The organism is Flavobacterium sp. ZE23DGlu08, from assembly GCF_030505335.1.
GTDB lineage: Bacteria > Bacteroidota > Bacteroidia > Flavobacteriales > Flavobacteriaceae > Flavobacterium > Flavobacterium algoritolerans.
In genome coordinates, this window is the sequence record NZ_CP130045.1 from 230,686 (window position 1) to 346,028 (window position 115,343).

A 115,343-nucleotide genomic window follows, 5' to 3' on the forward strand; every position below is an offset into this window, starting at 1 on the left:
CAAGAACCCTTATTCTAAAACCCGAAATCATATTATATGATGAACCTACCACTGGATTAGACACAATAACATCAAGAGAAATCAGCGAATTATTATTAGAAATTCAAAAAAAGCATAAAACATCTTCGATTATTATTACTCATGATATGGCTTGTGCAAAACACACTGCTGATCGGCTTGTGATTCTAAAAGATGGTGTAATACATACCGAAGGAACATACGAAGAATTAGAAAAAAGTGATGACGAATGGGTTCGTTCTTTTTTCATATAACCAATAAAAAAATATAAAATGAATAAAGAATCTGGATACCAATGGAAATTAGGAATGTTTGTAATTATAGGGTTAGTACTTTTTGTTACAACAATATATTTTGTTGGAAAACAGAAAAATTTATTTGGCTCTACATTTGAATTGAATTCGAAATTTAATTCGGTGAACGGACTTGAAGTAGGCAATAATGTTCGTTTTTCCGGTATCAATATCGGTACAGTGGAAGAAATTGAATTTCTTACGGATACATCTGTAGTAATTAAATTAATCATAAAAGAAGAAGTTCGTAAATACATAAAGAAAGATGCTATTGCGAGCATTAGTTCTGATGGTTTAATGGGCGATAAAGTGCTCACCATATCCTCTGGGAAAAACTCTAATGTAATTGTAGAAAACAACGATAATATAGCTTCAAAGCAAGCTATAGAAATGGATGATTTAATGGTCAGCGTAAAAAAGAGTGTTGATAATGCTGGCGTTATTACGGCTCAACTTGCCCAGTTCAGTTACAGCATGAATAACGGAAATGGCGCTTTATCTAAATTAGTATCCGATGAGGAATTTGGAAACAGTATAAAAAACATGGTTTCTAATCTTGAAAACAGTTCAAATGAATTTAAAAAATTCACTATAAAAATGAATGATGGAAAAGGAGCGCTTTCTAAATTAGTGAGTGATGAAAAAATGGGTCGAATGATTGATTCTACCCTAACAAATGTAAAAACAGGAACCGAAGGACTCAATGAAGTTATAGAAGCTGCAAAACATAATTTTCTGTTGAGAGGCTATTTCAATAAAAAGAAAAAAGCAGAAGATAAAAAGCTGGAAGAGCTTGAAGATCAGGAAGAAATAGAAATGAAAAAGGAATTAAATATTGGGGCAAAATTTGATACTATAAAATAGTCTTTAAATAGCAATAGCTTAAAATACTTCTCGAAAATACATCAAATTAAGAAAATACTTATTATTTTATCCTTATAAGTGAGAATTCTACAACTTTATAGTAAAGTTGTATAACATTTGATTTATAGGCGCAAAGTATCTTTACAATACTATAAATATTTTGAACCCCTAAATTAAATGAAAATGAAAAAAATGAAATTTATTCTGTCTTTCATCATGCTTGGATTACTAATCTATTCCTGTAACAATGATGATACCAATGCCAGTTATCCTTATGCCGTGAGACTGACTGACGCTCCTGGTCCTTATGAAGAAGTAAATGTAGACATACAAGGCGTGGAAGTTATAGGTGAAGATGGCAAAATTGTAGCACTAAATGTAGAAAAAGGTATTTATAACTTACTAGAATTTTCTAATGGTGTCGATACATTAATCGCAACAGATTCACTTGAAATTTCTTCAGTGAAACAAATAAGACTTATTCTGGGTGCTGCTAATACAGTAGTTCTTGATGGTGTAAGTTATCCTTTGAGTACTCCAAGTGCAGAACAAAGCGGATTGAAGCTTCAAGTTAACCAAACACTTCAAGAAGGAATATTGTACACTGTTCTTTTGGATTTTGATGCCAATAAATCGGTGGTTAAATTAGGAAATGGCGGATATCAATTGAAACCGGTTATTAGAACAATAGAAAAAGCAATTAGCGGTTCTATAAAAGGTAAAATTACTCCAATAGGAACAATGGCTGTAGTTGAAGCAACTTCATCAACAGCTGTAAGTTATACAAGCAATGTAAATGAAAACGGTGATTTCTTAGTGATGGGACTTCCTCCTGGAACGTATACCATTACTATCACTCCTGCTCTACCATTATTACCCGTAACAAAAACTGATGTAGTTGTTACAGCTGGTCTTACAACTGACATAGGATCTTTTATTATCTTATAAAAATAGTTATACAAAATGCCTTTTTTAATTAAAAATGGTATTTACAAACAACTTAATGCCTCTAAAATCATTAAAAACATCATACCAGTAAAGGATGTTTTTAATGATTTTTATTTTTTAAATTCAAATAAAAAGTGACTCTTAAAATAACCTTAAAATTGAAATCATTATGAAAACAGAAAAAGAACTTAATGACGCTATTCTTGAAATTACAATGAAAATACGGAATAACTATCCTGAATTATCTAAATATTTATCAGAGATGCCTGTAACTATTCCGGACATTACAAATCCTGAAATAAATATTAAAACACTAACGGATTATTACAAATCATTGGAAGACCTATTAAAAAAATACGTTCCAAATCATATTCACGATTCAAATTAACAAAATGGTTATTTGATATAAATACCAAAAAAAGCTATTTAATTATTCCATAAGAAATAATTTATTGATTCCTTTTTTTACAAAATCAGTGAATATAACAAACTATTCATAAAGTTATGTAACTGATTTAATCCATAAACGCGCCAACTTTGTAAAGTGAAAACTATTTCGCGTACAATACACACAAAAAAATGAATTCAATAGAACTTACAGGAAATTGGGAAGAGCAAAAAGGAAAATTAAAACAAAAATTTGCTGCTTTGACCGAGAATGATTTACTCTTTACAGAAGGTAAAAAAGAAGAAATGCTGAGAAAACTCCAAATTAAATTGGGGAAAACCAAAGAAGAAATTCTTAAAATTATACAGTCTATCTAATAACTTTTTTTCAAAAAAACCTTATTTACCCCTATTACTACATTGCCCACTTTTAAAACCGTTGCATAATTCAAACTAGCAACATTAAATGCTACTAGTTTGAATTATAAAATGGTTAAACGGAAGTTTTCTAATCCCATCAAAAAATTTAATAGTAAACTACATAAAATGAAAAAGACACTTTTTACCCTTGCAATAACAACTTTCATGGCTGGAACCTTTTTAACAGGTTGTCAAAATACTTCTAAAAAAGAAGAAGCTGCTCAAGATAATGTAGAAGACGCAAGAGAGAATCTTGAAGATGCAAAAGAAGAATTGTCAGATGCTAGAAAAGTAGCAACAGAAGATGAATGGAATGCATTCAAAGCAAGTACTAATGCTACAATTGCTGAAAATGAAATGAGAATAGCGGAGATGAAAGCCAGTATGAAAAAAACCGGAAAATCAATCGATGAGGAATATGCTGAAAAAATTGATATTTTAGAACAAAAAAATAATGATATAAAAGTTAAGATTGAAACCTATAAAAATGATACCAGCAGTGATTGGGAATCTTTTAAACAGGAATACAATCGCGATATGGATGAACTAGGTCAGGCATTGAAAAACCTCACAGTAGACAACAAATAGTAAATTAAAAAGACGAGTTATACAACTCGTCTTTTTTTTGTCTAATTATTTTTTGATTAAAAAAAAACAACCTGAAAATATTTGACAATAAATCGTTTAAGGTGTGAATAATGTAAACTTAACCAAAAGTATTGTAACAAAGTAAGAGCGTAAGATGCTGATATTTGTAGTATAATAATTCTATAACAAAAACAATTAAAATGAAAAATTCAAAAAAACTGATTTTTGCTTCATTAGTCATAACATTCATGACTTTAACTAATGCAAATGCACAAGACAGCGCTTCAAAATTTGGTGTAAAAGGAGGCGTAAATTTCTCTAATTTATATACTGAAGACGTTGATGACAACAATGTGTTAACAGGTTTTAATGTTGGTTTTTTTGCCAAATTGCCTATTTCGAATAATATCGCTTTGCAACCTGAAATCTCTTACACTGGAAAGGGAGCTGAACTAGTTTACAATAACTCTTTGGTGAGTGGAACTGCTCAATTTAAATTAGATTATATTGAAGTACCTCTTTTATTGGTAGTTAATGTGACCAAGAATTTTAATATTCATGCAGGTCCTTATGCAGCTTATATGGTGAGTGCTAAAACGACTAATAAATCAGATAGTGGTAGTTATAATTTTGAAGATAATATTGACACGGATGATTTCAACAAGTTTGATGCAGGTCTTGCCGGTGGTGTCGGGATTGATTTAGAACCAGTTAGTTTTGGAGTACGTTACAATTATGGATTGACTAAAATTGGAAAAGAAGACTCATCAACTAGCTTTAGCTCTCCAGATGCTAAAAATAGCGTCCTGAGTTTCTACGCTGCTTTTGCTTTTTAATTAGTTTTAAAAAAGCAAAACTAATTTTACCATAAAACACTGTAAAACAAAACAATACATATATTTTTTATATGTAACTTTACTAAATTTAATCAAAAAATAATCGTTAAAAATTAAAAATCATGAGCAATTTACTTTACACTATCGCAGTAATTTTAGTCCTTTTTTGGGCAATTGGTTTCTTTGCATACAGCGTAGGATCAATTATCCATATCCTTCTTGTTATCGCAGTTATTGCAGTTATATTGAGAATTATACAAGGCCGAAAAATCTAATACATCTACTTATTAATTGACCTACAAAAATAAATTGAATACAAATATAAATCATTAAAAACTAGAAATCATGAGCAATCTTCTTTACACAATCGCAGTTATTTTAGTCATTTTTTGGGCTATTGGATTCTTTGCATTCAGCGTAGGATCAATTATACACGTACTTCTTGTTATTGCAGTTATTGCAATACTATTTAGACTTATACAAGGTAGGGGTATCTAAATCAAATAATAAAACAATAAAATAAATAATTATGAAAGCAGATAAAATAATATTAGGAGTTTTAGGAGGCGTAGCCGTTGGAGCATTATTAGGAGTATTGTTTGCACCTGAAAAAGGGGACAAAACAAGAAAAAAAATCATGGACAAGAGCAACGATTATGCTGATGAATTAAAAGATAAATTAGATACTTTATTGGGAACAATCAATAAAAAGTATGAGAAAATTTGGAGTGAAGGCGAAAATTTAATCGCTGAAGGAAAATCAAAATTTGGTGATGCAAAGCATGAAGGTGAAACTTTACTTGCTGAAGGGAAATCAAAATTTTATGATGTAAAAAACGAAATTAAAAACACAAGTATCTAAAAAAGACACTTCGATTTTAAAATTTCACAAGTAACTACGCTTACAAATTATCCCATGGAAAACACAGCAACAACAATAGAAATGCTTTTTGAGAAAGCAGAGGATTATACTAGAACAACAGTAGAATTGGTGAAGTTAAATGCAGTAGATAAAACTGCTGATGTCATGTCCTCGCTTCTTTCTCGATTAACCGTTTCTATTGTTTTTGTAATGTTTGCATTTCTTGTAAACATTGGTCTTTCCTTATGGATAGGCGAATTATTAGGTAAAGTATATTATGGTTTTTTTGTAGTATCCAGTGCTTATTTTCTGATTTCAATAGTATTATACATTTATAAAGATCAATGGCTTAAAATGCCAATCAGCAATTTTATCATTGTCAAAATGCTTAAAAAAAGTTAATATGAAAACCATTAACGAGACAGATACTCTTAAGGAAACGATACAATTGCTTAAAATAAAACAAGCTAACGAATTAGTACATCTTAAAGACCAGTATTATCATACGTATGAAAGTTTGAAACCTTTGAATATAATCAAAAATGCTTTTGGCCAATTGGCTACTTCATCTGATTTTAAAGGAAATATACTTAGTAATATTATTGGTATATCAACCGGTTATTTGACTAAAAAAGTTTTACTGGGATCAACCCATAATCCAATCAAAAGAATATTAGGAACATTATTGCAATTTGTAATTACTAATGTTGTTACCAAACATTCAGATACTTCAAAATCATAACTCTTACATTTTAGTTTTGAATTGATTTCTTCGAATGCAATAATCATCGATAATTCGATAAATCTGTTATAAACCATTTATTTGTTCTTTTTTAAATAAGCTCAAAACAAAAGTTCTAACCTGGAGATTTATTTTATTTAGATTATATCTTTTGACAATTAATTTGAACAGAGCATGGAAAAAAGATTCAAAAAAGAAGCGCTAATAATAGTAAATAAAGAACTTGCTTTTCAAAACTTAGAAAAAGAAAAACGAGCTACAGCACTAATTATGGCCAATAATGAACTTGCTTTTCAAAACTTAGAAAAGGAAAAACGTGCCGCTGAATTAATAATTGCCAATAAGGAGCTTAAGTTTCAAAATCAAGAAAAAGAAAAACGTGCCGCAGAATTAATAATTGCCAATAAAGAACTTGCTTTTCAAAATCAAGAAAAAGAAAATCGAGCTGCTGAATTGATTATTGCGAATAAAGAACTTCTTTTTCAGAATAAAGAAAAAGAAAACCGAGCTGCTGAATTGATTATTGCCAATGAAGAACTTGTTTTTCAAAATCAAGAAAAAGAAAACCGAGCTGCTGAATTGATTATCGCCAATGAAGAACTTGCGTTTCAAAATCAAGAGAAAGAAAACCGAGCTGCTGAATTAATTGCTGCTAATCTAGAGCTTAAAAAAGCCGAAGAATACCAAATAGAATACATCAAAGGACTGGAGGAAATGATGTTTATGACTTCCCACAAAGTGAGACAGCCCATTGCTAATATTTTAGGTTTGTCCTATTTGCTGCATCATCAATCTGTAAATTCACCAGATGATCTAAAAGAATCTTTAGATTTCATCAAGCAATCTGCTTTGAGTCTTGACACGTTTACTAAAGAACTTACCCAATTCATTTTTAATTTGGGAGAAAAAGGAAAATTGTGTTTAAATAAAACCGCTTCCGATATTACAATTTAATAAGACATACTACCCTAAAAAGGGTACTAATTTAAAATAACAGGGTTTAACTTTTTCATTAAAGTTGAACCCTTTTTTTATGTTTCTGTACTATTTAATGGGAGTCTTTGACTTAAAAACTGTTTAAGTTACTAAATGTTTTAGATTAAACTTTTTAAGTATTCCTAAGTTTTTGAAGAACAGAATTAAATAGAGCAATACCTTTTTAACATATTTAAAATTCCAAGTAATTGATTATCAATTTAAAATTAAAAATTTAACTTTTCGAATAAGTGAATTTCACAACTTCCATTTTTAATTGTGTAACACCAACAGTCAATAACAAAACAATCTTTGCTGTACAAAATACTTAATCCCCTAAATCAATAAAATGAAAACTAAAAACTTACTATTAACATTTGCAATATTGTTTATTGCATTAATTTCAGGCTGTGCGGAAGACGATTTTATAGCTCCCGAAGGTATATGCCCAGTTGTTCAATCTACAACTCCGGTTAATGGAGCTTTAGCCGTTCCTTTTAGACAACTGATTTCTGCAACATTCAATGAAGAGATGGATGCAGCAACAATCAATCAATCCACATTTATTATTACTAAAGCCGATGGTTCTACCATTACAGGTACAGTAACCTATAGTGGAACTACTGCTACATTTACTCCTAGCAGTCCTCTTACTCCAAATACTACTTACAGTGCTAGAATTAAAACTGGAGTTAAGGATGTAATGGGTAATGCACTTCAAGCTGATTATGTTTGGACATTTAGTACAGGAATGCTTATTGTTCCTATGGTGAGTACTACTGACCCATTAAACAATGCCGTAAACATTACTCTAAATAAAACGATAACTGCCACTTTTAGTGTACCAATGAATCCTTTGACGTTAAACAGTTCAACTTTTACGGTAAAACAAGGAACAAATACGGTTGCTGGAGTAATTACTTATTCTGGGTCTACAGTATCTTTTACACCTACAAATTTGTTAACAGCTAATACCGTTTATACTGTTACAATAACAACTGGAGCTGAAAGCACACTAGACACTCCATTAGCTGCTAATTATGTATGGAATTTCACTACAGCAGTAGCACCTACAGTAACGAGTACAGACCCACTTAATAATGCTACAGGAGTTAATCTAAATAAAACTGTTACAGCAACATTCAGTGTTCCTATGGATCCTTTAACAATAAATACAACAACTTTTACTTTGAAACAAGGTACAACTGTAATTCCCGGCGTTGTTACTTACACTGGTGGAAATACGGCTTCATTTAACCCTGTAAATTCATTAGACCCAGGACTTACTTATACTGCTACTATCACAACTGGTGCTAAAAACACTGTTGGTATTCCATTAGCGAATAACTATGTGTGGAATTTCACCACAGTGAACTCAGCGACACCGGCCCCTATAGTTACAAGCGGGTTGTTTTTTGGAGTTTTTGGAGGTAATGCAGGAATCACAAACCAAGGATTATTATCTGTAGTAGATGGAACAATAGGTACAACTGCTGCGTCATCTTTAGTGACAGGTTTTACAGATGGTACAAGTGGTGATGTTTATACCGTAACCCCATTAAATAACGGAGTTGTAACGGATGGTATTTTTACTGATGCTCCTGCTCCAGGAAATACTACCAAAGCAGCAACTGCATTAGCGGGATTAAATGCCGCAAGAGATCTTTACAATAGCATCTCCCCTGCCTCAATGCCAGGTGGCGTTGCTAATCCGGGTGCTGGTGAATTAGGTGGATTAACATTAGCTCCTGGTATCTATACAGCTTCAAGCTCTTTTACTATAACTAACGGAAATCTTACCTTAAATGCAAATGGTGATCCCAATGCAAAATGGTACTTTCAAGCACCTTCTACTTTAACAGTAGGTGATTCAATGCCAAGCAGTGTTACTTTTTTAAACGGTGTTGGAAATCCTAATAATGTGTATTGGTATGTTGGTACTGCAGCAGTTATTAACTACGCAGGTGGTGGAGTTATGGTTGGAAACATTATCGCCAATTCTGGTGTGACTTTATCTTCCCCTGCTAACAGCACTAATCCCTTTTTAACAGTACTAAATGGTAGAGCGATTTCTCTAGTAGCTTCAGTTACTATGGTAAATACAGTTATCAATGTGCCAAATTAGGTATTTGACAAAACAACTATTGGAATCAAACATTTCATCCCGTCTTAGGACAGGATATATTTAAAATGAATCAAACAAAACAAATAACATGGACAATATAAATAATTTCAAAAAAGGATTACGCCAAGTTTGGTCACCTAATAACTTACCACTAAAAAGCCTTTTAGTAGTCTCATTGACGTGGTTAAGCGTGCAAACACCAATACAGGCACAGGAAGTTCAAGCGGTTAAATATGCTAAACCTTCTTGGTACTTTGGACTTGCTGGTGGTGCTAATTTTAATTTTTACGAAGGTTCTACTAATCAGTTGAATGCTGGTTTTACGCCTCCGGCTACTTTTCATGAAGGAAATGGTACTGGACTTTTTATTGCGCCACTTTTAGAATACCGTCCTGCGGATTCAAGATGGGGTGTTATGTTACAAGCAGGATATGATAGCCGCAAAGGTACTTTTGACCAAGTAAAAACAGCATGCGACTGTCCTGCTGATTTATCTACTGACTTAAGTTACATTACAGTGGAACCAAGCGTTCGTTTTGCTCCTTTTAAATCTAATTTTTATCTTTATGGAGGTCCACGATTGGCTTTCAATATGGACAAATCATTTACCTATCAATTAGGCATTAATCCGGCTTTCCCTGATCAAGCTCCTTCTCCTGCAGTAACGGGTGAATTTAGCGAGATAGAGAAAACTATTTTGTCAATGCAAATTGGTGCAGGATATGATATTACGCTTTCTTCAGATAGCAACAAAACACAATTTGTATTGTCTCCTTTTATTTCTTTCCAACCTTATTTTGGTCAAAATCCACGTGCTACAGAGACTTGGAACATAACTACAATTAGAGCGGGAGTTGCCCTTAAATTGGGACAAGGAAAAAACATTCAAGAAGCAACGGATTTGGCTAAAGACCGTGAAGTGCAGTTTTCTGTAAACTCTCCTAGCAATGTTCCCGGAGAAAGAAGAATGACTGAAATTTTCCCGCTTAGAAACTATGTTTTCTTTAATGAAGGATCAACAGAGATTCCAAATCGTTATGTTTTATTGACGAAAAATCAAGTGAAAGACTTCAAAGAAGATCAATTGGAAACATTTGCTCCAAAAAATTTATCAGATCGTTCTAAACGTCAAATGACTGTTTATTATAATGTACTGAACATCCTTGGAGATCGCATGCAAAAAAATCCTTCATCGACAATTACTTTGGTGGGTTCCTCTAACAATGGCAATACAGATGGTCTTACTATGGCAGAATCTGTTAAAACCTATTTGGTAAATATATTTGCAATAAATCCAACCAGAATTACCCCTAAAGGTCAAAATAAACCAAATATCCCATCAGAGCAACCAGGAGCAACATTAGAATTGGTTTTGCTACGTGAAGGAGATCGCAGAGTTTCTATCGAAAGTAACTCTACTGATCTATTGATGGAATTTCAAAGTGGTCCTGATGCGCCATTAAAACCAGTACAGATTGTTGCCTCACAAGAAGCACCAGTTGAAAGTTATGTAACCTTCAACAATAAAGGAGCTGGAGAAGCATTATCATCTTGGTCATTACAAATAACTGACGAACAAGGAAAAGTACAATCTTTTGGACCTTATACTCAAGATGAGGTAAGCATTCCTGGAAAAACAATTTTAGGTAGCCGTCCAGAAGGAGATTATAAAGTAAAAATGATTGGCCAGACTAAAAGTGGTAAAATTGTAGAAAAAGAAACTCCGGTTCACATGGTACTTTGGACTCCTGCAAAAATGGAAGAAGGGATGCGATATAGTATAATCTATGAATTCAATACTTCTAAAGCGATTTCATTGTATGAAAAATACCTAACTGAGGTAGTTACGCCTAAAATTCCTGTTGGAGCAACCGTAATTATCAAAGGTCATACGGATATTATTGGTGATGAAGTTTACAATCAAGACTTGTCATTAGCTCGTGCAAATGATGTAAAAAATATCCTTCAGAGCAGTTTAGCTAAAGCGGGTAGAAACGATGTTAAATTCGATGTATCAGGCTATGGTGAAAATGAAAATAATTCTCCATTTGACAACAAAACTCCCGAAGAACGTTTTTACAATCGTACCGTAATAATTGATATTATTCCTGCCGTTAAATAAATCGAGATAATAGAATACCATCTAATAAATTATAAAAGAGGATAGAAACTTAAAAGTCTATCCTCTTTTTTTATCTAAAATTGAGAAACCATTTCCGAATGCAATCTAATGAGAATCAATCCTGAATTATTCCTGGTGTTTCTATATCAGAAATAAATCACATCAAATTATTCTATATTCCTTTTTTAAAACCTAAATTTTAACAAAAAAATTATTATTTTTACTACTCACTTTATGTAGATATGACCCCAAACGAAAAAACCCTCATTAAGTTTTATACTGCTTTTGCCAATGCCGATGCTTCAACTATGTGTGAATGCTATCACTCTAAAATTGAATTTCGTGATCCTGCTTTTGGTTTATTAAAAGAAAAGGATGTGTGCCAAATGTGGAAAATGCTTATTGAAAAAAGTAAAGGAAATATAAAAATTGAGTTTTCAGATATAAAAGCAGATGAATACGTTGGTTCCGCGCAATGGATAGCTACCTACAATTTTAGTAAAACCAATAGAAAAGTAGTAAATGTTATTCGCGCACAGTTTCAGTTTAAAGACGGATTGATCAAAAAACACACTGATGATTTCGACATCTGGAAATGGTCCAAACAAGCTTTTGGAATTAACGGATATTTATTAGGTTGGACTGGTTTTTTTCAACATAAAATACAGCAACAAGCACTGCTATCATTGAAAAAATACAAAGAAACTAAAAATGCTAATTGAAACTTTAAAAACACTATTCAACCGAGATTTAAATCAGCTAAAAACCGAAATTGAGTCGTACCAAAACGAAAACGATATTTGGAAAACTCAAAAAGGCATCGCTAATTCAGCCGGAAATCTATGCTTGCATTTAGTGGGAAATCTAAATACTTACATTGGCGCCGAATTTGGAAAGACAGGTTATATAAGAAACAGACCATTAGAGTTTTCACTGAAAGACATTCCAAGAGCAGAATTGCTGTCAAAAATCGAAGAAACCATTGTCGTTGTTGACAATGCATTAAATACAATATCAGAAGAAGAATTAAAAAAGGAATATCCTCTTTTAGTTTTCGAAAACAAGACTTCTACTGAGTTTATGCTTGTCCATTTGACCACGCACCTAGCCTATCATTTGGGACAAATTAATTACCACAGACGATTATTGGAAACTTAAAACATTCGCAATAATTGGCAATTTAGTAGCTTGTTACACGTTTTAGGTTCATACTTAAATCGTTTATAAAGTAAGGAAGAGTAAGGAATAACGCTTATAATACAACAATTATATGTCAGAATCTTCTAAAACACCCATTCCATTTCAATCCAACAGGAGATTTTCTCTGTTAGAAATTCTTCAGTTTATCGTATTGGCGGCTTTGATTCTGTACTTTGGCAAAACATTATTTATTCCGTTAAGCTTTTCATTACTCATTGGTTTTATTCTATATCCTGTTTGTAAATGGATGGAAACAAAAGGAATCAACAAAGGAATTGCAATTGTTATTTGTATTTTAGGAGTAACACTTTTGGTAGGAGCTATAATTTATCTATTATTCGCACAGTTTTCAGAGTTTCTTCACGAATGGCAATCTTTAAGAACCAAACTAACCGAAACAATAAATCAATTGAGTCTTTTTATTTCGGAACGATTTGACATTAGTTTGCAAAAACAAACAGAATTTATCAATAATACAATCAACAACTCCGGTTCACAAGCTTTTTCAATAGTCCGAAACACCGCTTATTCCCTCTCTGAATCTGTATTTTTTTTATTAATGATTCCTGTTTTCTCGGCATTAATACTTTTCCACCGCCAGATGTTATCAAATGCCTTATATGAACTTTTCCCTCCCGAAAGAAAAAAAACCATTCACGAAATCCTCGTTGAAACCATTCATGCGTATTACAATTTCATCAAAGGAATGCTGCTGGTCTATTTAATAGTTGGATTATTAAACAGTATCGGACTATTGATTATCGGAGTACCACACCCATTTTTGTTTGGTTTTATAGCCTCAATCCTAACTTTTATTCCGTATGTAGGAATCATGATATCGTCGCTCTTGCCCATTGCCGTTTCTTGGATAACGTACAATTCAATTTGGTATCCGTTGGCCGTCATTGCTGTTTTTTCTGTTGTTCAAGCACTCGAAGCCTATATTATATTTCCTTTTGCAGTGGGAAGCCGTTTGAAAATAAACACACTTGTCATCATTATTATAGTAATCTTGGGAGGCATTTTATGGGGCGCTGCAGGAATGATTCTCTTCATTCCGTTCATAAGTATCATAAAATTGATTGCCGACCGTACACCTAGTTTAAAGACGCTATCCGTTTTATTGGGTGACGGCGAACAAAAGAAAACTACGAAATAATCTATTTCAAAAGAACAAAATCAAACTTCCAATCCAACTCTTTTTTATACCACAATTGCCCCTGTGAAACTTCCAGCGGGCAGTCAAAATTATTGGTATAAAGTGCTCCGGTTCCTAATCCTTGAGGCATCAAATTGTGCTGTAAAAAGGTCCATTGCGCAATAGCATTCAGTCCAATATTACTTTCCAAAGCTGAGGTAATCCACCATCCGATTTTATGCTTTTCAGCCAATGAAATCCATTCTTGAGTGCCTCGAAAACCGCCTATAAAACTAGGCTTCAAAATGATGTATTGCGGCTTAATTTTCTCTAATAATTGTTCCTTTTCTATCAAAGTAAACACACCAATCAACTCCTCATCCAAAGCAATAGGAAAAGGTGTGATTTTACACAGCTCTGCCATACTGTCAGTATGATTTTTTTGTATCGGTTGCTCTATGCTATGCAATTTAAATTCAGATAGTTGCATTAATTTATCTAAAGCTAAATTTTCACTAAAAGCACCGTTAGCATCAACCCGAATTTCGACTTGTTCCGGAGTAAAATGCTCCCGAATAAATCGCAATAATTGCAGTTCTTTATCAAAATCTATTGCACCTATTTTGAGTTTAATGCATTGGAAACCTTGTGCTAGTTTCTCTTCGATTTGCTGCTTCATAAACGACTCCTCACCCATCCAAACCAAACCGTTTATCAAGATGGATTTTGTGCCATTTGTAAAGTCCGAAGGGAACAATAAAAAAGGGTTTTCACTCTCCAAAGATTGGAACGCCATCTCCACTCCAAACTGTATCGAAGGAAACTCCATTAAAGCTTCCCAAAGTTGGTCTTTTCCTAAGTGAATAGCATCGCAAGTCCATTGTAATTTTTCTTCATAATCCGAACAATCATCAATACTCAATCCGCGAAGGATTCCACATTCTCCTATTCCTTTTTTACCGTCTTGCTCCAAGACGATAAACCAAGTTTCTTTTTCGGTCATAACGCCACGGGAAGTTCCTGATGGTCGTTTGAAATTAAGAATGTATTTGTGATAGGTTGCTTTCAAGAAATTATAAATTATGAGTTATGAGTTATTTTAATCTTGTATCTAACTAATTGTATCAAAACTTAATCCACCAACTTCAAAATTCTTTCAAAATCACTGGAAGTTATTCCTGCTTTTTTGAAAGTAGCAAAATCTTGTTTTATTTTTTGAATCCAACTCAAACTATCCGTAACGTTTTGAGATTGATACTCTTTATAAATGGCTTTTGCCGAGGCATAATTATCGTTCAATAAATAGGCGTGCGCCAAATTCATCTTTATCAACAACTCCGTATCATCGAGTTTTTCGCCTTCTTTCAGGAATTTAATCGCTTTCCCGTATTGCTTCGTCAGTACATAACTACTTCCTATCGCATTGTAATCCAAAGCGGTTGCTTTTCCATCATTGATAATAGTTGTCAGTTTAAGGATGGCTTCGCCTTGTTTTCCTTGTTTTGCTAATACAGCAGCTTGCTTGCGCAAATCATCATAAACACTTTTTGAAAGACTGGTTTCCCCAAAACAACTGTTACCAAAATCCTTAAACGCTTTAGCACGCTCTACAGCCAATAATTTTTGAAATTCCTTAAACTTGTACTTGGATTGGATTTTATCGAGAATACAAACGCAAAAATCATCTGAATTGGTCATTTTTTGAGCCAAATTAGATGTTTTACATTGATCGATGATTGCTTTTCTGTTTTCAAGTGTCCAGCCACGACTGAGTTTATTATCGACCCACGGCACAACTTCCAGAATAATTTTTTGGTTCATGATCCAGTTTTTACTTTCGAAACCAAACCATAAATTCCCAGAATTGGATTGCATACAAGCCGATTTATCAGTAGAAAGTCGTTTGGCATCTTTACTGACTGGCGTATCCTGAACCAAACACGCATCATCCGTTTTTCCGTTTTCTTTGTATTTTGCTGCCAAGTCGGCACTAGAAAAAACAGCATACTTGCATTTGTCGTCACCAGAAATTTTAGACAAAATAAAAACTGCTCCTGCTGAACCTTGACTAATTCCCGTAGGATCCGGGATGGCTTTTAAAACCGAAACCAAACTGCCCGCCATTTGCTGATTTTTATCCAAAAGCGTTATTCTATAAACAACCTCAGTAGTTCCTTCAGGGAAATCTTGGGTTTTTATAATGATTCTGTCTCTGGCTGAAACCGTTATTTCTTCGGTTGTAGCGCGGGTTTTATCCCAATAACCGTCTTTTTGAGAGAAAACAGATTGAAATGAAATAATTGTTACTATTGTTAAAGCTATTTTTTGAATATTCATTTTCTTGATTAACGTTTTTTAGCCGAGATTACTTCACTAAACTTTCATTTACACAGGAGTTCAGTGAACTTCGTTTGCAGTGAAAATACTTTTTATCAGCCTTTTTTGGCTGATAAAAAGATTACTTCACCATACTTTTATTTTAGTGGAGTTCAGTGAATTTCATTTGCAACGAATAGCTGGAGATTGCTTCGAAAAACTTACAATAACTAATTACAATTCGATGGAACTTCCTATTTCCAGTAACATCAAATCTTTTCCTTTGTTGAAGAATTTACGAATGGATTCCTCATGGTCGATTTCGATATACCCAAAAGTGTCATAATGATACCCTAGAATTTTATCGCAATCCAAGAAATCAGAAGCAATAATTGCATCTTCGACATCCATGGTGAAATTATCGCCTATCGGTAGAATTGCCAAGTCGAGTTTGGTGCGCATAGGAATGAGCTTCATATCCATAGAAAGCGCTGTATCGCCTGCAATATATACGTTTTTATGTTCGCCTTCGATGACAAAACCACCCGGATTTCCTCCGTAACTGCCATCAGGAAAGGAACTGGAATGAATGGCATTTACATATTTCAGTTTCCCAAAATCGAAATTCCAACTTCCACCGTGATTCATCGGATGCGACTGAAAGCCTTTTTGAGAATAATAACCTGCAATTTCAGCATTGGAAACAATTACTGCATTGGTTCTTTTGGCAATTGCCTCCACATCGAGAATGTGATCTCCGTGAGCGTGCGTTACCAAAATATAATCCGCTTTTAAGGTGTCAATGTCAATGTGTGCTGCGTTTGGATTAGCCGAAATATAAGGATCAACAATGATGTGTTTGCCTCCAACTTCTATCCCTAATGATGCGTGACCGTAAAATGTTATTTTCATTTTTTTTAATTTAAAAATTGAATGATTGAAAGATTCCGTATTCGATTATTATTTTATCTCCCACCTAAAAATGTATTCACAATGATATCCGAAAAAAAGTAAATCATACCTAACGACAATAAAACCGAAAGTGCAAAAGTACTCAATGCCAGTTTTTTTAATTCAGGATCTAATTCCTTAGGGTTTTGATTTTTATAGACGGTAATTAAATGTTTAGTTAAAGGAATATACGCCAATAAAAATAAGTATTGATCAAAATGAAAGTCGTCTACAATTGCAAAAATCAACACCATAACCATCGCAGTTACAATCAAAAAATAATGATATATTTTTGCTTTGGCTCCGCCAATTTTTACGACAATCGTATTTTTATTAGACTTCCTATCTGAGGCTTCGTCACGCATATTATTCAGATTCAAAACACCCACGCTCAATAATCCAATAGCAATTGCAGGTAAAACCAACTCGAAATCCAATTGTTTGGAGTATAAAAAATTCACCCCTAAAGTACTTACCAATCCGAAAAATACAAAGACAAATACATCACCAAATCCACGGTAACCATACGCTGTATTCCCAACCGTGTATCGAATTGCAGAAATAATTGAAAGAATTCCCAATACTAAATAGAACAAGGAAAACCATAAATTTGTATCTCTAAACGCATAATAAATCAACAACATCGCTGAAAGCAATGTCAATGCCGAAGTAATTATAATCGCGCGTTTCATGGCCTGTGGAGTAATCACACCACTTTGTATTGCACGTTTTGGACCTACCCGATCCTCGTTATCCGTTCCTTTCATGCCGTCACCGTAATCATTGGCAAAATTAGACAGTATTTGCAATCCTAAAGTTGTTAAAATAGCAAAGCCAAACAATCGCCAGTTAAAGACTTCTGTTGGCGTTAATATATCATCTGTTGGGTGTGCCAAAGCATACATACTACCAACTATTATTCCAGAAACCGATAAGGGTAATGTACGTAATCGTGCGGCTTCAATCCAATGTTTCATGTTTTTTTATTTAAAAGTTGAAGTTTAAAACTTAGGATTCAAAGTATATAAAACTTTAAACCTCAAACTTTAAACCATTTTTTTTACATCCAATTACTATCGGAAGTTTCTATTTGATACAACCAAAGGTTGACTTGTTGTTTTATGACTGAATAATCCCCTAACTGAAAAGCGATATCTCCTCCTGCTGTATGCAATGTTACAGAACCTATATTCAACTTTTTATGCCAAAAAAGCTGGGAAGTTGTAATCGCCTGTATTTTACTGGGCTCAATAATATCGTTGCTTACATCCCAAGCACCACTTTGCTTTATTATAAAATTCTCGTTGATGAACAATCGGTTATTTTTAAATTTAAAATATTGGATTAATCCAATAAAAATCACATAAACCGGCACTACATAACTGTATTCAAAAAACAGGGGTTCAATCCAATACCCAATCGCCAAAAATCCGAACAAAGGTAGTCCTATTGAAAGGAAAACAGAAAAAACAAGTTTACGAAAATTAGGCTGAAGCATTAATCCTTTTTCAGGAATTTTATGAAACAACAATTTCAATATCGAATCTCTCTCGGTTTCACTACATCCCGGAATTTCTATTACCGACTTGCGTTCTTCTTTTTCTCCGCTTGTCGCTTGTTTGATTTTCAGTTCTAAAATTCCCATTTTCTTTTGGAAATAATTCCTTTTAACGGTCGTAATCTGAACTTTTTCAGGTTTGATAATAGTGCTTTTTGTGTTTAACAACCCAAAAGACAACAACAAAGAGCCTTTTTGTCGGGTTATTTTATAATCATAATATTTAAAAACGATTCGGATTACATTTACAACCAAAACAATTCCAAACAAAAACACTATCGATATTAAAATCGTCTGAAAGACTAAATTTTTATCTATATATGATCCTACTTTCTCTTTGTAAACGTTATTCTCGTCTCCAAAGTTTTGCAAATTTTCATAAATCGTACTAAAGAAAATAAGCAACAAGGCGATACTTCTCTCATAGTTAGACGTTATTCCAACTTTCAACAAACTCAAAAAACTTATTTTAATAAAAGGATGTGTCGCTTCAAATAGTTTTTGCTCGGTTTCCTCCAATGAAATTTCTTCAGTTCCAATTGCATGCTGCATTTCTTCATTTTCCAACAAACGGAATTTCAACTCCAAAGCCAATTCATGCGAAATCGCTTTGATAGCGCCTTCTTTTTTATTGCTTCCGGCAGTATCTACATCCAATTCATAAACACCAATTAACTTTTGAATAAAAGACTGATTGATATTTACCTGCTGAATTTTGCGCAGCTGAATCGCTGTTTTGGTTTTATTGAAAACGCCATCTGTAATGATAAATTCTTCATTTTCGGCATCCAAAAAGAAAGTAAAATTCAGATATTTCAAATAAGAAACAACTCCAATACTCACAAAGACAGTTGCCATCCCAAGGAAAAAATACAATTTATTAACCTCGTCAAACTTGAAAATCCAAATCACAATCATAGGCCACAACGCTCTGACGTATTGCTGAAGCGTGTAAAAAAACATCACCAAAATCCCTATTGAAGATTGCCTTTGCGGCTGACTAAAATCGGCTCCCATTACAATTGCTTTTGTATTTTACCCATCAACAATTGTTTGATATTTTCGGCTTGTTCTTTTTCGATTCCCGGAATTTCAATGTCACTTGAACTTCCTCCGGCGGTAAAAATTTCAATTTTGGCAAGACCAAAATAACGTGAAATTAATCCTTCATGCAAAGCCACATGTTGCACTCTATTATAAGGAATTACAATAGTTTTTGTAGCGATAATCCCGTGTCTGAAAAGAACATCGTGTTCCCGGAATGCAAATCCTTTTTTCTTGAATCCAATAATCGAAAACACGACTAACAAAATCGAAAATACAGGAATTACTATTCCTAAAATCAACCAGACTCTTCCTGAAAATAATTCCGGTTTAAGCATGGAAAATAATATTGGAACTAGAATTAGTAGTGCTATAATTCTCACCAGACTAATCAAAACCACTCTAATGTATTTAGGATGTAAATTCGTAAAAGTGACTTCCTCAAATTTTGGAAGTTGGCGCGTATCAATCGTTTCGTTTGTGAAATTTTCCATTTTTTTATTTTGTTTCAGGTTTAAAGTTTAACGTTTCAAGTTCTACACTTGAAACCTAAAACATTAAACTTTTTACGGCAACCATTTTTTCTCAAAATTCGGTTTTCTTTTTTCCAAGAATGCGTTTCTTCCTTCTTTAGCTTCTTCGGTCATATACGCAAGTCTTGTAGCTTCACCTGCAAAAACCTGTTGTCCCACCATTCCATCATCGGTAAGATTCATGGCAAACTTTAGCATTTTAATCGCCATTGGTGATTTTTGCAAAATTTCCTGCGCCCATTCGTATGCCGTATCTTCTAATTCAGCATGCGGAATCACAGCATTCACCATTCCCATATCCATAGCATCCTGAGCCGAATAATTACGTCCCAAGAAGAAAATCTCGCGTGCTTTTTTCTGTCCCACCATTTTAGCTAAATAAGCAGAACCATAACCACCATCAAAACTCGTTACATCAGCATCCGTTTGCTTGAAAATAGCGTGTTCTTTACTCGCCAAAGTTAAATCGCAAACCACATGCAAACTGTGTCCTCCACCTACAGCCCAACCTGGAACTACAGCGATAACTACTTTTGGCATGAATCGGATTAAACGTTGTACTTCTAAGATATTCAAACGATGCTGTCCGTCATCACCCACATATCCTTGATGCCCGCGTGCGTTTTGATCGCCACCGCTGCAAAAAGAATACACGCCATCTTTAGAAGAAGGCCCTTCAGCAGAAAGTAAAACGACACCAATGGACGTATCTTCCTGTGCATCATAGAATGCATTAAACAATTCGGCAGTCGTTTTCGGACGGAACGCATTGCGTACATCCGGTCTGTTGAATGCAATTCTGGCAACGCCATTGCATTTCTTATAAGTGATATCTTCGTATTCTTTGGCAGTGATCCAATCCATTACAATTGATTTAAATTATTTTAGTGTAAAAATAAATCATTTTTTACATTTTATCTATTCTATTTAGATAAGCTTATGGTAATCCTTCTCTGATTAAAGGCTTTAAAACGTTAAAAAAGAATTAAAAAAAAGCATTTTAACAGTAGGCAATTCAAATTATTTTTAATTTTAAATCAAGCTAATCAGATGAATACAAATTGTTTATCTTGATTAATTATTGATTCTTCACTGATTTATTAACCTAAAAAAAGAATGTATTGAATGCAATTAAAAATGTTGTCGCTCCTTTTTCTACGGTAATAACTTATAAAAATATATTCAAAGCCCCGATAAACGAGCTAATGTTACAACCATTTGCCCCAGCAGTAAAAAATAAAAAGTAACACCTACGGTTAAATAAAGATTTATTTTTCTTGTCCTTGCAAAAAGTGAGACATTAATAAAAAATTGTTTTAGAAAATTATCTTCCAATATATAGAAAACCAGCGGCCTTATCGTGAAATTATTTCTTAACTCGTAAGCAAGTGATTGTACATTTAAAGACAAACTATTCTTTAAAGTAATTTACGCTTAAGTTAATATTTTTAAAATAGTATAGAGCATACTATTGTTCATTATAGGTGGATAAATATACTTTAAAAGTAAAATTAAATTTATTTTAATGCTGCTAGAATTTAATATTCTAAAACAGGATTAAAAAGAGAAAGACTAACCGTTATGATTAGTCTTTCTTTTTTTTAAATAAATAAAGATTGTTCAACTATATTTTTTTTCTAAACCATTTAGAAATTAAGCTACATTAAGAATCTCCTCTTAACTAAATTTCCTTAATCTCTTAATGGTTACAAAAGAATAAACATCAATATTGTTAGTATTTTTTATTCCTTAACCAAGTAAATCCCGTCTTCCTTGATTTCGATTAATTTCTCTCGGTATAAAGCTCCTATCGCTTTCTTGAAGGTTTTCTTACTCATTTTCAAAACCGTTTTAATGTCCTCCGGATGTGAATTATCAGTCAAACGCAAGAAACCTCTGCTCGCTCTTAATTCATCTAGAATTTTCTCTGCATTCGGTTCGATACTTTGATATCCTTGAACTTGCAATGCCACATCAATCTTATTATCCGGACGAATTGTCTTGATATATCCTCGCATGCGGTCTCCCGTGCGAATCGCATCATCATAGACTTCATCTTTGTACATCAAACCTTTGTACTTTTCGTTGATGATAACGTTAATTCCTAATTCAGTAATATGAGAAACAATTAAATCTACTTCTTCCCCTTTTTCAACCGTTAGGTGATCATTTTTTAAAAACTGATTCAGTTTACTGGAAGCCACCAAACGATTGGTTTTCTCGTCCATATAAAGGTACACCAAGTAGCGTTTCCCTTTTTCCATAGGACGCGCCTGCTCTTTAAATGGAACCAAAATATCTTTTTCCATTCCCCAATCCATAAAAGCACCAACCTGATTGGTATAATTTACACGTAAAAGTGCAAATTCATTCAATAAAATATAAGGTTCTAATGTCGTGGCAACGGGTCTTTCTTCGTGGTCTAGATACACAAAAACAATCAACTCCTCACCTATTTCAAATTCGTTTGGCACGTATTTGTTAGGTAACAGAATATCATGTATTCCTTCAGGATCTAGTTCTGGATTTCCCAGAAACAAACCCACTTTGGTATCGCGTAAAATGGTAAGCGTATTGTATTTTCCTATTTCAATCATTTTCTTTCAATTTCTAAAGCGCAAAGGTACGAAGTTTGAAAATAGTAAATTAAGAAACTGTCTACAAAAAAATAACCCCAAAATCCGATGGTTATTTTCTTTATTAGGAGCATAACTTTCCGTTCTTTCATCACGAGTTGTCCCGCTGTCCACAGTATCCACGCCCAAAAGCGTGGGATACTTGCTTCCATCGGGGCTAGATTAGGACTTTTTGTTTTTCAGAAGAATTAATTCTTCAAAATTTTAAATGCAGTAAGCATGAACAAATCCTAAAATCGGGTTTCGCTTATACTTTCTTTTTCTTTTTTACTAACTTTGAGGAAACTAAAAAAAACCAATTAATGAAACCAACCTCAATTCTCTGTTTGTTCCTACTTGTATTTATTTCTCATACCAATTACGCACAAACCACAGTCGATGATCCCGAAATAAAAAAAATGGTTGCCGAAGTAAAATCGGAAAACATGGAAGCTACAGTTCGTAAACTCGTATCTTTTGGAACCCGACATACATTAAGCGATACCAAAAGCAACACGCGCGGTATTGGAGCGGCGCAACGCTGGGTAAAATCAGAGTTTGATAAATATGCTTTAGCATCTGGCGGAAGACTAACTTCAGTTATTGATTTTTTCACCATCAAAGCCGATGGAAGACGTATTGCAACCGACAGCCAATTAGGTAATGTTATGGCAACTTTAAAAGGAACTGATCCTACAGATGATCGTGTATTGATTATAAGCGGCCATTTAGATTCCCGTGCTTCAGATGTAATGGATGCCAAATCAGATGCGCCTGGTGCAAATGATGATGCTTCCGGAGTTGCTGCTATGATGGAACTTGCTCGAATCATGAGCCAAAGAGAATTTCCTTTTACACTGATTTTTGTCGCTGTAGTTGGTGAAGAACAAGGATTGTACGGAGCCAAACATTTAGCCGATGTTGCCAAAGATGGAAAATGGAATGTTATTGCGATGATTAATAATGACATGATTGGAAACAGTTTGTCTAGCGGTACTTTATTGCGTGATAATACTAAAGTTCGTGTTTTCAGTGAAACAATTCCATTCTTAGAAACGGAAGCCGAATCAAAAATGCGTAAATCGACCAATCGTGATAACGACAGTCCATCCAGACAATTAGCCCGTTACATCAAAACGGTTACCAATCAATATGTAGAGCAACTGGACATTAATTTAGTGTATCGCAACGACCGTTTCTTACGTGGTGGTGATCACACTCCTTTCAGTCAAAATGGATTTACAGCCATTCGTTTTTGTGAAATGAACGAAAACTACGATCACCAACATCAAAATGTTCGAAAAGAAAATAACATTCAGTACGGTGATTTGGCTGAATTTATGGACTTTGAATATATGAAGAAAGTAACTTGTTCTAACTTGGCTACATTCAGTAATTTAGCTTGGTCCCCAAAAGCACCAATAAACGTAGGAATTGAGGTAAAGGATTTGACTAATTTTTCTACTTTAGCATGGACTGCTCCTGAGGGAAAATCAGTTTATGGATATAACATTCTTATCAGAGAAACATCATCACAACATTGGGAAAAAGCAATTTTTGTAAAAGACACAAAAGCCGAAATCCCATATTCTAAAGATAATTTCTTCTTTGCTGTGCAAACAGTTGATGCATTAGGACATTCCAGTTTACCGGTTTTCCCAATACCAATTCGTTAAAAAGCGTTCAATACTAAACAAAAAAGCGTTTGCCGAGGCAAACGCTTTTTTTATGGATACTATTTACAAATTAAATATTAATTGTAAACACTCTCTTTTTTGAAGTGAACTGTCAGTAAATAATAAACGACCACTCTGTATTTATTTTTGTTTGAACGCCCGTATTTTTCCATAACTGCATCCAGTGCTGCATCTAAATCCGGTCCATCTGCAAGTCCTAATTTCTTGATTAGAAAATTGTTTTTCACCGTATCTAATTCCGCTTGCTGGCTTCCGGCAACCGTTGCAGAATCATCATTATAAATTGACGGACCACAACCAATAGTTACTTTTGTCAACAAATCCATATCTGGATTTACACCACATTTGTCTTTCAAATCGGCAGCATACTTTACAATTAATTCGTCTCTTGCACTCATAAATAAAAGTTTAATATTTGATTAATAGATTTTTATATTCTCAAATTTAAACATTTAATCGTGCCTTTTAACGGACACCTGAAAATAATTAGACCAATTCTTTAAAATATTGCAGTAAAATGCTGTCATTTTCCAAAGTGGGGGTGAAAATTTCCAAAATACTTGGCTTTTCATTTTCAGCATATAAAGCAGTCAAACTTGTTGCTAAACTTACTTCATCGCTGGCAATATTATATTCAAAACCATACATTTTTGCCAAATGTTCCGCAGTTAAACAATGGGAAGTTTCAAAGAATGTATTAAAAACAGGACTTTCTTCATGTCCTGGTAAAATCCTGAATATTCCTCCGCCTCCATTATTGATTAGAATAATCTTGAAGTTTTTCGGGATATAATTGTTCCATAACGCATTGCTATCGTACAAAAACCCAACATCTCCCGTTATGAAAACGGTTTGTTTTTCATCCTGTCCATATGACGAGACAGCCGCACCAATAGCCGTAGAAGTACTTCCGTCAATTCCGCTGGTACCGCGATTGCAATACACTTCAATTGAAGGATGAACGTCTATTAATTGCGCATAACGAATTGCTGAACTATTGCTGATTTGTAACTGACTGTTCATTGGCAAACACTGAATCACTTTTTCGAAAACTTTAAAATCCGAAAAAGGAATTTTTTCTAAATAAATATCACTTTTTAGCTTTCGCAACGCTTTCACAGCGTCTAATTGCTTAAAATAATTACTTTCTTTTGCGTTTGTAAGTGGTAGAAATACATCAAAAAACACATTTGGATTTACTTCAAAATGGTTGGTCAAAGCACCAAAAGTGTCATATGATCTCCAAGAATCAATATGCCAATGGTGTTTTGGTTTGTATTTTCTCAAAAAAGCTTTGATTCGTTTCGAAACAATCATTCCGCCAAAAGTCACTAAAATTTCCGGACGAAAATTTTCAAAATCATCATGCGTAAAAGGCGTAATTATAGTGTCAATGTTGCTTATAAAAGTATCGTGATGCAAATTAGAAGTCGTTTCAGTCAAAACTACAACCGACTCATCTTTCGCAAAAGCATCTATTATTTTTTCGTCTATAGTATTCGGTTCATTTACACCAACTAAAATCATTTTTTTGGTGGAATTGTTCCAAATTGTTGCAAATTCCGAAACGTCTTCGATAGAAATTGTCTGAGTTACATTTGCGGAAGCGATAGTATTCACTTCAACTGAAAGTTCTGAAACGGTTTCATACAAAGGCTCTTCAAAAGGCGCATTGATGTGAACGGGACCTTTTTGCGTGATTGCCGTATTGATGGCTTCGTTGATTTTTAAATCATTTGTAGCTGAAACGTCTTCTTGCAAATTAGCATTGTACAAAGAATGGTTTTCGAATACATTTTCCTGCCGAATCGTTTGTCCGTCGCCAATATCAATTTTGCTTTGCGGTCTGTCTGCCGAAATCACTATTAAAGGAATCTGGCTGTAAAATGCTTCCGCAAAAGCCGGATAATAATTCAATAACGCAGAACCGGAAGTACACACCAAAACCACTGGTTGTTTCGTTTGTTGTGCTATTCCCAATGCAAAAAAAGCAGCCGCACGCTCATCAGCAATACTGTAACATTGAAAGGCTGGATTACTCACAAAACCTATTGTTAACGGTGCATTTCTAGAACCCGGAGAAATAATTATGGTAGTGATTCCTTTGGACAAACAAATTTCAATAATGCTTTGTGCTAAAGGTATTTTGGGGTAAATCATTGTTTTAGTTTCAAAGTAACAAAGATACAAAGATGTAAAGGTTTTTCTCTAATCTTAAATAGTTTTCTTAAATTTGAAGGAAAATAAATTCTATATGGAAATCAAAATAAGACCGGCTGTTTTTACCGATTTAGATACAATATTGGAAATCATCAATCACCAAATACTTCACAGTACTTCGATTTATGATTATGAGCCACGAGATTTTGAAACCCATAAATTGTGGTTTGAGGATAAATTGGCTCAAGATTTACCTGTAATTGTAGCCGAAACTGAAAATGGAACCATTGGATATGCTACTTATGGCTCTTTTCGTCATAAAATAGGCTACCGTTTTACAGTGGAACATTCGGTTTATGTAGCGGAAGAATTTTTAGGAAAAGGTGTTGGGAAATTATTATTGGCTGAACTGATTCAATTGGCAAAAAAACAAAAATACCACACTATGATTGGCGTTATTGACTCCGAAAATAAAGGAAGCATCGCTTTTCATAAAAAATATGGTTTTGAAACCGTGGGCGTTATTAAAGAATCCGGTTATAAATTTGATCGTTGGTTGAGTTCCGTTTTTATGCAATTGATATTAGAATAATTGAAGTTGAACTAGAATTTGGTTCGTTTTTTTCAATATGTTTGGCTTTATAACTTTATGACTTCAAGACTTGAGACTTTATAGTATATTTGCACAACTAAAAATTTCATGGACTATACCTTACTTTCATCGCCTTTACAGGGATTTACCGACTTTCGTTTTAGAAATGCCCAAAACAAAATTTTTGGAGGAATTGATACGTTTTACTCGCCTTACATTCGCTTAAACGGGAAAATGGTTATTAAACCATCCTACGAACGCGACTTGCTTCCAGAGAATAATCTTGATTTAGAGGTAATTCCGCAAGTGATAACAAACGATGCCGATGAATTTTTATTTGTGGCCAAGTATGTTCGAGAATTGGGTTATAAAGAATTAAACTGGAATTTAGGCTGTCCTTATCCTATGGTTACGAAGTCTGGAATGGGCTCCGGTCTAATCAGTAATCCAGAAAAAATAAATAACATTCTTCACAGAGCACACTCTGAATCTGACATTCTAGTGTCTATGAAAATGCGTTTGGGTTATGAAAACAGTGAAGAAATTCTTGACGTTTTACCTATTTTAGATACGTATCCTATTAAAAATATTGCGATTCATGCGCGCATTGGAAAACAACTGTATAAAGGTGGCGTAAATCTGGATGCGTTTCAGCTATGTGTTGATAACACCAAGCATAAACTGTATTACAATGGTGATATTACTTCGGTGGCTAAATTTCATGAAATGCAACAACGCTTTCCTACTATTGACCATTGGATGATTGGCCGAGGATTAATTTCGGATCCATTTTTACCAAGTATGATAAAAAACAATACTTCAGAATATCCTGCCAATAAAATGGAACTATTCAGTGCGTTTCACGATACTTTGTATGCTATTTATAGTGAATCTCTTTCTGGTTCAACACATATTTTACTGAAAATGTATCATTTATGGGAATATTTTTCGGCTACGTTTTCAAATCCGCATAAGATTTTGAAAAAAATAAAAAAAGCGCAAAGCATCCGAAATTACGAAGCTGCTGTAGCTGAAATTTTTAAAAATGAAAAGTTTTAATTAAAAATAAACCATTAAGAAATTAAGAAAAATTAAGCTCTGATTCTTAATGTAACTTAATTTCTTAATGGTTCAAATTTTAGAAAATATTCGACACTTACTCAAACCATAAAAAAAAGAGATTTTCATTTGACTGAAAATCTCTTTTAAAATATTTTACTTTTTTAAATCAGTAAATTACGCTTTGATCCAATTCAATACTTCAGGATCTGTTACCAAAGTTTTTGGGGAAATCACTTTTTCTAATTCTCCTTTTTCGTTGATTAGGTATTTTTGAAAATTCCATTCCACAGTTGAATCTTTCAATCCGTTTTTTGATTTTTGAGTCAAAAACTGATAGATAGCAGCCATATCATCACCTTTTACAGAAACTTTGTCCATCATAGGAAAAGTCACTCCGTAATTCAGTTGGCAGAAAGTAGCAATTTCTTCATTTGTTCCCGGTTCTTGAGAAGCAAAATTATTCGCAGGAAAACCTACAATTACTAATCCTTTGTCTTTGTATTCTTTATAAACAGCTTCAAGATCTTTGTACTGTGGCGTCAATCCACATTTTGAAGCGGTATTCACAATCATTATTTTTTTACCTTTCAAAGAAGCAAAATCAAAACTCTTTCCTGATAAATCTTCTACTTTGAACTGATAAATCGTTTCTTTAGCTATTGATGGCGTACTCATATTGGTTTCAGATTTTTTAGGTTGTGCCTGATTTTGACAGCTAAATAAGATTAAAGCAAATGTGGCAATAAATACTAGATTTTTCATATTTAAAATTTTTTATAAAAATAGACAATTATTTGTCTCATTAAAATTTATTTTCGTTAAACACACGTTAAAAACAAAAGAAGCCTGACATTATGAAAATGCCAGACTTCCAAACAAATAAACAACAAATCTTCAATGCGTATTAAAAGGTATAGGTAATTTTGCCTTTCATAAAAAAAGGTGTTCCGGGAGTAAAATGAATCTCTTCTACACTCTCTGGTTCATTTTGCAACCTGGATTCTGTTGCAAACTGGGTTTCATTCCATTCTGTATCAAAAATATTCTCTACTGCAATTCCGAAATTGATATTCTTACATTGATAATTAACATTTAAATCTGAAATAAAATAACCTTTGGCTACAATAGAATTATCTTCATTTGCCGGACAATTTTTTAAGTAACGATACCTAATTCCTCCTGAAAAACCATTCACTTTTTGAAAACTTAATCCTCCAGTAGTGGTGAAATCTGGCGCAAGCGGAATGTAATCCTGACCTTTTGGTTCATCAATACTTCTGGCGTAGGTATAATTTGCATCAGCATCAAAATATAACCAGTCATTCAGTTGGTACCGTAAACCAAGCTCTGCTCCCATACGTTTTGATTTTCCGCTTGGCTCAATGATTCCGGCATCACCCACGTAAACAAACTCCTGTTCCAAAAATAAATACCACAAAGCTGAATTGACGATTAATTTTGGAAATGGTTTCCAAATGGTACCAACATCTGTTCCTATTGCAGTTGGCAAAATTTGTTTTCCACTGTTTTCAACTACAACACGGGCATCATTCGAATGGAAACCCATTCCTGATTTTACAAAAAACTGCAAATTGTTATTTTGTGAATAAATGAAATTCAGTTTTGGTGAAAACTTAACTTTAGATTCTGATTGTGTTTTGTAATTCTGCATCAATTTATCTTGATAATTGAACTTGAAATAATCCAATCGAATTGCAGGATTAATCATCAGTTTCCCAAAATTGAATTCTGAATTCAAATAGGTAAACAAATTAGACTCATCAATATCTCCCAATTTTATATTTTCAAGAACTGTTCTTCTGTTCAAAGTATGTGAAAGCTCCGTATCTGTTGTCGCATCAGCACGAAATCCTCCACCAAACTGTAACAAAACATCCACCTCATTTAATTTGATTTTCTTATTCAACTCCGCATTCATCCCGTATATATCACGGTTTTCTTTTTGTTTAATTTGGTCTCCGTTTATTGGATCTTCCAAAAAGAACGTAAAATTAGAATACAATTCAAATTGATAATTCGAATAAAAAGCATTCGCTTTCAAGAACGTATTTTCATCAATTGGTTTACTCAAACTCGCACTGAAATTAGTTCTGGAAGTATTCCCTCCTTCGGTATCATCTACGGAACCAAATCTTGAAATCGTTCCATTATCAATCAAACGTTGCGGAATTTGTCCCGAAGCATCCCATTTGCTTGAAAAGCGTGAAGCCAAGATTGAAAACTTGCTATTATCACTTAAAATAGCTGAATATTTACCCAACAGATTGACCCTATTAAAATTTTGGGGGGAATCAAAAGGACCATCTGTTAGAATATATTCTGTAGCAATGTAGGCACTTTGTGTTTTTTGGTTTCCCAAAAGATTGAACAATCCTACTGTTCTCATGGTGTTGAATTGTCCTATTTCAAGACCTATACTGCTTTTTTCTATTTTATCTTTAGTTTGGAAAGCAACGTATCCTGCTGTAGCAAAATCCCCTTTGTTAGCATAATACGTTCCTTTTCCAAAATCTATTTTTTCTACCGTTTCCGGAATTACAAAATGCAAATCAGCATAGCCCTGACCATGTGCGTGAGAAATCATATTTACTGGCATTCCATCAACTGAAATGGCAATATCCGTTCCGTGATCAATATCAAAACCTCTCAAAAATATTTGTTCTGCTTTTCCTCCACCGGCATGTTGCCCGATGAATAATCCCGGTACTTTTCGCAAAATTTCCTGCGAAGAGTTTACCGGAGTCGTTTGCAAATCTATTTTAGAAATGACATTCATTGCCGATAGTTTCGGTTGGATAACTATTTCATTTAATCTAAATATATCATCTTCCAGAATGATTATATCATCCGAAGAAACAATAGTGAAATTTGACTTTTTATATCCTAAAGCGGTTATTTTGATAACATCTCCTAAAACCGTTTTATCTAAACTGAACAATCCAAATTCATTAGTATGAGCATGGCTTTCAGAATTTGTATTCACTAAATAGGCATTTTCAACAGGATTCCCATCACTATCCAACACTTTTCCTTTTTGGATTTGGCCATAGGAAGACAACCCAAAAAGGGTAATCATCACTAAAATAATATTTTTCATACGCTATAATTGATTTACCTTTTTGTCAAAATTAGGTCCCAATTCATACAAACTGGACAGTAATTCTTCCTTAATAGGTTTCGCTTTGAGCGCTAAATTATTTGATTTGTATATCATTGCCAAGTGGTATTGTACCTTTGGTTCAAAGGATTTTCCAACCACATGATTCTGAGCAATTTCTAATGCTTTTTTATTTTCACCTACATTTAGATAGGCCCAAGCCAATAAATCATAGGAATCAGCAGTGGGTCTGTGTTCTACTTCTATTTTGGCAATTTCTAATGCTTTTGAAGCTGTTTTTTTGTCATCGGCATAAATCAAAGCATTGTATTTATTGTACATCGCGCCATAATTATTTTTCTCCATCATAGAAAAATAAGCGTTTCTATTTCTTACTTCATTGGTTTTATCTCCTTTAAATTGGGCAATTTGAGATTTCAACAAATAAAAATCTGGAGTATTATGAGTAACAGCTATAGCATCAATAATTCTATTTGCCTCATTTATATTTCTTTCTTTAGAGAAAACTATCCAAGCAATTCCTTTTAAAGCATAGGAATAATTAGGATCTAAAGCTAATGTTTTTAGGAAACTGTCATACGATTCCTGAATTCTTCCCGCATGACCGTAAAAATCTCCAAGGTTTGAGTAAGACCAAATTTTAAGTCCTTTGTTATCGTCTTTTTCAGCAATATCTCTCGCTTTTTCCATGAAAGTTATGGCTGTATCCAAATCTCCTTTGTGATCGTTCCATTTTGCCAAGCGAATCAAATAATCAAAACTATTCATGTCTCTAATGGCATTCAGATTTTTAACCGCTTCCGGATAATTTCCTAATTCCATTTGAACGTCGAACAATAATTTTTGGGTTTCTTTTTTTCCTTCGCCTATTGCTAATGCTTTATTAGCTAACTCCAACGCTTCTTTGAAACGGTGTTGTGAAATGTAATTTCTTGCTAATGATCGAATCGTTGATACTCTGGAATAATCATACGCTTCGTTTGATTTTGTCAATAACTCTTCCGTTTTATATAGGTTTTTAATGTTTCCTGTATATTCGAAAAGCATGTTGTAATTTGATGCTAATTGACTTAAATAACTGATTTGGTTTGGAGCTGCATCAAATTTTTTCTGCCAAAAATCAATTTCTTTGTATGCAAAAGTCAGTGATTTATTTTCCTTTAAAGTCAAATATTTATTATAGTCTTCAGCCTTTGTAATTTGTTCTGATTTAGTCTCGCAACCGAATATAAATAGGATTGTGAAAACTAAAAATGATATTGTTTTTAAAGTTTTCATACTCTAATTGTTTTGTTTGTTTGTTTGTTTGTTTGTTTGTTTGTTTGTTTGTTTGTTTGTTTGTTTGTTTGTTTGTTTGTTTGTTTGTTTGTTTGTTTGTTTGTTTGTTTGTTTGTTTGTTTGTTTGTTTGTTGTAATAAAAAAAACAGAGCGAAAATTGTTGCAAGCGCTCTGTTTTTTTTTTAGAAAATATTACCAAGCAGAAGCTAAGTAAGGGAAAGTTGTACCAAATGCTTTATCATTTGCATTTACATTATCTTTAGTAAGACCTGGGTTAGAAGTACCAGCTGAACCACCAAAAATTAATAATAATTCAACATCAATTACATCATCTGCCAAAGCTCTACCAGTTAAGATATTAGTTCCGTCAAAGAAAGTCGTTTTTGCTGTTTTAGAAACTCCTAATACATCTGTAGCCAAAAGACCTGTAAGCTGAGCAGCTGTTTGTCCTAAAGCATTAGTAGTATATGCAGAATTCAAAGCTAATAATCTAGATTGAAAAATAGGTTGATATTTAGCTCCCATTGCCGAAGGAATTGCAGCATTAAAATCATCTTTAGGTTGCCCTGAAGCAACGAATACAGTATTGATTGCCGGTCTTGCCATTTGATCTTGCTGAACATAAGTTCCTGAAAAATCTAGGCTTACAGAACCACCGTTTGAATCGTCATTATCACAATTTACTGAAACAACTGCAGCTACTAGCGCGATTGTTATAATTTTGAATTTATTTGTTTTACTCATGATCTTTATATTTTAAGTGTTTTGGAAATCGTAAATATTCGATTTCATGTTTTTACTTTTTTAATAAAATAATTATTGTTTTTTCTTAGTTTCAGCCCAAACATTTATTGTGCTTGAAGAACCTAACATTGTTTTTGGAACTTCTACTACAATTGACATTACATTAGTTCCTGCAAATGTATCAACACCCGGATTATTAAATCCTGAAGCAGTTCCTCCAAGGATTGCTTTAAATTGACCTAAATCAAAGAAGAAAGGATCGTCTCTTGGTCCTGCGAAAAATTTCATTCCGTTTTGCTCAGCAGTTAAAGCTGTTGCACCATAAGTAGAAATTGTAACATTTCCTGTAGCAGCAGTCGTTTTAACTGTACTTGATGTTCCTGTTGTTCCCGGAGCAACTGGTCCGAAGAAATACATTTTGTCATCTCTCTTGATTGCTTGAATCACTAAGTCTTCAACATTGTCACCTGTGTTATCAATATTGATCTCAACCATTACATTTTCTTTAAATGTAGCAGCACCTGTAGCATTAGGACTTAACAATCCTTGAGTGTTTACTGCAAATACTAAATTACTTGTGTTTTGACCTTGGAAGGCGTACACATCAGTAATATCACCCGCATCGCCAGACATTGTAGCCGGAGCATCTATGTGATCCGCTGCTACTAATATTAAGCCCGAAATCGCCACTAGCGATAGACCTAAAATCATTTTTGTTTTTTTCATTTTGTTATAAATTAAAAGGTTATAAAGGCATTTACGGGAAAGTGTTTCTTTTGGTTTTAAAAATCTTAATAAAAAATCAATTAAATATTTAAATAATTGATAATCAATTACTTAAATACTTAAATAAAATATAATTATTTTAGTTTTAATTTTTTTATTATCTTGACAATCATTAAATCAATCATTTCTAAATAAGATTGTATAAGTTTGTATAAGTAAAATAGTAAGATATGAGTCAAGAAGAGTTATTAGTATTAATTTATAAGAAAGACGAAAGGGCATTTACGCATCTATATGATATGTATTCCAAAAGTTTATTTTCGGTTATAAATGTTCTCGTAAAAAACAGAGAAGAAGCAGAAGACGTGCTTCAGGAAGTATTTGTAAAAATTTGGAAGAATATTGATTCTTACCATGAGAGCAAAGGAAGATTCTACACTTGGATCCTGAATATTGCCAGAAATACTTCTATAGATAAACTGCGTTCAAAAAATTTTAATAACAGTCAAAAAAACCTTTCTACAGATAATTTCGTAAATCACTTTGAAGACAGTTCTAAACTAGTCGACAAAATGGATACTATTGGATTGCAAGAGTTTGTAAAAAGACTAAAACCAAAATGTATTCAAATAATAGATTTACTGTTTTTTAAAGGCTATACCCAACAAGAAGCTTCTGATGAATTGGCAATTCCTTTGGGAACAGTAAAAACACAAAATAGAAATTGTATTAATGACTTAAGAAATTATTTGAAAGTATAATGGAAACAAAAGAATATATAGAATCAGGAATCCTGGAGCTTTATGTTTACGGTTTACTAAGTGAACCCGAAAACGAACAAGTAAGCACCATGGCGAAAAACAGCCCGGAAATTAACGACGAAATTATAGCGATAGAAAAAGCCATTGTTGCTTTATCATCTAGCTTTTCACCGTTTCATTCTGTGGCTAATTATGAAAAAATTAAAGCTAAACTGGAACTCAAACATGCTAAAGTAATCGAGTTACAGCCTACCAGCAATTGGTCACAATATGTTGGTTGGGCAGCAGCAATTCTATTATTGGTTGGTATTGGATATCAATACAATCAATTAGATGAAACTACTACGCAAGTAGCCAATACTGAAGTTGAGAAAGCTAAATTAGAGAAAGAATTTAATGTCTTAAAATTAAAAAACACGGCTAACGAAACGAGTTTAGCGGTTGTAAGAGACACTAAAAATACTGTTGTAGCACTTGGTGGACAAGTAGTTGCTCCAGAATCTTTTGCAAAAGTATATTGGAATCAAGATACTAAAGTAGTCTATATTGATGCAGCAGGTTTACCTGAGCCACCAGAAGGAATGGTTTATCAGGTTTGGGCATTAAAATTAAGCCCGTTGACTCCTACAAGCATTGGATTATTGGAAAACTTTGATGCAAATGAGCAAAAATTATTTGCTGTGAATAATGCTAATGAAGCAGAAGCTTTTGGAATCACACTTGAGCCAAAAGGTGGAAGCTTAACTCCTACAATGGAACAATTATATACATTAGGAAAAGTGTAAATCATCTCTTTTTCTGTAATACTAAAAAAGGTTCAACTTTACAGTTGAACCTTTTTTTATGGAAATAACTCAAGAACTATTTCAAGCAATTATATTATATTATCGTACCCAATACCAAATAATTCCCGGATCTGAATTGCCACAACAACCTAACCATGGTGCAGGACTAAAACCATTAGTTGAAACTAAAGTTCCCCACCAATCACCGTTAGCATCATTACTTGTCGTAATAGCTCCTTGTGAACCCTGAGAATACCATGGCATTATTTGTTCTATTCCACTTCCTTGATAAGACCAAGAATCAAATTTTGTATTTAAAGTAATATCTGTTTGAGTATTATTAGTATTTACAAAACTATATGCTTGATTTGCTGTCCAAATTCCTCCCCATCGCCCTCGTGTTGTTGCATCTATCATATATTGAAAACCACTGCTGCTCTTTTTAAGATAATCTGCATAAGCAATGATGGAATATTGTCCGTTAATCGTTGGAGCCGTTTCATTTCTTAAAATAGCATTATTCCCATCCCAACCTGAACCATTATTATTACACATTATCAACGTCCAGCCACCGCCGTCAGTAGTCATATCAGCATAAATCTGAAAAGGAGTTCCTCCATTTATATTTGGATTTGTAATCCAATACAATCCATCTGCAGCGCTTGGATAATCGGCTTTTATTTGTAAAGCATTCACTCCCGCTGATGCTGCTGATAATCCATCGTTGGATTTAGTAGAAACTGCTTGACCGTATTTAGTTAATGAATTGCTTGTGGCCAATGCCCCATTTTTATTAATATAATTAAAATCAGTATCCGAAATTTGACCATTATTTGTTAAAACAGAAACTGCATTTACTGTTAAAGTAGCACTTATGGAATCCCCAAAATGAGTCGCATCCCCTGCTTGACTAGCCGTGATTGTAGTGCTTCCTGCTCCTACAATTGTTACAGTTGTTCCACTGATGGTTGCTACAGCAGTATTACTACTTGCATAAGTAATAGCACCAGTGCTAATACTAGTTGGTGGTGTAATTGTATAAGAACCATCGAAATACGTTTTTATTTGTAAATTAAAATTGCTTAAATTGGGATTGTTCAGTACGGTTACAGTCACACTATTGGAAACAGAACAGCCTTCATTAGCAGAGTAACCAGTAACTTGATACGTGGTCGTTTCTGTTGGGCTCACTGTTAATGTTTCGCCGGCTACCATTGGTTGTCCATAAATATTGTAGTAAGAAGCAGTACTTTTTTCAATGGCTTCTCTGTTTGAATCAGATAATACAGAATTGAAAACAAATATATCAGCCACATCAGCATCTGAAGGTTCACTTTCATTAATCCTTAAACCATTTGGTCCAGTAGATCCTCCATTTGTATTAACCGTTTTAGAAATCCCGTTTTCAAAAATTGTTGAAGCACTACCAGTTCCTGTTGCTGTATATACAAATGGATTGTTGTCTGCTGATATCCCACCAGGTTGAGAAACCCAACCATCAAAATAAGCTTGACTTTTACTTCCATTCCACCAACCTAACAACCAGTTATTGTTATTAGCATTTAGAACTCGACCCCTACTCGGACCTGTTTGTTTTGCGGCATATACTACTGTATATGGAGGTGTAAAATTTACATTATTTTTTATGTTTTGTCCGGTGTTAAATCTTAAAATAGGTTTATTATTCAATCCATTATAAACATACAGTGGTTGTGCACCAACAGAAGATGGCATCATATCATTTCCATTCCCGGATTGATCGTAAAGTTTTACACAGTAACCTGCCGAAACACCCAGCCAAGTACTAATTGTAGCTGTATCTAAATCAGTATTTATAAATCCAAAATCAGCTTCCGTATTGTCACTATCGCGTCTCAAGCGAACCGCAAATCCAGTATAATCAGATCGTAGTAAACGAAGACCAACCGCTAGCTTACAGGTTGGAACTTGATCCAAAGGTGTAGTCAAACCTGTACCCCACAAATAAGTACTGGCTCCAGAAGCAGTCAGTGTAATTGAATCTCCTGAATTAAGACTAGCTGATGCTGGAGTAATAATAACTGTAGACAAAGTCTCAATTGTCACAGCACCCGAAATAGCACTGGTAACTGGCAATCCTAACAATCCTGAAACAACAACATAATAATACGTAGTGCCATTAACTGTAGTTGGCGGAATAAAAGTAGCTCCAGTAGCACCCGCTATTAAAGTTCCTCCGCTTGTACTGGAACTAGAATTACTGTACCATTGATAAATTAGATTTTGCCCCGAAGCCTGAACGCTCAAAGGGGTTGCCGTTGTTCCTACACATTCTAAATGAGTTGAAGAGGAAGGATTAATCACTATTGCTGTAGTGCACAAAGTCATGGCGATTCCATAATAAGTGCCTTGATTGCATTCTAATGACAGTCGAATAGTAGAAGCATTTAAAGATGAGAATCCTATTGCTTCGCTTTGTAATATCGATCCTCCACTATTACCACCATCGTAATTGCCTATAAATACTTGAGTTAAGTTATCGGTTCGAGTGCTAATGGACAAAACCATGGCTTGATTAACCGGAGCCAGAGATTCAGCAGTTGTTTTTGGGATTCCATCTTTCCATATTGCAAGCGGATAAACATTAGAATGAAATGTAGTACCTCCAGATTCCAATATACCTCCTATTCTTGGACTTCCCTCTAGAATGGTATGATAACTCGGCCAATTCATACTTTCTGATTTTATCACCGATGTGATACTGGCTAAACTTAATGATCCCGAATAAACTAACCCTTTATTTCCTGAAAAATCGATAGCTACTCTAGTTCCAATGTATTTAAAAGTGCCATTAAATACAATTTTGGGTTGAACGTTATTATCTGTTTTAATCAAATTCCTTCCATTTCCACTTTGGTCATACCAAATAGTTACAAAAGCATCATTTGAACCTACAAAAGCCAATAACGTTGTTGTATCTAAATCTCCATTACTATCAAAACCAATATCCTGTGTGGCATTATCAGTACTGCGGCGAACTTGTATAGCACTGCCAACATAAGAAGTACTTAATTTCCTCAAACTATAGGCAACTGCTGCAGGTGTGCCGCCAGTCAGTCCTAAATTGTCTAAAGTATTTTGTGCATAACCCTCTAAAGTGGCAACGATCAAAAAAAAGAAAAATATTTTTTTATAAAACTTCATGATATAACTGTATTAGAAGCTATTTATTAATAAAAATAATCAAATTGAATTCTATCGTTTACCGATAATGTGTATGAGCCATTATTAGCAGGAATATAAGTTAATGTAGTTCCTGTCCAGCTATACGCTGAGTTACTAATTCGAATACCATTCACATACATTTTTACTTTACTATTTGTAGATGGCGCTTGAGACAAAGTGAAATTTATTACAGCTGCAGTTGCGGTAAATTCATCTGCAATCTCTCTCACAGGGACAGCTCCAGTTGAAACTGTTCCGTCCGCCATTAAATATTGAGACGCGGTACCACTTGGTATTTTATATCCTGCTGCAGTTAAATTACCACTTGTTTTAACATCTGTAATAGCACTAAAAGAACCACTTCCATCAGAGCCTAATTGAATCGTATTAGATGCAGTTACGATTGCATTTGCACCAATGGCAACTGAATTTGTAATTCCATCAGAACCAACATCTGCATTATTACCAATAGCTGTATTTTGTGAACCTGAAATATTATTTAACAAAGTTGAACCTCCAATGGAAACATTATTCCCACCAGAAACATTATTAGACAGTGCTATATATCCAAGTGCAGTATTTCCATTTCCGTTATCATTCAATGCTAAAGCTCCTCTACCTATTCCGGTATTTGCGTAACCAGCATTACTTTCTAAAGCTCCAAGTCCAATTGCTGTATTTGAGTTTTCATTAAACTTACCTCTTCCGATAGTAACTCCATTAATAGTCGCATCTGAACTAAAAATTTTAGTCCCAGCAATAGTTTGATTCGTAGTTAAATCAACAAAATTAGTACTTGTATTTGCACTCACAGTTGCAATAGCATCAGTAACAAATTCAGTTGTAGCAATTTGTGTAGTAGAAATTCCTGCTGTAGCAGTTGGTGCCGATGGTGCTCCTGTAAAGGTTGGTGATTCCAAAGGCGCTTTTAAATCTAAATCTGCATTCGAAGCTTTTGTATCCAATGCAGTTTGAGTCGCTGCAGAAACTGGTTTGTTTGCATCACTTGTATTGTCTACATCTCCTAATCCAACCATTACTGCTGTCACTCCAGAAACAGTTCCGGTAAATGTTGGTGATTCCAAAGGTGCTTTTAAATCTAAATCTGCATTCGAAGCTTTTGTATCCAATGCCGTTTGCGTCGCTGTAGAAACTGGTTTGTTTACATCACTTGTATTGTCCACATCTCCTAATCCAACCATTACTGCTGTCACTCCAGAAACTGTCCCAGTAAATGTTGGTGATTCCAAAGGTGCTTTTAGATCTAAATCTGCATTCGAAGCTTTTGTATCCAATGCCGTTTGCGTCGCTGCAGAAACTGGTTTGTTTACATCACTTGTATTGTCTACATCTCCTAATCCAACCATTACTGCTGTCACTCCAGAAACTGTCCCGGTAAATGTTGGTGATTCCAAAGGTGCTTTTAGGTCTAATAAAGTTTGGCTTAAAGTAATTGATGCTGCTAGATTTGTGGCTAAAGTCGTTTCAGCAGTAGTTGCTCTATTTGTTTCTGTAGTAATTGCAGTTGCATTTATTCCTTCCGCTAAAGTTGCTCTGTTAGTTTCAGTCACCAAATTTGCAGCGATAGTATTTTCAGCAGTTGTTGCTCTGGTAACTTCAATTGTTAAAGCTGTTGAATTCGATGAAGCGCTAGCATCAACATAGGTTTTTGTTGCTTTTTCTGTTGGGAATTTCACATCTGAATTCGTTGCAAATGTTCCATCAGTGCTTTTATTTACAGAGGCTTCTTTTGTCGCTTCTACAGTTGTAGCACGAGTTATTTCAGTGGATAGATTCGTGGCTAAAGTTGTTTCCGCAGTAGTTGCTCTGGTTGTTTCAGTCACCAAATTCGCAGCTAAAGTTGTTTCCGATGTGGTTGCTCTTGTCGTCTCTGTAGTAATTGCAGTTGCATTAACTCCTTCGGCTAAAGTTGCTCTGTTGGTTTCAGTAACCAAATTTGAAGCGATATTATTTTCAGCAATAGTTGCTCTGGTAATTTCAGTAGCCAAAGCTATAGAACTTGATGAAGCAATCGCATCAACATAGGTTTTTGTCGCTTTTTCTGTTGGGAATTTCACATCTGAATTAGCTACAAATGTTCCATCCGTACTTTTATTTGCTGCAGCTTCTTTTGTCGCTTCAGCTGTTGTGGCACGAGTTATTTCAGTAGCTAGATTCGTTGTTAAAGTTATTTCTGCATTAGTAGCTCTATTGGTTTCTGTCGTAATTGCAGTTGCATTTATTCCTTCTGCTAAAGTTGCTCTATTCGTTTCAGTAACCAAATTTGCAGCAATAGTATTTTCAGCAGTTGTTGCTCTGGTCACTTCAGTAGCCAAAGCTGTTGAATTCGATGAAGCACTCGCATCAACATAAGTTTTTGTCGCTTTTTCTGTTGGGAATTTCACATCTGAATTTGTTGTAAATGTTCCATCAGTGCTTTTATTTGCTGTAGCTTCTTTTGTTGATTCTACTGCTGTTGCGCGAGTTATTTCAGTAGCTAGATTCGTTGTTAAAGTTATTTCAGCTGAAGTTGCTCTGTTGGTTTCAGTCACCAAATTCGCAGCGATACCATTTTCAGCAGTTGTAGCTCTTGTTGTTTCTGTTGCAATTGCTGTAGCATTTATTCCTTCCGCTAAAGTTGCTCTGTTAATCTCAGTAACCAAATTCGCAGCGATACCATTTTCCGCAGCTGTTGCTCTGGTTACTTCAGTTGCTAAAGCTGTTGAGTTTGATAATGCACTCGCATCAACATAAGTTTTTGTCGCTTTCTCTGTTGGGAATTTCACATCTGAATTCGTTGTAAATGTTCCATCAGTACTTTTATTTGCTGAAGCTTCTTTTGTCGCTTCTGCTGTTGTAGCACGAGTTATTTCAGTGGCTAGATTAGTAGCTAAAGTAGTTTCAGCAGTAGTTGCTCTTGTCGTCTCTGTAGTAATTGCAGTTGCATTAACTCCTTCGGCTAAAGTTGCTCTGTTGGTTTCAGTAACCAAATTTGCAGCGATAGTATTTTCAGCAGTTGTTGCTCTTGCAACTTCAATTGTTAAAGCTGTTGAATTCGATGAAGCGCTAGCATCAACATAGGTTTTTGTTGCTTTTTCTGTTGGGAATTTCACATCTGAATTCGTTGCAAATGTTCCATCAGTACTTTTATTTGCTGCAGCTTCTTTTGTTAATTCTGCTGTTGTGGCACGAGTTATTTCAGTAGCTAGATTCGTAGCTAAAGTTGTTTCTGCAGTAGTTGCTCTGTTGGTTTCAGTAACCAAATTTGAAGCGATAGCATTTTCAGCAATAGTTGCTCTGGTTACTTCAGTTGCTAAAGCTGTTGAATTGGATGAAGCACTCGCATCAACATAGGTTTTTGTTGCTTTTTCTGTTGGGAATTTCACATCTGAATTCGTTGCAAATGTTCCATCAGTGCTTTTATTTGCTGCAGCTTCTTTAGTAGCTTCAACTGTTGTGGCACGAGTTATTTCAGTGGCTAGATTCGTGGCTAAAGTCGTTTCCGCAATAGTTGCTCTATTTGTTTCTGTAGCAATTGCTGTTGCATTTACTCCTTCCGCTAAAGTTGCTCTGTTGGTTTCAGTAACCAAATTTGAAGCGATACCATTTTCAGCAGTAGTTGCTCTGGTCACTTCAGTTGCCAAAGCTGTTGAATTCGATGAAGCACTCGCATCAACGTAGGTTTTTGTCGCTTTCTCTGTTGGGAATTTCACATCTGAATTCGTTGCAAATGTTCCATCAGTACTTTTATTTGCTGCAGCTTCTTTTGTCGCTTCAGCTGTTGTCGCACGAGTTATTTCAGTGGCTAGATTCGTAGCTAAAGTTGTTTCAGTAGTAGTTGCTCTGTTGGTTTCAGTCACCAAATTCGCAGCGATACCATTTTCAGCAGTAGTTGCTCTGGTGGTTTCTGTCGTAATTGCAGTTGCATTTATTCCTTCTGCTAAAGTTGCTCTGTTGGTTTCAGTAACTAAATTTGCAGCAATGGTATTTTCAGCAGTTGTGGCTCTCGCAACTTCTGTTGCCAAAGCAGTTAAATTAGATGAAGCACTAGCATCAACATAGGTTTTTGTCGCTTTTTCTGTTGGGAATTTTACATCTGAATTCGTTGCAAATGTTCCATCAGTACTTTTATTTGCTGCAGCTTCTTTTGTCGCTTCAGCTGTTGTCGCACGAGTTATTTCAGTAGCTAGATTCGTTGTTAAAGTTGTTTCAGCCGTGGTTGCTCTATTCGTTTCAGTCACCAAATTCGCAGCGATACCATTTTCAGCAGTAGTTGCTCTGGTTACTTCAGTTGCTAAAGCTGTTGAATTCGATAAAACACTTGCATCAATATAGGTCTTAACTTGGAAAAACCAGTCAAATTGACCATCCTATTCCAGTGCAAATTGACCACCAGTTTCGGAGCAAACTGACCACCACTTTCCAGTTCAAATTGACCACCTAATTTTGGGGTACAATTGATCATCAAAAACTACTTACTTTTTCATGTTGTTAGCACCATACATTCGTTAAAAAAAGACGGATTATGGCAAACAAAATAACAGACATGAGTAAAATTAGAAAAGCAATTAAGTTCTACTGTAACGGAAAAAGTAAGTTATTCATAAGTAAGTACTTATCTCTTTCTAGAAATACGGTAAAGAAGTATATTTCTTTATTTGAAGTGCTAGGATTAAGTTTTGAAGTAATTAGTGAAAAAACTGATGCTGAGTTAGAACTTTTGTTCTCACACACTACCGTGGAATCAATCAGTCCCAAACTGCAGCTTCTTTATGATTTTTTTCCTAAAATGGAACGCGAACTAAAAAAAGTTGGCGTTACCATACAGCACATGTGGGAGCAATATATTGTCCTAAATCCTAATGGTTACCGAAGCTCGCAATTTGGACATCATTATAAAATATGGAGCAAACGAGTCAATCCAGTGATGCACATGAATCACAAAGCGGGTGATAAAATGTATGTGGATTATGCTGGAAAAACACTCTCCATCATTGATAAAGACACGGGAGAAATTAAAGAAGTACAATTTTTTGTAGCCATATTAGGAGCCAGTCAATACACCTATGCCGAAGCTTCCATGAGCCAACAAAAGGAAGATTTTGTTACATCGGTAGAAAATGCTATGCGTTTTTTTGAAGGTACTCCTGCGGCAATTGTTCCGGATAATTTAAAATCTGCAGTGATAAAAAGCAGTCGTTTTGAACCCACCATTAATGAAACCTTGGCTGATTTAGCCGAACATTACCAAACTACAATCTTGCCTGCCAGGGCTTATAAACCCCGAGACAAATCATTGGTTGAAGGAGCTGTTAAGATCTTGTATCGAAGGATTTATGTAAATCTAAAAGAAACTAAATTCTTTTCTCTGGAAGAATTAAACCAGCAAATATGGGATTTATTGGATGCTCATAACAGTCGAAAACTCACAGGACGTCCGTACTCTCGGATAGAATTATTTTTAGAAGATGAACAACAAAAACTAAGTCCATTACCACAAGAACGTTTTGAAATCAAATACCAATCCTTTGCAACAGTAATGCAAAATGGGCATGTTCAATTAAGTCAGGACAAAAATTACTATAGCGTTCCGTATCAATATGTCAAGAAAAAAGCGAAACTATTGTATACCAAATCAACGGTAGAGATCTATCACAAATACAATCGAATAGCCATCCATCCAAGGAATTACAAACCTTATATCTATACCACAATCCCGGAACATATGGCTAGCACGCATCAATTTGTAGCTCAGTGGAGTGCTGCCCGCTTCATTGATTGGGCCAGTAGTATTGACGAGTCAGTAGCAGAATATATTATGCAAATAATTGAAAGTAGAAACCATCCTGAACAGGCTTATAAAAGTTGTTTGGGAATATTAAACTTCGAGAAAAAGGTAGGGAAAGAGCGATTAATAAATGCCTGTAAGCGGGCACTTGATTTTAAAATTTACAATTTTAAGACCATTCAAAATATTTTAGAAAACAACTTAGATCATATCGAATTTGAACAAGAACCTGAGCAGGAACTTCCAATTCACGCTAACATAAGAGGAAAACAGTATTATAATTAAATTAAAACACAGTAATCATGAATGAATCCACAGTAACAAAAATGAAACAAATGAAGCTTTACGGCATGCACAATGCTTTTAAAACAGCCATTGAAAGCGGAAAAACAGACCATTACACGCTCGATCAGTTTGTATCGATGCTTATTGATGCCGAATGGGATGAAAGGCACAATCGGCGTATTGCCCGCAGTATCACCAACGCCCGATTCCATTACAAATCAAATATTGAAAGTATCAATTTTGACCAAACCCGTAATCTGGATCGAAATACCATACTGCGTCTGGCAGAATGTGAATTTGTCGAAAAAAATGAAAACATTTTAATAACGGGAAGCACTGGTGTAGGCAAAAGTTATTTAGGCACAGCATTAGGTTATCAAGCCTGTATCCAAGGTTTTAAAGTAAGTTATTTTAATACTTCGAAGCTGTTTGCTAAATTAAAAATGGCCAAAGCAGATGGTTCTTACCTGAGAGAATTGGCCAAAATAGAACGGCAAGATGTTATTATATTAGACGATTTTGGACTCCAAGCTTTGGATAGCAGTAACCGAATTACCCTTTTAGAGATCATTGAAGACAGGCATAATAACGGTTCTATCATTGTAACCTCACAAATCCCAGTGCAAGGCTGGTATGACATCATTGGAGAAAAAACCATAGCTGATGCAATTTTGGATAGGCTGATACATCAATCTCATCGACTCGAATTACATGGAGAATCTATGAGAAAAAAAAGAGGGATAAACAAAGGATAATATTTAAGTATATTTGAACACTAATTAACAGATGAAAAAGAGTAGTTTTTAATGAAAAATGGGGTGGTCATTTTGCCCCGGAATTGGGTGGTCATTTTGAATTGGAATCAGGTGCTCACTTTAAATTGGAATTGGGTGGTCAATATCACTGGAATTTGCAGTCTCGATCACCTTTTCCACGGTAGTATTGTTCAATTCCAAACTTACCTTAGTTTTTTGCGCATAAGAAGTATTGGCTCGAATAGTAAACATGGCGACCAAAAGAAGTAGAGTAGTTAGTTTCAATTTTAGGTCATTTTGGAACAACGGAAATTGTCTTCCGCTATTCTTTGGTTTTTTTTTCATAATTTTGTTAATTGATTGTATTTAATCTGTTAGGTTCAATCACTTATTCAATCGGAAATTGTTCGCAGCTCTTTCCGATTTTTTTATTTTTCTTCTTTCAATTTTTCATACTAGTTCATTGGTTTTAGTGGTTATTTAATTATTATTTTATTATTTTCTGTATTGTAATTAATGCCATGAATATCATTAAAGTAACTCATTACTTTTTCGATTGGTTCTTCAGCAAAACTGGCATTAAATTTTTCATTAGCTAATTTGCTATTGTGATTTTCAATTGTGACATTGTAGCGTCTTTCCAATTTTTTAGTTATGTTTCTAAAAGTCATATTTCTAAAAGTCAAGCCTCCTTGTATCCATGACGTGTATACTTCAGTAAGCACAGGCTTGGTGTCAATACGGTTGTCTTTTTTACTAAAACTACCTTTGAATCCTGGTTTTAAAATTGTGTTTTTCTGGGAGTCAAATTTTTCGGTTGCAGCCTGTAATCCTACGGAACCTTCTACCAAAACTACATCAGTAACATCATCTTCTGGATAATTAGAAACATTAAAATGAGTTCCTAAAACACGAATATTCAAGTTGTCAGCCCGAACTACAAAAGGATGTTGTTTATCTTTTGATACTTCAAAAAAAGCTTCTCCATCCAGAAAAACCTGTCTATTTTCACCGGATATAAATTGTACTGGATATTTCAATGTGGTTCCTGAATTTAAGTGCACGGTTGTTCCATCTGATAATTTCAGTTCAAATCGTTTCCCGTATGGAATTTTAATAGTATTATAAACCAAATTTTCCAATGCTGTTTTAGTATCGTAAATAATCTTATTCCCATTTTGATTTGCTACAACATTCCCTTTAGAATCGGTTACTTGAGATTTTTTGTTTTCAGAAATAACTTGAACATCTCCATTTGCTAATTGCAGAGTGATTGCATTAGGATCTATAATCACATCGTTTTTCTCTTGAAAGAAACCCTGCTGATAAGACCATCCAATTGATACTAAAACTAGAATTGATGCTGCAATAGAAAGGTATCGTAATACTGGAATCTTTTTCGTTTCGATTGTTGTTGCCTCTACTTCTTTTGCATCGATCAAAATTTTAGAAAAAATGGCATCAGCAGTAGTTTTATCTATTTCAGGAACTTCATCAGCCAATAATTGTATGTCTTCAACTGTGGGAAAATCATCAGTGAGTTTGTTTTGCCTGTAATAGCGAACAACTTCATTGCTTTCCTCCACATTGCATTGATTTAAAATAAATTTATGAAGTAATTTTTGTATTTCTGAATTTTCATTCATTCTGAATTGTTTTTTATGATGGCTTTATATAATACAGTTGAATTAGTCTTGACTACTACTCTAACTTTGTAAATTTTTTAAATTTAACATGAAATAATTTTTAAAAATCAATTTTTAAAACATAAAACTATGTTAATGAGCATTTTAATTGAAATCAAAGATGTGGTGATTTTTTTGAAATAAATGCAAAAAAATCACTCATAGAGAGTGATTACTTTTTTTAAGGATTTTATGATTTATAGTACTCGGTCATGAAGCTGAAAAAATAACCGTAATGATTCGAGTGCTTTACTCATTTGGCTTTTAACAGTATTTACAGAAATTCCTAATTCTTGACTTATTTCTTCGTAGGTTTTCCCTTGTTTACGCGACATTTTAAAAATTTGTTTGCGTTTGGGCGGAAGTTGTTTTATAGCTTCTTTTTTTAATTTTTTGCAATCAGATTCCCTCACTGAGTAATCGCCTTGATCGTATGATTTCTGACTGCTATAAAAAATTTCTTCTTTGAGAATTTCATCGTTAGATGCTTTATTCAAAGAATTAAATGCTTGGTTTCTGGCAATGGTAAATAAGTAGGATTTAAAAGATTGCTCGATATTAAGATTTTCTCTATGCAACCAAACTTTCAAAAAGACTTCTTGTACATTCTCTTCGGCAAGATCCATAGATTTAAGAAGACTTATACTATATCCATAAATGTCTTGATAATAGAGATCAAAAAGTTTACGAAATGCATTTTCGTTGTGATTTTTAAGTTCACTAACTAGTAACTGCTCGCTATAATTTTTTGTTTCTAACATTAATTTGATCACCCTTTAATTTACAGTTGATAATATTATTATTACCATAATTACAGTATATTAATTTATTGAAGAGTTGACAAATATATAAAAATATTATTTTTATAATTAATAAAATAAATGGATCAATTTATATTTAACAAAATAAAAATTAAAAACGAAATTATAATTAGCAATTTGACATAAATTGATAAAAAAGTATCAGTTAGCATGTCCAATCTAGATATGCTTAATAAAGTAAATCTTGGGTTAAGAATAAACTTAATGTATTCTATAGCTTTATTAAACAAATTATAAAGAACTCTAAAGCTTCTGATCTTTTAAAGAAAATGGTTCAAAATTGTCCCAAGAAGGAAGGGACCACTACTTCTATATATGTTTTTTAAAACACTGTAAATTTAATTTTTTACAGTGCTTTTTTTAGCTATATATACCGAAACGCACAATTTTATATTCCAAGTAAGCAACCAAATCAAAAGCATTTTTTGCTTTTAATGGAATCTAAAAATTATTGCTTTTATTTTGTGAAGCCATTATATGAAAGTGAAAATATTCATACTTTCGTAATAACTTCTCGCATGATGACAATTCATCGATAACACTCATTTGTGTTGAAATACCAAAAATTATAAAATCAATTTTCTGAAGTAACTTTATTTACAAAGATAAATTTCTAGAAAAGTCATTTTAAATATAAACTTATTTCACTAATACATAATCTCCTTGAGGAACACTCTTACAAGGTATTGACTCTGCTTTACATCCTGAGAATAAAATCAATACTATCAAAATTCCGATAATAGTAAAGCTATTTTTAAACGTTTTCATAGTTATTTTTCTTTTAAAATTATATTGATTAGTTTCCACTCATTCTCTATTGTCACGATATAAGTTCCTATTTCTAAATCTGGAAAAATGGCTTCTCCGTTTAAAATTTGTTTGGTCGAAACGGTTTCGCCATCAGCGGTTAGTACCACTGATACTCCTTCTTGAGTTGATGCCACTTTTATCGCACCATTTGCATCGCAAACAGCATCTTTTTTATAAAATAAAGTAGGAGCAGTTGTCGTGCTAACAGTAACCACGTAATCACTAAGGCTTGATTCGTCTTCGGAAAGCACTTCATAAGTTATTGTTGAAGAATAATCATCTGTAATTTCGCCCGATTTTTGAACTGCTTTATTTTTCAATAGTATTCCACCTTTACTCAGGGTAAATATTGGTTTTAATGTAGTTAAATCATAGCTGTCATGTAAGCTGATGTTGACTTTGCCACCGCTAATGGTTGATGAGACACTTTTTATATCCTGAAAATCAAACGTGAGGATTTCTGCCTTATCATTGAGCGAAGGTGCTGCAATACTGTAGGATTGAAATAAATTACCTTTGTGTTCATTTACTTCAAATGTTGTTTGCTTACTTACTGCCACAGTTTTATCAGTGGTACTATCATAGAGCATAAAGGATATTTTTTCTCCTTGTGTATTAGAAAACACGGTAAGGTAGGCATAGTAATTTCCCTTACTTTCAACATAAGTTACTCCACTTACACCTCTACAACTATTGCCAATAAATGCAGCCACTTTATCATTTTGAGCAATTAACTGTTTCCCATCCACATTGAGTTTTGCTACAAAAGTCATGGTGTACTGATAGTCATTCTCGTTGACTGACCAATTAGGAGGCTGAGCGAAAGCTACTTGCACGGAAAGGCAAAATAGGATTAATAACAATACTGTTTTTTTCATAAAAAAGATATTTATTCCGGAAAAGGATTCTTAAATAGAGCTTTTCCGGAATTATTATTTTAGTTTTTTATTATTTTTTCTGTTATTACTTTACCCTTAATTTGTACTTGAAGGAGATAAACACCACTAGGTATCGCAGGATTTATTTTTAATACTGCAGCATCCGAATTGATTTTAAAAGTATCCTCGAATACAACTTGACTAAGCATATTGTAAATTAATACTTTTGCATCTCCTCTTTCTTTGGTTTCAATTACAATTTCTAGATCATGATAAAAAGGATTTGGGTATATACTTATTTTCTCTTCCAATAAATCAATTAGCACTGGATCAGCAATACTACCCAAGATAGTATCTGTAGAAAAAAGAATCAATTTAGTAGTCGCTTGCTTACTTTTTCCTTTACCAATATAAGCAGTAAGTGTTTCTGGTTGATTGCCATAAATAGTTATAAAAGCCAGATCTGTACCGTCAATATTTTGAGTCATAGTGTTTCCTCTTAATTGACCAGCATCATTGTAAAAAGCAAGACTTTCAAAGCCGCTAGGTAATTTTACAATTGCACTCATCGTATTCGGGAATTGTGCATATTCGTTTGATAATAACTCATTTTCAGTACTGCTTACAAACGCTGTCTTTTGAGTACTCATTTTGCCACTTGATGAGTTCAAATATTCAGGATACGTAAACTTTTGGGCTGTATTTGTTTTTAACATATACCCTTCGCCCGCTTTTAAATAGGATAATGATCCTTTCCAACCAGTTGACTCGCTGTAAATTGCAAATAGAGATTGAGACTTTATAAAATCACCCTCACTGGCATTGAGATTAGCTAAAGCATCTGAAACAGTTACATTTTTTGAAACTACAAATGGGAGCCAATTCCAATTTTGATTTAAATCAAAAAACCAAGTACTTAAATTTACAGGAACACCTTTGATATTTAATTTTTGTGCCGATGACAGTTTTATTTTATACATTTTAATGTTTGAAATACCACCATTACTTGATACCGTTCCTGACCATCCACTTTCAGCCGGATTCGCTGCGTTAATCTGATAAGCATCAAATAATGCCGGAGCATTTGATTTTATCAAATCCGAAGTATTTAGAACGAGACTTTTTGTAAGTGCGTTTAAATTTCCGAATCGAGCATCAGTAACGTTAAAAGAGGTCCATGTCCAGCCCTGGTTAAAGGAAATTTGCTGACCAGTTACTTCTGTATTATTAAAAATAGCGGGACTGGCATATGTTCCAATAACTTCATCTGCCATATATGGGATGGTGAACTCGTTGTTCAAAGTGGCTTCTTTTAATTTTCCATCGGAAGCATCCCAAATATAAAATGAGATATTTTCTCCGCTGACTTCGTTACTATAAACTGTCAGATATACAAGGTATTCCTTAAAAGTTGCATCATATATAACACTTGCTTTTCCGCGAACTTCACCGTTTACTGTCGCAACCACCCTGTCATAAAGATCATCTGTAAACAAAGTACCTAATTTGACTTTTCCAATAATACTCATTGATTGGCTAAACTTGCTTGGATCAAGTTCTAATATAGGTTCTGTTTCCAATACCCTTAAATCCAATTGTATTTTTTCATTATAACCATAATTGGTATCTAAGGATAAAATAGTATTGTAATTTCCAATTGCCAGATCACTATCTACTGTTACCGTAAATGTCATCTTAGAGTTAGGCGCGATGGTTCCTGAATTTGTAGATGATGTTAACCAATTTGGCAACTCAACAATGTATGGCTGGGTTGTTCCACCTCGATTAATTATCGTAATGTCAAATGAGAGATTTTCATTGGTCCTTTTTATTAAATTCACCACATCTGTATGTCCTTCCACAAACCATTTCATAGGGCTTTTATTGATCAAGGCGCTCCATGTGATTGGAGATTCTTGTCTATTATCAGCCATGTCATTAAGGTTAGAAACCGTGATGTAAGCTACTTTTCCTTCTATGCTTGACCAGTCTGTAATTTGTGGATTCAATACTATTTTATCTCCATTGATTACTCCATCGACAACAATGGATTCTGTAGGGCGAAATGGCTTAATAGCTGGAGTTTCCTCAGCAAAGGCAAGTGGTTTATCGTTTAATAAAGCATAACTACTCGTTTTTTCAGAAGTGGTTAACGGATAATAATATCTTGGGCCAAAACTATTAGTCACTTCTGGTTTATTTAAGTTAGCATACAGCAGTAAACCTGTAGTGTTAAAATCTACTTCATGGTATTGGTCTGCTTTTATTTGTTCAGCATCTCTGGCTGCTCCCCAAATACACAATTCATCCATTAAGCCCACATAATTTTGGTCTATACTTGAAGGACTTATTGTACCTCTGGCACCTACGAAAATAGTACTTGATGTAAATCCACCTAATTCATTACTTGCATGTGAATCTACTTGATTACCATCAATGTACATTCTGACTGAGCCATTTCGGGTTAAACTTAATGCCACATGATGCCAACTGTTATTATTCACTTTGATGTTTCCAAAAGGGAATTTCTTCGCTTCTGCTTGTAATTCGATAGTACCTGTATCTGTTAAACTAATTGCCCATTTATTTCTATACCCATTGCTTTCAATAGCATCGCTAGCATCACCTTTTCCATTTGATACTAATGTTCCGGCTCCTGTTTGATTGGTTTTCATCCAAAAAGAAAGTGTAGCATCCATTTCTTTAGACAGAATCACTTTGGCTGTTTCTGATAGGGAAAGGTAATTTGTCCCATTAAAATTGTAAGCTGTGCCTTTTGGGCTAATATCCCAATTGGTATTGGTAACAGCTAGATGTTTGTATCGTGCCAAATCATTAGCAATCAAACCGTTTCCTTCGTTTATGGGCCAATAGCCTATTAAATCTGTTTCATTGCCGTTTAAAATGCTATTCATATTGGCTACCGAAGCTTCTCTTGTTATACTACGCTTCCAGAATCGGAGATCGTGCAGGTTTCCTTTGAAAGTGTTTCCTCCTACTATGATTGCATTCTCATTCGTAAAGTTTAATTTGGCGTTAAGCTGTTGTACCTTTTTTTCAACGTCATTTTCAATGATTCTCAAGGTATTTGCCGTAGCATCATACGAAAGCGCATAATGGTTGAAGGTATTGTCTTTAGTGACTGATGTACTAATGCTTTGACCGCCAATAGTGTATTTTATATCACTATCTATCAATTCTATTTTAATACCATTATTTTGGTTTAACAGGACAGATGTTCCAGAAGGGCTGGTATTTTTCAACCAAAACTCTATACTAAAATCGCCCGAATTTATAGCTGGTTTGTTAATAATAGTAGTATTGTTTGATCCATTAAAAGCTAAAGACACTTCATGCTTTACTGGACTTTGGTTTTTTTGGACCAAAAATTCAAATTTAGTAACTGTACCATTAGTTTTAACGGGCTCATTAAATTGTAATGTAATATCATCACCCAAACCTAAAATACCGTTTTTTGGTGTTGGTGTACCAAAAAGAACCGGAGCATTAAGATCTACTTTTCCTTCTATAATTCCAGATTCAAATGATGTTTGGTTATTGCAACTTGTACGAGCTCTTAGCTCATAACTTCCATTAGCTAATCCTAGTGCGGCGATGTCCCAAGCATAATTTAATTCCGTTCCTACAATCAATTCGATATTGGTATCTCCACCAGTAAAGGCAACATTATAATCTTGTTGCGTTTTATAATAAGTTCTTAAACCAATCCAATTAGGTGTTCCTTTCAATCTATACTCCAAATTAATTTTTTGGAAACTGGCAAAACTGGTGTTATAATCACCTAGTTTTATGTTGACGGGTTTCGTTACATTTCCAATGTCAGCCGTATTTCTGTTCAATAGCCAGTTGTTTGATGGTGCTATAATAGCAACCGGCGAACAAGCAGGAACAAAATTTGCAGATACCAGCACACTACTTGTTGCATCTCCATCACAACTAGATTCTAATATTACTTTGATATTTTTATAATCAAACTGATCTTGTTTCACCTTTTTAAGTGTCATGGTGTATGGCACCGTTTTACCAGCGGGAATAGTAATAAAAGTTCCGTTAGGTTCTATATTGATAGCAGCATTATCCGGGTTTGTAGTTTGGTCTATGTAAAGCTTAAAAGTAGCGTCTTTATTTACGGTACTTGTATTGCGCAACTGAAGTACAAATTCTGCATTTCTACCGTCAAAAACCCCCACTACATTCGCAACGTTCACCGTTATTTCTGGTTTTTCTATCGCTACAGTTGGTAAAGACAACTGTACCTGACTAGCTGTAGGAAGATCTACAATAGTGGCTGATGGGTTAGTAACATTTGGATGTGTTGGGTTGTAGAAATGGGATAATTCTGGACCCTCATACGGACATGATGTTTGCCCACCTTTGGTAATAAAAATTGGTCCATTGCCATCAAAAGCATTTATAACATCTACACTTAATAGGTTATTTGCATCATTATCCTTTAAGGTATATGTAATGGTAGTAGTCTCTTCATCATCATCCGTATCTGTACTGCCAGAACCAGACCCCGAAGTAGTTGTACTTTCCATAGCAAAACCAGAATCATTAACCGTAAGTCCTGAGGCAACAATAAAAGCTTCATCTACTTGCACTTCATAAGCATAGGAAGTAGAACTTAAACGCCCAATACCCAGCCCTTTTGTTATTTCGCCTATACCGGCATCAAAAGAAATGTTTTCAAAAAAAGTTTTGTTTAGTAAGTCTTGAAGTGCCTTATCTGAAGGAGATAATTTTTTAGTTACGGGGTCTTTTAAGCTCTCAATAATAGCATTTAAAGACGCTTTCAACTGGTCTTTATCTTTGAAAGCTTGGTATTTTTGTAACTCGTTATTTAAAATTATTTTTCTCCAAAGGTTAATGGATGAATTGTAAGCACTTTTTGTAAGTACACCATTTTGATTTTCTTTAAGTGTTCCTGCATTTATTTGGGCAATAATATCTAAATAACTAGGTATAAGCTCAGTTAAAATATTACGCTGTGTATAGACAAATGTTGTTTTCTCTGGCGAGTCGCTAAAGTACATGGCTTTATTTACCTTAGGATATATGTTTGCAGCTGTTTTAACCGCACCATTCATATAGGTTACAGCAATTGGCACAGTATTCTTTTCAGTTGTCACTACCAGATCGTTATAAGTCCCGTAAAATTGATTGGCCGAAGTTCCAATATAAATATCGGCATCGCTTCCAATCCAGTCTGGGTCATCACTAGTAGAAATAGTTTGACTAAATGAATACGTAGTGCTCACACTTTTCCCATCAGTAGTTGAACTGGTAGAAGTCATTCCTGCTGTAGCATCAGCTGTTGCTTCAGTTGTAATTTCTGGCAATGGCACAATACCTCCCGACAATGTTAATGTGGTTCCAGCAGATATCGTTGAACTAAAGTCGGTTCCAGAGGTGCCTGTTGTTGTAGTTTCTTTAGTAAAACTAAAAGAAGAACCTTTTTCTATCGTTGCAGAACTACCAGAACCTGGTGGGTCTCTTAATATAATATCTGGTATTTCTGGTCCTGCGGTTACAAATGTTTGCGAACCATCGCTCACACCACCTAATACAATACCATCTTTTTTATAATTAAGTACAGGATAATCAATACCGTTTGTTCTAAATTTTAAATCAATTGTTCTTTTAAAACCTGTTCCTATATCGGTATTTGGTGTTCCTCCTTGAAAACTATAAATCAAAATACTAGGATCTTTGGTCGAAACTTCAATTTTTTCACTCTCTTCTAACGCTAAATTATTGGTCGGCACCAATTCTCCGCCTTCAACCGGAACCGTACTTACTAACGGATTGGTTAAACTTTTATCGTAATTTTTATAAATTTCTTGCCCTTGTACCTCAATACTATAAGTTAAAAACTGGGTGTAAATAGGCGTGGTTTGTGAAGGTGCTATGGTATAGGTGATGCCATTACTAACCATAGTTTGATCAGAAGTTTGGCTTAATACCTGATGAATAGGTGCTGCAACATGAGTAAATTTTAATACTTCTTGATAGGATTTTCCTGTTATGGTATCCGTACCTTGAACAAACGTTGGATATTTTAATCCATTAATTGCAGTAAAATTAATGGTTCTATCAGCGTCTAAAATTGGGATATTATCGGGGTTTTTACCACTGGTAAATGTTAAATCATTTTTAGATAATATATAATTTAAGGGTAATAATGCTACACGATATTCTCCTGTTTCAGCATTGGTTGTAAAACTGGTTTTATATTCTGGCGTTACGCTAGTTGCACCTGTAGGTAGGTAACCAAGCGTTAAATTTGCTGTACCAATATTGTTTTCAGAAGTGTAAACGGTGGTTCTGCTTACGCCGTTTGCATCTTTATAAGCATAGGTTTTTTTACCATCTGCACCAAATCCAATTTCTTTGTCTGCTTGTACTGTTCCGCCTACAACCCTGCCCACAACCGTAACTTTAGTGTTATCAATAAAAGTTATGGGTTCGTCGCGGTCTTCAAAGAAATCTTGATAGGTATTTGTTGTAGTAGTTATTCCATTTATTACAGAAATATTTCTGGCAGGATACCTGCCTTCAAAATCAAAAGTATGTCCGCTTTTACTTATGCTAATTGCATGTTGCCCTATAGGTACTTCAATGGTAAACCGTCCATTAATATCGGTTTGAATAGGTATATTGAAGGCATCAATGGCTTGTACATTATCAATAAAGACGTTTGCCCCTGGAACTGGAATTTGCGCATATCTATTCAATTGTGTTATTTTCCCAGTGGCGTCTTTTACCGCCCAATATTCTCCTTTTTGATATTTAACATTACCTTTTACGTAAGCATTGTAAGCTTCATTCTCTTTAATATCACCAGTTATGGGAGCATCTGAAGTTTTAGGAAAAACATCTCTACTATCATAAACCGCAATTCCCTTAAAAACAAAAGACGATTTATCTATAAAGTCCACTTTGTTAATTACGGTAGAGCCTACACCAATGTAAGCCAATTGTTGTTTGGGATTGAATTCGTGTTTACCTAATGAAGGGATTATGGTAAAAGAATCTCCGTTTCCTTTGTATGGTACGGCTGATATCACATAATTCCCAAACTCATCCGTTACTCCTAAAATACCTAATTGGGCATTGGTTGGGATGTTATTTCCGCTGTTATCAAAAGTTGGCGTATTTGCCACTGATAATAAAGGGTTGCTAAGTTTGGCATTATTACCATGAAAATTAAAACCTGTATGTGCTAAATCATATGCATAATCGCCAATTTTTTCGTTGGCAATGATGTAGGTGTTCAAAAATGCTTCATTACCTTGTAAGTAGCGACGATAATCACGTTTTATTTGAGCCGGAGTCAAAGCTGTTTCCCAAACCCTAAATTCATCCAGGTAAGCAGTATGACCACCTCCCATTGTAAAATGTGTAAATGACTGTGGTTGCCCATTTGATGAAGCATTGATTTTGACAGGATGATTCGTAATATCGATTTTCATTGCCGGTAAACCACTTTTTGCTAAAATACTAGACATATTATTAGTATAAGCTGCATCAATCAACCTCCCGTTAATATAAAATTCAACAGGCTTATTATCCCTAATTACTGCACTGCAATGAATAAAAGAAGCAGGCATATTATCAATAGGCTCTAAAATATCATCCCCCTTATTATCAATTTCGCCAGTTGGATAATATCCCCAAAGTGTCACTGACTCATCTCCTATCTTTAATTGAATCCATTTACCAACCGAATAATTAAGATTAAAAGCTAATGATTGGTTGGCATCACTTAGTAGCGTAAATAAAGCTATCGATGATGCTTTGTTATCATCAGGTTTTGCCCAAGCCTGTAAAGTCAAAGCATCTTTAAGACTTTTATGCAATCTGGGAACATTAACATAGCCTCCGGCAGGTATTTTTAATGAGCTACCAAAACGCAAGGAAGTTCCTGTTGGATTTGCTACTACCAATACATCTTTTACCGGATTACCACCTGTAAAACTTACATTACCAGTAATCACACCTGTTGGATTTCTGTAACCTATGCCTGTGATAAAAGTACTGTAAGGAATTTCTAAACCTTCAATTTCAACCCCTCTTGCTGCAACTTTGTAACGGTACAATTTGCCACCTTCCACATTATTATCCACAAAAGTTCCGGCATCGGCTGGTAAGGTTTTTAAAGCAGTTCCCCAGCTTGGATTTTGGCTATCAATATCTTCTGTTCTATAAACCGATATACTTACAATTTTCTCCCGGTTCTGTTTGATATCCCAATTGAGTTCTATCCTATCGCTAAAATAACCTTTAGACACCGTAAAAGCATCCTCTGAAAAGGTATTATAGCGGTAGCGAATTCCCCAAGGGAAACCTAAATCATATTTATAGTTTTGTGTAGGATTATTGAGGTATGGTTTATCAGTTACCCCCATATATGGCATTCCTATCTGAATACCAACATGCTGGATGGTAAATGTTTTGTTAACGCCGTTTACCTTTTGAGTTAGTGTGTGGTTCAAATTATCTTTTTGTGAAGCAGCTGCACCAATTACAGTGGACACTCCTTTTTGTTCCTGCGCTAATAAGGTGCTGCAACTTAATACCATTAGGCATAGTAAAATACTATAATTCTTCATGATGATTATTTTATTTAAATAATAAAAAACTAGGCAAAAACCCAGTAGAATTATATTTTAATGATATAGTTTACACCATAGTTGACAGGACGGGTTTCAGCCCCTCCAGTTAGAGCGGTATTACCAGAAACATTATGTGTGTGTGCACCTGCATTACCTGTATTAATACCTTGTGAATAAGCAGTAGTCCCATTTTCATCCTTATTGTAATCAGTTCGCTGTCCAGTTCCTCCCGTCCAGGAATTTGCTGATACATTTTGAGCATGGAAATGTTTGCCCATAAGGGTGGTGTTTAAATTGACAGCATGCAAATGCTGTTTTAAGTCCTCTTGTTGCACCGTTTTTAAGGTTGGACCAGTTTGACCAGTTGATGTAGTACCAGTTCCACGCAAAAACATTCCATTTAAGTTAGGAGTGTTGGTGCTCCCTAATAATGCTTTTAGCTTTGCAGTAGTCACATCGTCGGTAAAAGATTTTCCGTCACACAGTAGCCATCCAATAGGAGATACCGTTCCTATAAATGGCATGATAGAACCTGTAGGCACTCCGTTTTGTGCGAAAATTGCATAGGGAACGGCTTGTAATTTTTCATTAGAAAAAACCACACTTCCTTGTACTACTTTTAAATAGGCAGATTGAGAACTAATCAGTCCATATTGACTTTGGTCTATATCTAACACATAAGAGAAAACTCCAAAATTGTCTGTTTTTACACTTGCTGTTTTGGTAAGGATAAGTTGCTCGCTGCCACCAGTGTTTAAATAATAAACGGTAAATACCAAGGCCAATTGGTCTATATTGGCAATTGCGGCATTATTTTCATCTCGGGCAATTCCTTGTATAGACATTCCTGAAGAAGTTACATTGGTTTGTGCGTTTGCATTTGCAATGATCAGAAGTCCAATAAAGATGTACAGGATAGAGTAGATTTTTTTCATAAAAAAAAGGGATTTGATTTAATTAGAAGCAAATTAAAAAAAACATTAACAAACAAGCAGTATTCATTTGTTGTAATTCCTATATTTGCTACAAATTTTGAATATTTGACACATGTTTTTTAACCTGTTATCGCTGTTCGTCGGTTTTTTATGTCTTTCCATCGGAGTTTTTATGATTTTTAATCCAAACGGGAATCATAAAACAAACGTCTATTTTATAGTTATTTTGATTCTCGTTGGGGTGCAGCGTTTTATTTATGCACTTGAAATTTTAGGTTTTGTTCAGGATACTTATAGCCCATTACAAAAAAACTTACGTCTTGGTTTCTATATTGTGCCTGTTTATTATTTATTTTTTAAAAGACTTATTCGAGGGTTTGACAAACTAAAAAAAGAGCTTTTACACTTTATTTTTCCTACAGTAATCATAGCCATAAATTTAGTGTTTTTTAATTCTGAAATTAATCGCTTAATCTTTCTAATCTATTCTAGTGCTTATTTTATAGTAACACTTATCATGTTGAAAGAGTTTATATATAGGAAAAACACTTCCATGTTTCAAAAAAAAAGTTATCGAGAAATAAAGACCTGGCTAATATTAATGATTATTTTAACATTTGTATTAATCATATATTCAAATTACTTTTTATTTAGTGAATCGAGTTCTCAAATTACTTTAGGTACTTTCTATAAGTACTCATCTTTACTTTGGTTAATAGTCCTTATTTATATGTTTAAAAATCCTATTGTTATATTTGGAGAAAACTATTTGTTAAAAAACATCGAATTGAATGATCAACAAGAATTTTTAATATGGAGCAGAAAACGATTAAAAACAATCGAAGAAAAAGATAAAATAGTGTACAGTACTATTTTGAATAGAATTGATTTGATTATTTCAGATATCCAAATCTTACAAAAATCGGATGAGATGTTGTCAACAACCACTTTTACAGCTGATACTTTGTCAAAACAATTAAAAATACCAAGACGCCATTTAGAGTTTGTATTCAAATATTATTGTCATTATTCAATCAATGATTTCAGTAATCTAGTAAAGGTTAACTACGCCGTTTCGCTCATTAATGATGGATATTTGGATAGTTATACGGTAGAGTCCTTAGGTGAAAAATGTTTGTTTAATTCAAGATTTACATTTTCAAAAAACTTTAAAAAATTTATAGGAGTATCTGTTAGTGATTTTGTAAACAGTACTGTTAAGTCTTAGCTGTTCTTTGTAGAGAATTTGTCTCTTTAAAAAATAAGGAGAAGTATACTGAAATATCCTTTTTATGGCGCGATATATTTAAAAATTCTCTTTTTTAGTGTTACATAAATTATTTTATTGGAGTTCATTCCTAAAACTGGACCCAGAACACAAGACCTTTGGAGTTTAACACAGGAAAATATAAAAAACAAAGGCTATCACGGACGTTAGAATTAAAGCGCAAGGCTGTAGTGCTAGGCATTACACATTGCAGTATTACAAAGGCCGCGCGTCAACTGGGTACAACCGCAGAAAAAATCTGAAGATGGAAGAACCAACTCGATGATGAAAGACTGGCCAATAGAAAAAAACAGTATACAGAAAGTAGACTTCTGCAATTAAAAAGGCTGAGAAGAAAGCTTGCAAAAGTCAAGATGGAGAGGGACATCCTGAGGAAAGCCGCCAGCATTCTCTCTAGTGAGACAAAGGTTAAATTTGAATTCATAAAACAGCACCGGTACTGCTATCCTGTCGAGAACATCTGCAAAATACTCGGCCTCAGCAAGAGCGGTTATTACTATTGGAATGACAGGAAGTCATCCAAAAGAGCACTGCATAATCTTCCCTTGACCGAACAGATAAAAATCATTAACTACCATAACAAGAAAAGATAAGGCAGTCAAATGATAGCAAGAGAGCTGAAGGTCTCGGGCTTTCATGCCTCGGAAAAACTGGTCAGATAACTGATGAAGTAGGCATCCCTGCAGCTTATCTTTAAAAGAAAATTTAAATTCGCCACCGATTCTTCCTAGAGCAATCCGGTAGCAGAAAACAGGCTTGACATGCAATTCACGGTTGTCACTTTAAATTAAAATTGGGTGGTCAATAGCACTGGAATTTGCAGCTGCCCATACACGCAACCAAAATCACAAGATTTGGTTTTTCTTTATAAATAACATTTAAAATTTTATAAAGCGTCTTATTTTTGGCTTTAACATTATTATTTATTCTACAATTAGCAATCTATTTACAACTACAAATTAAGAGCAAAAACTATGTTAAGGCAGGTGTTATTTCCGTAAAAAAGGTAGGTGTATTGATAAAAAGCAGCTGTAATAAAATTAGTACTGGAATCCATAAATTCTCGTACGTGTTTGAATTAAACTATTAAATAGAATTAAATCATCTTTTTAAATCGGAATTGGGTGATCAATATCACTGGAATTTACAGCATAAATACTAACGATATTTAATCCTAAATATTTACAGGGTAAACGTTTCAAATCCTCAACAAAAAAATTGACATTTGTTCATAAAGCACTACTAAAGTGGATAGGTCAAACCCACATTTTCCGAAATGAATAATTATTGTATATTGTTGTACAATCAGTAATAGTCAGAAATTAAAAGCCAAACTTCCCCTTTAAAAGACATCTATTATCTCCAATTTTAGTATTAAATACTTTTATAGAAGATTTAAATAACAAGTTAACATGAAGCTATTTACTTACGACCAGATACCAATAATGATGAAAAAGCTTTATGAATAATTAGGGCATTTAGAAAAACTTATTGATAGAACATCGCCTACTGGAGAAAATCAAGATGAACTACTAAACATGCAATAAACATCAAAACTTTTAAATCTATCGGTATCAACGATATGTAGTAAAGTATGTAAAAGGGAAATCCCAGGTAATAAACAAGGTAAACGCATTTATTTTTACAGACATGATTTAATAAAATGGATTAATTCCGGTCGAGTAAAAACTTATATAGAAATCCAAAATGATATTGAAAAGATGTCAAAAATCTAAAGTTAATACTAGATTTTTGACCTCTTTACTTTTTACCGCTAATCTCTAAGTATTCCCATCATAAAAGATTTAGCTTTTTTATGTTAGTGATATAATCAACATTCAAATTTTATAACTATTTTTGTACCAAACAACGCCCATAAGTCTTGTTATCTCAATAAGGATACTTTGTTTTGTTTTGCGATAATGCGTTTTAAATTGTACCATAATTGTACCATTAAAGTTTAAAACCCTATTAAAGTAAGGGCTGCTAATTTCTGCATCGGGAAGTAATTACCAAAATTTAAATAAATTCAGGAATAGTAATTTAGAAACCTTATTCGAAGCAAATGAGAAATCTTTAGAAAAAATCTTTTGACTGTAAAAAAAGATATTACAAATACTAAATATTTCTATAAAAAGGTATTAGATTGACCGAAAGAAATGAAAAATTAATATCATTCATTATTTAAATGCCATCAAATCTTTACTACTACAAGCTATTTATGCGTAAATTAGCAATCCTTATTACTTTTTTATAAACTAAACATTTACTATTATGAAAACTCCAGTTCTTTTTTGTTTGCTGTTTGCTTGTATAGGATTCCAAAGCTGTAAAAAAAATCAAAACGAAGAAGTCGTTAAGGCTAAACAAATCCTGGCTGAAAAACCGATAAGTGTCCAATGTTATAAAGCTTTGTATGAAAAGGATACTATAGATTTAAAAATGAATACTTTAAAAAACGGAAAAATAACCGGCGATATGGTGATGAAATTTTTTAACACACCCCAAAAAGTTGGCAAAATTGCAGGAGAATTCAGTGGAGATACATTATTTGCCAGCTATACCTTCATTCAGGGCGATAATAAAAAAGTAACATTTAAAAACCCAATGGCATTTCTAAAACGAGGTAACCAACTTATTTTAGGTAATGGAGAAATGCAAACCACTATGGGTGCAACTTATTTTGTCAAAGGCTCTCCTATAGATTTTGAACGTGTAAAATTTAAATTCACAACTATTGATTGTATCTCTGAATGATAAAACGGATAAGGGAATTCTATGTTTTTTCTGAAACAAATAATTAAACTAAACACATAAAAGTACTCTAGAAATAGAAAAAAGTTATAATTATACTTCTATTTAGTTTAGTATACAACTTATTATGTTTATTTTACTGTACTACCAGGCTATTCAATAAAAGGCCATACTCCTTTACGGGCTTTTCTTTACTATCCTTGACAGAGAAACTGCACACCCAAACAATCTGATTACCATAAAAATCAAATGATCAACCACGAAAAAACAGTATCTTTAGTATATGAAAAAACATCACACTATTATTATAGCCGGAGCCGGTGGAATTGCCGAAGCTGTAGGTCTATTATTGATGGAATGGAGCGAAGTAACTCCTAGTCTTTTTATTGGTGACAGAACCCATTCAAAAGCAAAAAAAGTTGCGCATTGGATTCAAGAAGGAACTACAAAATCGGGATTTATTCAAGATTTTCACCTTGCCGAAAAAGACCTTACGGATGAAATGATAGCAATCTTACGTCAAGGAGATATCATTCTAGACTGCTTACCGGGTAGCCAGGCACCACGAATAGCACAGTTTGCCAAAGATTATAAGCTTCATTACGCCAATCTGACGGAATATGTAGCAGAAACAGCAGAAATAATAGCTTTGGCAAAAGATGCCAACACCGGGTTTATACTTCAAACGGGTTTAGCTCCAGGTTATATAGATTTACTCGCAAATGGTCTTTTTCAACAGTTTTGCACTGACTTTGAAGTAGATAAAGTTGACAAATTGGAATTTAAAGTTGGCGCACTGACCAATCATGCCGTTGCACCACATTTTTACGGATTTACTTGGAGTCCTGTGGGCGTTGCTACCGAATATATGGAAGATACCATTGTACTTAGAAACTTTATTAAAACAACCTTACCTTCTTTATCCGAAAGAAAAAACATTATAATTGATGGAATCACCTACCAAGAAGACCTGACTTCAGGAGGAGCGGCAGATTTGCCAGATGCATTATCCGGAAAGGTTTGTTCACTTGATTACAAAACCTTACGACATCCGGGACATTATGCTTGGATACAAGAGCAAATTACTAATTTAGGAAATACTGCTGACGCAATTAAAGGTTTACAAGAAAAAATGGAAGCTGTAATTCCACATATTGAAGATGATAAAATTGTTTTGTATGTCGCCGTAGAAGGCAAAGATGCAACTGGAATTTTGCGCAGACGAGAAATTGCAAAATGCATACTTCCACAAAAAGTGGGAAAACATCAATTGAGAGCCATCCAAACAACAACCGCAGCACCACTAGCGCAAGCAGCACAATTATTACTCGAAACTCCTCATAGCGGAGTTATTTTGCAAAGCCAAATAGATTCAAAATCTTTTTTAAACGGGAATTATATTTTAAACGTTTACGGAAAAATATAAATGGTAAGGTATGGAAAAACAATATTCTGTTGCGATATATCCTTCGGAAGCAGTTATTGCTTTAGTTAAATCGGTGAAAGAACAATTGGCCGAGGAAGTGGGCTGGTTTAACAGTAAAAATTCTGTGGCTCATATTACGATTTGTGAATTCATAGCTACTGAAACTTCAATTGAAATTATCAAAAATAAACTAAACCTGTTATGTGATTCTTTTGAACCTTTTGAAGTTTACCTGAATGATTTTGATTCATATTCCAATGGCGCTTTTGTTATTACTCCCAATGAAGATTCCAAAATCAAGCTAAAAGTGATAATGAAAAAAGTTACTCAATCGCTTCGTTCCCTAAAAATGGAAAAAAGTAGTAATCCTCATATATCAATTGGCCGCAAACTTAAACCTGAAAATCTTGAAATAGCAAAACACTTATTTACGACAATAAACACTTCTTTTTTATGTGATACTATTGTTTTGCGAAAATTTGATGATACTATAAAACAGTTTGTAGTAACTGATTCCTTTAAATTCAACAACAATCCAAAAATCGAAGGTATACAGGGAACACTTTTTTAGGAAAATTAATCACTTTTCAACCAACCTGTAATACTCATTCTGGTATTTTGGGTTAGCAAAACTTCGTGAACCAGTTCATCACTTTTAAAGAAAACCGTTTTTCCTTGTGTAGGAGCAATTTTTTGATTGTTATCTGCTTGATGAATCAGCAATTCGCCACCGTCACTTTCTTGCCAATTGCTATTTAAATAACTAATCATAGAGTATTTTCGGCTGGGATTGTTTTTGAATTGATCCAAATGCTTTAAATAAAAATCACCCGATTCATACAACGAATAATGAAATTCATAACCCGTTATTCCGGCATAACAGCTTTGGTTCAGATAGATAATAAATGCTTCTATTTGCGCAAAAAATTCGTTTTCGAATGCGTTGTTGTGCTTTTTATCCAACCAATAAATAGAATCACTTCGTATCGCGCCATCATAAGAAACTTTCTCAGAATTACCGATTCCTGCTTCCATCAACAGACTCTTCTGATTCAAAACAATCAAATTTTGTTTTAGATTATTGGCCAAATTGGTACTCAAAAAATGTTCGGATATACCTACCTTATTTTCAATATAAGTAGCAATCAAAGCTTCAAAGCTATTTTCCATGTCTGTTTTATTGACTGCTTAGACGGCCAACGGGACAAGGTAGACTAATAAAAACCGTTAGAGACTGATTATGAAATAAATAAAATTATTTATTTCTAATTCATTCTTTTCATTGTAATAAATTATAAGAAAAAAGGGTTTAGAAATGAATCCAAACCCTTTTAAATACTTATAATTTACTGATAAAGCTTCCGTAAATATCCTTGAACTGATAGCCTTCGGAGAAACGGTCTTTGCTCAGTTTCTTGTATTCTACCAATCCCCAAAGAATAAATTCTTTCATGAAAAATTTATCTTCTTTTTCCAATTGCGGTTGGTATTTCTTGATTAAAACTTCAAGTGGCACAATACTTCCAAGGATTCTTTCATATTCCTCATCGGAACAATCATCCAATAATTCGAAACCACTTTCAGCAAAAAACCATTCAATGATATCTGTGTAAGGTGTTTTCTCGTCTTGTTTCTCTAATTTCTCAATTTTTGGAAAATAAGCAGGGAAAAAAGTATGAATGGCATCACCTAATAAATGCTGCGCCACAGCGGCCGCTCCTTCCTGCTCTCCTTCATAAACCAATTCTACTTTACCAGTAATGGCAGGAATAATTCCCATAAAATCAGACAAACGCAAAGTAGTTTTATCTGCTCCAGACTTCAAGGCTCTTCTTTCTGCTGTGCTTAATAAATTCTCAAAAGCCGTGATACTCAATCGGGCACTCACGCCACTTTTGTTATCAATATATTCGCTTTCTCTTGCTTCAAAACTGATTTGTTCCAATAAATCCCTTGCCAAAGAAGGAACGTAAACCATATCATTTTGTACTGCATCCAGTTTAGCTTCTTGCTCCGTAATAGTTCTCGCAATTTTTATTGTATCTGGATAATGCGTTAAGATTTGGGAACCTATTCTGTCTTTTAATGGTGTTACAATACTGCCACGATTGGTATAATCTTCCGGGTTTGCGGTGAAAACAAATTGCATGTCTAGTGGCATTCTTAATTTGAAACCACGAATTTGTATATCTCCTTCTTGCAGAATATTAAACAACGCTACTTGAATTCTCGCCTGTAAATCAGGTAATTCGTTGATTACAAAAATACAACGATTGGCTCTTGGAATCATCCCAAAATGAATCACACGATCATCAGCATAAGACAGTTTCAAATTGGCTGCTTTTATAGGATCTACATCTCCAATTAAATCTGCAACGGTAACATCTGGTGTGGCTAATTTTTCAAAAAAACGATCGCTTCGGTGCAACCAAGAAATTGGAGTTTCATCACCTTTGATCTCAATTATATCTTTAGCAAAACGCGAAATTGGTTGTAAAGGGTCGTCATTAATTTCTGAACCAGTCACAAACGGAATGTATTCATCCAATAATTCAATCATTTTGCGTGCTAATCTTGTTTTGGCTTGACCGCGAAGACCTAATAAATTGATATTGTGACGAGACAAAATGGCGCGTTCTAATTCAGGAATTACCGTATTCTCAAAACCGTGAACGCCTTCAAATGTTGGTTTTCCAGATTTTATTTTTTCTCTAAGGTTAGAACGCAATTCATCTTTGATCGTTTTGCTTTCGTAACCTGATTTTTTTAATTCTCCGAGTGTTTTTATAGTATTCATTTATTATTTTTTATTGATATTGATATTGCAATTGACCTTTATTTTATCCGCTTCTTTCTATTGGTTTCATAATCTTGAAAAATCATTTCGCCCAAACCTTTCAATCCGGTGTAAAACGCTTTTCCTTGATTGGCTTCGGTAAATCGATCGACAAATTGCTGTAAATACGGATCGCTGGCAATCATAAAAGTTGTTATTGGAATGTGTAATTTTCTTGCTTGTTGCGCTTGGGAATAGCATTTATCCACAATATATTCGTCGAGTCCATTACTGTTCATATAATAGGAACCGTCTTTTTCACGAACACAACTTGGCTTTCCATCAGTAATCATGAAAATTTGTTTGTTGGTATTTCGTTTTCTGCGGAGAATATCCATGGCTAATTGTAAACCGGCAACCGTATTGGTATGAAAAGGCCCGACTTTTAGATACGGCAAATCTCGGATTGCAATCGTCCAAGCATCATTTCCAAAAACCAATATATCTAAAGTATCTTTTGGATAACGTGTCGTAATCAACTCAGCAAGAGCCATCGCTACTTTTTTGGCTGGTGTAATTCTATCTTCACCATACAAAATCATACTGTGGCTGATGTCAATCATCAAAACCGTACTCATTTGGGATTTGAATTGTGTTTCTTCAACAACCAAATCATTTTCGGTCAACATAAAATCGGCAACTCCATTATTGATTTGGGCATTACGTAAACTTTCGGTCAAAGAAATTCGTTCCAGTCCGTCACCAAAATGAAATTCCCGAAATTCTCCCGTATGCTCATCTCCGTTCCCGGAATGTTTTGTTTTGTGATTCCCGCTTCCCGATCGTTTTAAGTTACCAAAGATGTTATCTAAAGCTTGTTGCCGAATGGCACGTTCGGTTTTGGCTGTAATGCCAATTCCAGAAGTTCCATCATCTTTGAGTTCATCGCGGATGTATCCTTTTTTCTTTAAATCTTCGATAAAATCATCAATAGTATAATGTTCATCGGTGAGTTTATATTCTTTGTCTAATTCACGCAACCAATCGATTGCTTCATCAAAATCTCCCGAAGTATGTGTAATTAATTCTTTGAAAATCCCAAAGAGCTTATCAAACGGAGACTGAAATGGGGCTTCGTATTGCTTGAAATAAAATCCTTTTTTATTGTAATTTTTCATAGACTTTAAAATTACATCATTTTAAAATGTTGTCTATACAAACGTTTATTAATTTTTAGTTAAAAACATAAAGACAAGATGTAAACTGGATTTTATTCGAAAAAAAACTAATCAAAAAATTTTCCGTCGACATAAAACCAACTTCCGTTTTCGAGTTTGAAAGTAGAAAATTCGTGATGAATTTGTTTTTGTAGTTTGTTGTCCAAGAAATAAGCTTTGAATTCCACCGTATTTTCTGTAGCAGCGACAATTTCTAATTGAAGCCATTGATTTGAAGTTGCCCAATTCAGAATTTCAGATTTCGAATAGTATTTTCGCTCTGAAATATGGGTTGTTGCCAATAGGTAATCGGCGGCATGGGTTGCGTAAGCCGAGTAGCGGGAACGCATTAATTCTAAAGCTGTTGGTGCTTTTTCAGTTCCATTAATAAATGGTTCACAACATTCATCAAAGTTTTTTGGAGAACCACAATAGCATTTTATTTTTGTCATTTTATATCAAAAACTATTAAGAGCTATACATTACACTTGTCCGTCAAGTGCAATTATCTTTTGCTGCAATTGATTTAATAGTACCTGATACTTACTAATTTCGATTAGATCTTCATCTTCTTCTGCAAAATCCAGCAGTTCATCTAAATCTTCACTGACATCAACTAATTTATTATTAGCCTCTCTCCCATTTCTACTGGCAATCAAATCAATTATTTCCTGAACACCTTTTTTTAGCTCCGCAAATTTATTGTTTTCCATCTTTAATTATTTTCTGAATCCTTAGTCTCGTTAAACTTTTTGGTAATTTGTTTTAGCTTTTCTTTGCGCAACATTTCGGCTTGTTTTACTTTGTCCTGCGCTTTATGCAACTTGTCATTGTGCTTTTTTATATTTCTTTCGTTATTTCTACCCATGTCATTTTTTTTTTTAATTATCAAATTAACTATCTAATCTGAGAACTCCTGCAAAGTTCGGGTTATTTATTGAAATTCAAATTGTTTTTAATTGGAGAGTTTAACATTTTGAAAATACTCGGTTTAAACCTCTTTTCTATTGACTCTGATTATTTCTGTTTTTTTTAACAAGACATTATAATTTTTCTTAAAAATATTAGTTTTTATATAATTTTTGATGTGACAATGAATATAAACAATCATATAAGACATTTTAAAAGGCTAAAAACTAAGAATTTAACTATAATACTAAAATATTATGGTGTTCTATTATTTTTATCTATATTTATTTATTAAAAAATTAAGCTTTCTCTATCCCTCCAACTAGCACAAATGGACAATAAAAAATACCCTAAATTTATCAGTTGGTTCTTAAATAAACCGAAAACTACGGGCTTCATAACTTTCTTGTTTCTCAGCTATGTTGTAGGATTTCTAGTATATCAGCAATATCAACTTATAAAAGAAGATGAGCAAAGGGAAATGAACAATATCCTTCATATTGTTAATCAAAATTTAGAGCAATCGCTAAAAAACTGTTACACAACCACCTTAACATTAGCATTAACCATCAATGATAAAGGTATTCCTGAAAACTTTGATTATGTAGGCAAAAAGCTGATGGAATCAAATAATAGTATCAGTGCCGTACAATTGGTTCCAAACGGAGTGATAAAGTATATCTATCCTATGAAGGGTAACGAAGCAGCTATTGGTTTAAATATTTTAAGAACTCCTCATCTTAAAGAGGAAGCTTTGAAATCTGTTGCCTCTCAAAAAATGTATTTTGCCGGTCCTTTAAAACTAAAACAAGGCGGAATGGGAATTGTGGGAAGATTTCCCGTTTTTCGAAACAATATTTTTTGGGGATTTTCTGCTGTAATTATTAAATTAGAAGATTTGTTGAAATCTTCAGGAATTAATACTGTTGATGATTCAAAATATTATTTTCAGTTTTCAAAGGAAAATATAGTCACCAAAAAGGAAGTTTTTTACTTGCCCAACAAAAGTGATTTTTCTAAAAAATACAATATCTCTACAATTATTCCTGATGGAGATTGGAAATTATACTTAATATCTAAACATCAGAATTATTTTTACGCTCAGATTATAATTCCTGGTATTATAGGTCTGATTTTAGCGGCGCTTTTTGGCATTTTGATTTATACTTTATTAAAAATTCCAGAAGAACTTCAGTCTCTGGTAAATATTCAAGCCACAAAACTTTTTAATTCTGAAATAAAATTTGAAGCAATTTTTGATCAAGCAGCTGTAGGAATAGCTCATATTGATTCATTTACAGGTAATTTTATTGAGATAAATAATCAATATTGTAAATTATTGGGGTATTCAGAACAAGAAATGAAAGAGAGAAATTTTCAATCGATAACACACCCAGAAGATTTAGAAGAAGATTTAATGAATTTAGAAAAACTCCGAGATGGAAAAATCAAAGAGTATTCTATGGAAAAACGATATTATACAAAAGCAGGTGCCATTATCTGGATAAATCTTACTGTATCGCCACTGTTTAAAAAAGACAAAAAAGTAACAACCCACATTTCTATAGTTGAAGATATTTCATTAAAAAAAGAAGCTCAAAAATTAATCAAAAAAAGTGAAACCCGATTCCAAAGTCTATTTGAAGATTCCCCAATCCCTTTGTGGGAAGAAGATTTTTCTAAAGTTAAAAATCATCTTCAAAAATTAAACCTTATAAATGAAACTCCTGAAACCGTTTCTCTTTATCTAAAAATGCATCCTAATGTAGTTCATGAATGTATTTCTCTGGTGAAAATCATTGATGTCAATACAATGTGTCTTCGCCTTCATAAAGTTAAAACTAAAGAAGAATTAATTTCTGATCTTACACAAATCATCGATAAAGATTCAATTCCCGATTTTACAAAACAACTGATTGCCATAACACAGGGTGAAAAACAATTAATTGTTGATACTAAAATAAAAAATAAAGATGGCGAATATCGTGACGTAAATTTACGATGGAATGTAATTCAGGGATATGAAAAATCATTGGAAAGAATCATAGTTTCCACAGAAGACATTACAGACCGAAAATTGTCCGAAAACATAATTCTTTCATCGCAACAAAGAATTGAGTCCTTAATAAATACTATTGATGGAATCGTTTGGGAATGTGATGCTAAAACATTTGCCTTTAATTTTATAAGTCAAAAAGCCGAAAAAATATTAGGCTATACCGCAGAAGAATGGCTGTCGAGTAAAACTTTTTGGTCAGACCATATTCATCCGGAAGACAGACAGTGGACAATCGATTATTGTACTTTAAAAACAAAAGAAAATTTAAATCATGATTTTGAATATCGGATGATTGCTAAAAATGGAGCTGTTGTCTGGTTAAGAGATATTGTAAATGTAATTTCCGAAAATGACCAAGCTCTAAGTTTGCGAGGTATAATGATTGATATTACAACTACAAAAGAAGCCGAGAAAGATTTAAATGACTCTTTCAATTTAGTAACCGAGCAAAACAAAAGACTGCTGAACTTTTCCTATATAGTATCTCACAATTTAAGATCGCATACCAGTAACATCGCATCTATTATGTCTCTCATAGAATCTTCGGAATCTGAAGAAGAAAAAGATGAAATGATTCAATTATTAAAATCTGTTTCGAATTCCTTAAACGAAACCATGATTCACCTAAACGAAGTCATTAATATAAGAACCAATATTGGTCTGGTGTCAGAATCATTAAACTTACAGCAATATTTAGAAACTGTTCAAAGAGTGCTTTCTGAACAAATAAGCTCAAAAGATGTTTCTATTTCTACTATTATGCCTGATGATGTCATGATAAATTATAATCCGGCATACCTTGAAAGTATCCTTTACAACATTATTTCTAACTCTATCAGATACAGTCATCCAGAACGAAAACCCACGATAATCATTAAGTGGATAACTGATGACGAAAACAAAATCCTTCAGATTTCAGACAATGGTGTTGGGATAGATCTTGTTAAGAATGCTGATAAAATTTTTGGAATGTATAAAACATTCACTAATAATGCCGATTCAAAAGGAATAGGATTATTTATTACAAAAAATCAAATTGATGCCATGGGCGGAAATATCACTGTGGAAAGTGAACCCAATATAGGAACAACATTTAAAATCTATATCCAATGACAAAAAAAGCAATCTGGGTAATCGACGATGATGCAATTTATCAAATCATCATCAATAAAATCATTCAAAGATCTGAAATGTTTTCAACCATTACTTCTTTCAAAAATGGAAAAGAAGCAATAGATGCTTTGCATGATACAGTACATAATAAACCGGATAATACTGACGTACTTCCAGACATAATCCTATTGGATATTAATATGCCAATTATGGATGGATGGGAATTCATGGAAAAAATGGGACTGCTAAAATCTAAATTCAGCAAAAACATCATCGTATATATTGTAAGTTCTTCTATTGCCACTGAGGACAAAAACAAATCAAAAACGTATTCTGATATTTTAGGTTACTTATCTAAACCGGTCACCATGAATGATTTAGAATTAATTACTTCGAATGATTAAAAGACAGCTATTTGAATAAATAATTACTCACCTTTATTTCAATTCTCTTTTTATTTCTTCCAATGATTTATTGGTAAAGATTAGTTTTTCTATGATTTTTTTTCTTAAAATATCCAAATTCTCATAATCAAAATACTTAGCCCAAGAAGTCAGCGTAAATAAATTACGAACTTGCTTAATTCTTTTTGTGGTTTCAAAACTAGTTCTAAGAATGGCTTTATTATCATAATTTGGATTCTTTTTATGCTGATAATTAACCGTTTTCTTTAGATAATTTGCCTCTAAATAATATAGTTCATCGAGAGCATTATCAGGATAAAAATTAGTCCAAGGTGCAAAACCTAATTTTATTTTAGAATCGGTTTCTGGTTCTAATGGTTCTAAACGCCATTTACTGTTAGCCAATCGTCCCCAATGATTTGACAAACGATACATTCCCTCTTTAGTATAAAAATATTTACTTCCTGATTTGCTGTCATATTGAAGTTCTAATCCTTTTATGCTGTCCAAAGACGCTTCGTGAAAGACACAAAAAGTATTTTTGAATGAATTGGGGTTGGGACGAAATATTTTTTTCATTAAACAAAGGTAATCAGAAAGTCTAAAATTGAACAAGACAAGTAATATTTGATTAACTTTGCCAACTAGAATTAGTAAAAATAAATTGATTATGACCAAAGCTTCTGAAGAAAGAATGTTACAAAAAGGTGTTTACACCGGAATTATGGAAAAAGATGAGAACAACAACTTTTTTTGTGGTGAATATCTTTTAGACTATAAAATGGCACAAAAACATACTGTTGGTGATTGGATTACAATAAAATCAATAATTGAAAACCCAAGCGATATCAGTTATAACAAATATCCAAAAAAATCGAAAAACTTCGATAAAGCCAATAATAAACCACAGCAATAGTATTTTTGCATGCTACTTTTTTAAGCAAAAAATAGAAATCAAATTCTTTTTTTTGAATATTTTTTTGTCACAAACTAAAAATTTAAAAAAAAGTGTACCTTTGCAAAAAATTTGTCGATTTTGAAATCAAATTACATTGATTTAATAGTAAAAGACAAGTAGTTACCTTATTTATGAAAAAAATAGTTGAATACCGCAAACTGCTAAATGTAGATAAAACTGCAGAGCTGAAAGATTTGAAAACGATTTATCGTAACGCTATGAAAGAAGCGCATCCTGACAAATTTCAGGGCGATGAAGATGGATTGAAAGCTGCAGAAGAAAACAGTAAAAAAATCATTGAAGCATACCATTTTTTGGTAAGCATCAATCCTGAAACCATTAAACAAAATTTACCAGAATATACGGAGACGATCTCAACTTCTACCATTACAGATTATAAATTTGTTGAAGGTAGGTTGATTATCAACTTTTCAAATGGTAGTGTTTACGAATACATTAGTGTGCCTAAAGCAACGTATGTAAAAATGGTAAATGCTGATTCTCCTGGAAGATTTGCAAAAAGACATATCCTAAATTCTTTTACTTGGAGAAAAACAATCAACCAAGACTAGTTTTTTACAAAATCAAAAAAACAACTAAGCATCCTTCATCAGGATGCTTTTTTTTATTTCACAACTTTGAGTTATTTTAATCTAACTTACTTACAAACAAATAGTTAAAATAATAAAATATACGTTTTGAATCAAAATTTAAAATTAAAGGAATCATCATTTACTTTACAAAACACCTACAAATAAAATACACGATACCTTCTAATTAAGAATGAAAAATTATAACAAAAATTTAGGTTGCAAAATAATTTGTATTTTATATTTTTTAAATACTTTTGCAACCTTAACTTAATTAACTAATTAATAATGAAAAAAATAATTTTATTACTTTCGGCTGCTGTTGTTTTAATTTCTTGTAGCAAAGTTGGCAAAGATGAATACATCATTTCGGGGACTGCAACAGGAATTGAAAATGGTAAAACAATTATCTTGGAAACACAAGATGCGAGTGGAATGATGTTACCAAAAGATACTGTAAAGGTTGAAAATGGTAAATTCGAAATGAAAGGAACCATAACAGAACCTGCTTTCTACACAATTCAATTAGAAGGAGCACAAGTAAAAATACCTTTCATATTAGAAAATGCAGAAGTAACTATCGCCATTAACAAAGACAGTATCCAAAAATCTAAAGTTTCAGGAACTTATAACAATGACGAATACGTAGCATTCAATGAAGAAATCACTAAAGTTCAAAAGAAACTTATGGATTTCCAAAACAAGAACATGAAAGCTATGGAAACTGCTCAACAAACTAAAGATACAGTTGTTATCAATAAGTTGATGCAAGAATTTTCTAAAATTCAAGAAGAAGTTGGTGTAGCTTCAAAAGCTAAATACGTAACTTATGCTGAAACACATCCTAAAGCATTCATTTCTGCTTTGATTATCCAAGGTATGTTAAATGATCCAACTGCTGATGTTGCAAAATCTGAAAAATTATACAACAGCTTAGAAGAGTCATTGAAAAAAACAAAACCAGGTATTGCTATCAAAGCTAAGCTTGCTGAATTGAAAACGCCAGCTGTAGGAGCTGCTCCAGTTGCACCAGCACCAGCTGCTGAAGCTAAATGAAGAACAGATTTTTCTGGTCCTAATCCTCAAGGGAAAACAATTTCTCTGAAAGAAAATTTAGGAAAGGTTACAATCGTTGATTTTTGGGCTTCATGGTGTGGACCTTGTAGACAAGAAAATCCAAATGTTGTAGCAATTTACAAAGAGTTACACAGCAAAGGTCTTAACATAATTGGCGTATCTTTAGATAAGGATGCAAAAGCTTGGAAAGATGCTATTGCAAAAGATAAGCTAACTTGGAATCATGTTTCAAATTTAAAATTTTGGGACGAACCAATAGCTGCTCAATATAAAGTAGAATCAATACCGGCTACTTTTATTCTGGATGCGTCCGGAAATGTAGTCGCAAAAGATTTAAGAGGTGATGCGCTTAGAGCAAAAGTTATTGAACTTCTAGCAAAATAATTGCATTTATACCTATAAAATAAAAAATCTCCCTAGTGGAGATTTTTTTATTTTATTCAATACCAATGCATTAAAAATAATAGTAAAATTAAGTGTAAAATTAGTTTGCAGAAACCAAAACTGTTTCTATATTTGCAACCGCTTACAACAAATAAGTGTTGTACTCAAAGGCTTCGGGGAGATACTCAAGCGGCCAACGAGGGCAGACTGTAAATCTGCTGTGTAAACTTCGCAGGTTCGAATCCTGCTCTCCCCACCAAAAGGGTAAAAGAAGCAAAAAGGCAACTTTTTCAATCTTTTCAAAAACCCGCAAAAAACGTGGTAAAACCTGCAAATCCAAGGATTCGCAGGTTTTTTTATTTTAAAGCACTTTTCAATATTTATAAAAACGCTCAAAGTTTCTATGGCAAAATCGTGGCACATTACCGTGTTCGCAAAATGTGCCACAGAATACCACTTAAACACTAGTAAATACAGAGGTTAACGAGGTTAACGACTTGTTTTTTTGATGCTATAATTCTACATTTATTAATCTAAAAAGTTGAATTATGTTAGAGAGCAGCTTTGGGTTGGTTTTCTTTTTGAAAATCCCCCGCAATGAAAGTAAAATTAGAACAGTTTATCTTAGAATAACTGTAGATGGAATCCCTAAGGAAACATCCACCAAACGAAAATGGGACAGCGCCCGCTGGGACCAGAAAATCGAAAGGGCTATCGGCACCAAAGAAGATGCGAGATCCCTTAACTTTTTTCTGGATTCACTGATTTTAAAAATCAATGAATACAAGACCGAGATTATGTACAGCGGAAAACCGATAACTTCCCAAAAGATCATGGATTACATATTAGGAAACGTAACTCCAAGGGTTAAAGTACTGGAAGAATTTCAAAAACATAATGATGAAATGACTGCCTTACTGGGCAAAGGATATGCTAAAGGAACTCTTGATCGTTTTACCATTACGATAAATCATTTAAGGTCATTTATTCGATTTAAATTTAATACTGATGATATTGAATTTACAGATCTAAATCTTGAATTTATTAAGGACTTTGAGTTTTACCTGAGAACAGTTCGAAATTGCAGCAATAATACCACGCTTAAATACATTGCTAATTTCAAAAAAATTGTCATTCGTGCAATCGATAAGGAAGTCATCCTAAAAGACCCTTTTAAAAACTTTAAAAGCCGAAAAACCAAAATAGTTAAGAAACCTCTTTCCACACAAGAACTGTATGAATTGGAAAGGCATTATTTTACCACAGAAAGACTTAATGTCGTCAGAGATGTATTTGTATTCCAATGTTACACGGGATTAGCTTATATCGACGCATATCAATTAAAAAAAACCGATATCAAAGATGGTATTGACGGGAATTCTTGGATAATGTCTGAAAGACAAAAAACGGGTTCTCCCACAAATGTCCCACTATTGCCGCAAGCACTAAAAATAATTAAAAAATATGAAGAACACCCTCTCTGTTTGCAGCGTGGTACCGTTTTACCAGTTTCTTCCAACCAGAAAATGAACGAGTATCTAAAAGAGATTGCGACTCTATGCGGTTTTCCCTTCACATTAAATACACATATGGCACGTCGAACCTTTGGAAGTACAGTTACATTAAACAATAATGTCCCCATTAATGTAGTCAAGGAAATGCTAGGTCATGCGTCTGTTAAACAGACGGAAGCCTATGCCATTACAGAACAGGTAACCATTGGACGCGAAATGTCACTGCTCAATAAAAGACTGTCTAAAACGTCTCTTAAGATGTCCAAAGTAGATTTGGCTGTACTTTCAAGATTAGAAAAAGATATAAAAAGAATTAAGGAAAAATATAATATATCCTCATCTTAATTCATATACTGGAAACAAAAATAAATATTAAAACAAAGAGGTTATCTCATTAGTTATGAGATAACCTCTTTTCATGTAGTTCAACTTCACTCCTATAGTCTGGATGGTATGAGGGGCTGTACTTGAAATATCCAAAATCTTGAAGCTGTTTAAAGTATTTATGGTAGGTTGGCAGTGTATTTATATGCGACAATGCCATTATTTTACTGCGACTAACTTTGATTCTCTGCCATTGTCTCTGCCTATAACCTAAATTTAGAATTGCCGCTAAAATGGCCAGATGCCAAACATTAAGCCTTGGATCGTCCATACAAATGGATAAATAGTTCATGATTTGGTCTTCACTTGGTTTATTTGTCTGGTTCATCATTGAAAAGTTTCTGAAGATCTTCTTTATTGTAATAATACGAGCCCAGAACTTTTTTAAATCGGACTTTCTGTGTCACTCTGAGATTCTGCACTGAACCTGCAGAGATATCCAACAGCTTTTTGACAGCCTTACTTTTGAGCCATTCTGGCTGTACTAATTCCGTTTGCGCATGAGTGGTCTCTTGAACTAAAATGCGCATTTTATCTAATAATTGCAGACCAAACTGCCTTAAATCTTCTTTTGTTATAATTTCTTCCATAACATTTTTTTTAAAATTTGACTGTCGCATATTTTCATTTACCAAAAAATAAATTTTGCTTTTTTGATTTCTTTTTTTAATCGGTACAACTACTAAATTATTAGAATGATACTGAAATAATCAATCTTCGGCTTTAAAAGGAGATTCTTGGCTATGATTGGCTGTTCATCAACTCTTGGCAATTAATCTATAGTAGAGGCAACTTCAAAAATGCTTTCAAAAACGAGCCTTAAGCAAACGAATCATCCTCGGGTTGAAGAAAACCTTTAGCGATAGTATTTTGTAATTTTTGCCGAGAGTTTTTTTTGCAATTCTCCTTAGTGGTAAATCTCACCCTGATAAGTATTAGTTTGATATTCTATACTTTTCCATTCTACAGTGCATCACCTTTTCTATCGGTATAGTCTCTAGTTTAGTATTTTTTTTCGGCCCATATCCCTCCTTATAAATCATGAATATCCTCCCCAGTGATTAATATGGCATGCAATCTAAAAATGATACAATCTTATTAGAGAAAATGTCTTTCTCATGGTACTATTTGTCCTTATATGGAATCCAATATCTTCAAAACAAATATTTCACGGATTAAGAATTCAATCAGTTATTCTAGCTATTTTTTTTCACCGTTTTATCTCATTTAACTTCTTTTCTTCCTATTTCATTTGGTGAGGAGCACGGATGCTTGGTTCTTTTTTTTCAGGAGCAAAGGTATTTACGTGCAAATTCCAGTGATATTGACCACCCAATTCCAATTTAAAGTGAGCACCTGATTCCAATTCAAAATGACCACCCAATTCCGGGGCAAAATGACCACCCCATTTTTCATTAAAAACTACTCTTTTTCATCTGTTAATTAGTGTTCAAATATACTTAAATATTATCCTTTGTTTATCCCTCTTTTTTTTCTCATAGATTCTCCATGTAATTCGAGTCGATGAGATTGATGTATCAGCCTATCCAAAATTGCATCAGCTATGGTTTTTTCTCCAATGATGTCATACCAGCCTTGCACTGGGATTTGTGAGGTTACAATGATAGAACCGTTATTATGCCTGTCTTCAATGATCTCTAAAAGGGTAATTCGGTTACTGCTATCCAAAGCTTGGAGTCCAAAATCGTCTAATATAATAACATCTTGCCGTTCTATTTTGGCCAATTCTCTCAGGTAAGAACCATCTGCTTTGGCCATTTTTAATTTAGCAAACAGCTTCGAAGTATTAAAATAACTTACTTTAAAACCTTGGATACAGGCTTGATAACCTAATGCTGTGCCTAAATAACTTTTGCCTACACCAGTGCTTCCCGTTATTAAAATGTTTTCATTTTTTTCGACAAATTCACATTCTGCCAGACGCAGTATGGTATTTCGATCCAGATTACGGGTTTGGTCAAAATTGATACTTTCAATATTTGATTTGTAATGGAATCGGGCGTTGGTGATACTGCGGGCAATACGCCGATTGTGCCTTTCATCCCATTCGGCATCAATAAGCATCGATACAAACTGATCGAGCGTGTAATGGTCTGTTTTTCCGCTTTCAATGGCTGTTTTAAAAGCATTGTGCATGCCGTAAAGCTTCATTTGTTTCATTTTTGTTACTGTGGATTCATTCATGATTACTGTGTTTTAATTTAATTATAATACTGTTTTCCTCTTATGTTAGCGTGAATTGGAAGTTCCTGCTCAGGTTCTTGTTCAAATTCGATATGATCTAAGTTGTTTTCTAAAATATTTTGAATGGTCTTAAAATTGTAAATTTTAAAATCAAGTGCCCGCTTACAGGCATTTATTAATCGCTCTTTCCCTACCTTTTTCTCGAAGTTTAATATTCCCAAACAACTTTTATAAGCCTGTTCAGGATGGTTTCTACTTTCAATTATTTGCATAATATATTCTGCTACTGACTCGTCAATACTACTGGCCCAATCAATGAAGCGGGCAGCACTCCACTGAGCTACAAATTGATGCGTGCTAGCCATATGTTCCGGGATTGTGGTATAGATATAAGGTTTGTAATTCCTTGGATGGATGGCTATTCGATTGTATTTGTGATAGATCTCTACCGTTGATTTGGTATACAATAGTTTCGCTTTTTTCTTGACATATTGATACGGAACGCTATAGTAATTTTTGTCCTGACTTAATTGAACATGCCCATTTTGCATTACTGTTGCAAAGGATTGGTATTTGATTTCAAAACGTTCTTGTGGTAATGGACTTAGTTTTTGTTGTTCATCTTCTAAAAATAATTCTATCCGAGAGTACGGACGTCCTGTGAGTTTTCGACTGTTATGAGCATCCAATAAATCCCATATTTGCTGGTTTAATTCTTCCAGAGAAAAGAATTTAGTTTCTTTTAGATTTACATAAATCCTTCGATACAAGATCTTAACAGCTCCTTCAACCAATGATTTGTCTCGGGGTTTATAAGCCCTGGCAGGCAAGATTGTAGTTTGGTAATGTTCGGCTAAATCAGCCAAGGTTTCATTAATGGTGGGTTCAAAACGACTGCTTTTTATCACTGCAGATTTTAAATTATCCGGAACAATTGCCGCAGGAGTACCTTCAAAAAAACGCATAGCATTTTCTACCGATGTAACAAAATCTTCCTTTTGTTGGCTCATGGAAGCTTCGGCATAGGTGTATTGACTGGCTCCTAATATGGCTACAAAAAATTGTACTTCTTTAATTTCTCCCGTGTCTTTATCAATGATGGAGAGTGTTTTTCCAGCATAATCCACATACATTTTATCACCCGCTTTGTGATTCATGTGCATCACTGGATTGACTCGTTTGCTCCATATTTTATAATGATGTCCAAATTGCGAGCTTCGGTAACCATTAGGATTTAGGACAATATATTGCTCCCACATGTGCTGTATGGTAACGCCAACTTTTTTTAGTTCGCGTTCCATTTTAGGAAAAAAATCATAAAGAAGCTGCAGTTTGGGACTGATTGATTCCACGGTAGTGTGTGAGAACAAAAGTTCTAACTCAGCATCAGTTTTTTCACTAATTACTTCAAAACTTAATCCTAGCACTTCAAATAAAGAAATATACTTCTTTACCGTATTTCTAGAAAGAGATAAGTACTTACTTATGAATAACTTACTTTTTCCGTTACAGTAGAACTTAATTGCTTTTCTAATTTTACTCATGTCTGTTATTTTGTTTGCCATAATCCGTCTTTTTTTAACGAATGTATGGTGCTAACAACATGAAAAAGTAAGTAGTTTTTGATGATCAATTGTACCCCAAAATTAGGTGGTCAATTTGAACTGGAAAGTGGTGGTCAGTTTGCTCCGAAACTGGTGGTCAATTTGCACTGGAATAGGATGGTCAATTTGACTGGTTTTTCCACTCTTGTCAGCCGTATTCCAGACTTGAACCGACGAAGGGTCTGGCATCGCTCGCTCCGTTTTTTCTTCCATTCCAAAAAACACCCGTTGTCCGTCATCTGAAATCAGCAAGGCCGTAGTATAGTTTGCCCCAATAGCGTGCGTAGGTGCGAGAGTTGGATGTCCAGAAAGATAAAGTGTAGCCAACTTTTGCGTTTGTGTATCGTAGGCATATACCGCTCCTCTAGCATTCTTTTCTATCGTGTCCGTATATGCACTCAAGAAGGCCAAGGTGGTTCCCGAGGCGTTCCATTCCAACTGCCGCAGTATAGTTGCATTTTCCAACAAGGTGGTCTTTCTCAATTTTTTATCCAGCTCAATAATAACCACAACAAAGCGGTCTTCTTTTTGCGTGATGCAGGCGACTTTGCTTAGTGTCGGATCCATTTTCCATGCGACAAGATTAGGTATTTCTTGCTCTAGCTTCCCATTTATATCGGTAATCAAAAGGGCTTCCTTGTCATTGGGCGCACTTTGCAGTACTAAATAACGGTTGTTTTTTGCTATTACATATTCGGATATCTGCTCCAGTAACACACTACTTTCTTTTGTCAAATCGAAAATAGTAAGGGTATTTCCGGGCTGTTGGTAAATTAATTTAGATTCTACCACAAAGTTTGGTTTGAATCCTTTTGCAAAGGCATGAACTTTAAAGGAAGCTGTGTTTTTTACAAAAAGCGTATCAGCGTTGGAGTTATAGTGATGGGTATAAGTCATCCAATTTCCCTGCTGGGAAATACCCATTGTAAAGAGTTGGTGCCAACGACCATAATCTTCCGTCAACAACTCTCTTTTTTGCTTCATTTGAGCATGGAGGGAGTGGAGACAGGAGAGGGTTACTATTAAGTACAGAAGGTAGTATTTATATCTTTTCATTTTAATAGCCAGTGTTTTGCGGTTTTAAATTGGGATTTAGCAGCAGTTCTGTTTCTGGTAGCGGCAGTATCTTGTCATTCGTATCCCAACCTGGTTTTGTAGGGGTTAGTATTTCATCGAGCAGGTTATTTCTTTTCAAATCAAAAAAACGATGCCCTTCCGAAAAGAGTTCACTTTTTCGCTCTTTGACAATTGCGTTAAGGATTTGCTCCGCGGTTAAGGCTGAACTGTTTCCAAGACCGGCTTTATTTCGTATTTTGTTGAGGTCTTCTAACGCAGTGGTCAGTTCTCCCTGTTGGGCTCTTGCTTCGGCCCGAATCAAATACAACTCTGCAGTTCGAAATACAATAGTATACTCTAACGAGCCCTGCGAATTATTATAGGCTTTATATTTATAGGCATGGTACCACACGGCTGTTCCATTCGTCACTTCCTTTATCCACTGTGCTCTTCTGAGGTCTCCTGCTTCAAAAGAATTTACGAAGGCCACACTTAAGGCCGAAACTGGTGGCGGACCTTGTAGAAACACATGGGTTTCAGCTTCTAAAGTATTACGTCCATCCGTGTCAGGCAATAATTGCCAGATGTTGCCCAAGTTACCTTTCAAAAAGACAGTTTCTAAGTTATGATCATCCGCATAGAGCGTGGTATTGTTGAGTACTGCAGAGGCACTATTGGCGGCCTCTGCCCATCTGCCACTGTACAAATACAAGCGTGCTAAAAGGGCTTGCACTGTTGCCTTGTTGGGGCGTATGCGCTCCGAACTAATGTAAGCTACACCCAATAGTGCTTCTGATTCGAGCAAATCCGCTTCTGCATTTTCATATACTTGTATCTTACCTACTTTGCCAATCTTGGTGTTGGCTCTATAATCGGTCGTTTTTACATAGGGTATCGCATCAAATAGATTTGTCAAATGAAAATGCAAAAGGGCTCGGATGAAGAGGGCTTCGCCTCGAAGCTGTTCTTTTTGAAAAGAAGTTAGGGATTTGGAGTTTTCAACGCCTTCTAATAGGGCATTGGTAGCATATAGTTGCTGGTAGGTTGTGTTCCACCAGTCTTTAACATCCGTATTAGTGGGCAATACAATATTATTGTAAAAGGAAGCATCGGTCTGCCCACCCGCGCCATAAAATGTCAATTCATCGGTGTATTCGCCTAATTTTACATGCATACCTTTAGGATTCCCCGTCAGCAAGCCGCTGTCTCTAATTTGCGCATAAATAGAGACTAATGCAGCCGTTGCGGTGCTGTTGTTTTCAAAAACTAGTGTAGAGGAAAGCTGGGTGGAAGGAACTTCTACTTGCACGAATTCATCACAAGAGATGGTTGTTAATGTGATTCCAAGCAAAAATATCCCCAGTGTATTTGACCAAATGGAAAACCGACTGTTTTTTTTAGTTCTATTTTTCATAATGAGTAGTATTAGAAATTAAGTTGTATTCCTGCCGTTACAATTTTTAAAGGTGGTAGTGAATTGGTAGTTAAAAATTCAGGATCAGCTCCTTTGTAGTGTGTAAAGGTGAGCAGGTTCTGTCCTTCCATGACTATTTTGCATGCAGCACATCCCAGCCAGTTCTTAGGTAAGTTGTAGCTCAAGGCAATATTTTTTAAGCGAATAAAGGAAGCGTCCGTAACGACACCATCACTACTGTAGTAATTTATTTGAGCGGTAACAGCGCCTGCATCCATGCCGGTTGTAAAACGTTGGTAGGTAGCGATGTCTCCCGGTTTTTGCCAGTGGTTTGAAAGTGCTGCGGCTTGGTTGCCCAGCATTCCGGGAAAGCCAACTGCTGCCGTGTTTAGATTTTGTTGCTTCACAAATTGAAACAAGAAATCCAACTGCCAATTTTTATACCTTATTTGGTTTTGCAAACCCCCATAAAATTTAGGATTAAGGTCTACAATAGCTGTTTTGTCAGCGTCGGCAGTAATTTTACCATCGCCGTTGACATCCTTAAATTGATAGAAGCCCGTTTGGGGGTTGACTCCTTCAAAGTGGTACATTTTACGAATGTTCAGTGGAGCTCCTATAGCGAATTGATTGCGATAAGTAGAGGCTTCTAAATCAGGGAAAGACAGTAATTTGTTCTTAAGTGCCGTGGCATTAAAGCTGGTACTCCAGCTAAAATTTTTGGTTTCTAGGTTTAGGGTTCGCAATGTTACTTCTATCCCTGAATTTTGTACGGTAGCATCCAGATTGGCTTGGATGGAAGTAAAACCTGTTGTAGAGGGTAATGGTGTACCTACTAATTGATTCGAAGATCGGTTGCTGAAAGAAGCTAGTGTCAAGAAGATTTTATCTTTCAAGAAGCCCATTTCCAGTGCGACTTCCAATTTTCGGTTGGTTTCCCAAGCAAAATTGGGATTGAATAATCGGGTAGGCACTAAGCCAATAACGCCTTGGTAGTTACCTCCCGTTGCGCTGTAGGTATCTAAAAACTGGTAATTGCCAATCTGGTCACTACCCGTAATCCCGTAACTGGTTCTCAGTTTTCCAAAACTTAGCACACTATTCGTTAAAAAGGATTCTTCGCTAAACAGCCATGCAGCTCCAACGGCTCCAAAAGCGGCAAACTGTTTTCCAGGACCAAATCGACTGGAGCCATCGCGTCTGCCGGTCAAATTGAAGATGTATTTCTTTTTCCAATTCAAATTGACACGTCCAAAAAAGGCTTGGTATTTGTAAACCGAATAGTCATCAATATCCACCGCTATATCCGAGGCAGCTGCAAGGTTGTTGATGAGACTGTTACTGGTAAAACCACTCGCGCGTTGCACCAGTTTACGAGCTGTTTGTTGCTGAAAAGTACTTCCCAACAGCACATCTAGTTCAAGATCGTCCTGCAAGTTTTGTCTGTAATTAAGTTGAGGTTCGATAATCCAAGATTGGCGTGTGGTATTTCCAATCGAAATCAATGAATATTCAGGACCCACTTCCCAAGCTGGGTCATAGACGGTAGAGGGTTGTGAACTACTTTCTTGGTGTTTTAGATCGGTGAAACCCAAGTTGGATTTGATTTCCATATTGGGAAGCAGTCGATAGGAAAGCATTAAATTAGAAACCAAATCGTAGGTTTTAGCGAGGAATTCTCCTTGTAAATTGCGCAATGGATTATTGAATGTACCGTTTTCCCAATTTAGGTTGCCTTCTTCATCGTACAATGCGGGTGCATTGGGAGCCAGCGTTCGAGACTCCACGGTGTAATCCTTTGCCGGTTGGTCGTTATCTTGAAGCGTGTATCCGGCCGCAAAGTTGGTTTTGAAACGTTTGTCCTCCGAAGTATGGTTTAAGTTGACGCGGATATTTCCTTTTTGGTAGTTGAAATCGCCGGGAAATACCGTGGTTTCTTTTCCGTAATTCCCACTGATCAGAAACTGGGTCAATGCGGAACCTCCAGAAATGGAGCTTTGCACATTGGTTATTTGTGCTGTTCCTCCTGTCAATTTCTTTTGCCAGTCGGTATACCGATTGAGATCCCAGGTACCATTCACATCGTAGGCATTGGCAGGATAGATGGTAACCCCATCGTTAGCGAAAGCCTCTCTACGCATCTCAAGATATTGTTGAGTCTTCATCAAGTCGGCAAATCGGGTGACTTGTGCCGTTCCACGGTTTAGGTTGAACGAGAAAGTTGTTTTACCGGCTTTACCTTTTTTGGTTGTCAGCAGCACTACGCCATTGGCGCCTCTTGACCCATAAATAGCCGTGGCGTCGGCATCTTTAAGAATCTCAATACTTTCAATATCTCCAGGGTTGATGTTGTTGAGAGGGCTGGTGGGTAATGGCATAACGGTAGCTGTATAGCCTACACCAATAGGATCAGAAGCATAGGGCACCCCATCGATGATGTAGAGCGGTGCATTTCCGTCGGTTCGTAAACTGTTTTGACCCCGTATTTTAATGTCGAAACCACTTCCTGCAATACCTGAACTTTGCACGATATTCACCCCCGCCATTCTGCCTTGCATGGCGGCCAATACGTTCGTTACAGGTTGCTTTTCAATATCTTTAGCCGTAATGCGGGCAATACTTCCAGTGCGTTCTTTTTCTTTGACGGAATAATAGCCTGCATTGACACGGACTTCTTGTAAAGAGGTTATGTCTTCCAGTAATTGTATGTTGACAGTTTTACGACCTTTTATGGGAACTATTGCTGTTTTGAATCCTATGAAAGAGACTATCAAAGTATCTGTAGCATTAGCCGAAAGGATGTATTGCCCGTTGAAGTCGGAGCTAACGGTATTGTTTCTTTTTCCTTTTATGGAAATTGTCACACCGGGTAAAGGGCTTGTGCCATCAGTGATGATACCGTTTATTGGGTTTTGCTGTCGCACAGACAGCATTGGCCTCAGTCTGTTGTTTGCTAGAGCTGGGGTGCAGGATAATAAGAACCCGATAATAAACGGATACCAAAGTGCTCCCAAGCCTTTGTTTAATGAAATAATTTTCATAATATTGGTTTAGTTAAATGAAATGTGAGTTTTGTTTTGCTATGGTCCTCTAGTTTAGCTTGCCGGCGAGTTAGGGGACTTTTTTTTTAGGTGCAGAGCCACTAAGGCGCAAAAGCACTAAGTTTTTGTTATATCATAGGCGTTTTTTAGTTATGAGTTGATATTGCGGCTAAATAACCTGTATCTCAACTATAAAGCCACAGGCACATCGTTGCTATAAAAAGTATAATTATTCCTATTTGTATTTGTTTGTAGTATTTCATGGGTGTGTTTTTTAGTTAAGGTTTAAGAGTTTATGTTGCGGCTAAATTACCTGCACCTTTTATTAACAAATTCAAATTAAATTAACTAGGTGTTTTTATTCAAAGGACCTTTCGGTGCAGGAGTTTTTTAGTTATGGGTTATTGGTTTTATCGCGAATTCGCGAATTATTTATTTAGTTTGGGTGATCTGTTGTCTGTTATTGGTTTAAAGTTGGCATAGGTGTTCCCGACCGGTTACGAAAAGGGTGTTTTCCTAACTGAGATTTATGAGTAATGGGTTTAGGGTTTAAAAAACTCCTTTTGCTCTCCTTTCTGAAACAAACTTTAAAATTTTAATATACCATTTGGAAAATAGAAATAAAGGCAATACCTTTAAAGTGCGAGTTTAAAGAGGAAAAGCTTAAATCTAAGTGCCAAAAGCATTTTAGGTTTGGGTTGTGGTTTGATATAGAGAGGATTGTCTTTTTATATAATTCCCTTTTTTTATATCAAGGTACAGTTAAACACATCAGGACTAAAATTCTGATGGGGGAAGTGTCTCTGATAAGAGTACTTCTCGGTGTTTGTTTCCCTATCCTAACACAATGTTTGTTTCAGTTTTGAGACAGCAAAAGGTAGCTTGCGTTTAGCAGGTAGTTAAGGTGGTTTGGTAACGGTTGTACATAAAAAAATCGTTCTCATAATTTATAGGTTTATGGTTATGGAACGATGTATTTCGGGTATGAAGAGTACTTGCAAAAAAAGCAAGGAGCGGTTTCACACTTTAGGACCGTGGGCGACCAAACCCGTCTTTTAAATCTTTCGATTGAAAAGTTACCTCCTAAAGCTAACGTGAGAACCGCTCGCATGCCGTTGCAAAAGTAATAAACTTTTTGACATGGAGCGACTTCACGATACTCTCGAGGTAAAATTGGCCGTTTCGGTTCGAGAAAACATCGTTTTAATTATGCCAAAAAAGGCTAATTGTCAATTCGCTAGAACAAATATAATAATAATATTTAATTATCCAACAAGTTGGATATTATATTTCACTTTAAATGGAAAAAATATTTGCATTTCAAACGACTCAATTCGATTTTGAGTTGATAAATCACATTAGAAATTTGAGAAAATTAAAAGGTTTTACTAAGGAAGATTTAAGTCTGGCGATGGGTGTAGCAAAAACATTTGTTGGAAATGTTGAATCATTTACTCAACGACACAAATATTCTACGCGTCATATTGCCTTATTGGCAAAGGCGTTTGGGTATAAAAATATTTCAGACCTGATGAAGTTCCCTACTCCTCAATATGATAAAATTAAAGTAACCGTAAAGCAAACTATGAATGAAAGCGGTACTAAAGCTTTGAGGTCGGAGGTGGTGAAGATTGAGCATTTAAAATAATTATACTATATTTAAATGTATTTAGGGAAAACCGTAAACAAACTTTATAAAATTTGATATAAGTAAAAAAAGAATTTTACTTATGAATAAATTAATGTTACTATTATCGTTTTGCTTAGCGATTATTATCCTTTTCTTGATCTTCCCTAAATTGGCACTTATTGTTGCAATGCCTATTAGAATTGTTATTGTCTCTGTTTCAAAGATTTTGGAGACTTATAATAACAAAAAAAGAAATAATATTTAATATAGAAAAATATTATTTACGAATTAGACTCTACAAATAGTTCAGAAAAGAAATAAATAATTGGAAAAGATGCTGTGAGGCGTCTTTTTCTGTTTTATAGCGGTATGGGATATTTGTCAATTACTGAGTATATAAATAAGTTAGGGACAAGCTGTCAAAAATAACTAAAACTATAATCAAATACTATTTAAAATCAACCGCTTATAAATATTTAATATAAGCTATCTATGTATTTATATATAAAACATATTATATTTGCACCAACACGTCCACCCCGCTTCCTTGTAATTAATAGCGCGCTCAGGGTGGATTTTCTATTTTATATTGATGGCAAAAGTTCCTTATACTAAACCAGCCCTTTCATATACAGACCAACTACAAAGACTTAAAGACAGAAATCTTACAATAGAAAATGATTCTAAAGCAATACATCTTTTAGAAAAGATAAGTTATTATAGATTAAGTGGGTATTGGTATCCAATGCTGAAAATACCTAAATCAAATCATATTTTTAAAGAAAACTCAAATTTAAAAAATGCTTTTAAACTTTATTGTTTTGATAGAGAACTTAGAAAGCTAATATCAGGAGAGCTTGAAAAAATTGAAGTTGCTGTAAGAGCTAGGATGATTTATACGTTGTCGCATACTCATGGACCATTTTGGTTTGATGATTCCACACTTTTTCAAAATAATTGGACTTTTAACAAGACTAATGCACGTTTTACAAAAGATTTTAGCGATAGTGATGAAGAATTTATCAAAAACTTTAAATTAAATTATTCTGAAAATTTACCACCAAGTTGGATGATGTTGGAGATTACATCTTTCGGTAGCCTTTCAATTGTTTTTAAAAATCTTAAAGCGAGCAGAGAAAAAAGATTTATTGCTAATTCTTTTGGCGTAAACGAAACCACATTCCAATCTTGGCTCCATAGTATGGTTTATATTCGTAATGTTTGTGCTCATCATGGAAGACTTTGGAATAGAAACATGAGTATTACACCTTCTATCCCTACATCGCCTATAAACCCATTTTTAAATATTACGACTCTTCCTAACCATGATGTTACTCAACCTCCAATTGATTTAAACAATAGGACGTACTACATTTTATCAATGATTATTTATTTGCTAAATCCGATAAATCCAAATCATACTTTCAAAGAAAAATTATTTGACTTATTGAAAAAATACCCAATGATTGATGTAAAAGCTATGGGATTTCCCGAAGGTTGGGAAAATGAAAATATATGGAAATGGAAAAATATTGTTATATCACAAAAATGGTATAATATTTTATCTAAAAAAATTATAAAAAAGTTTAATAAACTTCATTCTTAGCTAAAAAAGCAGTCGCTAAGTTTTCGTTGTGCATATAGCCGAAACAATGAAAAACTCAGGTCGCACAACCTCTGAAAAAATCCGAATCGGCAGAAAACGTATAAAAAAACAACCTCGTTTAAGTCATTTGAGGGAGGTTTGTTTTTAAATTACTGGATTTATAGACTGGAATAAGAATATATGAGAAAGGTGCTGAGACAGCATCTTTTTCTGTTTTTATAGCGCTAAGTAATTCTTATCAATTCGGGATTAAAGCTTATCAAAAAAGGATTATTTGATTTCATGCTAAAAAAAGAAATCTTATACCTTCTATATTTGAGGTATGGAATGGTATGAAATAATAGGATTTATTGTATTGTGGTTTGTGGGGCTTTGCCTTAGAGGGAAGTTTTATGAAAAATTGGGAAATAGGTATTTTAATGGGAGTTGGAGGAAAAGGAAATAGGTAGATGTGCTGAGGTCTTTTTAGAATCTTCCTATTTACGCTAATGGATTTCTTTTATCATACGTTCAATTTCTGCGTGTTGCTGCTCCATTTTTTCATCATATGTCTTTTGCCTTTTTTCGGAAGTGACTAGATTCATTTGGAATTCTTCATTTATTCGAACAAGTTCTTTTTCTAAAGCCAGAGTCTCATTGTGACTATAAATCAAGAGAACCGATAACAATGTAATACTGAAGAAATAGAAATGATATTCCAGTAGTAAATATTTTAGTACTTGAATTGTTTTTGATAGCATATTGTAAGCTTTAAAATGTTCTTTTGAAAAAATTTAAGACTAATGTAAATGTACTAGAAGGCATTTATTATCACTTCAAAAATATAAATTTATTAGAAAAATAACTCTACTATTAAAAATATATCGTAATATTGCAATATAAACATATAGCGATGGGAGCAACTAAGACAGATCATTTTACAGAACAGCAAAACGAGCTGGCAATTTTAGCTAAGGCTTTAGGGCATCCGGCACGTATTGCCATCCTGGAATATTTGATGACAGTAGATACCTGTATCTGCGGGGACATTGTAAACGAATTGCCATTGGCTCAACCTACGGTTTCACAACACCTTAAAGAACTTAAAAATGCAGGACTGATCAAAGGCAATATTGAAGGTAACTCCATTTGTTACTGCATCAATGAACCCGGATTTGAAAAAATCAAAGGTTTTTTTCAACATGTAGCCGATTACCTTCAGAAAAAGAAAACAGATTGTTGTTAAATCATTTAAATAATAAAAATCATGAAACTATCAGAAATTAAAAAACATTTAGAAACTTTGGAAGCAGTAAATTTTATGCTTCCTGACGGATCATTTGTTCCGGAATACTTCCATGTTACCGAAGTTGGTTTAATTACCAAGAATTTTATAGATTGTGGCGGAACAGTACGAAAAGAAACTGTTGTGAATTTCCAGCTGTGGGATGCCAATGATTATGATCACCGTTTGAAACCGGGAAAATTACTTAGCATAATTGCGCTGTCTGAAAAAGTATTGGGCATCGAAGATTATGAAATCGAGGTAGAATACCAAGACACCACAATTGGTAAATATGATCTGGGTTTTAACGGTCAAAATTTCCAGCTTATCAATAAACAAACTACATGTTTGGCAAAGGAACAATGTGGGATCCCATCTGAAAAACAAAAAGTTAACTTAACAGAAATCACTACTAATAATGCTAATAGCTGTACTCCTGGAGCAGGCTGTTGTTAATACAACCAAAGTATATGTCAGCTAATAACTGTGCCCCTGTGGCAGAAAGAAAAAAACTGGGATTCCTGGACAGGTTCCTCACCCTATGGATTTTCCTAGCGATGGCCGTCGGTATTGCAATAGGTTATTTTATCCCCTCAAGCAGTGGATTCATCAATTCATTTTCAAGTGGCACAACAAATATCCCGCTTGCAATTGGCCTGATCCTGATGATGTACCCTCCCTTGGCCAAAGTAAATTACAGCAAAATGGGAGAAGTATTTAAAAACACAAAAATTCTTGGTGCCTCCTTGTTTTTAAACTGGATTGTAGGCCCGATACTTATGTTTGCTTTAGCACTGCTCTTCCTTAAAGGATATCCGGAGTATATGATTGGTGTAATCCTTATCGGATTAGCTAGATGTATAGCCATGGTTGTCGTTTGGAATGATTTAGCGGATGGAAACAGGGAATATGCTGCTGGTCTAATTGCTCTAAACAGTGTATTTCAGGTATTCCTTTACAGTGTGTATGCTTACATCTTTATAACGGTTTTGCCACCCTATTTCGGTTACAATGGTTTTGATGTCAATATCAGTATAGGACAAATTGCCGAAAGTGTTGGTATCTATTTAGGAATACCGTTCGCTCTTGGGATAATCAGCCGTTATGCATTAATCAAACTTAAAGGTGAAGAATGGTTCCAGACCAAATACGTTCCAGTAATATCACCTATAACCCTGATAGCACTTCTATTTACAATAGTAATTATGTTCAGCTTAAAAGGAGAATTGATTGTTCAAATCCCTATGGATGTGATTCGAATCGCGATTCCATTGGTCATCTATTTTACCCTGATGTTTGTAGTGAGCTTTTTTACAGGAAAATATTTCGGTGCCGATTATTCAAAAAGTGCCTCCATTGCCTTCACAGCAACCGGCAATAATTTTGAGTTGGCTATCGCAGTAGCCATTGGCGTTTTTGGTATTAACAGTGGGCAGGCTTTTGCCGGGGTAATTGGCCCCCTAGTAGAAGTTCCAGCACTGATAGCCCTGGTTAATCTGGCCTTTTGGTTCAGGAAAAAATATTATGCTGTAGCAGCATAATTCTCTCTGGGACAGCAAAACAAACAAGCAAAGAAATTATAGCATTTTTAAACCACGATTAAATATAATAAATTATGAGAATAGCTTTATTTAGCGATATCCACGCAAACCTTCCTGCTCTGAAAGCTTTTTTTAAGGATATCGAAACAACAAAACCAGATGCGGTTTATTGTTTAGGAGATTTGGTTGGATACAATATCTGGCCAAACGAAGTTATCAATGAGATAAGAAAAAGAGGAATCCCCACCATTGCAGGAAACTACGATTTTGGTATAGGGAGAACAAGCGATGATTGTGGATGCGCTTATAAAACTGATGACGAGAAAGCTAATGGAGCCGTTTCAATATCGTTTACCAACTCTTTAGTAAACGAAGAAGAAAGACAATATCTTAGAACACTTCCGGCACATATCAAATTAGAATTTCAACTCAATAATGATAAACTGAATTTGTTGCTTGTTCATGGAAGCCCAAGAAAGATCAATGAATATCTTTTTGAAGACCGTGATGAAAAAAGCATGCTGCGTATTATGGAACAGGCTGATGCCGATATCATGTGTTTCGGGCATACACACAAACCCTATCACAGAATAATGAACAATGGTGCTGAAGGACAAGATCACTTCAGACATGCTATCAATATTGGTTCTGTAGGAAAACCTAAAGATGGTGATCCAAGAGGCGGTTACGTACTACTAACCATAAATGAGAACAGCTCTATTAAAGATCAGAATAGCATCACTACTGAATTTATTCGATTTGCTTATGATGTCGAAAAAGCGGCAAAAGCAGTTGAAGACAGCCCATTGCCAAATGCTTATGCTGAAAGCTTAAGAAAAGGGGTTTAATCTATGAGATTAGCTATAATATCAGATATTCATGCCAATCTTCCGGCATTGGAACAAACATTAAAAAGCATCGAAGAAAATGAGATAGATGCGATTTATTGTTTGGGAGATCTAGTAGGATACAATATCTGGCCCAATGCTGTTATTAACGAGATTAGAAAGCAAAAAATACCAACGATATGCGGAAACCATGATGAAAAAGCAGTAGCGATACATCAGTACGGCAGATTTTTAAATGACGATGCTAATTTTGCCTATAACATTATAGGAAAACCACAAGTTCAATACCTCGCAACATTGCCTGCTTTTATAAGACTTGAATTTATTTTTAATGGAAAACCATTTACTTTAATGTTAGTCCATGGCAGTCCATACAGCAACAAAGAATACCTGCACAAAGAGAAAGAAGAGTCTGAATTGGCTGCTATTTTTCTGGATAAAGGGATAGACATGCTGGTTTTCGGGCATACGCACAAACCCTACTATCGTATAATTGACAATGGATATACAGATCAAAAATTTCATGCGGTAAATGCTGGATCTGTTGGCAAGCCAAAAGATGGAGATAAGCGTGGCTGTTACACCATTATAGCATTGGAACATAACAATAAATTGACTGTCGCAGTAGAGTTTGTTCGGGTGGCATATGACGTTGAAAAAGCAGCGCAAGCCATTGAAAATAGCCCCTTGCCCCCTTCCTATGCACTTATGTTACGTAAAGCATATTAACCAAAATAATTAAGCATGAACTTCCCTGAAAATGTTAAATACCACATAGAACACACCTGGATCAATGTCGATGGCGAGATTGGTATAATTGGAATTACAGATTTTGCCCAAAAAGAATTAGGTGAAATAGTCTATATTGATCTGCCAAATGTTGGGTCAAGTTTTGACCAGGATGAAATTTTTGGTTCCGTTGAAGCAATCAAAACAGTAAGTGATCTATTTATGCCGGTATCCGGTAAAATATTGGAGATAAACAATAATTTATTAAAAAATCCTACCTTGGTAAATTCAGATCCTTTTTCACAAGGTTGGATGATTAAAATACAGCTGACCAATGTTTCTGAAATAGAAAATCTAATAAACAACCAAGACTATAAAACCAGAACATCTGCATAATGCAGTCTACTAAATTTTAGGGAGCGAAAACAAATACTTTTCTTTGTATTCACTCCCTTTATATTGCACTTATTATATACAAATGGAAAGTTTCAAAAAGTTTTTAAATCAGATTATACCTATCACAAATGAAGAGTTTGAAAACACCATTCTACATTTTAAGAATAAAACGGTACTAAAAAACAGCTATTTTATTGAGCAAGGTAAAGTATGCCATCAGGTAGCTTTTATTAAAAAGGGAACTTTAAGGACTTTTTACCTGAACGAGAATGCCGAAGAAATCACCTCTTGTTTCTGCATTGAAAATAACCTAACTACTTCGTATAAAAGTTTCATTCTGCAGGAACCCTCAACACTGATCATTCAAGCTCTGGAAGACACTGAACTTTTAGTAATTGATTATGATGATTTACAGCAATTATATAAAGAGAGTTTGGTTTGGCAAACCATTGGACGTGCAATTGCTGAAAAACAATACATTGTAATGGAACAATATGCCAGTGTACTGTGCAATGAAACCGCAAAAGAAAAATATTTACGACTTCTTAAAGAACAGCCCAGTATTCTACATAAAGCAACTATAACTGATATTGCATCCTATCTTGGGATTACCCGCAGAACACTAAGCCGAATCCGAAAGGAGATTACCCTATAAATTTGAGGACATTTGTCCTTAGTAATGATAAGGCATTATTATAATTTTGTTTTTATAAACAACTTAAAAACAAAATGGAAACTGCACTTATCATTACCTCTATCCTACTTATCCTCTTTTCTGTCTTCGCCCTTTATGATGGTTTTTATTTGCATATTTTTAAATATCAGCTTCATAATTATTCCCAGAGTAAAACAGAACATCTTACACATACCATCAGGTCCATTTTTTTTCCGGCAATCCTGTACTTCTTATTCTTAAAACAAGACTGCACTACAAGTTTTGTCATTGGGCTTGTCTTTGTAGTGCTAGATATTATTGTAATGGCTGTGGATGCCTTTGTTGAAAAGGACAGCAGGGAATTTATGGGCGGACTGCCTCGTTGGGAATATATCCTGCACCTTTTTGTCAATGGCTTTCATTTTGCATCAATTGCAGTTTTTTTGTCAATTAAGCTGACAATGCAAAATGGTGAAATATTGATTATCCCCAATATTGATCAATTCCAAAATTATAAGCTATTTATTGTATTAATTATAAATCTTTTACCAGGTGCTATTGTAATGGCGCTTCTTCATATTTTGTTATGCATTCCTGAAACAACATTTGTTTGGAATAAATTGAGAAATAAGGTAAAATGCTGTTAATCAAATTAAATACTTTATTTTAAGCAAACCTGCATCATTTTCCATTTTTTCCGTCTTTAAAGATGTAGTATAAAAAATGGAAACAAATAAATTACTGGTCGCAATTATTGGCGCAGGAGCAGTCGGATTAGCTGCAGCAGCACATCTTATAAAAAGGAATCAGCCTTTTATTTTGTTTGAAACGGGTAAAACGGTAGGTTCAAATATTTTAAGTTGGGGGCATGTAAAAGTGTTTTCTCCTTGGAAATATAATATCGACAAAGTCGCTGAAGAATTGTTATTGCAAACAAGTTGGCAATCACCTGACAAAGATAGTTCGCATACAGGCAAAGAATTTTACGATCATTACTTAAAACCATTAGCAAACCACCCTTTAGTAAAGCCATATATCCTAACTAGTAGTAAAGAAATCGCTATTAACAGAAAAAATATGGACAAGATGAAAACTAGTGGTAGAAATAACCAGGCTTTTGTTTTATATGTAGAGCAAGGTGAAAAAAACACATCTTTTGAAGCTCGGGCAGTCATTGATGCTTCAGGCACATGGCAAAATGGTAATCCACTTGGATCTGGCGGGTTATTAGCTCTGGGTGAAATAGCTGACCCCTAACAAAGTAAATTTGCAAAATAAAATCAAACTAAAACAATTGAAGATTAACTATTTTTATAATAATAATCCCGTCGGCCTTTTTTTGGACAACTCAAGATTTTAAAACAATTTTCAAAAAAAAATTAAAAATAAGTCGAAATCCCAATGTTAAACCCAGCAGTAGTTGCAGGAGGGTTTCCTAAAATATCGGTTTGTTTCTGAAAGCGATAATTTAGTCTAAAAACAGTCTGTGAGGTAGGACGGAAACTTAACGCAGGCATGATGCTCCAAATATCTTCTGCAATATTCCCACTAGTTTCGTTAAAGGTTCCAACGTTCCAATCAACATATTCCAGTCGACAAGCTAAGTTTAACACAACATTTTCCCAACCTAAAACATTTTTTGTAAGTAAAGGTTGAACGATATCGATAAATCCTCCAAATTGCTTATTGCCAAATTGTTGGCCATACGTTTCCGGAACATCTACTTTAACCCATGCCAATTCTGAAGTTATAAACGTTTTAATTTTAGGAAGCGTTGTGTTAAAGTCTAATGCATAAATATCGACACGTCGTTTTTTGTCTAAAATTATTCCTTCATCTTGAAATTTATTGTAAACGCCCCCCATATAGGAGAGTCCTAATTCACCAATTTTACTGTTTCGAATAGCGATTTTACTAGTAAATAAAGGTAATCCGCTATCTATTTCTTCAAAACGTTCTGGATTGTTTTTGGCAGCTGGCAGAAAAGTTTTGTTCTCTGTGTTTTCAATTATCGAGTTATCAAAACTTCCTGAGAAATAAGCTTCATAGCCAATCATCCAATTCTTCGAGTATTTTTTTCCAAAAAGCCCAGCCCCAGCATTACTAAAAGTACTCGGTAACATTTGTGTTGCTGAAATGGGTCTGTCGGTAAATTCCCATTTTGGACCATCATGATTCTGATTGAAAGCCCCAATAGGATTCATGATTATTCCTCCTCTAAAATTAACCAAGGGATTAAATTCAACATCCACAGAGGCGAATTCTATAGCGATTTCCTTTCCACCTTCTTCAAATTCGATCTCGCTTAAAAATTTCACACGTTTGCTGATTGCCGATGACATAAAAATGGTTAATCGTCTGGCTTGAAATTGATGTCCTTCGGAAACGCCATCGGTGGAAAGGCGTTGCCAATTAGCTTCCAGATAACCTCCAACGGCTATGGGTGTTTTTCCAATATTTAAAAAAGGACAATTATAAACAGCATCCATATTTAAAGCTTGTTTTGTACTGTCTTTAGACGTCCTTTTTAGTAAAACAGGGTCGATTTGTGAATAGAAATTTATAGAAAATAAAAATGTTATGCATAGGAGTTTTAGTCTCATTTTAATGATATTTTAAGGGTGCCGTTATCTATTATGATCGGAAAATTTCGTAAATTTCTATCAGCCGGGCCGTTTTCTAAACTTCCTTTGTTGCTAAATTCACTTCCATGTGCCGGACATTGTAATTTATCTCCAAAAACCTGCAGTTCTGCTCCTTGATGAGTGCATTGCATAAATAGTGCGCTATAATTATTCGCGTCAAAACGATAAACACAAATAGGATGGGTCAGTTTTTCGTTTTGTATGATTACGTATTTTTTATATTCTATGATTCCCTTATTTTTGATTTCAAAATCAGTCAATGGAACTAGAATATCTGAACCTTTTATCTCTTTTTCCAAAATTTTAGATGTGCTGCAGCTTTGTAATAAAGTAAGAGTTGAAATTCCTGCTAAACAACCAAAACCACATGTTTTTAAAAAATCTTTTCTGTTCATAATTACAATGATTTTATAAATTTTAGTAATGCCTCTCTGTCTGATTGTGAAAGATTTTGATAGCCTGTTTTACTGTTGTTTGCTTCGCCACCATGCATTAAAATGGCACTTTCAATACTATTTGCTCTACCATCGTGCATCAAGAAAAAGTTACCTCCCTGTGAGTTTTCAGAAAGACCAATTCCCCAAAGTGCGGGTGTTCTCCATTCGAAAGTTTTGGCACTTCCTTCCGTATAACCATCATCTAAACCTGCTCCCATATCATGTAAAAGCAAATCGGTGTACGGTGAAAATGTTTTAAAAGAAAGCGGACTTATTGATGAATATCCTGTGGTTAGTTCCGGTTTATGACAACCTGTACAATTAATTTGTTTAAAAATTCGCTTGCCTTGATTTACAACTTCATCATTTTTATTACGTTGAATTGGTGCTTTTAACACATTCAAATAAAAAACCACATCGTTTACTTTATTGGTGGCCACTTCCGGGTCAATTTCTAAATTGGAATAATGGTCTTTTGGACTGAAAAAAGACGTTATCCCCATATCTTGGTTGTAGGCATTAACGGATTGATGCAATAAATCAAATGCAGATGCTTTTTTGCCAAATTGCCCAATATGCTTTCCGCTTTTTGTAATTGAAGCCGAAGATGGTATAGAATAACTGGGAATTACAATCCAATTTACTGTTCCGGAAATTCCATCCCCATCACTGTCATTTGGATCTGCCATTGTTAATAAATCGGCGTCAGTAACATTTTGTAAAAAGCCTAAACCTGAAAACGCAGGAGGAGTAAATTTAGAAAACGTTGCTCCAACAGGGATTTGCTCTGGCAAGAAACCAGGTAACGCTCTATTTTGCAATTGTGGTCCGCCTTGATTTAAAAATTGATTTCCAGTTTCATCAACCTGACCAAAACGTGTCAATGTAGTAAACAAATGTCCCTTACCGTCCCCAGCGTGACAATTGATACAACTGGTTCCAACAAAAGTTGAACCCAACCCTGTTTCTCTGGTAAAAACCTCATTTACTGCTGCATCGCCTCGCAAAAATTGAGATAATTGTGAACTGGAAAGCCCATCAATTGTTCCGTCTAATAACTCGTCATCAGCAGGAATATCTACATAACTTGTCTCGCAGGATGTTAAACCTATCAATAACAAGATGAGAATAAGTATGTGTGAAATTTTATTTTTCATTATTATAAACTTTATTTTTAGACAAAACTAAAAAAATATTTAGAATAATATTATATTTTGAAACATTTAATTTTCAATAGCATAAAAAAAACTATTTTTGCAATCTTGAAACTTACAAACACCATATTGTCAATTATAATTCTGATTCTTTCCTGTATGCCTTGTGCAGATAAGGAACAAGATGTATCGTTTGAAAAAATGACTATAAACAATACTTCAAAGCAACATCACAATAAAGATATTTGCTCCCCTTTATGTGTTTGTAGTTGCTGTGGATGTCAAGGTTACGTTCACAACACTATTTGTTCTTATAATATCTTTTCGGTTAAAACTATAATTGATAAAAATCTTCCTGAATACAAATCAATTATTACTTCCAATTTCTTCGGGAGTATTTAGCTACCCCCACAAATTATTGCTTAATTTTTTTGATGATTAAAAGAATACAATTCTACTGGATAGAGTTAGTTACAAAGTTTTCTTTATTTAAATTAATTACAGTTATAGATATAATAATGGCAAAGCAAAAAACAAAAAGACCGAACAACCCTAAACCTAAATCCAAAAAGCCAATAACGGTATATACTGTTATTCGTACTATAATGATAATACTCGTTTTGTTGCTTTTGTTATTGGGAGTTGCTGCAAAATATTGGTACTACTACAATAAATATTACAAATAATTAATAATCATTATAAATAATTATTAATTATAAAAATAAAAATCTTATTTTTACAGCCTTGAAATTTGCAAACATCATATTGTCAATTATCATCGTAGTTCTTTCCTGTATGCCTTGCGCAGACAAGGAACAAGGTGTTTCATCTGAAAAAGTCACTATAACCAATAGCTCAAAACAGCACCAAGAAAAAGAAGCTTGTTCTCCTTTATGCGTTTGTAACTGTTGTGGTTGCCAAGGTTTCGCCTACAATAGTACAATGTTCAATTTCAATTTTATTGCCGTCAAAAACATAATTGACAAGAAACTACCAAACTACAAATCAATTCTTACTTCCAATTTCTTCGGAAGTATCTGGCAACCGCCTCAAATTAATGCTTAATTTTTTTTTTGATTAATGTTTAAATGAATAGCGATTAATGTCTTGTGCATTAATCACACTATTGTTTACCATTATTCAGCTTACTGTATTTGATTCTATCAATTACTGTAAATCAAAAATCAATTATTAAACATTAATTATTTTCAATAGTGTTAGACAAAATCATTCATTTTAGTATAAATAATAAATTCATCATTGGTTTGATGACTTTATTTCTCATCATTTGGGGAGTTTGGAGTGCATCCAAATTACCCATTGATGCCGTGCCGGATATCACAAATAATCAGGTTCAAATTATTACGCTTTGCCCCACTTTGGCAGGGCAGGAAGTCGAACAATTAGTAACTTTTCCAATTGAACAAAGCATAGCAAATCTTCCCGATTTAGTAGAAACCCGAAGTATTTCTCGCTTTGGTTTATCGGTAATCACAGTCGTTTTTGATGATGATGTCAATATTTATTTTGCCCGACAACTCATCAGTGAAAGACTTAAAGAAGCTATTAGCCAAATACCTGAAGGTATTGGAAGACCTGAGTTAGGTCCAGTAAGTACAGGACTTGGTGAAGTGTATCAATATATTTTACATCCAAAAAAAGGAAGTGAAAATAAATATTCTGCGATGGACTTGCGTTCTATGCAAGACTGGATAGTAGCAAGACAACTCAACGGAACGCCCGGTATTGCAGAAATAAATAGTTTTGGGGGTAAATTGAAACAATATGAAGTTGGCGTGAATCCAAATCGATTAAAAGCGATGGGAGTAACAATTCCTGATATTTTTAGTGCTTTGGAGAAAAACAATCAAAATACAGGAGGTGCATACATTGACAAAAAACCAAGTGCTTACTTCATTCGTGGAGTTGGTCTGGTTACTTCCTTGGAAGATGTAAAAAATATCGTTGTGAAGAGCAACCCCAACAGTGTTCCAATTTTTATAAAAGATGTTGCCGATGTAAAGTTTGGTAATGCAGTACGTTATGGAGCAATGACCTTTAACGGAAAAGTAGATGCTGTTGGTGGTATTGTGATGATGCTTAAAGGTGCGAACAGTAATGAAGTGGTACAAAGGATAAAAGACAAAATGCTAATCATACAAAAATCATTACCAAATGATGTTGTAGTTGAACCATTTATTGACCGAAGCAACTTTGTAAACCGTGCCATTTCTACCGTTGAAAAAAACCTGATTGAAGGAGCATTAATCGTGATTTTTGTATTGGTTTTATTCCTGGGGAACCTTCGTGCGGGACTTATTGTAGCATCGGCTATACCACTTTCTATGTTGTTTGCTTTAGGATTGATGAAAATTTTTGGAGTAAGTGCAAATCTAATGAGTTTAGGAGCTATAGATTTTGGTTTAATTGTAGATGGTGCCGTCATTATAGTAGAGGCTACAATACATCATTTAATGATAAAAGGAAAATTAAGAATCCAAAATCTAAATAATAATTTTGACATCTCTGATAAAATAGTAAAAACAAATAATTTAACATTTACACAATCAGAAATGGATGAAGAAGTTTTTACTTCTTCATCAAAAATTCGTCAGAGTGCTGCTTTTGGTGAAATTATAATACTGATCGTTTACATTCCAATCCTTACATTAGTAGGTATTGAGGGCAAAATGTTTAGTCCTATGGCAAAAACCGTTGGTTTTGCCATATTAGGCGCATTAGTACTTTCTATTACTTATATCCCCATGATGTGTGCTTTATTTTTACCCAAAAAGATCAGTCATAAAAAAAACATTTCAGATAAAATGATGGGTTTTTTATATAAAATCTATGAACCTCTTTTGGAAAAAGTAATACAAATAAAATATAAAGTAGTAGGAATTACTATAATATTATTTTTAGTAACAATTTTTGTTTTTAGTAAAATGGGGGGCGAATTTATTCCCACATTAGCCGAAGGAGATTATGCATTTGAATTTAAAATGCCTATCGAAACTTCTTTATCCCAAAGTATTGAAACCTCGATGCAAGGCGCAAGAATCGCCAAGCAATTTGACGAAGTAAAAATTGTAGTTGGAAAAACGGGTGCTGGTGAAGTACCTACCGACCCAATGCCTCCTGGAGCAACAGATATGATGATTATTCTAAAACCGCAAAGCGAATGGAAATCCGGGAGATCGTATGAAGAATTGGGTGATGCAATAGAAGAAAAATTAAGGGTAATACCCGGTGTTTTTATCGAAAAAAGTCAACCTATTCAAATGCGTTTTAATGAACTGATGACTGGAATCAAACAAGATGTAGCTATAAAAATATTTGGCGAAAACTTGGATAGCCTTTCCGTATATGCCAAAAAAGTGGAAAGTGTAATAACAAACGTAAAAGGCGTTTCTTCTCCACAAGTAGAGCAAGTGGATGGATTACCACAAATCAATATAGAATATGACCGTTTGCGAATTGCCAATTATGGTCTAAATGTCGAAGACATAAACAGTATCGTAAGTACTGCTTTTGCAGGAAAAGCAGCAGGTGTAGTCTACGAAAATGAGCGAAAATTTGATTTAGTGGTGCGATTAGACAGTACGTCAAGAAGAAGTATTGATGATGTGAATAATTTATTGATACCTACACCTACTGGCAATCAAATACCATTGTCTCAAGTTGCAAAAGTAGATTTTAAATTAGGTCCAGCACAAATCAGTAGAGAATCTGGAAAACGTAGAATTGTAATAGGTTTTAACATACAAGATAGAGATGTTCAGAGTGTGGTAAAAGAAATTCAAGATAAGTTAGCTACAAAAGTAAAATTGCCATCTGGCTATTACTTTACCTATGGAGGTACATTTGAGAACTTACAAAAAGCATCTAATCGATTGATGATTGCCGTTCCTATTTCCTTATTATTAATTTTTATGCTTTTGTATTTCACATTCAATTCTATGAAACAAGCCAGTTTAATATTTTCCGCAATACCAATGAGTGCAATTGGTGGCGTATTTGCATTACTACTTCGTGGAATGCCATTTAGTATTTCAGCAGGAATTGGTTTTATTGCATTGTTTGGTGTAGCAGTATTAAATGGAATTGTATTAGTAGGAACATTTAACCAACTCGAAAAAGAAGGTTGGGATGATGTTATAAAACGGGTAATTGAAGGAACAAAAATCAGACTACGCCCAGTATTAATGACAGCAACTGTTGCCTCATTAGGATTTTTACCAATGGCGTTATCGCATAGTGCGGGCGCAGAGGTTCAAAAACCACTAGCAACAGTAGTTATTGGCGGCTTACTGTCTGCTACATTTTTAACCTTATTTGTATTGCCTTTGTTGTATATCATATTCAATACAAAAATTAAATTAAAAAGAAAACCAAAAGTGAAATCAATCGTAACAATTTTAGTTATTGGATTATTTTTATCTTTTAACACCAGTCAGGCGCAATCTCGAAAAACTATTGATGAAGTTTTGAATTTAGGCTTAAAGGATAATTTGCAATACAATATCAATCAGTCCCAAATCTCAAAAAATCAACTTTTGATAAAAGGAAACAAGGAGTTTCCCAAAACTGGCATCTTTGTGGAAAATGAAGATTTGCGCCCTTCGGATAAAACAGGTATTTGGAAAATTGGTTTACAGCAGAGCTTCTATATGCCTCAAGTAAACCAAGCCAAGAAGAATTACTATCGAGAGCAAACCAAATACTATGAGTTCAACAAGGAAGTAATCAATACAGAGCTGAAAAAAAATATCCGTTCTGTTTATTACCAATTATGGTATTTACAAGATAAAACAGCTTTGTATCAGCGACTGGACAGTATCTATATTGGTTTACTAAAGACCACAATTATAAAAGTTAAAACAGGAGAAAGTGCTGGTATTGAAAAAATTTCAGCAAATGTAAAGTTGAAAGAAATTGAAACAAATATCATTCAACTTCAAAAAGAAATGATTGTACAGCAACAGGCACTAATGCAGTTATTGAATAGTTCGGAAGCCATTTTACCGCTTTCAAAATCATTAGAAAAGTTAGAATATGGTTTGCAAAATTCAACAGAAAACCATCCCAGTCTTCTGTTATTGCAACAAAATGTGTCGATTGCCAATAGTGAAATTGCAATCCAAAAAAGCAATCGCTTACCTGAATTTTCCGGTCGTGTTTTTTCACAAAAATTATATGGCGTAGCCGATCCATATACTGGTTTCTCATTTGCAACATCATTTCCAATATTTGGAAGTGGTGCCAATCGCAATAAAATAAAAGCCGCCAAAACCGAAAAAGAAGTACAAGAACAACAATTGCAATATCAAACACAAATACTTAAATCTTCTTTAGCACAACGTCAAACCGAAGTTGAAAAAAGTGTGTCAGGTTTGCAATTTTACGAAATTTCAGGCTTACAACAAGCTGACGAAATCATAAAAGCCGCGAATCAATCCTATCGAGCAGGAGAAATAAGTTATGCCGATTTTTCATTGTATTTAAGTCAAGCCATCGAAATACGAAAAAACTATTTAGACAATCTAAATGCATACAACCAAGCGATTATTGAATACAATTATTTCACAAACAAATAAATTCAAAAAAATGAAATCTTTAAAAATAAAATATAAAAATTATCTTTTACTCACCACTTTATGCGTAACGTTAATTTCTTGCGGGAGTAAAGAAACGAAACCAGAAGAAGTAGTTGAGAAACCTAAAACTGAAGAAGCACCAGCATCAATTGCATCATTAACTGCTGAACAAATTAAAACTGTGGGTATACAATACGGAAGCATAGAACAAAAAGAATTAACAGCCACATTGAAAGCCAATGGAGCATTACGGGTGCCTAATAATAACAAAGCCAATGCTACTTCGATGTACGGAGGTGTAATAAAAACAATTAATGTACAGTTAGGCGATTTTGTAAAAAAGGGACAAATAATTGCCACAATCGCCAATCCGCAATTCCTTCAATTACAGGAAGAATATTTGAGTACTTCCAGTAAAATAATCTTTGCCGAACAAGAATTAGCAAGACAGAAAGAACTCAATGAAGGAAATGCAGGCGCATTAAAAAATTATCAAAATGCTGATGCCGAATTAAAAGCAATGAGAACCCGCAGAGCATCTTTGCAACAGCAAATTCAATTGATGGGTATTAATCCAAATAGCTTAAACAACGGTAATTTACGTTCCGCATTATCAGTAACAAGCCCTATAAGCGGTACAATTAGTAATGTTTTCTCTAAAATCGGAAGTTATGTTGATGTCTCTTCACCAGTTGCCGAAATTGTTGATAACACACAACTACATTTAGATCTAAACGTATTTGAAAAAGATTTGCCTATGCTAAAAGTGGGGCAAATTATACATTTTAGAATTACTAATAATTTAGAACAAGATTACGATGCTAAAGTGTTTTCAATAGGTGCGACCTTTGAAAATGACAGTAAAAGTATTCTTGTGCACGCCACCGTTCAAGGTAATAAAACGGGGCTAATAGACGGAATGAATATAACTGCGATTGTAAGTTTAAATAATGTTACTACCAACGCAGTCCCAACGGATGCCATAGTAAGTGCTGATGGGAAAGAATATATTTTCGTGGTAACCGATAAAGAGGCAGAAGAAGAAGAAGGACCTCAAGAAGAAGAAAATAAATCCGAAGAACCAAAAGCCAAAGAATCTACAATAAATTTTGAAAAAATAGAAGTCGCAATAGGTGTTTCTAATATGGGCTACACCGCTATAACATTGGTAAAAGACATTCCTGCAAATGCAAAAGTAGTAACAAAAGGCGCATTCTTTGTAAATGCAAAATTGACGAACAAGGGAGAAGAAAAAGAGTAATCAGCTCATTGGTATAATTATTAAAAATAGCGGTTCACTAAAAATTAAAAAACTAATTACCCCTAATGGGTTAATCAATCTAAAAAATGAAACATCAACACAAATACGATGAAAATGGCAAACAGCTTTGTTGCACATCGGAAGAAGAAATAAATAACAAAACCAACAAACAAACAGAATGTTCCTGTACTGATAATGGTCCTGAAAATCATTCTGATGATGATGGTCAAGGAAATTCAGCCAAAGAAAAATCTACTTTTCAAATGTTCTTGCCTGCAATAATAAGCCTTGTGCTATTACTTATCGCTATTGGTTTTGACCACTATTTTACTCAATCTTGGTTCACAGGCTGGACACGCATTGTTTGGTATATAGTAGCTTATACGCCTGTGGGTTTTCCAGTAATAAAAGAAGCTTTTGAAAGTATTCGCAAAGGAGAAATATTTTCGGAATTTTTATTAATGGGAATTGCAACTATTGGAGCATTTGCCATTGGAGAATATCCTGAAGGAGTTGCTGTGATGTTGTTTTATGCTATTGGCGAAATATTTCAGGCATTGGCAGTTCAAAGAGCAAAAAGAAACATTAAATTATTATTAGATCAAAGACCAGATACCGCTACAGTCATCAAAGATGGAAATACTATTGATAAAAAAGCATCCGAAATCACTATTGGAGAAATCATTCAATTAAAACCCGGAGAAAAACTAGCATTAGACGGAAAATTGCTTTCAGACAGTGCTTCCTTAAATACCGCAGCTTTAACAGGTGAAAGCAAACCTGACACGAAACAAAAAGGGGAAACTGTTCTTGCGGGAATGATTAATTTAAATACTGTTGCTCAAGTTGAAGTTACAACAGCTTATACCGATAGCAAATTGTCTAAAATCCTTGAAATGGTTCAGGAAGCAACGGCAAAAAAAGCACCAACCGAATTATTTATTCGAAAATTTGCTAAAATATACACCCCTATAGTTGTGTTTTTAGCAATTGGAATTTGTCTATTACCAATGCTTTTTGTCGATAATTATGTATTTAGAGACTGGTTGTACAGAGCATTAGTTTTCTTGGTTATTTCTTGTCCTTGTGCATTGGTGATTTCTATTCCGTTAGGTTATTTTGGAGGAATTGGTGCTGCAAGCAAAAATGGGATTTTGTTTAAAGGATCTAATTTTCTGGATTTAATGGCATCTATCGAAGTAGTGGTGATGGACAAAACAGGAACGCTGACCAAAGGGGTTTTCAAAGTACAAAAAGTAGTTGCTGTGGATATTTCCGAAGCCGACTTAATAAAATATACAGCAGCACTAGAAACTAAATCGACCCATCCTGTTGGAACTGCTATTATCGAATATGCAAAAGGTTCAGAAAAAGAAGCAACAGTTACCGACGTAGAAGAAATTGCAGGTCATGGTCTTAAAGGAAAAGTAGATGGAAAAGAAATTTTGGCAGGGAATGTAAAACTGATGAAAAAATTCAATATCATTTATGATCCAGAAATCGATACTACACCTTTCACGATTATTGTTATTGCAATCAATCAAAAATATGCAGGATATTTTTTAATTGCTGATGAAATCAAAGAAGATGCCAAAGAAGCGATTCACAGTTTACATAAAATAAACGTGAAAACTGTAATGCTTTCAGGTGATAAACAAGCCGTTGTAGATGCAGTAGCAAAAGAATTAAACATTGACCAGGCTTATGGCGATTTATTACCGGAAAACAAGGTGGAAAAAGTAGAGGAATTGAAATTAAAAAACCTAAAAATTGCATTCGTTGGCGATGGTGTAAACGATGCGCCAGTAGTTGCCCTTGCCGATGCCGGCATTGCAATGGGCGGTTTAGGAAGTGATGCAACAATTGAAACTGCTGACATTGTTATTCAAAACGATCAACCGCATAAAATATTCACAGCAATAAACATAGGAAAACAGACGAAGAAAATAGTGTGGCAAAACATTACTTTGGCTTTTGTGGTAAAGGGGATTGTTTTGGTGCTAGGTGCGGGTGGTTTAGCAACCATGTGGGAAGCTGTCTTTGCCGATGTGGGTGTAGCGTTATTAGCAATTTTGAATGCAGTTAGAATACAGCGAATGAAGTTTTAAATCTGATATTAATAAGAAGCGTCCATTAATAGGGACGCTCTTTAAAATATTTATGATTTTTTTGGAGGTGTTTTTCCTCCTGCACAACAAGAACCATCTACACTACAAGATTTTTTCTCATTAGAGACTAGAACCATTACCCAATAAAATCAAAGTATTTTAAAAGTTATTATTTTTAACCCTAAAAATATTGCGTTATAAAAAAAGCTGTCCAAATCATTTTAGACAGCTTTTTTCTATTTTTGAAACTGTTTAATGCCATATTTCAGCCATTGTTCATATTCAGTAATGTCTGGCATATATCCAACTGGTTGGTTTAAACTTTTCTCTTTTGTATCCAAAATGATATAATACGGCTGAGCGTTTGCCTTATAACGAGTGATTTGGAAATCACTCCATTTGTTTCCTATTGATTTTATCTTTTTGCCAGTTTCTTTAGAGACATATTGTTCCTCGATAGGCAATTCTCTTTTGTCATCAACATATAGTGAAATAAGAACTACTTCATTATTTAAAATAGATAAAATGCGAGGATCCGACCAAACATAATCTTCCATTTTTCGGCAATTTACACAAGCAAATCCTGTAAAATCCAAGAGAATAGGTTTGTTTACACTTTTGGCATAAGCCAATCCTTTTTCATAATCGGTAAAAGCCATAATATCATGTGGTCCTTTATGTGCTCCGTCTGGTAATGCTATTGCTGATGTAGATTCTCTGTTGGAGCCGCCTACACCGTATGGAGATTCGCTATAGGTCATAGGTGGAGGAAAGCCACTTATTAATTTTAATGGAGCACCCCATAAACCTGGAATAAGATATATTGTAAATACCAATATTAATAATCCAACAGATAAACGTCCTACCGAAATAGAAGATGAAGGAGAATCATGTGGCAAAGTTATCTTTCCGAATAAGTAGAATGCCAAAGTACCGAATATCGCTATCCAAATGGCTAAAAATATTTCTCTTTCAAACCAGTGCAATTGCAATACTAAATCGGCATTAGACAAGAATTTAAATGCTAAAGCTAATTCTATAAAACCTAAAAATACTTTTACTGTATTTAACCATCCGCCAGATTTTGGTAATGTATTTAACCAACCTGGGAACATGGCAAATAACATAAAGGGTAATGCTAAAGCAAAAGAAAAACCTAACATTCCTACAATTGGTGCGATACCTCCTTTGGAAGCTGCTTCAACCAGTAAAGTTCCTATAATTGGTCCGGTACAAGAAAAGGAAACGATTGCAAGAGCCAATGCCATGAATACGATTCCTAATATTCCACCTTTATCCGCTTGACGGTCTACCTTATTTGCCCAAGAATTAGGTAACATGATTTCGAAAGCACCTAAAAATGATAACGAAAATACAACTAATAATACAAAGAAAATAACATTAAACCATACATTGGTAGATAATGCATTTAGTGCATCGGCACCAAAAATTAAGGTAATTACTGTTCCCAAAAATACATAAATCAAGATAATCGAAATACCATAAATAATCGCATTTTTGATCCCTTTGGCTTTGGTTTTACTTTGTTTTGTAAAGAAACTTACTGTCATGGGAATCATAGGAAATACGCAAGGAGTAAGCAAGGCTGCAAAACCAGATAAGAAAGCGATAAAGAAAATCATATATAAACTCGAATCAGATTCTTTCGATTCTGGTTGTTTTTCTATTGTGGAATTCGCATCAGTTTTAGTAGTTTTCTCATTTACAATATCCGCAGCTTGGATTTCTTTTGCTTCAAGCGTTTTAATATCAAACTCAAAATATTTTGTTTCGCTAATACAGTTCTCCTTGCATACTTGGTAAGAAAGCTCTACTTGTATAATTTCCTTTTCTGGATTAATCTGTTTGATTAATTGGGTAAAAGTAACTTTATCGGAAAAGAAGATTTCATCGACACCAAAGATTTCATTAAACTCTCGTTTGGTTTCACTTTCGGTTGCTTTTCCAATAAATTCATAATTGCTTTTGTTATCATGAAAAATGAATTCGGCAGGAAGAGGACCATCTTCAGGTGTAAATTGAGAATATACGTGCCAACCTGCTTCGATATTACCATTAAAAGTAAGTACATATTCTGAGGTGGATTTCTTCTCGATTCTAGGTTCCCATTTCACAGGATCTATAATCTGTGCCTGGACTTTGACAAAAACAAAGCCCAAGAGCAATAAATAAAAAATTTTCTTCATTTTATAAGTTTAATCAGAACGATTTGTTCTGGTGATAATTTGATTTTACACGTGTCATTTCCCGATAAGCCATAGGAAGTGTTTCGATGGTCTTTTGCCATCGAAACACTTATTTTATGAACTTTAGATTTAAATTAAAATCTTGGCGAAGTAATTTATTTGGTCACATTAAAAAAAGTATATTCCAGTTTTAAGAAAACACCATCAGATGTGGCACGTTGCATCGAGCTATACAATTCTTTTTTGTATGCAAGGTCAATTCTCGCCTGACTGTTAATGATAAACTGAATCGAAGGAACTACATCCAGATATGATTTTCCGTTTTCGGTTATCGTTTGTCCAGTAAATTCCAGCATCGCATTGATGTTGGTTTGTTTAAAACTTGTATAATTTTTTGGATACATTAATTTCCCTACTGAGAACGTATAATTTACTGCGCTGTTACCCAAAAAATCCGGAAAGCTATAATCACTGTTATTAAGTGCCCGCGCGTAACTTACAGAAGAACTTATGGCAACTTTATGGATTAACTGAGTAGCTACCAGACCAGCTTCGTAACCAGAGTTTCCTCCCATTAAGTCTATAGCTTCCTGATTAATAAAAGAGTTATTATAACTGTATCGTCCAAAGACAGCCATCCTAAAATGACTTTGTAAATCATCTACAGAAAAGAAACGATATTTAGCATAAAAACCACCACCTTTAAGCCCCAATCCATTTTCTTGGTTACTAAGAAAAGCTGAGGTACGAACCATGATATTTTTATTTATTCCCCAAGTAACTTCGGGCGTTAAATTATACATAGACCCACTTTCCAGTTGATTTTTCATAAGAGATTGACCAACCCGAACCCCAATAGAACCCGCCGGAACATTACTAGCGGGTTCGGTTACTACAAATAATTCCTGTGCATCTATTTTGAATGAAATAAGTAATAAGAAAACAATTGATAGATATTTCATTTTTATAGGGTCTTTAAATAATAATCATTTTCATTTTCCGTAGCATAACCAGGATATTTAGAATATGATTTAACTAGTTTTTTATACTCTTTTTGGGTTACAAAACCTTTATCCAGAACTCTGTATCTTGTTTCTGCATGAGCTACTGGGGTTTTAATATCAATGAAATTATAAGTTACATCATCAACTTTTAAGGTTGTATTATCCTCAATTGTTGGCGTATGAAACTTTGCAGTCAAAACCATAGAACCTACAAAGAAACCAGCTTTTTCAACAGCGTTTTTTAATACTTTAGGTTGTAATGAGTTATCTTTTTTAAAATAAACGGTAAACGTATTTGAATTTAAATCAGTACCAATACTATCTACTTCGGTAAAAGATTTTAATTGTTTATTTATCGCATTAGAGCACATAGAACAAGTTAATCCCGTTGCCATTATTTTGACTTTAGTGATTTGAGAATATGATTTTACACCAGTTAATAATACTAAAAGTGCAGCGGCTACGAATTTTATATGTAATGTTTTCATTTTATTTTTTGTTTTTTTTGATTTGAGCAATTATTTGTGATTCGGTTGGGTTTATGGCAATCAGTTTTCCTGATGCATCAAAAAGATAGGTTGCAGGCAGTGCTTCAACTCCAAAAGCCACAGCCGTTTTGGCATCAAAACCTTTCGGGTCGATTAATTGCTGGTGTTTCATTTTGTCTTTTTCAATGGCTTTTAACCATTTTGATTTATCGATATCAATTGAAATTCCAACAATTTCAAAATTCTGACCTTTGTATTGGTCATACATTTTTACCAATTTTTTGTTAGCCATTCGGCAAGGTGCGCACCATGATGCCCAAAAATCTACCAAAACTGTTTTTCCTTTAAAAGTATTTAGTTTAACTGTAGCGTTCTTATTGTTTTGAAGCTGAACATCTGGAAAAGAATCTCCTATTTTTATTTGTGCACTTGCTATAGAAACAGTTGCTATCAGGGAGAGTAATGTGATTATATTTTTTATTTTGAACATGAAATTTAATTTAAATGATTGATTATGATTACTCCGCTTTTTTAGGACTTGCTTCTCTATCATATTGGCAACATCCATGCAATTCATCGTAAACAGCATTTGGGGCACTAAATTTTTCATTGTCATATCCAGCATCTGCAACACGTTTTAGTATGGCATCAAGATTGGTTTTCTTAGTATCGTAGGTAACTGTAGCGGTTTTGGTGTTCGTGTCCCAATTTACTTTGGCAACTTTATCAATGTTTGCAGCCGTTTCAATAGTTTTTTTGCACATGCCACAATTACCATTGATTTTTACGGTTTCAGTTGTTTTGTTTTTTATTTGCGCGCTGGCGAAAGTGACTGATAGCAATAGAGTCATTGCCATCAATAATTTTTTTATTGAGTTCATTGTTTTTATAATTTTGAATGAATTAATCCTAGAGCATGACAGAAACCATAGTATTTAGAGCTATGAATAGCGTTGATTGGATTAATATTTAATGATTTTTTAAGCCATAAAACAGGCTTTGGATTAGACAGATTTGTAACTGTCAGGAAATGAATCTAGCTTATTTTAGGTGGAAGCCAGATAGAACGGAAATCTGAAGAAATAAAGATTTCTGAATAATAGTAATTTTGTTTCCTTTCTGAAAAACTAAAAAGAGAATTATTTTCTGTTTGGAAAGAAAGTATCGAGGAATAACCGCAGTAAGCAGTTGGGCAACCACAAGAATTACCTACACAGCTATTATCGCAATTGTGTTCTTTCTTATTAGAATCTTTTTTCTTGCAACAGTCTTTTACTGTAAATTCTTTTTTACAACATGGCATTTCTTTTTTTGTCCCATGCGCATAAGTAAGCGTTGGTCCCAAAAGAAAACCAAGCATAACGAGTAGCAATATGTAGAACTTTTTTGTCATACTGGGCACAAATCTACAATTTTATTAGCTGACTCGAATGTTAATTTTTTTGTAAATGTTCTATTATAATTGATTCTTCAATTATGTTTAGTGACACCCCGCTGAAATAAAAACAGTTTAATTAATTGATAATCAGTATTTTTGTTTTTAGGACTAAAAGATCGTTTTTAATTTACTGAACACTTGTAACATGTAGATTAGTAATTTTTACAAATTAAAAGAAATATAATTGTTGATTATGAAACCAGTTAATTGATAACGTATCCCAACTGAAGAACTGGAAATTCATCGCTTTTATTCCACAAACGGAAAGAATTGATAAAATTATCGATGGATTTGAATAGTCATATATCTTCCATGAAATCACATTAAAAGCTAGTGAATTCAAATTTCTAACTTTAGATTATGATGAGAAAACTCAAAATTTCGATATAATAGTTTTCCTGAAAAACTAAAATTTATATCAACTGGCTCAAATACCAGATTATAATGAGGAATTAATCCATTTATATGATTTAAAATTTTACATAGATGAGATTAACACTCATAACAAAGATTAAAGTAGTTTAGTCTTCATCTATTTGCTTCATCTATTTGCTTCATCTATTTGCTTCCCTAATAATACTTTTAATGAGAATATAAATCAAAACAAAATAGTAGTGATGAAATTTTTTTAACAAGTCTTTATTGAAAATTAAGATTATTTCTCTAACTTTGTTCAATATTAGATTTTCTATACAAATGAAAAAGTTTCACATTTTATTAATCGTTGTACTTGGCTTCTTCTTGATGCCAATGGTAACTTTTGCGTGTGGAAACAATTCAGAAAAACAATCTTGCAAAAAAGAAATCTCTTCTAAAACAGATAAAAAAGATTGTTGCGAAGGTGATAATCATTCGAAGAATAAAAATCATAAAGGTTGTGGAG

100 protein-coding genes and 1 tRNA gene (2 of these 101 only partly in view) are annotated in these 115,343 nt (G+C 34.2%); 54 read left to right on the plus strand and 47 right to left on the minus strand.

Annotated elements, in window-relative coordinates:
- The 18 genes from Q1W72_RS01055 to Q1W72_RS01140 all read left to right on the plus strand — a co-directional run.
- Positions 1 to 272: the final stretch of an ABC transporter ATP-binding protein gene (locus Q1W72_RS01055; protein WP_099715312.1), read on the plus strand. The gene continues 505 nt to the left of window position 1, outside the view; 272 of the gene's 777 nt are visible here — the last part of the coding sequence; its start codon lies beyond the left edge, outside the window; the stop codon is at positions 270 to 272.
- 18 nt (positions 273 to 290) lie between these two features.
- Entirely contained in the window at positions 291 to 1,175 is an 885-nt protein-coding gene (locus tag Q1W72_RS01060; protein WP_099715311.1) for an MlaD family protein, read from the plus strand.
- Between the two features lie 183 nt (positions 1,176 to 1,358).
- The gene (locus tag Q1W72_RS01065; RefSeq protein WP_158234601.1) at positions 1,359 to 2,123 is read left to right on the plus strand and encodes a DUF4382 domain-containing protein; all 765 of its coding nucleotides are present in this window, start codon (positions 1,359 to 1,361) and stop codon (positions 2,121 to 2,123) included.
- Positions 2,124 to 2,292: 169 nt separating this feature from the next.
- Entirely contained in the window at positions 2,293 to 2,511 is a 219-nt protein-coding gene (locus tag Q1W72_RS01070; RefSeq protein WP_099715309.1) for a hypothetical protein, read from the plus strand.
- Positions 2,512 to 2,702: 191 nt separating this feature from the next.
- Positions 2,703 to 2,888 carry a CsbD family protein gene (locus Q1W72_RS01075; protein ID WP_099715308.1) on the plus strand — a complete coding sequence of 62 codons (186 nt, stop codon included), beginning with the start codon at positions 2,703 to 2,705 and terminating at the stop codon, positions 2,886 to 2,888.
- A gap of 168 nt (positions 2,889 to 3,056) precedes the next feature.
- On the plus strand, positions 3,057 to 3,518 hold the full coding sequence (locus tag Q1W72_RS01080) for a hypothetical protein (protein WP_143394892.1): 462 nt from the start codon (positions 3,057 to 3,059) through the stop codon (positions 3,516 to 3,518).
- Positions 3,519 to 3,718: 200 nt separating this feature from the next.
- Positions 3,719 to 4,354: a porin family protein gene (locus Q1W72_RS01085; protein WP_099715306.1), complete on the plus strand. Its 636-nt coding sequence runs from the start codon at positions 3,719 to 3,721 to the stop codon at positions 4,352 to 4,354.
- A gap of 122 nt (positions 4,355 to 4,476) precedes the next feature.
- Entirely contained in the window at positions 4,477 to 4,629 is a 153-nt protein-coding gene (locus tag Q1W72_RS01090; protein WP_121342222.1) for a lmo0937 family membrane protein, read from the plus strand.
- Between the two features lie 70 nt (positions 4,630 to 4,699).
- Positions 4,700 to 4,852 carry a lmo0937 family membrane protein gene (locus Q1W72_RS01095; protein WP_121342223.1) on the plus strand — a complete coding sequence of 51 codons (153 nt, stop codon included), beginning with the start codon at positions 4,700 to 4,702 and terminating at the stop codon, positions 4,850 to 4,852.
- A gap of 31 nt (positions 4,853 to 4,883) precedes the next feature.
- A complete protein-coding gene (locus tag Q1W72_RS01100) occupies positions 4,884 to 5,216 on the plus strand; it encodes a YtxH domain-containing protein (RefSeq protein ID WP_099715305.1) in 333 nt (110 codons plus the stop codon).
- Between the two features lie 54 nt (positions 5,217 to 5,270).
- Complete coding sequence (locus Q1W72_RS01105; RefSeq protein WP_099715304.1) at positions 5,271 to 5,618, plus strand: hypothetical protein; 348 nt, start codon at positions 5,271 to 5,273, stop codon at positions 5,616 to 5,618.
- Position 5,619: 1 nt separating this feature from the next.
- Positions 5,620 to 5,958, plus strand: a complete 339-nt coding sequence (locus tag Q1W72_RS01110; protein ID WP_099715303.1) for a hypothetical protein — start codon at positions 5,620 to 5,622, stop codon at positions 5,956 to 5,958.
- A gap of 174 nt (positions 5,959 to 6,132) precedes the next feature.
- Positions 6,133 to 6,912: a diguanylate cyclase gene (locus Q1W72_RS01115; RefSeq protein ID WP_302136846.1), complete on the plus strand. Its 780-nt coding sequence runs from the start codon at positions 6,133 to 6,135 to the stop codon at positions 6,910 to 6,912.
- Positions 6,913 to 7,282: 370 nt separating this feature from the next.
- Positions 7,283 to 9,058 (plus strand): Ig-like domain-containing protein, encoded by a 1,776-nt coding sequence (locus Q1W72_RS01120; protein WP_121342226.1) that lies wholly within the window; start codon positions 7,283 to 7,285, stop codon positions 9,056 to 9,058.
- Positions 9,059 to 9,146: 88 nt separating this feature from the next.
- Positions 9,147 to 11,180, plus strand: a complete 2,034-nt coding sequence (locus tag Q1W72_RS01125; protein ID WP_302136849.1) for an OmpA family protein — start codon at positions 9,147 to 9,149, stop codon at positions 11,178 to 11,180.
- Between the two features lie 242 nt (positions 11,181 to 11,422).
- Positions 11,423 to 11,902, plus strand: a complete 480-nt coding sequence (locus Q1W72_RS01130) for a nuclear transport factor 2 family protein (protein ID WP_099715300.1) — start codon at positions 11,423 to 11,425, stop codon at positions 11,900 to 11,902.
- Positions 11,892 to 12,338: a DUF1572 family protein gene (locus Q1W72_RS01135; protein ID WP_099715299.1), complete on the plus strand. Its 447-nt coding sequence runs from the start codon at positions 11,892 to 11,894 to the stop codon at positions 12,336 to 12,338. The genes Q1W72_RS01130 and Q1W72_RS01135 overlap by 11 nt, the downstream gene beginning before the upstream one ends.
- 112 nt (positions 12,339 to 12,450) lie before the next feature.
- Positions 12,451 to 13,539, plus strand: coding sequence for an AI-2E family transporter (locus tag Q1W72_RS01140; RefSeq protein ID WP_099715298.1), 1,089 nt, complete (start codon positions 12,451 to 12,453; stop codon positions 13,537 to 13,539).
- 1 nt (position 13,540) lies between these two features.
- Here the strand turns inward: Q1W72_RS01140 and Q1W72_RS01145 are convergent, their stop codons facing one another.
- From Q1W72_RS01145 to Q1W72_RS01180, 8 genes are all read right to left on the minus strand, one after another.
- Positions 13,541 to 14,587 (minus strand): o-succinylbenzoate synthase, encoded by a 1,047-nt coding sequence (locus Q1W72_RS01145; protein WP_099715297.1) that lies wholly within the window; start codon positions 14,585 to 14,587, stop codon positions 13,541 to 13,543.
- A gap of 62 nt (positions 14,588 to 14,649) precedes the next feature.
- Positions 14,650 to 15,855, minus strand: a complete 1,206-nt coding sequence (locus Q1W72_RS01150) for a M48 family metallopeptidase (RefSeq protein ID WP_302136851.1) — start codon at positions 15,853 to 15,855, stop codon at positions 14,650 to 14,652.
- A 213-nt stretch (positions 15,856 to 16,068) separates the two neighbouring features.
- Positions 16,069 to 16,746, minus strand: coding sequence for a metal-dependent hydrolase (locus tag Q1W72_RS01155; protein ID WP_099715295.1), 678 nt, complete (start codon positions 16,744 to 16,746; stop codon positions 16,069 to 16,071).
- Between the two features lie 53 nt (positions 16,747 to 16,799).
- Positions 16,800 to 17,762 carry a 1,4-dihydroxy-2-naphthoate octaprenyltransferase gene (menA, locus tag Q1W72_RS01160; RefSeq protein ID WP_302136853.1) on the minus strand — a complete coding sequence of 321 codons (963 nt, stop codon included), beginning with the start codon at positions 17,760 to 17,762 and terminating at the stop codon, positions 16,800 to 16,802.
- A gap of 83 nt (positions 17,763 to 17,845) precedes the next feature.
- A complete protein-coding gene (locus Q1W72_RS01165) occupies positions 17,846 to 19,360 on the minus strand; it encodes a PH domain-containing protein (RefSeq protein ID WP_302136855.1) in 1,515 nt (504 codons plus the stop codon).
- A complete protein-coding gene (locus Q1W72_RS01170; protein ID WP_099715292.1) occupies positions 19,360 to 19,881 on the minus strand; it encodes a PH domain-containing protein in 522 nt (173 codons plus the stop codon). Before Q1W72_RS01170 ends, Q1W72_RS01165 begins: the two co-directional genes overlap by 1 nt.
- A 72-nt stretch (positions 19,882 to 19,953) precedes the next feature.
- Positions 19,954 to 20,784: a 1,4-dihydroxy-2-naphthoyl-CoA synthase gene (locus tag Q1W72_RS01175; protein WP_282743342.1), complete on the minus strand. Its 831-nt coding sequence runs from the start codon at positions 20,782 to 20,784 to the stop codon at positions 19,954 to 19,956.
- 878 nt (positions 20,785 to 21,662) lie between these two features.
- Positions 21,663 to 22,517 carry a S1 RNA-binding domain-containing protein gene (locus Q1W72_RS01180; RefSeq protein WP_302136859.1) on the minus strand — a complete coding sequence of 285 codons (855 nt, stop codon included), beginning with the start codon at positions 22,515 to 22,517 and terminating at the stop codon, positions 21,663 to 21,665.
- Between the two features lie 341 nt (positions 22,518 to 22,858).
- On the opposite strand from Q1W72_RS01180, the gene Q1W72_RS01185 reads away from it, so the two are divergent.
- A complete protein-coding gene (locus Q1W72_RS01185) occupies positions 22,859 to 24,211 on the plus strand; it encodes a M28 family metallopeptidase (RefSeq protein WP_302136860.1) in 1,353 nt (450 codons plus the stop codon).
- Positions 24,212 to 24,288: 77 nt separating this feature from the next.
- On the opposite strand, the gene Q1W72_RS01190 is transcribed toward Q1W72_RS01185, so the two are convergent.
- Together Q1W72_RS01190 and menD are read right to left on the minus strand one after the other, a co-directional pair.
- Positions 24,289 to 24,630 carry a DUF2853 family protein gene (locus Q1W72_RS01190; protein WP_099715289.1) on the minus strand — a complete coding sequence of 114 codons (342 nt, stop codon included), beginning with the start codon at positions 24,628 to 24,630 and terminating at the stop codon, positions 24,289 to 24,291.
- An 88-nt stretch (positions 24,631 to 24,718) separates the two neighbouring features.
- Complete coding sequence (gene menD, locus Q1W72_RS01195) at positions 24,719 to 26,392, minus strand: 2-succinyl-5-enolpyruvyl-6-hydroxy-3-cyclohexene-1-carboxylic-acid synthase (protein WP_302136861.1); 1,674 nt, start codon at positions 26,390 to 26,392, stop codon at positions 24,719 to 24,721.
- A 94-nt stretch (positions 26,393 to 26,486) separates the two neighbouring features.
- Between menD and Q1W72_RS01200 the strand changes: the two genes are divergently transcribed.
- Positions 26,487 to 26,984 (plus strand): GNAT family N-acetyltransferase, encoded by a 498-nt coding sequence (locus Q1W72_RS01200; RefSeq protein ID WP_121342239.1) that lies wholly within the window; start codon positions 26,487 to 26,489, stop codon positions 26,982 to 26,984.
- A 108-nt stretch (positions 26,985 to 27,092) separates the two neighbouring features.
- Positions 27,093 to 28,043 (plus strand): tRNA-dihydrouridine synthase, encoded by a 951-nt coding sequence (locus Q1W72_RS01205; protein ID WP_302136862.1) that lies wholly within the window; start codon positions 27,093 to 27,095, stop codon positions 28,041 to 28,043.
- Positions 28,044 to 28,220: 177 nt separating this feature from the next.
- Here the strand turns inward: Q1W72_RS01205 and Q1W72_RS01210 are convergent, their stop codons facing one another.
- The 5 genes from Q1W72_RS01210 to Q1W72_RS01230 form a co-directional block, all read right to left on the minus strand.
- Positions 28,221 to 28,808, minus strand: coding sequence for a glutathione peroxidase (locus tag Q1W72_RS01210; protein WP_302136863.1), 588 nt, complete (start codon positions 28,806 to 28,808; stop codon positions 28,221 to 28,223).
- Positions 28,809 to 28,950: 142 nt separating this feature from the next.
- Positions 28,951 to 31,164: a TonB-dependent receptor gene (locus Q1W72_RS01215; RefSeq protein WP_302136865.1), complete on the minus strand. Its 2,214-nt coding sequence runs from the start codon at positions 31,162 to 31,164 to the stop codon at positions 28,951 to 28,953.
- Between the two features lie 3 nt (positions 31,165 to 31,167).
- Entirely contained in the window at positions 31,168 to 32,463 is a 1,296-nt protein-coding gene (locus tag Q1W72_RS01220) for a tetratricopeptide repeat protein (protein ID WP_099715283.1), read from the minus strand.
- A gap of 192 nt (positions 32,464 to 32,655) precedes the next feature.
- The gene (locus Q1W72_RS01225; RefSeq protein WP_099715282.1) at positions 32,656 to 33,207 is read right to left on the minus strand and encodes a DUF4331 family protein; all 552 of its coding nucleotides are present in this window, start codon (positions 33,205 to 33,207) and stop codon (positions 32,656 to 32,658) included.
- A gap of 72 nt (positions 33,208 to 33,279) precedes the next feature.
- On the minus strand, positions 33,280 to 33,933 hold the full coding sequence (locus Q1W72_RS01230) for a DUF4331 family protein (RefSeq protein ID WP_099715281.1): 654 nt from the start codon (positions 33,931 to 33,933) through the stop codon (positions 33,280 to 33,282).
- A 230-nt stretch (positions 33,934 to 34,163) separates the two neighbouring features.
- Between Q1W72_RS01230 and Q1W72_RS01235 the strand changes: the two genes are divergently transcribed.
- Positions 34,164 to 34,694, plus strand: a complete 531-nt coding sequence (locus Q1W72_RS01235) for an RNA polymerase sigma factor (protein ID WP_099715280.1) — start codon at positions 34,164 to 34,166, stop codon at positions 34,692 to 34,694.
- The gene (locus Q1W72_RS01240) at positions 34,694 to 35,479 is read left to right on the plus strand and encodes an anti-sigma factor (RefSeq protein WP_099715279.1); all 786 of its coding nucleotides are present in this window, start codon (positions 34,694 to 34,696) and stop codon (positions 35,477 to 35,479) included. The genes Q1W72_RS01235 and Q1W72_RS01240 overlap by 1 nt, the downstream gene beginning before the upstream one ends.
- A 99-nt stretch (positions 35,480 to 35,578) precedes the next feature.
- On the opposite strand, the gene Q1W72_RS01245 is transcribed toward Q1W72_RS01240, so the two are convergent.
- From Q1W72_RS01245 to Q1W72_RS01255, 3 genes are read right to left on the minus strand one after another with little or no spacing between them, the layout of a single operon-like run.
- Positions 35,579 to 38,662, minus strand: coding sequence for a fibrinogen-like YCDxxxxGGGW domain-containing protein (locus tag Q1W72_RS01245; RefSeq protein WP_302136868.1), 3,084 nt, complete (start codon positions 38,660 to 38,662; stop codon positions 35,579 to 35,581).
- A gap of 26 nt (positions 38,663 to 38,688) precedes the next feature.
- Positions 38,689 to 42,924: a hypothetical protein gene (locus Q1W72_RS01250; protein ID WP_302136870.1), complete on the minus strand. Its 4,236-nt coding sequence runs from the start codon at positions 42,922 to 42,924 to the stop codon at positions 38,689 to 38,691.
- A 53-nt stretch (positions 42,925 to 42,977) separates the two neighbouring features.
- Positions 42,978 to 43,148, minus strand: a complete 171-nt coding sequence (locus tag Q1W72_RS01255) for a hypothetical protein (RefSeq protein WP_302136872.1) — start codon at positions 43,146 to 43,148, stop codon at positions 42,978 to 42,980.
- A 60-nt stretch (positions 43,149 to 43,208) separates the two neighbouring features.
- Between Q1W72_RS01255 and istA (Q1W72_RS01260) the strand changes: the two genes are divergently transcribed.
- Together istA (Q1W72_RS01260) and istB (Q1W72_RS01265) are read left to right on the plus strand one after the other, a co-directional pair.
- Positions 43,209 to 44,756, plus strand: a complete 1,548-nt coding sequence (istA, locus tag Q1W72_RS01260) for an IS21 family transposase (RefSeq protein ID WP_158730039.1) — start codon at positions 43,209 to 43,211, stop codon at positions 44,754 to 44,756.
- A gap of 17 nt (positions 44,757 to 44,773) precedes the next feature.
- Entirely contained in the window at positions 44,774 to 45,511 is a 738-nt protein-coding gene (istB, locus tag Q1W72_RS01265; RefSeq protein ID WP_113667236.1) for an IS21-like element helper ATPase IstB, read from the plus strand.
- A 120-nt stretch (positions 45,512 to 45,631) separates the two neighbouring features.
- On the opposite strand, the gene Q1W72_RS01270 is transcribed toward istB (Q1W72_RS01265), so the two are convergent.
- From Q1W72_RS01270 to Q1W72_RS01295, 6 genes are all read right to left on the minus strand, one after another.
- Complete coding sequence (locus tag Q1W72_RS01270) at positions 45,632 to 45,856, minus strand: hypothetical protein (protein ID WP_302136874.1); 225 nt, start codon at positions 45,854 to 45,856, stop codon at positions 45,632 to 45,634.
- 131 nt (positions 45,857 to 45,987) lie between these two features.
- On the minus strand, positions 45,988 to 47,157 hold the full coding sequence (locus Q1W72_RS01275) for a FecR family protein (protein ID WP_302136875.1): 1,170 nt from the start codon (positions 47,155 to 47,157) through the stop codon (positions 45,988 to 45,990).
- 236 nt (positions 47,158 to 47,393) lie between these two features.
- Positions 47,394 to 47,957 carry an RNA polymerase sigma factor gene (locus Q1W72_RS01280; RefSeq protein WP_302136877.1) on the minus strand — a complete coding sequence of 188 codons (564 nt, stop codon included), beginning with the start codon at positions 47,955 to 47,957 and terminating at the stop codon, positions 47,394 to 47,396.
- An 830-nt stretch (positions 47,958 to 48,787) separates the two neighbouring features.
- Positions 48,788 to 49,705: a hypothetical protein gene (locus Q1W72_RS01285; protein WP_302136879.1), complete on the minus strand. Its 918-nt coding sequence runs from the start codon at positions 49,703 to 49,705 to the stop codon at positions 48,788 to 48,790.
- Positions 49,706 to 49,764: 59 nt separating this feature from the next.
- A complete protein-coding gene (locus Q1W72_RS01290) occupies positions 49,765 to 58,341 on the minus strand; it encodes a LamG-like jellyroll fold domain-containing protein (protein WP_302136880.1) in 8,577 nt (2,858 codons plus the stop codon).
- A gap of 50 nt (positions 58,342 to 58,391) precedes the next feature.
- Positions 58,392 to 59,279 carry a phage tail protein gene (locus tag Q1W72_RS01295; protein ID WP_302136882.1) on the minus strand — a complete coding sequence of 296 codons (888 nt, stop codon included), beginning with the start codon at positions 59,277 to 59,279 and terminating at the stop codon, positions 58,392 to 58,394.
- Between the two features lie 172 nt (positions 59,280 to 59,451).
- Here Q1W72_RS01295 and Q1W72_RS01300 point away from each other — a divergent pair, with 172 nt between their 5' ends.
- The 5 genes from Q1W72_RS01300 (at position 59,452) to Q1W72_RS01320 (ending at position 65,318) form a co-directional block, all read left to right on the plus strand.
- The gene (locus tag Q1W72_RS01300; protein WP_302136884.1) at positions 59,452 to 60,507 is read left to right on the plus strand and encodes an AraC family transcriptional regulator; all 1,056 of its coding nucleotides are present in this window, start codon (positions 59,452 to 59,454) and stop codon (positions 60,505 to 60,507) included.
- 1,667 nt (positions 60,508 to 62,174) lie between these two features.
- Positions 62,175 to 62,303 (plus strand): hypothetical protein, encoded by a 129-nt coding sequence (locus tag Q1W72_RS01305; RefSeq protein ID WP_302137909.1) that lies wholly within the window; start codon positions 62,175 to 62,177, stop codon positions 62,301 to 62,303.
- Positions 62,304 to 62,841: 538 nt separating this feature from the next.
- Complete coding sequence (locus Q1W72_RS01310; protein WP_099715360.1) at positions 62,842 to 63,324, plus strand: hypothetical protein; 483 nt, start codon at positions 62,842 to 62,844, stop codon at positions 63,322 to 63,324.
- A 280-nt stretch (positions 63,325 to 63,604) separates the two neighbouring features.
- Positions 63,605 to 64,747 (plus strand): saccharopine dehydrogenase family protein, encoded by a 1,143-nt coding sequence (locus tag Q1W72_RS01315; RefSeq protein WP_099715359.1) that lies wholly within the window; start codon positions 63,605 to 63,607, stop codon positions 64,745 to 64,747.
- A gap of 10 nt (positions 64,748 to 64,757) precedes the next feature.
- Entirely contained in the window at positions 64,758 to 65,318 is a 561-nt protein-coding gene (locus Q1W72_RS01320) for a 2'-5' RNA ligase family protein (protein ID WP_099715358.1), read from the plus strand.
- A gap of 5 nt (positions 65,319 to 65,323) precedes the next feature.
- Here Q1W72_RS01320 and Q1W72_RS01325 read toward each other — a convergent pair whose 3' ends face one another.
- From Q1W72_RS01325 to Q1W72_RS01350, 6 genes are all read right to left on the minus strand, one after another.
- Positions 65,324 to 65,917, minus strand: a complete 594-nt coding sequence (locus tag Q1W72_RS01325) for a 2OG-Fe(II) oxygenase family protein (protein ID WP_099715357.1) — start codon at positions 65,915 to 65,917, stop codon at positions 65,324 to 65,326.
- A 169-nt stretch (positions 65,918 to 66,086) separates the two neighbouring features.
- On the minus strand, positions 66,087 to 67,544 hold the full coding sequence (locus Q1W72_RS01330) for an AAA family ATPase (RefSeq protein ID WP_302136886.1): 1,458 nt from the start codon (positions 67,542 to 67,544) through the stop codon (positions 66,087 to 66,089).
- Positions 67,545 to 67,582: 38 nt separating this feature from the next.
- Positions 67,583 to 68,701, minus strand: coding sequence for a VWA domain-containing protein (locus tag Q1W72_RS01335; protein WP_302136887.1), 1,119 nt, complete (start codon positions 68,699 to 68,701; stop codon positions 67,583 to 67,585).
- Between the two features lie 107 nt (positions 68,702 to 68,808).
- Positions 68,809 to 69,192 (minus strand): YchJ family protein, encoded by a 384-nt coding sequence (locus tag Q1W72_RS01340; protein WP_121342132.1) that lies wholly within the window; start codon positions 69,190 to 69,192, stop codon positions 68,809 to 68,811.
- Between the two features lie 30 nt (positions 69,193 to 69,222).
- Positions 69,223 to 69,453 carry a hypothetical protein gene (locus tag Q1W72_RS01345; protein WP_121342133.1) on the minus strand — a complete coding sequence of 77 codons (231 nt, stop codon included), beginning with the start codon at positions 69,451 to 69,453 and terminating at the stop codon, positions 69,223 to 69,225.
- A gap of 2 nt (positions 69,454 to 69,455) precedes the next feature.
- Positions 69,456 to 69,608 carry a hypothetical protein gene (locus Q1W72_RS01350; RefSeq protein WP_099715352.1) on the minus strand — a complete coding sequence of 51 codons (153 nt, stop codon included), beginning with the start codon at positions 69,606 to 69,608 and terminating at the stop codon, positions 69,456 to 69,458.
- A 372-nt stretch (positions 69,609 to 69,980) separates the two neighbouring features.
- Here Q1W72_RS01350 and Q1W72_RS01355 point away from each other — a divergent pair, with 372 nt between their 5' ends.
- Together Q1W72_RS01355 and Q1W72_RS01360 are read left to right on the plus strand one after the other, a co-directional pair.
- A complete protein-coding gene (locus Q1W72_RS01355; RefSeq protein WP_302136890.1) occupies positions 69,981 to 72,821 on the plus strand; it encodes a PAS domain S-box protein in 2,841 nt (946 codons plus the stop codon).
- Entirely contained in the window at positions 72,818 to 73,225 is a 408-nt protein-coding gene (locus Q1W72_RS01360; protein WP_099715350.1) for a response regulator, read from the plus strand. The genes Q1W72_RS01355 and Q1W72_RS01360 overlap by 4 nt, the downstream gene beginning before the upstream one ends.
- A gap of 33 nt (positions 73,226 to 73,258) precedes the next feature.
- Here Q1W72_RS01360 and Q1W72_RS01365 read toward each other — a convergent pair whose 3' ends face one another.
- Positions 73,259 to 73,804, minus strand: a complete 546-nt coding sequence (locus Q1W72_RS01365) for a hypothetical protein (protein WP_302136893.1) — start codon at positions 73,802 to 73,804, stop codon at positions 73,259 to 73,261.
- Positions 73,805 to 73,895: 91 nt separating this feature from the next.
- Between Q1W72_RS01365 and Q1W72_RS01370 the strand changes: the two genes are divergently transcribed.
- The 6 genes from Q1W72_RS01370 (at position 73,896) to Q1W72_RS01390 (ending at position 78,093) form a co-directional block, all read left to right on the plus strand.
- On the plus strand, positions 73,896 to 74,141 hold the full coding sequence (locus Q1W72_RS01370) for a hypothetical protein (protein WP_035672083.1): 246 nt from the start codon (positions 73,896 to 73,898) through the stop codon (positions 74,139 to 74,141).
- Positions 74,142 to 74,314: 173 nt separating this feature from the next.
- A complete protein-coding gene (locus tag Q1W72_RS01375; RefSeq protein ID WP_099715348.1) occupies positions 74,315 to 74,755 on the plus strand; it encodes a KTSC domain-containing protein in 441 nt (146 codons plus the stop codon).
- 306 nt (positions 74,756 to 75,061) lie between these two features.
- A complete protein-coding gene (locus tag Q1W72_RS01380; protein ID WP_099715347.1) occupies positions 75,062 to 75,829 on the plus strand; it encodes a DUF4369 domain-containing protein in 768 nt (255 codons plus the stop codon).
- Positions 75,830 to 75,874: 45 nt separating this feature from the next.
- Positions 75,875 to 76,234, plus strand: a complete 360-nt coding sequence (locus Q1W72_RS17020) for a TlpA family protein disulfide reductase (RefSeq protein WP_367881678.1) — start codon at positions 75,875 to 75,877, stop codon at positions 76,232 to 76,234.
- Between the two features lie 175 nt (positions 76,235 to 76,409).
- Positions 76,410 to 76,493 (plus strand) — tRNA-Tyr (locus Q1W72_RS01385).
- A gap of 289 nt (positions 76,494 to 76,782) precedes the next feature.
- On the plus strand, positions 76,783 to 78,093 hold the full coding sequence (locus Q1W72_RS01390) for a site-specific integrase (RefSeq protein WP_302136898.1): 1,311 nt from the start codon (positions 76,783 to 76,785) through the stop codon (positions 78,091 to 78,093).
- Between the two features lie 350 nt (positions 78,094 to 78,443).
- Here the strand turns inward: Q1W72_RS01390 and Q1W72_RS01395 are convergent, their stop codons facing one another.
- The 6 genes from Q1W72_RS01395 to Q1W72_RS01420 form a co-directional block, all read right to left on the minus strand.
- Positions 78,444 to 78,722 (minus strand): DNA-binding protein, encoded by a 279-nt coding sequence (locus Q1W72_RS01395; RefSeq protein WP_302136900.1) that lies wholly within the window; start codon positions 78,720 to 78,722, stop codon positions 78,444 to 78,446.
- A gap of 877 nt (positions 78,723 to 79,599) precedes the next feature.
- Complete coding sequence (gene istB / locus Q1W72_RS01400) at positions 79,600 to 80,337, minus strand: IS21-like element helper ATPase IstB (RefSeq protein ID WP_113667236.1); 738 nt, start codon at positions 80,335 to 80,337, stop codon at positions 79,600 to 79,602.
- Positions 80,338 to 80,354: 17 nt separating this feature from the next.
- Complete coding sequence (gene istA / locus Q1W72_RS01405; protein WP_158730039.1) at positions 80,355 to 81,902, minus strand: IS21 family transposase; 1,548 nt, start codon at positions 81,900 to 81,902, stop codon at positions 80,355 to 80,357.
- Positions 81,903 to 81,983: 81 nt separating this feature from the next.
- A complete protein-coding gene (locus tag Q1W72_RS01410) occupies positions 81,984 to 82,997 on the minus strand; it encodes a hypothetical protein (RefSeq protein ID WP_302136902.1) in 1,014 nt (337 codons plus the stop codon).
- A 1-nt stretch (position 82,998) separates the two neighbouring features.
- Positions 82,999 to 84,411 carry a RagB/SusD family nutrient uptake outer membrane protein gene (locus tag Q1W72_RS01415; protein WP_302136904.1) on the minus strand — a complete coding sequence of 471 codons (1,413 nt, stop codon included), beginning with the start codon at positions 84,409 to 84,411 and terminating at the stop codon, positions 82,999 to 83,001.
- A gap of 11 nt (positions 84,412 to 84,422) precedes the next feature.
- Positions 84,423 to 87,452: a SusC/RagA family TonB-linked outer membrane protein gene (locus Q1W72_RS01420; RefSeq protein ID WP_302136906.1), complete on the minus strand. Its 3,030-nt coding sequence runs from the start codon at positions 87,450 to 87,452 to the stop codon at positions 84,423 to 84,425.
- Between the two features lie 1,300 nt (positions 87,453 to 88,752).
- Here Q1W72_RS01420 and Q1W72_RS01425 point away from each other — a divergent pair.
- Both Q1W72_RS01425 and Q1W72_RS01430 read left to right on the plus strand, forming a co-directional pair.
- A complete protein-coding gene (locus tag Q1W72_RS01425; protein ID WP_302136908.1) occupies positions 88,753 to 89,100 on the plus strand; it encodes a helix-turn-helix domain-containing protein in 348 nt (115 codons plus the stop codon).
- Positions 89,101 to 89,674: 574 nt separating this feature from the next.
- A complete protein-coding gene (locus Q1W72_RS01430) occupies positions 89,675 to 90,688 on the plus strand; it encodes an Abi family protein (RefSeq protein ID WP_302136909.1) in 1,014 nt (337 codons plus the stop codon).
- A gap of 485 nt (positions 90,689 to 91,173) precedes the next feature.
- Here the strand turns inward: Q1W72_RS01430 and Q1W72_RS01435 are convergent, their stop codons facing one another.
- Positions 91,174 to 91,428: a hypothetical protein gene (locus Q1W72_RS01435; RefSeq protein ID WP_302136911.1), complete on the minus strand. Its 255-nt coding sequence runs from the start codon at positions 91,426 to 91,428 to the stop codon at positions 91,174 to 91,176.
- Positions 91,429 to 91,580: 152 nt separating this feature from the next.
- Here Q1W72_RS01435 and Q1W72_RS01440 point away from each other — a divergent pair, with 152 nt between their 5' ends.
- From Q1W72_RS01440 to Q1W72_RS01480, 9 genes are all read left to right on the plus strand, one after another.
- Positions 91,581 to 91,913 carry a helix-turn-helix transcriptional regulator gene (locus Q1W72_RS01440; protein ID WP_302136913.1) on the plus strand — a complete coding sequence of 111 codons (333 nt, stop codon included), beginning with the start codon at positions 91,581 to 91,583 and terminating at the stop codon, positions 91,911 to 91,913.
- A gap of 21 nt (positions 91,914 to 91,934) precedes the next feature.
- The gene (locus Q1W72_RS01445) at positions 91,935 to 92,408 is read left to right on the plus strand and encodes a DUF6428 family protein (RefSeq protein ID WP_302136915.1); all 474 of its coding nucleotides are present in this window, start codon (positions 91,935 to 91,937) and stop codon (positions 92,406 to 92,408) included.
- Between the two features lie 14 nt (positions 92,409 to 92,422).
- Positions 92,423 to 93,493, plus strand: a complete 1,071-nt coding sequence (gene arsB, locus Q1W72_RS01450; protein WP_302136917.1) for an ACR3 family arsenite efflux transporter — start codon at positions 92,423 to 92,425, stop codon at positions 93,491 to 93,493.
- 74 nt (positions 93,494 to 93,567) lie between these two features.
- The gene (locus Q1W72_RS01455) at positions 93,568 to 94,341 is read left to right on the plus strand and encodes a metallophosphoesterase (RefSeq protein WP_302136930.1); all 774 of its coding nucleotides are present in this window, start codon (positions 93,568 to 93,570) and stop codon (positions 94,339 to 94,341) included.
- 3 nt (positions 94,342 to 94,344) lie between these two features.
- Positions 94,345 to 95,070 carry a metallophosphoesterase gene (locus Q1W72_RS01460; RefSeq protein WP_302136931.1) on the plus strand — a complete coding sequence of 242 codons (726 nt, stop codon included), beginning with the start codon at positions 94,345 to 94,347 and terminating at the stop codon, positions 95,068 to 95,070.
- A gap of 15 nt (positions 95,071 to 95,085) precedes the next feature.
- A complete protein-coding gene (gene gcvH / locus Q1W72_RS01465; RefSeq protein WP_302136933.1) occupies positions 95,086 to 95,466 on the plus strand; it encodes a glycine cleavage system protein GcvH in 381 nt (126 codons plus the stop codon).
- 82 nt (positions 95,467 to 95,548) lie between these two features.
- Positions 95,549 to 96,121: a Crp/Fnr family transcriptional regulator gene (locus Q1W72_RS01470; protein WP_302136934.1), complete on the plus strand. Its 573-nt coding sequence runs from the start codon at positions 95,549 to 95,551 to the stop codon at positions 96,119 to 96,121.
- 74 nt (positions 96,122 to 96,195) lie between these two features.
- Entirely contained in the window at positions 96,196 to 96,768 is a 573-nt protein-coding gene (locus Q1W72_RS01475) for a hypothetical protein (protein ID WP_302136935.1), read from the plus strand.
- A 76-nt stretch (positions 96,769 to 96,844) separates the two neighbouring features.
- Positions 96,845 to 97,378 carry an NAD(P)-binding protein gene (locus tag Q1W72_RS01480; RefSeq protein ID WP_302136936.1) on the plus strand — a complete coding sequence of 178 codons (534 nt, stop codon included), beginning with the start codon at positions 96,845 to 96,847 and terminating at the stop codon, positions 97,376 to 97,378.
- Between the two features lie 122 nt (positions 97,379 to 97,500).
- On the opposite strand, the gene Q1W72_RS01485 is transcribed toward Q1W72_RS01480, so the two are convergent.
- From Q1W72_RS01485 to Q1W72_RS01495, 3 genes are read right to left on the minus strand one after another with little or no spacing between them, the layout of a single operon-like run.
- Positions 97,501 to 98,724, minus strand: coding sequence for a hypothetical protein (locus tag Q1W72_RS01485; RefSeq protein WP_302136937.1), 1,224 nt, complete (start codon positions 98,722 to 98,724; stop codon positions 97,501 to 97,503).
- Positions 98,721 to 99,161, minus strand: a complete 441-nt coding sequence (locus tag Q1W72_RS01490; protein WP_086455349.1) for a ubiquinol-cytochrome c reductase iron-sulfur subunit — start codon at positions 99,159 to 99,161, stop codon at positions 98,721 to 98,723. Before Q1W72_RS01490 ends, Q1W72_RS01485 begins: the two co-directional genes overlap by 4 nt.
- A 2-nt stretch (positions 99,162 to 99,163) precedes the next feature.
- Positions 99,164 to 100,360, minus strand: a complete 1,197-nt coding sequence (locus Q1W72_RS01495; protein WP_302136945.1) for a di-heme oxidoredictase family protein — start codon at positions 100,358 to 100,360, stop codon at positions 99,164 to 99,166.
- Positions 100,361 to 101,122: 762 nt separating this feature from the next.
- Here Q1W72_RS01495 and Q1W72_RS01500 point away from each other — a divergent pair.
- From Q1W72_RS01500 to Q1W72_RS01515, 4 genes are all read left to right on the plus strand, one after another.
- Positions 101,123 to 101,422 carry a DUF6660 family protein gene (locus Q1W72_RS01500; RefSeq protein WP_233206899.1) on the plus strand — a complete coding sequence of 100 codons (300 nt, stop codon included), beginning with the start codon at positions 101,123 to 101,125 and terminating at the stop codon, positions 101,420 to 101,422.
- A gap of 149 nt (positions 101,423 to 101,571) precedes the next feature.
- Positions 101,572 to 105,954 (plus strand): CusA/CzcA family heavy metal efflux RND transporter, encoded by a 4,383-nt coding sequence (locus Q1W72_RS01505; RefSeq protein WP_302136949.1) that lies wholly within the window; start codon positions 101,572 to 101,574, stop codon positions 105,952 to 105,954.
- 10 nt (positions 105,955 to 105,964) lie between these two features.
- Positions 105,965 to 107,215, plus strand: a complete 1,251-nt coding sequence (locus tag Q1W72_RS01510) for an efflux RND transporter periplasmic adaptor subunit (protein ID WP_302136951.1) — start codon at positions 105,965 to 105,967, stop codon at positions 107,213 to 107,215.
- Between the two features lie 86 nt (positions 107,216 to 107,301).
- A complete protein-coding gene (locus Q1W72_RS01515; RefSeq protein ID WP_302136953.1) occupies positions 107,302 to 109,323 on the plus strand; it encodes a heavy metal translocating P-type ATPase in 2,022 nt (673 codons plus the stop codon).
- Between the two features lie 236 nt (positions 109,324 to 109,559).
- On the opposite strand, the gene Q1W72_RS01520 is transcribed toward Q1W72_RS01515, so the two are convergent.
- From Q1W72_RS01520 to Q1W72_RS01545, 6 genes are all read right to left on the minus strand, one after another.
- Positions 109,560 to 111,530 carry a thioredoxin family protein gene (locus Q1W72_RS01520; RefSeq protein ID WP_302136955.1) on the minus strand — a complete coding sequence of 657 codons (1,971 nt, stop codon included), beginning with the start codon at positions 111,528 to 111,530 and terminating at the stop codon, positions 109,560 to 109,562.
- A gap of 155 nt (positions 111,531 to 111,685) precedes the next feature.
- On the minus strand, positions 111,686 to 112,492 hold the full coding sequence (locus Q1W72_RS01525; protein WP_086452994.1) for a hypothetical protein: 807 nt from the start codon (positions 112,490 to 112,492) through the stop codon (positions 111,686 to 111,688).
- 2 nt (positions 112,493 to 112,494) lie between these two features.
- Positions 112,495 to 113,022, minus strand: coding sequence for a heavy-metal-associated domain-containing protein (locus tag Q1W72_RS01530; RefSeq protein WP_254906629.1), 528 nt, complete (start codon positions 113,020 to 113,022; stop codon positions 112,495 to 112,497).
- Position 113,023: 1 nt separating this feature from the next.
- Positions 113,024 to 113,512 (minus strand): TlpA disulfide reductase family protein, encoded by a 489-nt coding sequence (locus tag Q1W72_RS01535; RefSeq protein WP_086452992.1) that lies wholly within the window; start codon positions 113,510 to 113,512, stop codon positions 113,024 to 113,026.
- A gap of 28 nt (positions 113,513 to 113,540) precedes the next feature.
- Positions 113,541 to 113,903 (minus strand): heavy-metal-associated domain-containing protein, encoded by a 363-nt coding sequence (locus Q1W72_RS01540; protein ID WP_086452991.1) that lies wholly within the window; start codon positions 113,901 to 113,903, stop codon positions 113,541 to 113,543.
- A gap of 155 nt (positions 113,904 to 114,058) precedes the next feature.
- Complete coding sequence (locus tag Q1W72_RS01545) at positions 114,059 to 114,415, minus strand: hypothetical protein (RefSeq protein ID WP_086452990.1); 357 nt, start codon at positions 114,413 to 114,415, stop codon at positions 114,059 to 114,061.
- A gap of 741 nt (positions 114,416 to 115,156) precedes the next feature.
- On the opposite strand from Q1W72_RS01545, the gene Q1W72_RS01550 reads away from it, so the two are divergent.
- Positions 115,157 to 115,343, plus strand: partial view of a hypothetical protein gene (locus Q1W72_RS01550; RefSeq protein ID WP_086452989.1) — the 5' portion only. 182 nt of this gene lie beyond the right edge of the window; only the first 187 of its 369 coding nucleotides appear in the window; its start codon is at positions 115,157 to 115,159; the stop codon falls past the right edge of the window.

Bases quoted from the DNA above. Each gene is read 5' to 3' on its own strand.
- Q1W72_RS01320 (WP_099715358.1), top strand. From the start codon at position 64,758: ATGGAAAAACAATATTCTGTTGCGATATATCCTTCGGAAGCAGTTATT.
- arsB (WP_302136917.1), top strand. From the start codon at position 92,423: ATGTCAGCTAATAACTGTGCCCCTGTGGCAGAAAGAAAAAAACTGGGA.
- istB (WP_113667236.1), top strand. From the start codon at position 44,774: ATGAATGAATCCACAGTAACAAAAATGAAACAAATGAAGCTTTACGGC.
- Q1W72_RS01285 (WP_302136879.1), bottom strand. From the start codon at position 49,705: ATGAAAAAAACAGTATTGTTATTAATCCTATTTTGCCTTTCCGTGCAA.
- Q1W72_RS01170 (WP_099715292.1), bottom strand. From the start codon at position 19,881: ATGGAAAATTTCACAAACGAAACGATTGATACGCGCCAACTTCCAAAA.
- menD (WP_302136861.1), bottom strand. From the start codon at position 26,392: ATGATTTACCCCAAAATACCTTTAGCACAAAGCATTATTGAAATTTGT.
- istB (WP_113667236.1), bottom strand. From the start codon at position 80,337: ATGAATGAATCCACAGTAACAAAAATGAAACAAATGAAGCTTTACGGC.
- Q1W72_RS01230 (WP_099715281.1), bottom strand. From the start codon at position 33,933: ATGAAAAAAACAAAAATGATTTTAGGTCTATCGCTAGTGGCGATTTCG.
- Q1W72_RS01490 (WP_086455349.1), bottom strand. From the start codon at position 99,161: ATGAACAGAAAAGATTTTTTAAAAACATGTGGTTTTGGTTGTTTAGCA.
- Q1W72_RS01520 (WP_302136955.1), bottom strand. From the start codon at position 111,530: ATGAAGAAAATTTTTTATTTATTGCTCTTGGGCTTTGTTTTTGTCAAA.
- Q1W72_RS01430 (WP_302136909.1), top strand. From the start codon at position 89,675: ATGGCAAAAGTTCCTTATACTAAACCAGCCCTTTCATATACAGACCAA.
- Q1W72_RS01225 (WP_099715282.1), bottom strand. From the start codon at position 33,207: ATGAGTAAAACAAATAAATTCAAAATTATAACAATCGCGCTAGTAGCT.
- Q1W72_RS01120 (WP_121342226.1), top strand. From the start codon at position 7,283: ATGAAAACTAAAAACTTACTATTAACATTTGCAATATTGTTTATTGCA.
- gcvH (WP_302136933.1), top strand. From the start codon at position 95,086: ATGAACTTCCCTGAAAATGTTAAATACCACATAGAACACACCTGGATC.
- Q1W72_RS01235 (WP_099715280.1), top strand. From the start codon at position 34,164: ATGAGTCAAGAAGAGTTATTAGTATTAATTTATAAGAAAGACGAAAGG.
- Q1W72_RS01085 (WP_099715306.1), top strand. From the start codon at position 3,719: ATGAAAAATTCAAAAAAACTGATTTTTGCTTCATTAGTCATAACATTC.
- Q1W72_RS01530 (WP_254906629.1), bottom strand. From the start codon at position 113,022: ATGAAAACATTACATATAAAATTCGTAGCCGCTGCACTTTTAGTATTA.
- Q1W72_RS01380 (WP_099715347.1), top strand. From the start codon at position 75,062: ATGAAAAAAATAATTTTATTACTTTCGGCTGCTGTTGTTTTAATTTCT.
- Q1W72_RS01190 (WP_099715289.1), bottom strand. From the start codon at position 24,630: ATGAGTGCAAGAGACGAATTAATTGTAAAGTATGCTGCCGATTTGAAA.
- Q1W72_RS01395 (WP_302136900.1), bottom strand. From the start codon at position 78,722: ATGGAAGAAATTATAACAAAAGAAGATTTAAGGCAGTTTGGTCTGCAA.
- Q1W72_RS01295 (WP_302136882.1), bottom strand. From the start codon at position 59,279: ATGAAAAAAATCTACTCTATCCTGTACATCTTTATTGGACTTCTGATC.
- Q1W72_RS01280 (WP_302136877.1), bottom strand. From the start codon at position 47,957: ATGTTAGAAACAAAAAATTATAGCGAGCAGTTACTAGTTAGTGAACTT.
- Q1W72_RS01345 (WP_121342133.1), bottom strand. From the start codon at position 69,453: ATGGAAAACAATAAATTTGCGGAGCTAAAAAAAGGTGTTCAGGAAATA.
- Q1W72_RS01460 (WP_302136931.1), top strand. From the start codon at position 94,345: ATGAGATTAGCTATAATATCAGATATTCATGCCAATCTTCCGGCATTG.
- Q1W72_RS01070 (WP_099715309.1), top strand. From the start codon at position 2,293: ATGAAAACAGAAAAAGAACTTAATGACGCTATTCTTGAAATTACAATG.
- Q1W72_RS01275 (WP_302136875.1), bottom strand. From the start codon at position 47,157: ATGAATGAAAATTCAGAAATACAAAAATTACTTCATAAATTTATTTTA.
- Q1W72_RS01435 (WP_302136911.1), bottom strand. From the start codon at position 91,428: ATGCTATCAAAAACAATTCAAGTACTAAAATATTTACTACTGGAATAT.
- Q1W72_RS01115 (WP_302136846.1), top strand. From the start codon at position 6,133: ATGGAAAAAAGATTCAAAAAAGAAGCGCTAATAATAGTAAATAAAGAA.
- Q1W72_RS01425 (WP_302136908.1), top strand. From the start codon at position 88,753: ATGGAAAAAATATTTGCATTTCAAACGACTCAATTCGATTTTGAGTTG.
- Q1W72_RS01410 (WP_302136902.1), bottom strand. From the start codon at position 82,997: ATGAAAAGATATAAATACTACCTTCTGTACTTAATAGTAACCCTCTCC.
- Q1W72_RS01110 (WP_099715303.1), top strand. From the start codon at position 5,620: ATGAAAACCATTAACGAGACAGATACTCTTAAGGAAACGATACAATTG.
- Q1W72_RS01150 (WP_302136851.1), bottom strand. From the start codon at position 15,855: ATGAATATTCAAAAAATAGCTTTAACAATAGTAACAATTATTTCATTT.
- Q1W72_RS01335 (WP_302136887.1), bottom strand. From the start codon at position 68,701: ATGAAAAATTACAATAAAAAAGGATTTTATTTCAAGCAATACGAAGCC.
- Q1W72_RS01480 (WP_302136936.1), top strand. From the start codon at position 96,845: ATGGAAACAAATAAATTACTGGTCGCAATTATTGGCGCAGGAGCAGTC.
- Q1W72_RS01290 (WP_302136880.1), bottom strand. From the start codon at position 58,341: ATGAAGAATTATAGTATTTTACTATGCCTAATGGTATTAAGTTGCAGC.
- Q1W72_RS01415 (WP_302136904.1), bottom strand. From the start codon at position 84,411: ATGAAAAATAGAACTAAAAAAAACAGTCGGTTTTCCATTTGGTCAAAT.
- istA (WP_158730039.1), top strand. From the start codon at position 43,209: ATGGCAAACAAAATAACAGACATGAGTAAAATTAGAAAAGCAATTAAG.
- Q1W72_RS01515 (WP_302136953.1), top strand. From the start codon at position 107,302: ATGAAACATCAACACAAATACGATGAAAATGGCAAACAGCTTTGTTGC.
- Q1W72_RS01205 (WP_302136862.1), top strand. From the start codon at position 27,093: ATGGACTATACCTTACTTTCATCGCCTTTACAGGGATTTACCGACTTT.
- Q1W72_RS01330 (WP_302136886.1), bottom strand. From the start codon at position 67,544: ATGAATACTATAAAAACACTCGGAGAATTAAAAAAATCAGGTTACGAA.
- Q1W72_RS01475 (WP_302136935.1), top strand. From the start codon at position 96,196: ATGGAAACTGCACTTATCATTACCTCTATCCTACTTATCCTCTTTTCT.
- Q1W72_RS01455 (WP_302136930.1), top strand. From the start codon at position 93,568: ATGAGAATAGCTTTATTTAGCGATATCCACGCAAACCTTCCTGCTCTG.
- Q1W72_RS01420 (WP_302136906.1), bottom strand. From the start codon at position 87,452: ATGAAAATTATTTCATTAAACAAAGGCTTGGGAGCACTTTGGTATCCG.
- Q1W72_RS01315 (WP_099715359.1), top strand. From the start codon at position 63,605: ATGAAAAAACATCACACTATTATTATAGCCGGAGCCGGTGGAATTGCC.
- Q1W72_RS01075 (WP_099715308.1), top strand. From the start codon at position 2,703: ATGAATTCAATAGAACTTACAGGAAATTGGGAAGAGCAAAAAGGAAAA.
- Q1W72_RS01360 (WP_099715350.1), top strand. From the start codon at position 72,818: ATGACAAAAAAAGCAATCTGGGTAATCGACGATGATGCAATTTATCAA.
- Q1W72_RS01090 (WP_121342222.1), top strand. From the start codon at position 4,477: ATGAGCAATTTACTTTACACTATCGCAGTAATTTTAGTCCTTTTTTGG.
- Q1W72_RS01470 (WP_302136934.1), top strand. From the start codon at position 95,549: ATGGAAAGTTTCAAAAAGTTTTTAAATCAGATTATACCTATCACAAAT.
- Q1W72_RS01270 (WP_302136874.1), bottom strand. From the start codon at position 45,856: ATGAAAAAAAAACCAAAGAATAGCGGAAGACAATTTCCGTTGTTCCAA.
- Q1W72_RS01440 (WP_302136913.1), top strand. From the start codon at position 91,581: ATGGGAGCAACTAAGACAGATCATTTTACAGAACAGCAAAACGAGCTG.
- Q1W72_RS01215 (WP_302136865.1), bottom strand. From the start codon at position 31,164: ATGAAAAATATTATTTTAGTGATGATTACCCTTTTTGGGTTGTCTTCC.
- Q1W72_RS01220 (WP_099715283.1), bottom strand. From the start codon at position 32,463: ATGAAAACTTTAAAAACAATATCATTTTTAGTTTTCACAATCCTATTT.
- Q1W72_RS01100 (WP_099715305.1), top strand. From the start codon at position 4,884: ATGAAAGCAGATAAAATAATATTAGGAGTTTTAGGAGGCGTAGCCGTT.
- Q1W72_RS01510 (WP_302136951.1), top strand. From the start codon at position 105,965: ATGAAATCTTTAAAAATAAAATATAAAAATTATCTTTTACTCACCACT.
- Q1W72_RS01245 (WP_302136868.1), bottom strand. From the start codon at position 38,662: ATGAAGTTTTATAAAAAAATATTTTTCTTTTTTTTGATCGTTGCCACT.
- Q1W72_RS01365 (WP_302136893.1), bottom strand. From the start codon at position 73,804: ATGAAAAAAATATTTCGTCCCAACCCCAATTCATTCAAAAATACTTTT.
- Q1W72_RS01375 (WP_099715348.1), top strand. From the start codon at position 74,315: ATGAAAAAAATAGTTGAATACCGCAAACTGCTAAATGTAGATAAAACT.
- Q1W72_RS01310 (WP_099715360.1), top strand. From the start codon at position 62,842: ATGAAAACTCCAGTTCTTTTTTGTTTGCTGTTTGCTTGTATAGGATTC.
- Q1W72_RS01080 (WP_143394892.1), top strand. From the start codon at position 3,057: ATGAAAAAGACACTTTTTACCCTTGCAATAACAACTTTCATGGCTGGA.
- Q1W72_RS01495 (WP_302136945.1), bottom strand. From the start codon at position 100,360: ATGAAAAATAAAATTTCACACATACTTATTCTCATCTTGTTATTGATA.
- Q1W72_RS01210 (WP_302136863.1), bottom strand. From the start codon at position 28,808: ATGAAAAATCTAGTATTTATTGCCACATTTGCTTTAATCTTATTTAGC.
- Q1W72_RS01445 (WP_302136915.1), top strand. From the start codon at position 91,935: ATGAAACTATCAGAAATTAAAAAACATTTAGAAACTTTGGAAGCAGTA.
- Q1W72_RS01135 (WP_099715299.1), top strand. From the start codon at position 11,892: ATGCTAATTGAAACTTTAAAAACACTATTCAACCGAGATTTAAATCAG.
- Q1W72_RS01105 (WP_099715304.1), top strand. From the start codon at position 5,271: ATGGAAAACACAGCAACAACAATAGAAATGCTTTTTGAGAAAGCAGAG.
- Q1W72_RS01060 (WP_099715311.1), top strand. From the start codon at position 291: ATGAATAAAGAATCTGGATACCAATGGAAATTAGGAATGTTTGTAATT.
- Q1W72_RS01185 (WP_302136860.1), top strand. From the start codon at position 22,859: ATGAAACCAACCTCAATTCTCTGTTTGTTCCTACTTGTATTTATTTCT.
- Q1W72_RS01155 (WP_099715295.1), bottom strand. From the start codon at position 16,746: ATGAAAATAACATTTTACGGTCACGCATCATTAGGGATAGAAGTTGGA.
- Q1W72_RS01300 (WP_302136884.1), top strand. From the start codon at position 59,452: ATGATTTTTAATCCAAACGGGAATCATAAAACAAACGTCTATTTTATA.
- Q1W72_RS01545 (WP_086452990.1), bottom strand. From the start codon at position 114,415: ATGACAAAAAAGTTCTACATATTGCTACTCGTTATGCTTGGTTTTCTT.
- menA (WP_302136853.1), bottom strand. From the start codon at position 17,762: ATGAAACATTGGATTGAAGCCGCACGATTACGTACATTACCCTTATCG.
- Q1W72_RS01485 (WP_302136937.1), bottom strand. From the start codon at position 98,724: ATGAGACTAAAACTCCTATGCATAACATTTTTATTTTCTATAAATTTC.
- Q1W72_RS01125 (WP_302136849.1), top strand. From the start codon at position 9,147: ATGGACAATATAAATAATTTCAAAAAAGGATTACGCCAAGTTTGGTCA.
- Q1W72_RS01390 (WP_302136898.1), top strand. From the start codon at position 76,783: ATGTTAGAGAGCAGCTTTGGGTTGGTTTTCTTTTTGAAAATCCCCCGC.
- Q1W72_RS01180 (WP_302136859.1), bottom strand. From the start codon at position 22,517: ATGATTGAAATAGGAAAATACAATACGCTTACCATTTTACGCGATACC.
- Q1W72_RS01140 (WP_099715298.1), top strand. From the start codon at position 12,451: ATGTCAGAATCTTCTAAAACACCCATTCCATTTCAATCCAACAGGAGA.
- istA (WP_158730039.1), bottom strand. From the start codon at position 81,902: ATGGCAAACAAAATAACAGACATGAGTAAAATTAGAAAAGCAATTAAG.
- Q1W72_RS01095 (WP_121342223.1), top strand. From the start codon at position 4,700: ATGAGCAATCTTCTTTACACAATCGCAGTTATTTTAGTCATTTTTTGG.
- Q1W72_RS01240 (WP_099715279.1), top strand. From the start codon at position 34,694: ATGGAAACAAAAGAATATATAGAATCAGGAATCCTGGAGCTTTATGTT.
- Q1W72_RS01370 (WP_035672083.1), top strand. From the start codon at position 73,896: ATGACCAAAGCTTCTGAAGAAAGAATGTTACAAAAAGGTGTTTACACC.
- Q1W72_RS01065 (WP_158234601.1), top strand. From the start codon at position 1,359: ATGAAAAAAATGAAATTTATTCTGTCTTTCATCATGCTTGGATTACTA.
- Q1W72_RS01130 (WP_099715300.1), top strand. From the start codon at position 11,423: ATGACCCCAAACGAAAAAACCCTCATTAAGTTTTATACTGCTTTTGCC.
- Q1W72_RS01165 (WP_302136855.1), bottom strand. From the start codon at position 19,360: ATGGGAGCCGATTTTAGTCAGCCGCAAAGGCAATCTTCAATAGGGATT.
- Q1W72_RS01325 (WP_099715357.1), bottom strand. From the start codon at position 65,917: ATGGAAAATAGCTTTGAAGCTTTGATTGCTACTTATATTGAAAATAAG.
- Q1W72_RS01200 (WP_121342239.1), top strand. From the start codon at position 26,487: ATGGAAATCAAAATAAGACCGGCTGTTTTTACCGATTTAGATACAATA.
- Q1W72_RS01350 (WP_099715352.1), bottom strand. From the start codon at position 69,608: ATGGGTAGAAATAACGAAAGAAATATAAAAAAGCACAATGACAAGTTG.
- Q1W72_RS01355 (WP_302136890.1), top strand. From the start codon at position 69,981: ATGGACAATAAAAAATACCCTAAATTTATCAGTTGGTTCTTAAATAAA.
- Q1W72_RS01255 (WP_302136872.1), bottom strand. From the start codon at position 43,148: ATGATCAATTGTACCCCAAAATTAGGTGGTCAATTTGAACTGGAAAGT.
- Q1W72_RS01175 (WP_282743342.1), bottom strand. From the start codon at position 20,784: ATGGATTGGATCACTGCCAAAGAATACGAAGATATCACTTATAAGAAA.
- Q1W72_RS01340 (WP_121342132.1), bottom strand. From the start codon at position 69,192: ATGACAAAAATAAAATGCTATTGTGGTTCTCCAAAAAACTTTGATGAA.
- Q1W72_RS01540 (WP_086452991.1), bottom strand. From the start codon at position 113,903: ATGAACTCAATAAAAAAATTATTGATGGCAATGACTCTATTGCTATCA.
- Q1W72_RS01525 (WP_086452994.1), bottom strand. From the start codon at position 112,492: ATGAAATATCTATCAATTGTTTTCTTATTACTTATTTCATTCAAAATA.
- Q1W72_RS01535 (WP_086452992.1), bottom strand. From the start codon at position 113,512: ATGTTCAAAATAAAAAATATAATCACATTACTCTCCCTGATAGCAACT.